Here is a 115,343-nt window from a genome sequence, read left to right as displayed (position 1 = left end):
ATGCGATCTGGCATATTTTTGTGCTTTTAGGTGCAGGGGCACATTTTCTTGCCATCTATTGGTACATAGTTTAGTCCATTTTTCACTCATATTCAGTGATCCTGAAAGAGTCATGGATGATGTTCTTTCACGCTACTCTTTGAGAAAAATATGTCTTTAAAAAGAGTAGTAATTAAAAATAAATTTTAACTGATATAAGGACTTATATGGAGTCAACCTCTGCGACTGCTGCTCCTGTAGTAGCCACTAATTCAAAAACACGAGTTTTGTTTGCAAGCTTAGTCGGTACAACCATTGAGTTCTTCGACTTTTATATCTATGCAACAGCTGCTGTGATTATCTTTCCACACCTATTTTTCCCTGCTAGTAGTGGCAGTGCCGCAGTCTTACAATCTTTAGCAACCTTTGCAATTGCCTTTATTGCTCGCCCTATTGGTGCTGCACTATTCGGCCATCTTGGAGACCGTATTGGCCGAAAAGCAACTTTAGTTGCAGCTTTACTGACCATGGGTATTTCAACTGTATGTATTGGTTTGCTTCCAACCTATGCCCAAATCGGAATTGTCGCACCATTACTATTAGCTGTTTGTCGTTTAGGACAAGGCTTAGGTTTAGGTGGTGAATGGAGCGGCGCAGTATTATTAGCGACTGAAAACGCCCCAGAAGGTAAAAGAGCATGGTATGGCATGTTTCCACAGCTAGGTGCTCCAATTGGCTTTATTTTAGCAACAGGCTCTTTCTTATTATTAAGTGCAGTTATTCCTGAGCAAGCATTCATGCAATGGGGCTGGCGCATTCCATTTATTGCCAGTGCTGTATTGGTTATTGTTGGTTTATACATTCGCTTAAAGCTTCATGAAACTCCAGCTTTCCAAAAGGTTTTAGATAAGCAAAAAGAAGTTAATATTCCATTTAAAGAAGTGTTAACCAAACATACAGGTAAGCTTATTCTTGGCACAGTTGCAGCAATCTGTACCTTTGTCGTGTTCTATCTTACTACCGTATTTGCTTTAAACTGGGGAACCACAAAGCTTGGCTATGCACGTGGTGAGTTCTTAGAACTTCAACTCTTTGCCACACTTTGCTTCGCCGCATTCATTCCTTTATCGGCTATTTTTGCAGAAAAATTTGGTCGTAAAACAACTTCTATTGGCGTTTGTATTGCTGCTGCGATTTTCGGATTGTTCTTCTCTAGCATGTTAGAGTCTGGAAATACCTTAATCGTATTCCTTTTCTTATGTACTGGCTTGGCAATTATGGGATTGACCTATGGTCCAATTGGTACAGTTCTTTCTGAACTTTTCCCAACTTCAGTTCGTTATACAGGTTCAGCATTAACTTTTAACTTGGCTGGTATTTTTGGTGCATCGTTTGCCCCACTTATTGCGACTAAACTTGCTGAAACTTATGGTTTATATGCGGTTGGTTATTATCTTACTGCTGCATCACTTTTATCACTCATCGCGTTCTTACTCATTCGTGAAACAAAAAATGATGATGTAAATAATCAGATTTAAAGTTTTAAATACACCCCCATAAAAAAGCCAGTTCAAAATTGAACTGGCTTTTTTATACATATATGTCTTAATTTATTGTTGCTGGATTTGCTGGAGCAACACTACTTGTTACAGCCGGAGCTGTTACATTGCTTGCTGCAACTGCCGCTGGTCCTGCTACAGCTGCTTCACCGATTAAAGCCACTTTTGCTTTTTCTTGGCTCTTTGCAGAAAGCGCTGGGTTACTTGCCACAATACGATTAATGTTTGCTGAGTTTGCTGGAGCAATCGCAGTTGTTTGTAAAATAATTGGGCGATTATTTGTGTTACCCAACGTATAGCGAATACCCGTACGTGGGCTAATCACTGTAGTATTTTCTTGCTTAACTACAGCTTGAGCCGAAGTTGGGCCTTTTGCTGCAAGAACTTTATCAACCGTTGTCGTTTGAGGGGCTGAAGCTGCTTCTGCTGCAAAAACAAAACTTGGTACAGCAAGAACAGTTAAAAATAAAGGTTGTAATACTTTTTTCATTGTCTTTCCAACATACACTCTGGATGAGAAGTAAATAGCATTTAATGCTTAAAACTGCAAACATTATTCACAGGCTTACTACAAACATAAAAAAAGCAGAACAATTGTTCTGCTTTTTTTGCGAAGGTAGATTAGATCTTACCGTGACATTGCTTATATTTTAGTCCTGAACCACATGGGCATGGTGCATTACGGCTTTCGGGAATAGGGAAAGTTTGCTGATCAGCAGACTCGTTCATGGTTTCTTGAGAAAGTGTAACTTCACCAGTTAAACCATCTACATCATCATGTTCAAAAGAAAGCTTCATTGATTCAGCTTGCTGCTGCTGTTGAGCTTCCATTTCTGCAAGTTCTTCTGGTGTTGGGATATGTACACGAGACAAATCAGTCACAACATCAGTTTTAATAATACCCAACATATTTACGAACAGGTTGAAAGCTTCTTTCTTATATTCCTGCTCAGGGTTCTTTTGCGCATAGCCACGTAAGTGAATACCTTGACGTAAATAATCCATTGCAGCTAAGTGATCTTTCCAATGGCGATCAAGAGAGTTTAAAACGAAATGACGTTCAAGCATTGCTGCCGATTCGTCACCCATTTGAGCACGGCGCTGACGATAACGCTCAATCACTTCATCGCTAATGCGCTCAACTAAACCTTCTTCATCTAAACGACGATCTTGGTCTAACCATTCTTGAATTGGTAGCTCAATACCTAAATCAATACGTAAAGCATTTTCTAAACCTTCGACATCCCACTGGTCATGAATTGACTCTGGTGGAATAAAGTTAGCAATCATGCCTTGCATCACTTCACGATGCATTTCTTCAACATATTCTTTTAAGGTATTTTCAGCTAGTACTTCATCACGTTGTGAATAAATAATCTTACGCTGTTCATTATTCACATCATCGTATTTCAATAAGTTTTTACGAATATCGAAGTTACGCGCTTCAACTTTACGTTGAGCATTCTCAATCGAACGGCTCACCATTTTATGTTCAATCGCTTCGTCTTCTTTCAAACCCATCGCGCGCATCATACCAACGACACGGTCGCCTGCGAAAATACGCATAAGGTCATCTTCAAGAGATAAATAGAAACGAGAAACACCAGGGTCACCCTGACGACCGGCACGACCACGTAACTGGTTATCAATGCGACGTGATTCATGACGTTCAGAACCAATGATATGCAAACCACCAGCTTGCAATACATCTTCGTGGTCTTGTTCCCATTGTGCTTTTAGACGTGCTTCATCTTCTGCAGTTGGGTTTTCAAGTTTGGCAAGTTTCGCTTTCCAGTTACCACCCAAGATAATATCCGTACCACGACCAGCCATGTTAGTTGCAATCGTTACTGCATTCGGACTACCCGCTTGAGCAATAATGTCAGCTTCACGCTCATGCTGTTTTGCGTTCAAAACTTCATGATGAATACCAGCTTGCATTAGCTTAGAAGATAAAATTTCGCTGGCTTCAATCGTTGCCGTACCAATCAGAATCGGAGCAACACCCTGCTGACGAATATTCATAATTTCTTGAATAATCGCGTTATATTTGCCGTTACGGTTTAAATAAATTAAATCATTTTGGTCGTTACGAATCATTGGGCGATGCGTTGGAATAATCACAACATCAAGTCCATAAATTTCTTTCATTTCCGCAGCTTCAGTATCAGCAGTACCTGTCATACCTGAAAGCTTTTTATAGAGACGGAAATAGTTCTGGAATGTTGTTGTCGCTAAAGTTTGGTTTTCAGGCTGAATTTCCAAGCCTTCTTTTGCTTCAACAGCTTGATGCAAACCTTCTGACCAACGACGACCAGGCATCGTACGACCTGTATGTTCATCGACAATAACGACTTCACCATCATGAATAATATAGTGAACATCACGTTGGAACAGGAAATGCGCACGAATGGCAGCAGATACATGGTGAACAAGATTTAGGTTTGTTGCTGAATATAAGCTTTCGCCTTCGGCCAACAAGCCCATTTGAATAAGTTCTTGTTCAACAGTTTCATAACCAATTTCAGTCATTTCAACTGAACGCTGCTTTTCATCAATCCAGAAATGACCACCATCTGCTACTTTTTCTTCTTTTTGCGGATGCAATTTAGGCGGAATCGTATTGATTGCACTGTAGAGGTGTGAAGAGTCTTCACTTTGACCAGAAATAATTAATGGTGTACGTGCCTCATCAATCAAGATAGAGTCAACTTCATCGATAATGGCATAGTGCAAACCACGTTGTTTCTTTTCTGCTAAAGAAAACACCATGTTGTCACGTAAATAGTCAAAACCGAATTCGTTATTGGTACCGTAAGTAATATCGGCAAGGTAAGCTGCCGCTTTTTCTGACGGACCTTGCATTGAATAAATCGTACCAATTGATAGACCCAAAAATTCAAATAATGGGCGGTTCAACTCGGCATCACGCTGTGCCAAATAATCATTCACAGTAATGACATGTACACCTTGGCCACTCAAAGCGTTTAAATAACACGCTAGAGTACCCATAAGGGTTTTACCTTCACCAGTACGCATCTCGGCGATCTTACCTTCATGTAAGGTAATACCACCGATTAACTGAACGTCATAGTGACGCATACCCATCACACGCTTAGCAGCTTCACGACAAACTGCAAACGCTTCTGGAAGTAATTTATCTAAACTTTCGCCATTATTATAACGTTGTTTGAATTCTGGAGTTTTTGCAGATAAGTCTGCATCGCTTAAAGCTGATATCGTCGGCTCGAGCGCATTGATTTGCTCAACAATTTTGCGCATGCGTTTGAGTTCACGCTCATTTTTTGTACCGAAGATACCTCCGATCAGACTTGCCAACATGGATAAACTCTCTAAATCTTGCTTGGTCAAATGAATAAACTTTTTCTCAGTCGTTTATTATGGTGCCAGAAATTTGAAGTACAAGGGGTTTGCACAAAACCCCTAAAAAAAATCTGATAGTTAGACGAATGGTTTTTCATTCATCTAATCTCCCCTTAATGTGCCGAGCACCAAAAACACACCATTAACGCTTATCGATTAAGCATAACTACCGAGAAATCTAATTTAGCAAATTTACCTTAAAGTTACATTGATTAAGCACTTAAAATAAAAAGTTTTAGTCATATATATTTACACTTATATAAAAAGTTCATAATAAAATACAAAAACAATAATTTTAATCATAAAGTAAATGCTGCATATTCATTCAATCGAATAACAAATTATGCGCAATTGAGGAAAGATCATGACACTACGTTTAGGAGATACTGCTCCCGATTTTCAACAAGAATCGAGTGAAGGCACAATTAATTTTTATGATTTTTTAGGGGATAGTTGGGGAATCTTATTTTCACATCCAGCCGACTATACTCCCGTATGTACAACTGAATTAGGTTATACAGCAAAATTAAAAGATGAATTTACGAAGCGTAATGTTAAAGCAATTGCTTTATCTGTAGACGATGTAGAGTCTCATAAAGGTTGGATCAACGATATTAATGAAACGCAAAATACAACTGTAAACTTTCCAATCATTGCAGATAAAGATCGTAAAGTATCTGAGCTCTATGGCTTCATTCACCCTAATGCCAGTGAAACTCTAACAGTGCGCTCATTAGTGATTATTGATCCTAACAAAAAAGTTCGCTTAATCATTACCTACCCTGCTTCAACGGGCCGAAATTTTAATGAAGTCTTACGTGTCGTTGATTCATTACAATTAACAGACAAACATAAAGTCGCTACGCCTGCGAACTGGCAGCAAGGTGAAGATGTCGTTATTGTGCCGTCACTTAAAGATGAAGAAGAAATTAAACAACGTTTCCCTAAAGGTTATACGGCTGTTAAACCTTATTTACGCCTCACGCCACAGCCTGAGCAAGATTAAAGCCTTTAAAAAGGCTTTAATCGAAGCGCAAGATAAGCGAAGCGCGTAGGCAAGCACTTGAAAAATTCCCTACAAGACAAACGAAGTGCGTAGGCAAACATTTGAAAAGTTAGCTACAAGACAAACGAAGCGCATAGGCACAAGAGGTTAAATATCACACCCTAAAAAGTCACCCACAGCGGTGGCTTTTTTATTTATGTATTGAATACTCATGGTTTTTATTGCTCAGATCAGTTATAACTCGAACCGATTCGGTAAAAAAATAAAAATCATGATCTATAAAATTCATCATTTAAAATGTGGCAGCATGTGCCCGGTTTGTGCGCCATTATTTGGACAAAAGGGCTTCCGAGCTGAAGTAATCTGTCATTGTCTTTTAGTTGAAACTGATCGAGGCTTAGTGCTTATCGATACGGGCTTTGGCCTGCAAGACTACTTACATATGAAGCAGCGCCTAGGCTCATTAGTTAAACGCTTAGGCAAGATTGAGCATAATCTTGAATTTAGTGCGATCCAACAAATCCAAAAGCTTGGGTTCAGCCCCAAGGATGTACAGCATATTTTTGTCACTCACCTTGATTTTGACCATGCTGGTGGTATCTCAGATTTTCCTCATGCCACAGTCCATGTTTTAGCAGCAGAATACAACGCGGCTCAACTTCCAAACTTTAAGGGCAAACTTCGCTATAGAACCAATCAATATAAAGACCATCGATATTGGAACTTTGTTGAATATCAAAAAGGTGAAGCATGGTTTAACCTCGAAAAAGTCAAAGGTTTTCCCCTGTTTCAAGATGAAATTTTAATGGTACCGCTACTAGGCCATTCGGCTGGGCATTGCGGTATTGCTATAAAGCAACAAAATCAATGGTTATTATTTTGTGGAGATGCTTACTACTCAAATCTAGAGTTAAACCCTAAAAATAAATTAAGATCACTCAATCTGTTGGAAAAAACATTTGCAGAGGATAATGAAAAACGTATTTTCAACCTCAAACGCTTACAGCATTTGGCTCAACATGAATCCACGATTGAAATAATTTGTGCTCACGACCCTGATGAGCTTAAACGGTATCAAACATGAAGAAATTATCGCTCCTTACACTTGTGATCTGTATAAATTTACAAGGATGTATGCAGCACGAAAGTATCGCCCATGAGCATCGACCACAAGATTGGGGAAGCTTAGTTTCTCAGACTCATAACTTTTATCAAATTAGTAATGATGTTTATCGTAGTGAACAACCAAGTGCTGCCATGATTTCTGAATTAAAGATTCATCAAATTGGAACGATCATTAATTTAAGAGCCAAAGACGCAGATAGTTTAGTTTTTAAAAATGAAAATTTTAATCTTGTGCATATTCCTATCAACACTTGGGCAATTGACCGACAAGATCTCTTAGAAGTCATGCAACAAATCAAACTTGCCAAGCAGAATGATCAGCGCGTTTTATTGCACTGCTACCATGGTTCAGACCGTACAGGTGCCAGCGTTGCCATGTATCGCATTATTTTTGAAAATTGGGCAATTGATGATGCGGTTAAGGAAATGAAACAAGGTGGTTACGGTTATCATATTATTTGGAAGAACATTGACCGTTTATTTACACCTGAAAATGTAAAATGGATTCAACAACAACTGTCGAATCCATCTTAGTGACATCTTGAGTAGAATTTTTACTCTGGTTAACGTTGGTCTAACGGTACCCAGTCAATTACCCAAGCTGATTTCATATTTAAGCTTGAATCAGAAGTAATTTTCTTACGAGCAGCATCTGCTGTATCACGGTCTTTTGCAGGACCAACCATAATACGAATTCCCTTACTGGTTGGGCTTGTAGTTACCTTATAGCCTTTAGCTCGTAATTTAGAAACCACTGCATCTGCATTTGCTTGGTTAGCAGCCAAAGCGACTTGAACCATCCACTTTTTATCGCCATTTTCAAGCAGTTCACGTGCTTTTTCAGCTTCAGCTTTTTTCTCAGCTTCAGCTTTTCGTTTAGCATCAGAGGCTTTTTTATCAGCTTCTGCTTGTCGTTTCGCTTCAGCAGCTTTCTTGTCTGCTTCTGCTTGGCGTTTCGCTTCTGCAGCTTTTTTATCTGCTTCTACCTGTCGTTTAGCTTCAGCTGCTTTCTTGTCTGCTTCTGCTTGGCGTTTTGCTTCAGCAGCTTTTTTGTCTGCTTCTGCTTGGCGTTTTGCTTCAGCAGCTTTTTTGTCTGCATCTATTTTTGAAGTATCAGTTGTTTTATTCACCGTATTGGTTTGTTGGTTTTTAGCTTTCGCCTCACCCACTAACTCCGGTGGAATATTATCTGAACTTTCTTGAGCTGCTGTACGGCGCGCATTAATCGCAGCGTACTCTGCTGCAGCTTTACGAGCAGCGTCAGCTTCAGCTTGCTGCTGCATTGCTAAGAACTCAGCTGCACGCGCTTCTTGTTCAGCAACAGCCTTTTCACGCGCACGACGCTGTTCTTCTAGCAAACGTTTTTCAGTTTCAACATCAACCGCAAGAGGTTGTAGTTGTACCATTTGCCCTTCACTTGTCTGTTTTGGTTTAGTTTGAGTTTTTGGCGATGTGGATGCGGATGGTTGAGCTTCAACCTGTTTTATTTCCTCATTTCCTTTTAGAAGTAATGCTGCCAATAAAACACCACCTCCTAGTAAAACAACGCCACCCATCCAGCGTTGTTTGTTATTCATTGACATTCTTCCAAATACTCCCAAATCGCTTCTAAAGTATGAAACGAACCACAGGCCAAAATCAGCTGATTGTTATTTGTTTGCTCAAGCGCTGATTTAAAAGCCTCTTTGATATTGCCATATTGTTGTACTGTCTGGCCTTGCAAGGCATCATTGAGTTGCTGAATCGATGCAGCACGCGGCACATTCAATTCAGCAATTTTCCAATGTAAAACAGTAGGTTTCAATAAATCGACTACTGATTTTATATCTTTATCTGCCAGCATTGAAAATACTGCGACAACTTCTGTGTACTGTTTATTGTATTCTAAGAAATTTCGCAATTGCTTTAACAAAAATTCAACACCATGAGGATTGTGTCCGGCATCAAAAATGACCGTTTTCCCGTCCACTTGGCGCTGTTCAAAACGCCCTGCTAAGCGAGCAGACTGAATACCTTTTTCTAATGCTGACTGAGAAATCTCAAGTCCGCTATTTAAAATGGCAGCAACCGCCCCAGCAATATTTTCAATCGCTAATGTACCTAACGGAAGTTTTAAAGTGGTTCCTTCCGAAGCAAAGTACCAGTTTTGTCCATCATCTGCGAGCTTATAAAAATAATCACGATTAACGGTATATAACTCTGCTTGTGTACTTTGCGCTTTATCTTGAATTGCTTGCGGCAATGGTTGCTCACCCGCGAAGATAACCGGAATATGTGGACGAATAATGCCTGCTTTTTCAAAAGCAATTTTTTCAATGGTATCGCCTAACCAGTCTGTGTGATCTAGGCCAATATTAGTAATTACTGCAATGTCGGGATCAATCACATTGACAACATCTAAGCGTCCGCCCAGACCAACTTCAAGCACCCATACATCACATTGTTGTTGTTTAAAAATAACAAAAGCAGCCAAAGTGGTTGCTTCAAAAAAAGATAAGCTTAAATCACAATCGCGACGAGCCTGATCGACTTGAACAAAAGCATCAATCAGACTTTGATCATCGACTTCTACTCCACCTAGTTTAACTCGCTCATTAAAGCGATAGATATGCGGTGACTGATATAACCCAACTTTATAACCCTGTGCGTTTAATATCGCAGCCAGTGTAGTTGTGGTTGAGCCTTTACCATTCGTTCCGGCTACTGTAAAAACTTTAGCATTAGGCTGAGTTACACCCAGCTTTTCTGCAACAGGAATTACACGTTCCAGACCAAGATCTATCCCTGTAACGTGAACATGGCTCCAATAATTGAGCCATGTATCTAAAGAGTCTATTGAAAGTGGAGCTTGTTGGTTCAAGGTAAGTTCATCAATTTCGATACAAGTCGAGATACAGTATCACGTAAAGCATGACGATGAACAATCTGATCGATTACACCATGATCAAGCAAATATTCAGCACGTTGGAACGGTTCTTCAAGAGTTTCACGTACAGTTTGCTCAATTACACGCTTACCAGCAAAGCCAATCATCGCTTTAGGTTCAGCAATATGAATATCACCCAACATTGCTAAAGAAGCTGTTACACCACCATACACAGGATGTGTTAACACAACGATATATGGTAAGCCAGCATCTTTTAATTTTTGAATCGCAGCAGAAGTACGCGCCATTTGCATAAGCGATAACATACCTTCTTGCATACGCGCGCCGCCAGAAGCTGCGAAACAGATTAATGGCTGACGTTTTGCAATTGCAAGCTCGGCAGCCTGTACAAAACGGTCACCTACAACTGTACCCATTGAGCCGCCCATAAAGTCGAACTCAAACGCACATGCAATCATATCTACGCCATTTAAGTTACCTTGCATGGCAATTAAAGCTTCTGTTTCACCAGTTTTAGTTTGCGCTTCACGCATACGATCTGGATACGGTTTAGAATCAACAAACTTTAATGGATCTTTGGCGCTAAATTCTTGACCCAATTCAGTTACAACATTATCGAAGAACCAGTTCAAGCGGTCACGAGCTTTCATTCGTAAGTGCTCATCACATTGCGGACAAACATATGCATTGAAAGATATTGCTGTACGTGTCACTAGTGCATGACATTCAGGACATTCAATCGTTGGCTCAGTAAATGTTGCTTTGAGAATTTGTTGCTCATCTGCGACTTCAATACCTGGAACCGGACGTTTTGTCCATGGTGTCGAAGGGCTAAGAACTTTCCCTGGTTTCACTTCTTGATTCATACTAACTCATCGAGCGCTGCTCGAAGCTCCTTGACTTTACTCACCGTCTGTTCAACAGCGTCATCCGCTGCCAACGTTGCAAAATTTTTAACGAAAGCACTACCTACAATCACGGCATCAGCAACGCTACCCATTGCTTTTGCTGAAGCGGCATCACTAATACCAAAACCAACACCCACTGGAATATTAGTGGCATTTTTGATTTTTTGAATACGCGCAGCAGCTTCTGCCGTATCAAGTGTTGCTGCTCCAGTTACACCCTTAAGTGAAACATAGTAGATAAAACCACTTGCCTGATTTGTCACATGTTGAATGCGTTGATCTGTAGAAGTTGGTGCAAGTAAGAAAATTTGGTCCATATCATGTTGTTTCAACACAGCACCAAACTCTTTTGACTCTTCTGGTGGTAAATCCACAAGTAATAAGCCATCTACACCACATTGTTTCGCATGAGAAACAAACTTCTCGTAACCAATCACTTCAACCGGATTCAGATAACCCATTAAAACAACAGGTGTTTCCTGATCCTGCTCACGGAACTCTTTTACCATGTTGAGTGCATCCAACGTATTGGTTCCTGCTGCAAGCGCACGTTCAGCTGCAAGCGCAATTACCGGACCATCAGCCATTGGATCTGAAAATGGTAAACCAAGCTCAATGACATCTACTCCTGCCGCAACCATTTTATGCAGTAACGGAACCGTTACTTGTGGCTGTGGATCACCCGCCATAACATAAGATACAAGCGCTTTACGTTGTTGGGACTTAAGCTTTTCAAAACGGGTGGCAAGACGTGACATAGGGTTGTGCTTTCCTTGAATTATTTAAAATTGAGGAGTTGTTTGTAGAAATACAAGAACATCGCATTTTAACGCTATTTTTTGTCCATTGAACAGCTCTAACGTTATGGCGATATTCGATTGTATGATTCATACAACCCATGGCGTACATTTATCAATATTTTGAAACTTTTCTCAATGATCAAAGCTTCCTATTTTCGAGCCATTATTAGATCGCTGTCCGATCAAAAAACAATCACACAAAATCATTTCTCAATATTTTTATGGGCGAGTTGTAATTGCCTTTTACGTGTAAGCAAAGTTTGTCCTGTCAAATTTTTATGCGCGCGTGCAAGTGCCGACTGGTCCGAATATCCCAACTGTTCAGCAATTGTGGTCAGGCTGGCATTTTCGTGAAGTAATATTTCACAGCGTTTCATACGTTCAGTATCTAAAATTAATTTAAATGAAGTATTTAATGACTGTAATTGACGCTGCAAGCTCCGTACTGAAATATTCAACTCAATAGCAATATCCTCTATTTTAGGGGCTTGTTGCTTGTGTTTAAAATATTCATGAACAATCCAATGTATTTGCTGAGCTAAATCTGTATGTATTTTCCGCTGAGCCAATGCCTCTTCTGCCTGTTTCACCAAAAGTTGCATTAGAGTTGGGTCTGCTTGGCGAGGGCGAACGCTCAATCCCTCACTTGCAAAAGTTAATGCATAGTAAGGTTGCTCAAATGATAATTTGCATTGAAAGAAACGCTGATAGTGAACTAATGGACCACGTGAACGGTGCACAAACTCAACATGCTGCAAGAGAAAATCATGGAAAGGAGCAATTTGTTTAGCAAGTTGTACCATAGCAGCTAAAGTCAGCTCACAAAGTATGATATTACTGGCATCAACTAGCGGCCAATACAAACGGATGCTAGACGTATCTTGTTCGATTTTCATAGGCACGACTTGCTCGCCGTCAATGACGAGCCGATGAAATTTCATGACATATTCAAGAACCTCTGCAAAGCTCCCACTCCGAGAAGCCATATATCCCAGTACACCAAAATTGGCAGGTGTAATACAAGTTGCCATTTCCAAGGCCAAATTAGAAACTTGTAGACAAGACTCTGTCAGCTCTAAAAGTTCAAGAAAAAAGTTTAAAGAAGATTGAGCATCAATAGATGAAGCTAAAATATTTTGAACTTGACGGGTCTGAACATCCGTCAGATGTAATCCCTGCCAATCGATTCCTTTTTCTTTTAGATACGTATTCCACAGATAAAAATAACCATTTGAAATCGTAAAATCTTGCATGGCTCATCCTTTTTTTAATGCCATCTTGTCGCAAACTGTATAAAAATTGGCAATAACTGTCAAAACAAAGCCGACCATTCGCGACATACTAATGAACATGTTAGATGCGAGAAATAAAAATATGAACGCACATGTTTCTTATCAGGTCGAGCCAGTAGTTCGCAAAGATCTAGATTTTCATTTAAACAAAGCGCCTCGCTTTTGGTTTAATAATGATCCTTTTTTGACTCGTATGTTTGATGCACTCAGCTTAACCTTTCCAGATGGAGAACGTTATTTTATTGAATGTGTCCGTATGTTCCGAGATAAAATTGATGATCCCGAACTACAAAAACGAGTTGCAGACTTTATTAAACAAGAAGCTCAACACGGTATTGCACATGACAAAATGAATCAGCTCATGAAAGAGCAAGGCATGCCTGTTGACCAGTTCACAGCTACGCTAAAAAGAATTTTTCGTTTTGAACTCACCAAACGCTCACCGCAATACAATATTGCAATGACGGCGGCAGCGGAACATTTAACTGCATTAATGGCAGAAACCTTTTATAGCAATAAAAAAACTTTGGAAAATGCTCACCCCTATGTTCGAGCACTGTTTGCTTGGCATGCCATTGAAGAGATGGAGCACCGTGATGTTGCTTTTGATGTCATGAAACAGGTGGGTGAAGTTCCTGAGTCGACTCGTCGTTTTGTCTTGGTTCTTACGACCGTACTGATGTTTGGCTTTACACTTTACCGCACGAATATCATGTTGAAATGTGATGGCTTTAGTCCAAGAGAAAGACTCTTGATGAACCTTAAAGGTTTACCTTGGTTCTTTGGCAAAAATGGCACATTAACTGCTATGAAAAGCCAATATTTAGATTGGTTTAAAAAAGACTTTCATCCAAGTCAGCATCCGGTCATTCGTCAATATCCTGTTTGGATTGAAACACTCGAAAAGACCAATGATCCGATTGCGGCTGGTGAGGCATTCTGGCAAGCAGGTTTATAACCTGCTTGTTACCATTTTGCATAATGTTGTTCTAGTAAGCCGTATTCTTCTTTGCAATTGATTATATCGGTTGCCTCATGCTCAATCGTGCCGCTAATTTTAGCTTGCCACTGATTGAACTGACTGCCAATCATTCTTAAATTAATATTTTCGTATCTACACCACCCAATATGCACTTGTAGATTAAGCTTTTGATCTAGAGAGCTAATTTGCCAAAGCTCATCATTTACTTTTTCAAATAAAATATCAGTCAGTGGAAATAAAACTCCGTTAATCCATAAGCAATTTTCGTTACCAAAGCTTTCATTAACACCAGAAGCTAAATTTAAACCGATACGTCGCCCTTGCTCATCCCAAAAATTACATGAAAGCCAAAACCAAGCTGTTTCAGGTCGCAAAAAACCGCAGGTATCATCTAAGGATGCGAATGTCTTTTCATCAAATTGTACGATTTGGTTTTGTTTATTAATAAACATCCCTTCTACACCCAGCGTGGTCTGCTTTTGAGTATAGGTCCACCCATTGATGCCTGTCGGTGTACACAAGCTTAATATATCGGTTCCGGCACAAAAAATTCGAGCGCTGAGTTGAATCTCACCATATTTGGTCACTCGGATATATCGCACACCATTGGCATGCTGGATATCAAACTGATAAGGAGATTTAGAAAAATAACTTTGATTAAATAAGGGCTGTTCATCAAGGTAGGTTTTATGACCTAAAGGCTGAATGGCATTCCACTCGATGACTTGCCCTGTTTCATGGTCATAAATATAGAAAAAGCCATGACCGACCCAGCCGATATCTGCAATTGCCAGACCAATACTATAGTGTTTATGTTGAATGCCGCAGAATTTAAATTTTTTATATTTTAATTGCTTACGCCAGCCTTTAAGAACCTTACCATAAGGGGTTTTATAAATATAATGTTGTACGTGAATGGTTGACGGTACAGATTCAAAACGCCCGTAACGAGGCTGTCCATTTTCTTGAATTAAATCCATTTACCCACTTCCATATGAATATTAGATTTCAAATGACCTATACCACGGTCAAATATGTATTTTCCCAAATTGTTTCAGCAAAATCACCTTTTATTAAATGAATATAGCGTCCTGCTACATAATCTATCGCTAAACAGTCATCAATATCAATGACTCGATCTGTATGTGCTTTTTGCCACTGCCGATCTATAAATTGTTTACCTAATTGTTTTGCAACTACCGCATTCGGTGCAACCACAAACTCATAACGGTGAAGTTCACCGAATTCACTTGCATTATATCCACCTAGATTAATTAAATATAATTTTAAATCATTTGGTTGTGGAGCAGCGTCTGTAAAGTGAATTTGATAATTTTGTCCTTGAGAGCTAACTCCTGAGAGCTTGGTCCAAGCATCAATATGTAATCCTTGAGCCTCACCAAACCAAGCCTGTTTAAGTTGAGGATAAACTTCTTCCAAAGTATCTCCTACAGCCATGACTACATCATGAACTTCTGTATTAGCGCGTGCATGACGCCCACCTAACATCACCATAAACAAGCTTGGCATTATACTTCTCTTACATCTCGACCATTTCTACGCCATCAATGCGTGCAACTGTCATTAAATCTTTATCACCACGACCTGAAACAGTCGCAATAATAATCTGATCTTTAGACATCGTCGGTGCAAGCTTAGAGACATAAGCCATCGCGTGCGAGCTTTCAAGCGCAGGAATAATCCCTTCGATTTTGGTTAAATCACGGAAACCTTGTAGAGCCTCAGTATCATTAATCGGCACGTATTCTACGCGCTTCATATCTTTCAAGAAGCTATGTTCAGGGCCAACACCCGGATAATCAAGGCCCGCCGAGATACTATGTGTCTCAATAATCTGGCCTTGTTCATCACTCATTAAGTAAGTACGGTTACCGTGCAATACACCCACATGACCCGCATTTAACGGCGCAGAGTGTTTACCAGTTTCAATACCAAAACCAGCTGCTTCAACACCATACATTTTCACATTGGCATCGTTTAAAAACGGATAGAACAAGCCCATTGCATTTGAACCGCCACCTACACAGGCAACTAATGCATCTGGTAAACGACCTGCTTGTTCCAAAATCTGTTTACGTGCTTCACGACCAATAATCGACTGGAAGTCACGAACCAATTGAGGATATGGATGCGGGCCTGCAACCGTACCAATCACATAGTACGTCGTATCAACATTAGTTACCCAGTCACGCATCGCTTCGTTCATGGCGTCTTTCAACGTTTTAGAGCCACTTTGTACAGGAACAACTGTAGCACCCAACAAACGCATACGATAAACGTTCATGGCTTGACGCTTAACGTCTTCGGCACCCATATAAACAACACATTCAAGACCTAAACGTGCTGCAATTGTTGCTGTTGCTACACCATGCTGCCCAGCACCAGTTTCGGCAATAATACGTTTTTTACCAGAAAGCTTTGCAAGTAATGCCTGACCAATCGTGTTGTTTACCTTGTGTGAGCCTGTATGGTTCAAGTCTTCACGTTTAAGGTAAATTTGCGCACCACCTAACTCTTTTGACCATCGCTCAGCATAATAAAGTGGACTAGGACGACCAACATAGTAGGCGAGATCGCGGTCGAATTCTGCCAGAAACTGTTCATCATTTTTCATGCGAGAATAGAGATTTTCTAAATCTTCTAATGCCGCCATTAGAGTTTCTGACACAAAACGTCCGCCATGGATACCGAAATGCCCTGCAGCATCTGGGTACTGTGTATAGTCAATCACATTGTTTTGCTGATCCACGTTGGACTCCTTGCATAAATCGTTCAATGAGTTGTTGGTCTTTTATACCTTTTGCGGACTCTACGCCTCCGCTCACATCTACTGCAAAAGCACCGGTAGTATGAATAGCGTCAATGACATTGTCAGGGGTTAAACCACCTGCCAAAATTAATGGAATATCAAGTTTCGGGAATTTAGACCAGTCAAACTGATGTCCTGTGCCCCCTTTGAGCTCAGGATGCCACGCATCGAGCAATACAGCACTGGCACCAGCTGCCTGATATTTTTGAATTTCAGCAACTACATCTAAATCAGGTTTAACCTGAATCGCTTTATACCAGCGACGTTTACAATGGCGAGCAATTTCCTGACATTGTTCTGGAGTTTCATCGCCATGTAGTTGTAATACATCTAGGGGAACACAATCAAGTACATCCTGAATTTCAGTGGCACTTGCATTCACAAACAAACCAACCATTTGTATATAAGGTGGAATTACTTTTGCTAATTCTTGGGCCTGTTCAACCGTAACATGTCTTGGGCTTGGCGGGAAAAAAACAAAACCAATCGCATCTGCTCCAGCAGCAACAACTGTCTGAACATCTTGAATGCGAGTAATTCCACAGATTTTTGCTCGTGTACGTTTTTGGTTTGATTGGCTCATGAGCTGTTTAAACTACAACCATTTCTTAAAATAAGCGCCATTGTAATGCAATTTTTGTCCCTTGCGTAAAAGTTCTCTGGGAATTGGGCTAAATGACATTGTATGAAATAAATCGCCACTTTATACTGCGTAAAATTGGAAGCAAGTGTAAGCAATTCATGCTTTAGGGAAGCTGGTGAAAGTCCGGCACTGCCCCCGCAACGGTAACAATGTAAAGCATATTTTTTAAGTCGTTCTCGACTTACACCACTGCAGTAATGTGGGAAGGTGAATATGTCCATAACATACATATGGCGCTGAAGTCCGGAGACCTACTTGTTTCATCTATCTACCCGATCATTCACGTGGGGTGAATGTATGGAGCATGTTATGTCTAAATCTTTTCAACCTACTCGTCTGGTAGGGGCTATCGCTATTGCGATGGGGTTTTCACCTGTTATTTTTGCTGAAGATACAACGAACGCAACTCAGCTTGATCCAATTGTAGTCACTGCTTCAAAAAGTGCTGAAAAAGCGAGTGAGGTTCCGGCACGTATTTCAGTGATTTCAAAAGAAGAAATTGAAAAAAATCCTATTTCAAATTTATCTAACATCTTACAAAAAGATGCATCTATTTATATCAAACAAAATGGTGGTCTTGGACAAGGCACTAATCTTTTGATTCGTGGTACAAATCCAAATCATGTAGTGTTATTAAAAGATGGAGCACGTCTAAATACTCCAAATACCCTTTCCCCAATCTATCCTGAACTTTTAGATACAACTAATCTTGACCGCATTGAGATATTAAAAGGTCCTGCATCAGTTCAATATGGTACTGATGCGATTGGTGGTGTGATCCAAATGATTACATCTACACCTGAAAGAAACTCTGCATTCGTTACAGGTATTTATGGTGAAGATAATACGTATAAGGCCATTATTAGAACAGATTTAGTCAGTGATACAGGATTCTTTGCTCAGATTCGTGGGCAAAGTATGGAAAGTGATGGAACACATATTTTTAACACACAACCAGACAATTTAAAAGCTGCTTATGATCAAAAAGGTTATAGCGCAAAATTAGGTTATGACAATAAGAATAATTTAAATACAAGTGTTGAAATTTCTCAAAATAAGGGCGCTAATAATTATTCAGACAATGGTGGCATAAGCAATACAGCTAAACGTGAGTTTGACAATCAGTTAGTCAGTACCAGAATCGAATACAAACCGACATCTAATATCACTATCAATACAAGATATTCTAATTTTAAAGATACACAAGAGTATCGTGAATCATCACCTTATCATGCTGACACTAAACGCAATGAAGGTGATTTAAATGTTAAGTGGCAATTTACACAGGCACAAAATATCTTGGTTGGCGCAAGCATTGATAATACAGAGTATCAAGATGCCTCGATTTTAAATGGAAAGCAAGGTATTGATTCTACAGGCTATTATCTACAACACCAATATAAAACTGATAAAATCAGCACACAATTAGGCATACGTCTCGAAGATAATGAAAAATTTGGAACACATAATGTAGGACAAGGGGCTGTTCGTTACTTTGTATTACCGTCAACTAGTATTTATGCAAATATCGGAACAGCTTTTAGAGCTCCTTCACTTACTGAATTGTATTATCACAGCGAAGCTGATTATGGTTCTGGTGGAATTTATCATACTTATGGCAATACTAATCTAAAACCAGAAGAAAGTACTTCATATGAAATTGGCTTAGATCATCAGTTTACTCCTGCATTAACAGCATATTTATCAGTATACAAAACAGACGTCAAAAATTTAATTGCATCAACTTCAAGTTTTGATGCTGCAACTAACACAACGACAAGTACTTATGAAAATCTAAACAAAGCACAATTTTCTGGTGGAGAGGTGGGTTTTAAATGGAAACAAGATGATCTATTTTTATCGACTGAATATGCCTATGTAAAAACCAAAAATAAAGAAACTGGTTTAGAGATTGCTTATCGTCCTAAGCAAACACTCACCTTAACTACAGGTTTAGAAAATACTGTTTACGGTGTCAGTGCTTCACTTATCGCCCGCTCTAACTCTAATGCTCAAAATAGTGCTAATCCACAAAAAGTTTCAGGCTATGCTACTGTCGATTTAAATGCTTACTGGAATATCAATCCAAACATTAAAGTATTTACTAATATCGAAAATGTGGGTGATTCTGAATATAAAACAGTTTACAACTTTGGTAATTGGTATGTGAATGGTGGCCGTCAAGCTTCTGTTGGGGTCACTCTCCGTTATTAATTTCTCACTCCAACTATAAAAATATTTTCTTAACTCCAGTTTCGGGGTAATGTTCTGACCGACATTATCCCTTTTTTATGTTCAGGATATCCATCATGGGACACCGTTTAAGCAAAATCTATACACGCACAGGCGACTCAGGTACAACAGGTTTAGGTGATGGTTCTCGTGTTGCCAAGGATGATTTAAGAATTACAGCACTTGGTGATGTTGATGAACTCAACGCCATTATTGGGGTACTTCGTGCTCAAATCACAGATAGCCAAGTAAATGATAAGGCTGAATGGGATAAAAGCTTAAGTCTGATTCAACATTGGCTTTTTGATTTAGGTGGAGAGGTTTGTATTCCAAATTACAATCTACTCCAGCCGGTTTGTATTGAATTTCTTGAAAAAGAAATTGACCGTATGAATGAAGACTTACCGATGCTTAAAGAGTTTATCCTACCGTCTGGTTCTTTATCTTGTAGTTATGCTCATCAAGCCCGTGCCGTTTGCCGCCGTGCAGAACGATCGCTCATGTCAGTACAAACTCGTGATCAAAATATTCAAGCTACAGCACTCCAACTTTTAAACCGCCTATCTGACTGGTTATTTGTTGCATCACGAGCTTTACAGCGTGCCGAAGGTGGTCAAGAAGTGCTTTGGCAAAAAAATATTAATGAGATTATTTAAAATTAGATTAGATTAAACATGGTCTCTGCTCTTTTTAAAGAGACTATAATCAAAAGATTTCATAGAAGAAAATTATGCGCATTATTGGTCATCGTGGTGCACGCCGAGAAGCTCCTGAAAATACACTTGGTGGGTTTCAGTACATAAAAAATTTAGGTATTCGTGGTGTCGAATTCGATATTCGTCAGCTTCAAGACCAAGAGTTAGTTGTTATTCATGATGACAATTTTTTGCGTACAGCCGGAGTCGATCAAATTGTAGAGCAATCGACTTTGGCTCAAGCGTTATCATTTGACCATCGTCAAAACTGGCCTGACTGGCCAAATTCAGAGCCAACACCTACACTCACAGCCGTTTTAAACTTACTTGATAACTTCGATCATATTGAAGTTGAAGTTAAAGCTGTAAGAGATATGGCGTTGGCCGAAAAACTCGTTCAAAAGCTTGAGACGGAATTACAGGGCTTTGAAAAAGTCGTCACCATCACAAGTTTTGATCTTCAAATTCTAACAGCCTTACGCGATATCAACTCTCAGTTTAAACGCGGATTGTTAGTTGAACTTCCTGTTGGGGCAACGGCAATTGAACTCGCGCATCAATATGGTTGCGGTCATATTGGTTGGCACGACCAACTGGCAACAGATGAAATGATTCAATTATCACATCAAGATGGTTTGAACATTAGTGTGTGGACAGTCAATGATGTAGAAAGAGCAAAAAGGCTGCGTGATTTAGAGATTCAGGGCTTAATTACAGATATTCCAACCACGATGTTAGAAGTCCTATAAATATAAAAAAGGTGGTAAAAACCACCTTTTATTTCTTTTGTGCCTGAATGAGGCGCTGACCACTCTGGTCAAGTAGATATAGCGTATTACCTACGAGTTGGAAGCGTTGAATACGTTGCAAAGCATCTACCAGCTCTGCTTCTTGAGCCAAAGCACCATCACAGCTTGAATGACCTGCATTTACTTGCATATCAAGTTTTTGCTGGCTGAAATTAAATGTATAACGGCCAAAAACAGCATTACAGCCCGTATGGCCGGATACTGTTTTGACTGCTGAGTTCAGTGAAATAGTGGGCCATTGGTTAAAGAATTTTGCCTTATGACCACTGATCTGAGTGATCTGCCAATCAATATCTTGAATGCCATCTAGACTCACTCTCTTTTTTACAACAGGTGCTTGAGTCTGATGAACTGTTCTTTTTGTTTGAACTTTTTTCGTAGTTTGTTCGGGTGCACTTTGACATGCGGCTAATACAAGACTGATTGTGACCAAGACACACTTCAATGATAATTTTCTTGAAATATCAATGCTGTTCTTTTTTTTCAATCGTTGTACGTTCATTAAACAACTTCTCCTGCTTGAAAAACTCTTTGACATAGTTTAATTCTGTTACGGTTCTTTCAATACATCTGTACAATAATGCTAGTGATTCTCACTAAGCACGTGCTAATATGAAGGATAGAATAGCAATATATCTTGATGATTGGTTTTGCTATGTCGTTTTGTCTTTGTACCTTGTTTCACAAGGATTCTAGGAGCGCTGCCGGATATGACTTCCGCCCCACTCAAAGCCCCAATTAACTGGACCGCTAGCATTACCTTAATTGGTTTACCAATTCTTGCCGCAATCATAATCCCGATTTATGCGTATTATTATGATTTTAGTGTAAGCGCATGGGTAAGCTTATTTTTTCTTTTAGCTCTAAGTAGTATGGGGATTACTGCTGGTTACCATCGCCTTTGGGCTCACCGAGCTTATGAAGCGTCGTTACCGCTTAAAATTCTTTTAATGATCGGTGGAACATTTGCCGTGCAAAATAGTATTTTGTTCTGGGCATCTGGTCACCGTACTCACCATCGACATGTTGATGATGTTGATGAAGATCCGTATTCAATTGAGCGTGGTTTTTGGTATGCCCATATGGGTTGGATGATCCGTGATCATTCACCATCTGAGCCAGACTTTAAAAATGCACCAGACCTACTCAACGATAAATTGGTCATGTTCCAACATAAATACTACGGTTTACTGGTAGTTGCAGTTCATGTTGGTATTTTAGGCTTAATCGGTTGGGCGACTGGCGACCTATGGGGTGTAGTACTCTTGGGTGGTTTAGTACGTTTAATCATTAGCCATCAAGTAACTTTCTTTATTAACTCACTTTGCCATATGTTTGGTAAACGTCCTTATACAGACGAAAACTCAGCACGTGACAATTTCTGGTTAGCCATTGCCACTTGGGGCGAGGGTTACCACAACTATCACCATATCTTCCAATACGACTATCGTAATGGTGTGAAATGGTGGCAGTATGACCCAACAAAATGGTTGATCTGGTCATGTTCTAAAATTGGTTTAGCTAAAAATTTACGTCGTATCCCAAGCTTTAATATTAAAAAAGCAGAACTCGCGATGAAATTTAAATATGCTGAACAAGACCTTGCTATTTATGGTCATGATGTAAATGCAGACATTACGCAAATGAAGCAACGTATTGCACAAGAGTACGAAGCTTTTACACACACCTTAAATGATTGGGCAAAACTTAAAGAACAAGAGTTACAAGCTAAAAAAGCAGCAATGGCTGAAAAGATTCATAGAATGGATCATAAGCTTAAAGTTGATTTCCAATTGCTTGAACACCGTCTAAGTCATCATCGTGAATGCTTAGAAACACTTATGCGTAGTGTTAAAAAGAATACCAACGTGGTGTCAGACTAAAATAAATTCTGATCTAAAATAGCTCTTTCGGGAGCTATTTTTATGCCTGCTTTTTAACTGTGTTATAGTGAAATCCGCTCTCTCTATTTTGCTAATCCTATGCAGTTTAATCCGCTCTACCCTTCACTCCCGTCTAAACTATTTCATGTTCAGCAGCCATCACCCTTACGTGGTGCAAAAGCAGGACATTTTAACAGTGCTTTGGCTGATGAACTGCAATGGTCAGAAGACGATAAAAATGCATGGGTTGAGATCTGTAGTGGACAACATACTTTCACTGAATTTCTTCCACTTGCGATGGTTTATGCTGGCCATCAATTCGGACAATGGGCAGGACAACTTGGTGATGGTCGCGGTTTACTGATTGCGCAAATACTGAATACAAAGGGCCAAACCATCGACCTTCATCTCAAAGGTGCAGGTCCTACGCCTTATTCAAGAATGGGAGATGGGCGAGCAGTATTACGCTCTGTGGTCCGTGAATATTTAGCAGGACATGCTCTAAATGCTTTAGGCGTCGCATCTAGTCATGCAGTCGGTTTTACAACCTCAACTCAAGGCGTACAGCGTGAAAAACTAGAGTTAGGCGCAATGCTACTGAGAACATCTGAATGTCATATTCGTTTAGGACACTTCGAATGGATTAATCAATATGCGCCTGAGTTGCTGTCAGAATTCACTCAAAAATGTATTGAATGGCATTATCCAGAATGCTTAGAAACTGAAAACCGAATTTTATCCTTTGCTAAAAAAGTAGTTGAGCGTACTGCAATCATGATTGCAAAATGGCAATTGGTTGGGTTTGCTCACGGCGTGATGAATACCGATAACTTAAATATTACAGGTTCAACACTCGATTTTGGGCCATATGGTTTTATGGAGCGTTTTCGCCCGAACTGGATCAACAATCACTCGGATTACCAAGGTCGTTATACTTACCAAAATCAACCGAGTATAGGCCATTGGAACTTATGGACGTGGCTAAACAACTTAATCCCTCTTGCAGAGCCTGAACAAAAAGATCAGTTCAAAGAAGAGTTAGCACGTTGCTTAGAACAATTTGAACCAATCTTTTTAGAACACTATGGACAAGGTTTATGTCAAAAAATGGGACTTCCCCATTTCCATAAAGACAGCCTTGATTGTAGTTTTGCGTTTTTAAGAATCTTACAAACTGAACAACTCGATTACACTCAAAGTTTTATTCGTCTTCAAAATAAAGAATACAAAGCTTTACGAGATGACTGTCTTGATATTAGACAGTTTGATGAGTTTCTCAGCCAATATCAAAGTATTCGTGAACATCAAGATACTGATGAGCTGGATGCCAATATGCAAAAAGCAAATCCAGTTTATGTTTTACGGAACCACATGGCGCAGCGCGCTATTGAAGCAGCTGAACGCGATGATTTTAGTGAAGTTGACCGTTTATTTAAACTACTCAACCATCCTTACACAAGACAGCCTGATTTGGAAAAACCGGAAGATTTAGGCCCGTTACCAAGCGATATGCCTGATGTGGCAGTGAGTTGTTCGTCTTAATTTTTTATCCACATTTTCTGTGGATAACATTGTGGTTATCCACAGAATAACTTTTATGAAGACCTACTCTTCAGGATATTCGAAGCGGTAACCTACACCATAAACGGCTTGAATCCATTCATGACGGTTACCAGTTTCAGCCGCTTCACTAATTTTTCGGCGCAAGTTTTTGATATGGCTGTCAATCACACGATCGGCAACATCAAAGCTATCTGGATTAATATGATCCAATAATTGTGCACGTGAATAAACTTGCCCCACATGCTCTAAAAATAGCTCAAGTAAGCGAAATTCGGTTGGCGTTAAACTCAGCGATTTTTGTTGATACCAAATTCGTTGCTGAGCTTTATCGATGCGGAAAGAATCATTTTGCTCAGGCTCTGCCTTACGCTCTAAACGACGTAAAACAGCTTGTACACGAGCAACTAACTCTTTGGGACTAAATGGTTTACATACGTAATCATCAGCGCCCATGTTAAGACCTAATACACGGTCAATTTCTTCGGTACGGGCAGTGACCATAATAATCGGTAAATCTGACTGTTCACGAACTTTACGGCAAATCGTTAAACCATCCATTCGTGGAACCATTAAGTCCAGAATCATCAAATTTGGTTTACGTTGCTGGAAACTCGCATAGGCATCCTGACCATCATGAAACATACTTACTTCAAAACCGGCAGCTTCAAGATAATCACGCACCAAATGCGCTAATTCGACTTCATCTTCAACCAACATCACATGTTTCATGAGATATTTTTCCTTTTATATTTAACTCTGCTTTTTAAAAGTAAGTACACAACGTAAACCACCTAATGGTGAATGTTCAAAACTGAGTGTACCACCAAGCGCCTGCGCAATCTTACAAGACAAAGCTAAGCCCAGCCCTGTTCCACCTGTACTACGCGTACGCGAATCATCTACGCGATAGAAACGTTCACCTAAACGGGATAACTGCTCATCACTTAAACCATAAGGACTATCATCGACATATAACGTCCACTCTTGAGGAGTCTGACTTGTATGAATATGAATTTTGCCACCTGTTTCCGTGTAACGAATACTATTACTAATTAAATTAACAATAATCTGTTTAAATCGATCACGGTCTAATAATAGCGGAGAACTTGTTCCTTCAACCTGAATTTCGAGACCAGCCTGCTCAAGTTTAGGTTTAAAGTTTTCTACTTCCTGTAATACCACTTCCCATGGATTTACAGAGCTCAAATAACACTTAAGCTGCTGAGCATCTGCCTGTGCCAAGTCTGCAAGGTCTTGAGTTAATTTTTTCAGACTTGATACCTGACGCATCATTGCATCTAAATGTTCAGGGGTTGCTTTTCGAATCCCGTCTTGCATCGCTTCAATTTGTGCTTGCAATACAGCCAAAGGCGTTTTTAATTCATGGGACGTATCTGCCACCCATTGACGTCGTGACTCTTCATGCTGATGTAAAATTTCTGCTAAATGGTTCAATTGGGTTGATAAATCGCCCAACTCATCATTTCGTTTAATAACAACTTGATGTTGATAATTTCCTTTCGTTAATTCATTGGTTGCATTTAATAAACGCTGAATCGGCTTTTTAAAATAAGTCGCCATCAAAAGCGCTGCAACTAAACTTGAAAGTAAGGTTAAAGCATAAATTAAGAGTAAATAGCGCTTTTGGTTACTAAAGAAATTAATACTCAAAGCATCTTCTTTATCTAAAACAGGTTTCAAACCCAAATATCCTACAACTTGATTGTTCAAGATAATCGGACGAAATGACATCTGATCTGAAGAAGGTGGTTCACCTACTACAAACTGGTGCTGCGCGTCATATAAAGATAAACGCGAACTCAATCCTAAGCGGTCTGGTAAAGCGATAAAACGCTTCTTACCATTTTGCGTTTCAATATCTTTTAAGCTCCCCTTCTTTGATTTATTTTTATCATCACTTGGACGAAACTGGTTAGCACTTAAAGGGAAACGCAACCCTTCAAAGGGTTGATATTGTGAAGGTAAATTTTGCTCAAGTGTTCTTAACTCTTCCTCACTAAAAATACTATTTTTATTAGTTGGTGCAACTTGAGGTGAGATATTGATAAGGGCATGTTCATCGAAAGAATGCTGTTGTATGGCAATGTCATATTGACGACGAAGCCACCACTGAGAGAGACGATCATAGTCATCGGGAGCCGCGGTTCCTTCGATTTGTAAAATCTGAGCCTGAATTGCATTGCCCCAATCATGGTAGACCGTATAAACATCACCCAGATTAGTAATGAGACGGTCGAGCTTCTGCATTTCAACGTCGGCTACATATTTGGCAAAGTTCTTTTGCATTGTCCAGTGCAAAACGCTCAAGCTTGCAGTCGCAATAAGTAATGTAGTGAGCAAGACTGTCAAAAATAACCGTAATGCAATGGGAACACGTAGAACGTTCAAAAGCACTCTCTCATTTTTACGCTATATTTTGCATTGTAACCAACAACGAAAAGAAAAACTCTCCATTGTTTCTACATCTTTATTATCTAATCTTTAAGCCATCAGTAAACACAACATTAAAGGGCTTTAAATATGAAAATGACGGCAAAAATTGCATTATTCAGTGCGGCAATTGTAACAATGGGAAGTTTGGCGGCTTGTCAATCGACCACTCAACCACCTAAACCAGAGCGCGGAATGATGCAAGATGGCCCACGTGAGGGTCACCACCGTATGAAGCACCGTGAATTTACGCCTGAACAAAAAGCAGCATGGGAACAATATCGTGCAGAACGCAAAGCGCGTTTTGAACAAATCCAAAAGGCTTGTGATGGCAAGGCCAATGGACAAACAGTAAATGTTCAAGTTGGCGATAAAACACTTGAAGGAACATGTAACCTTCGTTTTGAACCAAAACGTCCTCAACCACCCGTTAATGCCCCTGCGCCTGCAGCTGTTCAAGCAAAATAACTCTAAAAATCATAAAACAAAAGGCGCCTATAGGCGCCTTTTGCTTATACATAACTATTTACGATTTTGACTATTTGTATCATATAAACATAATCAAAAGTATTTACACTCAAAGCACTTACATCATTTAAGTATTTTTTTCTTGACTTTGCAGTCACAAAGTAAAGGTCCTGAGGTGCTTGTACAGTTATGCAAGTTGTTGCACGATGTAATAGTCCAAGGTGCCTCATGGCACATTATCATAGATTAAGATTATAACTCTGGTTTCACCAGTATTGAGGAACCCGATATGCCACAATACAAAGCGCCCTTACGTGATATGCAATTCGTTTTGCATGAATTATTAAATGCTGAAGAACACTATGCAAAATTACCTGATTTCCAAGGTAACGTAAGCCGTGAATTGGTTGATCAATATTTAGAAGCTGCGGCGGACTTCTGTGAAAATGAACTTTCTCCTTTAAACCAAGTTGGCGACCGCGAAGGTTGTACTTGGAATGATGGCGTAGTTACTACTCCAACAGGCTTTAAAGAAGCTTATCAAAAATATATTGAACTTGGCTTTCCGTCTTTATCAGCAGAAGAACAATACGGTGGTCAGGCCTTACCTAACTCTTTAGGTATCGCAATTTCTGAAATGGTAGGTAGCTCTAACTGGGCATGGGGCATGTACCCAGGCTTGTCTCACGGAGCTGTACGTACATTAGAGCATCACGGTTCTGATGAACAAAAAAATACTTATTTACCAAACCTTGTTTCAGGTGTTTGGACGGGTACGATGTGCTTAACTGAATCTCACGCAGGTTCAGACTTGGGTATTATCCGTTCTAAAGCAGAACCAAATGCTGATGGTAGCTATGCAATCTCTGGCGAGAAAATCTTTATCTCTGCTGGTGAACATGACATGGCCGAGAACATCATCCATATCGTTCTTGCTCGCCTACCAGGTGCACCAAAAGGTACTAAAGGTATCTCATTATTCATCGTTCCTAAATTCAATGTAAATGCAGATGGATCTATTGGCGAACGTAATGCGGTACGCTGTGGTTCTATCGAACACAAAATGGGTATTCATGGTAACGCGACTTGTGTCATTAACTTTGACCAAGCGAAAGGTTACTTGATTGGACCTGAAAACCGTGGTTTGAACTGTATGTTCACCTTCATGAACACAGCACGTATTGGTACTGCTGTTCAAGGTTTAGCAGCGTCTGAGTCATCTTTCCAAGGTGCGTTGACTTACGCAAAAGAACGTTTAGCAATGCGTTCACTTTCTGGTCCTAAAGCTCCAGAAAAAGAAGCAGACCCAATTATTGTTCACCCTGCTGTTCGCAACATGCTTTTAACTCAAAAAGCGTTTGCTGAAGGCGGTCGTGCACTTGTTTACTTACTTGCTCAATACGCTGATATCGTTGAAAAAGGCGAAACTGAAGAAGAGCGTAAGTTTGCTGACAACATCTTGTCTTTATTGACTCCAATTGCAAAAGCATTCTTAACTGAAACAGGTTCTGAATCTGCTAAGCACGGTGTTCAAGTGTTCGGTGGTCATGGCTTTATTTCTGAGCATGGCATGGAGCAAATCGTACGTGATACACGTATTGCTTGCTTATACGAAGGTACAACTGAAATTCAAGCACTTGATTTGTTAGGTCGTAAAGTATTGCAAACTCAAGGTGCAATGCTACGTGACTTCACTAAGATCATCCATAAATTTGTAGAAGCAAACAAAGACAACGCTGCTATGAAAGAATTTGTTGAACCGCTTGCGGCACTTAACAAAGAATGGGGCGATCTCACTATGCAAATTGGTATGCGTGCGATGCAAAATCCAGATGAAGTCGGTGCTGCTGCTGTAGATTACCTCTACTTCTCAGGTTATATCACTTTAGCTTACCTATGGGCTCGTATGGCGCTTGTAGCACAAGAGAAATTAGCAGCTGGCACAACCGATGTTGACTTCTACAATGCGAAAGTAACTACTGCTCGTTTCTACTTCAAGAAAATCTTGCCACGTGTACGTTCTCATGTAGATGTGATCGCTGGTGGTCTAGATCCATTAATGTCATTAGATGCTGAACATTTCGCTTTCTAACCATAGTTAGTTGCGATATGCAATGTTAAAAAACAAAAAAGGACTGCTCAGTTTTGACGGTCCTTTTTTTATAAAATCAATGATAAATTTACACTTTAAATTCCATATCCATTTCGTTTTACAGGATATCTAGCACAGGCCAATGTGCACAAAAAAGGTGAACGATTATGCCAATTTACAATGCTCCTTTAGCTGATATGAAATTCATCTTAAATGATGTATTTAAAGCAGAACAATTTTGGCAGTCTAATGAGAAACTCGCTCATGTAGATGCTGCAACAGCTGAAGCAATTTTAGAAGAAATGGCTAAATTTGCTCAGAACGTGACTCATCCATTAAACCGTACCGGTGACGAAGAAGGCGCTCGCTATGAAAACGGCGAGGTGTTCACACCAGCTGGTTTTAAAGATGCATTTCGTCAATATGCAGAAGGTGGCTGGATTGGCTTAGGTGCCGATGAAGAATGGGGCGGACAAGGCATGCCAAAAATGCTCACCGTTCTTTCTGATGAAATGTTATTCGCGACTAACCCATCTTTCATGCTTTACCCGCTTCTTTCAGTGGGTGCAGGTATGGCTTTAAGCAGCTACGCATCACAAGAACAAAAAGAAACTTATTTACCTAAGATTTATTCAGGTGAATGGTCAGGTACCATGTGCTTAACCGAGCCACATGCAGGTACTGACTTAGGTATTATCAAAACCAAAGCAGAACGTAATGAAGACGGTACTTATAACATTACAGGTACTAAAATTTTCATCACTGGCGGTGACAACGATTTAGCAGAAAATATCATTCACTTGGTACTTGCTAAAACTCCAGATGCCCCTGCTGGTTCACGTGGTATCTCGTTATTTATCGTACCAAAATATTTGGTAAATGAAGATGGTTCTTTAGGCGACCGTAACCATGTTGGCCCAGGTTCTATTGAACATAAAATGGGTATCAAAGCATCTGCAACTTGTGTGATGAACTTTGATGGAGCTAAAGGTTACCTCGTTGGTAAAGAAAACGAAGGCCTTGCTGCCATGTTCGTTATGATGAACTACGAACGTTTATCAATGGGTATTCAAGGTTTAGGTGCATCTGAATTTGCTTATCAAAATGCTGCTCAGTACGCGACTGACCGTTTACAAGGCCGCAGTGCAGCTGGTGTTCAATCACCAAACAAACCTGCTGACAGCATTTTAGTGCATGGTGATGTACGACGTATGTTGTTAAATGTACGTGCAAATAATGAAGCATCTCGTGCATTTGCAGTCTATGTAGGTCAACAACTCGATATCACTAAATTCTCAACTGATGCAGCAGCAGTGAAAAAAGCCAATGACCGTGTTGCGCTTTTAACTCCAATTGCAAAAGCTTACCTCACAGATACAGCATTCCAAGCGACTTTAGATGCTCAAATGGTATTTGGTGGTCACGGTTACATCCGTGAATGGGGTATGGAACAATGTATTCGTGATCTTCGTATTGCTCAAATCTACGAAGGAACTAACGGCGTTCAATCTCAAGATTTAATTGGTCGTAAAACCATTAAATGTGGCGGTGCGTTCATTGCTGAATACATCACTGAAATTCGTGACTTTGCAAATGACTTAGACACTGATTTGAACTTCATTAAAGATGCAACTTTAGATGCTGCAACTGAAATCGAAGCAATCACTCAGTTTATTATTGAGCAAGCTGCTGAAAATGTAGAGTTCCCGAACTCAGCTGCGGTTGATTATTTACATGCAGTGGGTTTACTCAGCTTCTCATACATGTTTGCGAAAATTGCTGCCGCTGCTAAAGATAAGTCTGGTGATTTCTACCAAAACAAACTTGCTTTGGCTCAGTACTTTGTTGAACGTATCTTGCCGGATATTGATGCACGTATTGCTAAAATCAAAGCTGGTTCTGACTTAATTATGAGCTTTAGTGAAGATTACTTTACAAATCAAGCTTAATTAAGTTCTTTATAAAAAACGCCTGAATAATCAGGCGTTTTTTATTTTGTATTTACTATTTCCATTGGCACAAAATTTGTTTAATTTCTAAACATTACGAAATAAACAAAAGATCTTATTATGCCTGATCCTAAAAAATACGAACGAATACTTGACCGTTTCGGACATTACGCCGTAGAAGCCTTCCATTATTTAGCCTTATTTATTATCGGGTGTATGGTGGCATGGTCGGCAGCCAATACGGTTTTTGAAATTCTGACCGTCAAAAAGTATGCTTCAATTGATGATATTTTATTATTATTCATTTACTTAGAGCTTGGAGCAATGGTTGGAATTTACTTTAAAACCAATCATATGCCTGTACGTTTTCTTATTTATGTCGCGATTACGGCCTTAACCCGTCTACTCATTTCAGATATTCAACATGACCACAAAGCGGATATCGATCAAGTCATTATTACGGGTTCAATTTTGATTTTAGCCTTATCTATTCTCGTCGTACGATTTGCTTCATGGCACTACCCATCAGTGATGAAAGAGAAACATGCAAAAACCTCCAACAACTTGAAAACCCCTCAACCGCAAGATGACGAGTTGGCATAAAAAAGACCTCAAAATTGAAGCCTTTGTTATTTTATATTTAACGAACTCGGTAAATGTTGTGTCTTGAGTCGACCAATAAGTACTGATTAGGTGTTTTAACCCAGTGGTAACCACGTGGTGGCGCATATAAATGGTGCGCTCTCCAGTCCGAAACATAATAGCGGCTATGGCGAAATTGGGTAGGAATACGTTCACCCCGTTTAAAAGCAACATAGTTACCATAATGCTTACCACGATCAGCATTTGACCAAACTGGCGCTCGGTGATCATTACGATAATCATGACGGCGGTCATCACGATGCTCATATCGATCATAGTTTTTACCATGGTCATTGTTCCAACGGTGTCCAGAATCGGCCATCGCGGTAGCTGATATACCTAACATTAATGTCGAAAGTACAAGAACGATTGGCTTTTTCATGGCCTATTTCCTTTTAATCTTGATATGAAGCTAGATTAGAAGAGACTCAAGGAGAAACCATGAATAAAACCGCTTTGATTGCTAAACTTTGTAATGACTATAAAGAAAATATGAAGAATCTGTATCTGTGCTACCATTAGCATTTTTCAAACTAGGTCAATTGCTGTGTCTGAAATCAGTTTTGAGCGTCTTCATCAATTTTTTTGCAAAGTTCCAAGTGTACAAGAAGCCCGTATTATGGCTCATGGAGCAGATGGCGAACATGCTTGGTGGTTTAAGTTCAGTATTGATGTAGAACATTCGCTAGCATGGCAAACAGTTCAAGAACTAGGTCATGTTTTAAACTATCTATCGACGAATGAACGTCTACCCACATTATTCTTTCCTGTTTCACCGCCACCTTACATGAATGGTGAAGCCAAAGATTTTTTATCATGGATTATTCAATGTAACCATCCTGAATTCTCTCCGGATGTGGTTTGCGATTGGCTTGAAGCGCGTTTACCAAATCCTGTTGACGACGAGTCGCAGTGGAAAATTAAGACGGATTTGAGTGAAATCGAAAAACTTGATGATAAAGCGTTGGATCAATTGATTCCGCCAGCGCCTTAAAATATTCAAAGTTTTATTATCTATTTTTAATTAGCACGACGGGGTCTTACCGCTTTAATTTCTATTTGTAGTAGCTAATTCGTTACTTTGGTTTCGCCCAAAGTAACCAAAAGCATTTGTCATCCACAAAACCTGTTCACTGTTTTCGCTTATCTAATTTTATTGCAAAAACAATTTAATCTCAGATTTTGGGCAGGTTGTGGATGACTCTAGGCACAAGCCATTTTTGGAAAACTCCAAAGATAGTGATTAAAAAGTCGATAACCCTGACCATTCCATAAAACGATAAATCCAATACTTCACTTTAGACTCATCTGCATACTTCGCGTAATCCACGCTCATCTGTCTACCTTGTAGGTTTGACCACGAAGTATTGAAGTAATCTTGAGCATCTTTAAAAACTTGATCTTGAACTTTGCCGATGACCAACATATCCGTTTCAAGGTTGTAATTCTTTAAATTACGGGCCGTAAAGTTGGCAGATCCTACGATCAGCTCAGCGTGTTGGGCATTATATTTCAAGATCATTTTGCTATGGTTCTGCTCACCATGGGTATCACACCAACGGATTGGAATGCCCGCAGCGTGTAGCTCTGAAGCCACCTGACGGTTTGGAATACCATTCTTTTGTCGACCAAATGCATCTTTATTTGGATCGAGTAAAACACGAACAATAACGCCTCGTTCTTGAGCACTTTTTAGGGCTTTAATAATCTTACGTTCAGATAAATAGAACATACTTAAATCAAGATGCTCTTTAGGTTTAGCCATATTAATCAATTTCAATACAGATTGATAAATCGCCCCTTCAGTTAATACCTGAACTTGAGGTTTGGTTACATCTTTTTCAAAGTCACCTAAAATGAGCGATGGAGAGCTACTGCCTGACATTTGCGCAACAGCAGCTTCAGTTTGGAGAACATCAGCAGCTGTCGCCCCTGTTACAACCAACGCGACATTAGAGTGTCTAGAGCTGCCATCGTGTGGATTTGCTGAGGTCACCAATGACTTCCAACCCGCATCGGTATCAACGACAACGGTTTTACGATGATTTGCCTTAAAATTAAATAAGTTCAAATAGCTACGTAGTGTAATTTTTTCATCACCGAATGGATTTGGTAACCAGCCCTTTTCAGAGTTATTGCCAATATTTTGACAGCAGATGTACCAGAAGCCTGACCAGAATGGGTTAGAAGCTCGTAAAGGGGCTAAATTCGTTTCAATCACATCAACACCTGCCTGACGTAACTGACGGTAGTGTTCAGGGCTGATACCACCGTATACCGAGTTAATCGGGTCGGTAATCATAACAATCTGAATTTGGCGATTTTGTCTTTTCTTACTTACTAATGCATCGGTTAACTCTTGCATTAATGGTCTTTGCTTGAGTTTTGAGTCACCCACTTCTGAGTTAAACAAGAACATATCCACCACAATTGTGGATTTTGCCTCATCAATCATTTTCAAAATTTCATCAAAGATGTGCTGATCAACCTGCTGTTGCCCTTTCGCATCTAGATAGGTTTTGTCAGCTAAAAATTTGACATCGGCATGTCTAAGCTTGCCACTAAAGTTAATCCCTTGTGGTAATGGTTTTACTGTGTGGTAAATCGCCGATGCAAGATATGCAATAGCAACAACGCAAAGTAATACCGCCATATAACGACGCCCTGACCAATTTATTTTTTGATGAATTCGTTGAAAAATACGCATAAAAAAGACCTAACTTGATGGTTTCAAATTAGGTCTTTTGGATTGATTTTTCAAGTTTAGTTTCGTGTTAAAGCCTTAAAAACTAAAATCGACACCTACTGTAAAATTGCGTCCAACTTGTGGAATATTTGATAAGAACGAAGCATGTTGATAAACCGTGTCATCTAACAAGTTATTTGCTTTCATATAAACACGATAATCTGTTTTTGCACCATATTGTCCAGAATATGCCACGCCAAGATTGAGCATGTTATAGCCTTCAGTTTCGGTCTCGTAAGCTGCGATCTTATCTTGGTTAAAGACATGATAGTACTCGGCAGAACCACTAAAACCATCGCCAAAGTTTGCATCAACTTTAGTACCTAGACGTCCCGCTGGAATACGTGGGGCGTTACCCTCGGCATCAATTTTACCGCGTACATAGTCACCAAAAGCACTGATCTTGTACATTGGGGTAATTTGATAACCAATTTCACCCTCAGCACCATAGAAACGAGCTTTATCTTGAGTGTATTGAACTAAACGGAAGTCTTTATAACGGTCAAGGGTTTGCGCATAGATGTAGTCATCAAACCAGTTATGATAAACATGCAGATGATAATCAAGTTTGTCATTATCAAAATGCAAACCTAATTCAACATTATTCGATTTTTCCTTACTGAGTTGATCATTCCCCAACTCATAAGTATTCGTCGCAAAATGTCCACCATTTGCATATAACTCTTGAGCTAAAGGCAAACGCTCTTGATGTGAAGCAACAAAAGAAAATTTATAGTTCGGTGCAAACTCCCAATTTGCAGCACCTGCGTAAGAAAATGCCGAACCATCAAAATCTTGCTTAGAGTTGTCGTCTACATCAATTTCTTGCTGATCTGCACGGGCAGAAAGCTCAAAATGTACGTCTTTCCATTGTTTATGTTCTAAAGCAAATACGCTCCACTTTTTGGTAGTGGTCGGAGCCATAAATGCTTCTTCGCCAGTTAAATCTAATTTCTGTTGACCTAACTGTGCGCCAATTACCCCTTCCCAACTTGCAATAGGGTTATGTACTAACTCAATACGTCCGTCATAACCTTTGTTTTGGAATCGGGTCGCAATTGCGCCCTCTTCAATTTCATCATGCTGATAGTCAGTATAGCTCGCTTGTGCACGTAACTTTTGGAAGCCTGCAAATGGATCATTTAACTCAGTTTTAAAATCATAACGCTCAGATTTTAAGTCAATCCATGGGCCGCCATGTTCGTGTTCATGTTCATGTTCTTCATGCTCATGATCGTGAGCTTCTTCACCCTCTTCATGATCATGGTCTCCACAATGCAAGCTCAGATCATCTAAATGGCAGGTTTCGTATTCATGGCTATGCCCCGGTAAGCCATATTGATCCCGACGGTTGCTATAAGAAATACCCGTATAACCTCGGTCATAAATCCAAGACAGACCAACATTAACCGAGTCACCCTGCGCAAAGGTATTGTCTACACGGCGCTCTTTTTCACCTTCATGAATATAGTTTGGTGCAATATAGTTATTCGCATCACGTGTTAACCCCTCAACACGTAATGCAACTTGGCTGCCCAAGCCAACAGTTACGCCAGCGCTCGCCAGTTTTTCATCACTTCCAGTGTTGTAACGTAAGCCAACTTGTCCTTCATAACCATTTTCAGGCATTTGCGTAGGGATCTTGTTATCAATGACGTTAACTAAACCACCGACAGTCCCCGCACCAAACAGTAAAGTTGAAGGGCCGCGAATTACTTCGACTTGTTTCGCAAGCACAGGATCTACAGTAACAGCATGGTCAGGAGACAATGTCGAGACATCAATATTTTCTGATGAATTTTGAAGTACTTTAACGCGTGGTCCATCTTGTCCACGGATGACTGGACGACTCGAACCAGCCCCAAACTGATTCGCGTAAATTCCGACTTCACTACTAAGTGCATCCCCAATGGTGGCAGCACCTTGCGACAAATGCTTTTGATCAACCACGGTATCTGCAACAGCAAAATCTTGTGACGTTTGCTCAAGTGGGTGAGCCTTAATTCGGATGGTTTCTAGCTTTTCAACATTTTCACTTTCTGCTGCAAATACAGGTACCGATATTGCAGCCAAAATAGATATGGTCAAAATATTTTTATAGAACAACATGAGGTGATTCTCTGATCGCTACGCCTTTTGTTTTGTTATATTATAACATTTCAGTTGTTTTGCAATAAAAAACATTTCTAATTAGATGATTCGTTAGACTGGCCAATTAAATGATGTGAGTAATTCCTGTTTTATAATGCCTTTTACAATCTCTCATGCCGTTATAGCACCACCTCTTTCCAAGCTTAGTCAAAACACTTTACCAATTGCTGCATTAGCAATTGGCAGTATGACACCCGATCTTTACCGCTTATTTACAATGCAGTCAGGGATGTTGACTCATCAATGGAAAGGACTTCTCTACCCAAATCTTGCATTAGGATTATTATTCTGTGCTATTTGGTATTTACTTTACCGGCCTGTAATTTATCGTTTTTTTGGCATTCAACATGATCTTGGCCTCAACTCTTTAAAACGTATTTTTTTATTTTTGATTGGAACATTACTCGCACTTATTTTAGGGATTGCAACTCATTTAATTTGGGATGGCCTAACACATTCTGACTTTCGGACTTTTATATTTAAAGATGTATTAGCGACCACAGTTCATCTTTTGGGACACCCTTATCCCTTACATCGTCTTTTGCAGCTAGGCTCCTCTGCTCTTGCGCTACCTTTTATTGTTTGGATTAGTGTTCACTATTATCAGCGCTATAAACAACACTGGAAAGTAAACTATAAAATTAAAATTTTCGCATGGTGTTTGTTGATTCTATCTACAGTGTTAGGTTTATTCTCTTTTTGGGATTATGCCCGCTACATTCCTCATGAAGTTTGGCATGCCGATACGTATTATTTCACGGGTCGCTCTATTAATGAATTTATGCAAGGCTGGTTAAGTACCTTTAGCTTAGGATGCTTACTATTCTTGGTTTTAGATCGACAAAAAAGAATGGGGTGAATACTTAAAGTTGCTGCCAAATTGCTCATTTTCAGCTTAATTTCCGCGGTTTTTTGATCTAGTTCTTGTGGCAAACCATCCAACAAGGCATAATCGAAAACTTACTTTTTTGACGGTGCGCGGTTTACGCATCCGTCCTTTCAGCCAATATAGTTTGGATAATCTTCATCATGATGCGAACTCATTACTGTGGCTCTTTAACTGAAGCCCAAATCGACCAGACCGTTACACTATGCGGTTGGGTACATCGTCGCCGCGACCATGGCGGTGTTATTTTCCTTGATATGCGTGATCGTGATGGTCTCGTTCAAGTGGTTATTGACCCAGATACTCCAGAAGCATTTGCAACTGCAGATAAGGCACGTTCTGAATATGTATTAAAAATTACAGGTCGTGTTCGTCGCCGTTATGAAGGTACTGAAAACCAAAATATGGTAAGTGGTCAAATCGAAGTTTTAGGCAAAGAAATCGAAGTTCTTGCTGCTTCTGAAACTCCGCCATTCCCATTAAATGATGACACAATCAACGTGTCAGAAGAACACCGTTTAAAATATCGTTTCTTGGACATCCGTCGTCCAGAAATGTTAGATCGCTTACGTTTCCGTTCTAAAGTAACTAACTTGATCCGTAATTATTTAGACGATCACGGTTTCTTAGACGTTGAAACTCCGATTTTAACTCGTGCAACTCCTGAAGGTGCACGTGACTATTTAGTACCAAGTCGTGTACAAAATGGTAGCTTCTACGCACTTCCACAATCACCGCAATTGTTTAAACAATTATTGATGGTGGGTGGTATCGATCGTTACTACCAAATCGCGAAATGTTTCCGTGATGAAGACTTACGTGCTGACCGTCAGCCAGAATTCACTCAAATCGACATTGAAACATCGTTCTTAAATGACGATGAAATCATGGATTTGATGGAAGGCATGACTGTTAAATTATTTAACGACTTGCTTGGCGTAAAATTTGAAAAATTTCGCCGTATGCCATATAGCGAAGCAATGCGTGACTATGCATCTGACAAACCAGATTTGCGTATTCCGTTGAAACTCGTTGACGTTGCAGACTTAATGCAAGAAGTAGAGTTCAAAGTATTTGCTGGACCTGCAAAAGATCCTAAAGGTCGTATTGTTGCTTTACGTGTTCCAGGTGCAGCATCATTGCCACGTAGTGCAATTGATGAATACACCAAATTCGTTGGCATCTATGGTGCTAAAGGTTTAGCGTACATTAAAGTTAATGAACTCGCTAAAGGAATTGAAGGTCTTCAATCTCCAATCGTGAAATTCATTGAACCAATTGTACTTGAGCTGTTGGAACGTGTTGGCGCACAAGATGGCGATATCGTATTCTTCGGTGCTGATAAAGCTAAAGTTGTAAATGACGCAATGGGTGCGCTTCGTGTCAAGATTGGTCACGATTTGAATCTTTCAACTTGTGAGTGGGCTCCACTTTGGGTTGTTGACTTCCCAATGTTTGAAGAAACTGACGATGGTAAATGGACTTCTGTTCACCACCCATTCACGCTACCTAAATCTAGCGTAGAAGACGTGAAGAGCAATCCAGGTGAAGCACTTTCTGTTGCTTACGACATGGTATTGAACGGTACTGAAGTTGGTGGTGGTTCACTTCGTATTTACACATTAGAAATGCAAAAAGCGATTTTTGAAGCGCTTGGTATTTCTGATGAAGAAGCAGAAGAGAAATTCAGCTTCTTACTTAACGCGCTTCGTTATGGTGCTCCTCCTCACGGTGGTTTGGCATTTGGTCTTGACCGTTTAGTTATGCTGATGACTGGCGCGACTTCAATTCGTGACGTTATTGCGTTCCCGAAAACTAAGACAGCTGAATGTCCACTTACTCAGGCTCCTGCTCCAGTTGAAGCAAATCAGCTTCGTGACTTGGGCATTCGCTTACGTGAAAAGCCAAAAGCTGAAGAATCTAAATAATTCTTAGATTTTTAAATTAAAAAACCCTGCTTATGCAGGGTTTTTTAATAGACAGTATTAAACAAACATTCAATTTTCATAAGCTATACTTTGCGAAAAAGCACGTCAGTGGCATAATAGGTTGCTTTTAATTTAGAGGTCAGCTTTATGGCTATGCGCCCTGATGTACGTCGACATACTTTAATCGTGATTGTATTCTCTCTTGCGCAATGGTTTTTGATGCGCTATATCCTTGCAAATGAATTATTTAACATCACTACAAGTCAACGTATCCTTTATTTCTGTGTAAGTAGCTTAGCAGGTGCATTGCTTATTTTTGTTGCGCTGATTTATATGGTTTTAAAAGGAAATGCGGATAAATAAAAAATCTATATTATAGATTTTTTATTTTTAAATATTATTTTGAAAGACGAAAAGATTATATATGATTCCACGCATAATACATTATTGTTGGTTTGGTCCCAATAAAATCCCAGAACAACTTATTAAATATATGGAATCATGGAAATTATTTTGTCCTGATTATGAAATAAAAATATGGAATGAACAATCATTTGATATAAAAAGCCAACCATTTACTTTATCAGCCTATAATGAAAAAAAATATGCTTATGTATCAGACTATGTAAGAGCTTATGCTTTACATAATTTTGGAGGAATTTATCTAGATACCGATGTAGAGCTAAAAGAAAATCTTGATATTTTTTTACAGCACGAAGCCTTTACAGGTTTCGAAGGGAAAGGCTCTCCTTTTACTGCTGTTTGGGGTTCAATACCAAATCATAGCCTAACCAAAAGAATTTTAGAATATTATCATGAACGTATTTATACAGCTGAAGAGAGTACTAATACTTTTTCGGTATCAGAAATATTAAGAGAAAATTTTTTTATTGATCCTCTAAATAATAACTTGCAAGTTGGAAAGGATTCTATAAATACAATTCATGTATATCCATCAACACATTTTTGCTTAGACTTACCTAAAAATTTTGCTACGCATCATTTTTATGGTTCTTGGTTACCAGATAGAACTAAGAGTTATAAAGAAAATGCATTAGAGATATATTTTAATGAACAATTAGAATCTTTAGAAAATATTACTCACAGTAAAAACTTTCTAAAGACTCTAGCTACTCGTATTAAAATTAAAGATTTATTTAAACTTATACGTTATTTTATACAATATAAATTAAAGTAATTTATATTGTATGACTATATTTATCCAAAAGAATTTGTTTGATTTTAATACTAGCTGTACCATCCCCATAAGGGTTGTTAGCTCTAGCCATCTGATGATACAGCTCACTATTTTCCAATAATGTTTCTACCCAAAATGTTATTGAAGCAGTTTCTGTTCCCACCAATTTGACTGTGCCTGCATCAATAGCTTCTTGTCTTTCAGTAGTATCTCGTATTACTAGAATTGGCACCCCCAGACTTGGTGCTTCCTCTTGAATCCCCCCAGAGTCTGTCAAGATTAAATAACTATGTTTCATTAAATTAATAAATTCTAAATAAGACTGTGGTGGTAATAAAATAATATTTTTAATATCACTTAGATAACTAAAAACAATATCTTTCACATTAGGATTTAAATGAACAGGGTAAATAAACTCTATTGTAGGATATTTTAATGCTAAATCTTTAATAGCTTGACAAATATTAATAAAACCTTGACCAAAATTTTCACGTCTGTGCCCTGTAATCAGAATTTTTTTTATTTTTTTATTCAGTTTTAAAACACTACCATCATATTTTACAGGTAATGGCAATATTTGATTAGAAACACTCAATAAAGCATCTACCACAGTATTTCCAGTAATATATATATTATTTAATTGAATATTTTCTTTTGTTAAACATTCAGCAGCTAACTCAGTTGGAGCGAAATGCAAATTAGAAATTTTAGAAATTAACTGTCTATTACCTTCTTCAGGCCAAGGCGATTTTAAATTATAAGTTCTTAATCCAGCCTCAACATGGCCCACATCAATTTGATTATAAAATGCAGATTGCGCTACCACAAATGCAGATAGTGTATCACCATGGACTAACACTATATGTGGCTTAAAATTCTGATAAATGCTATCCATATTCTGTAAAATATTTGCAGAAAGCTGATTTAAGCTCTGATTAGCTTTCATTAAATTTAAATCAAAATCAGGGATTATTTTAAAAACTTCTAATACTTGATCAAGCATCTCTCTATGTTGAGCAGTCACTAATACTTTAACATCAAATCTATTATCTTTCTTCAAACACTCGATCACAGGTGCCATTTTAATTGCTTCAGGACGCGTACCAAATGAGATAAGAACTTTAATCATAATGAAATAAATTATTCCTTTTTTCTAGTCGACCCAGAAATAGAGAGAAAGAAAATGCAAAATCTAAGATATTACTCAGATTATTACCTAAATGAGATTTTCTATAATATCGCAAGGCTATCAACAATAAGCATAGCAAGCTAAAATAGCTAGAATGTATTGTATCAAGTTAGTTGAAGATGAAAAAGATTCTTATTCTATGCGTTTCTTTGCAAGGAAGTAATGAACGTCAAGAAAAAATCAAACAGCAACATCAAGATTTACAATCAATTGTTCCTGATATAAAAATTGTCTTTGAATTTTTCGACGCTATTTATGGAAAAAAACTTCCTCAAGAATATTTAACTTTTCTAAATTTAAGTCGTCAATTTGCTGGATTATGTGATCACGAACTAGGGCCAAGTGAACTAGGCTGCTGGTTAAGTCATATGATTATTTGGCAACGTCTAGCTCAAGGTGATTATGCAGCATATGATCGCATAATAATTATTGAAGATGATGTAATTTTTCAAACCGAACATATACAGCAGAAATTACATTCTTTATTAGAAACCAATCCAGCATTCGCATTCTTAGGAGGACACTCTGAACCATCTAGACGACGAATAAGAGGATACGTAAGTAATGATGAACTTTACTTCAATATGACTGGTCCTAAAGACCTATATACAGCCACATATGCTTACTCTTTAACCCGAGAAACTGCTCAAGATTTTGTCACTAAGCAAATAAAGAAATTGACTTATATTGATGACTGGAAATATTTATTAGAAGGAGATATTTCCACTCCTTTTTACTATTGCTTTGAGCATGACGATGAGATGCAAAGTCATATCGCATCTGACAGAAAAACATATATGAAAAAGCCAAATCGATTTAAAAAGAACTTTAACAAAATAAAAAATGATTTAATCTCTCGAATCATTTCTCTTTTTATTTTCAAAAAAATTATTCGATTAGCATTTTTTCTCCAATCCGCCCAAACACAAAAATGAGTAGCTATAGGTAATTAAATGTTAATAACTCGCGGTATTCAAAAAAAATGGTACAAGTACCAACAAGCAAAAAAAGCGAAAACTTTTGACTCCCATTGGTATATGCGTTTTGGCTGGTTAGAGCAACCTTTTACTAAACTTGAGCAATTAGATTCACTCTTTGAGATCCATTCCCCTAGAAAGTTTACATTTGCAGATAGCTTTTATGCTTATGAAAATGACCGTCATTTCATTTTTTTTGAAGAAGTCGATGACGAACATCCAGTAGGCTTTCTTTCTGTTTTAGAAGTTTTTAAAGATGGCACTTACACCCCGCCTGAAACCATTTTAAAACTCGATTACCACCTCTCATACCCTTGCGTATTTAAAATAGATAGCACTTGGTACATGATTCCAGAGTCTTCTGCCAACAAAACTATTGAGCTTTGGAAATGTACTGAGTTTCCATTGAAATGGGAAAAGCATTCCAACCTTATTGAAAATATTGAAGCAGTCGATAGCACCCCTTTTTACCATGAGGGCTTATGGTATCTTTTTACCTCAACACGTCGTGATTGTAAAAAATTTGGTGATCGCTTAGATCTATTTTTTACCGAAGATATTTTAAATCCTAACTGGCAAGAGCACCCAATGAATCCAGTGTGTCGAGGCAGTCAGCAGTTCCGTATGGCGGGTAAACCTTTTCTTTATAAAGGACAACTTGTTCGACCAAGCCAAGATTCTTTAAAACGTTATGGCGGCAATATCGAATTAAAAGCGATTACTCAGCTTAGCCCAACAGCTTATGAAGAAAAACTACTAGAAGTAGTTTTACCAGACTGGAATCAAGCAGATGACGGTTGCCATACCATTAATGTCGAAGATAACTTCGTGGTGCTTGATGCCATTCGCCTTACGCAAAAAAATAATTAAGTCTTCAGCAGATCTTTATAAATATTAAGCGTCTGCTCAGCCATGGCTGGTACAGTCAGTTCAGCCTTGGCTTTTGCATACAAAGGACTAAAGTCATTTTGCGCATCGGGCTTAAGTGCAGCTTGAATTGCGCTTGCCAAACCCTCTGCATCTCCAATTTCTGCTAGATATTGTTCTGGTAGCCACTCGATCACTCCATTCACTTTAGTAGAAGCCATAGCTTTATGGGCCTGTAAAGCTTCGACCATAACAAGTGGAAAACCTTCACGGTCTGATGATAAAACCACAACATCTGCTAACTGGACCAGATCACGCGCATCAGTTCTAAACCCAAGAAAAGCGACCCGATTTTGCATGTTTAATTCACTGACTTGTTTCTCTAAACTTGCTCGAAGTGAACCATCGCCTACAATCCATAAATTGGCATCAATCTGTTGCATCGACTCAATCAGTAAACTGATATTTTTTACTGGTTCTAGACGCCCAATACACATAACAACTTTTTTGCTTGTATCTAGTTCAGCAAAATCTTTTTGAATCGATTGAAGTAACTTTTCTTTATTTTCAGCTGTAAGTACGGGCTGAGGATAGACCCCGTTATAAACCACGTGTGCTTTAGACTCAGGAATGCCTTGCGTGAGTGCTTGGCTCACCGCAATAACGGCATCACCGGCTAAATAAGCAGACTTATTCTTTTTAGTACCATGTACTGTTGTCACAAATTTTGGGCCAGATAAAAATGGTCTAATTCGGGCAATCAGCTCAGCCGCTTTTCCTGCTTGTGCATGAACAATAGCGGGTTGGATCTGCTGAATAAGATTTTTAAGTTGCCAAAGTAAAAAAATATTCCAACGACTACGGGCAAAATCGATAGCATGAAAATGTACTTGTTGGCTAAACTTGTCTACATAGCAAGGATGTGCAATCACATGTACTTCATGGTTTAAAGCAAGCTCATTAACAAGGTTAAAAGTGTGCTGCTCTAATCCACCAACTCCACCGCTAGTTGCCAATACCTGAACAATTTTCATAGCTTGCCTACTTATTTTTTATCTTTATTCATGGTCTGTTCAAAAAGCTTAGCTTCTTTTAGAAATGCATAAAATGCGTTAATCATACTATTTACGAAACCACGCCAACCATTTAAGAAGCTACGGCGAATAAAATAAGACTTCATAAAAGTCACTGGCATCACCAAAACCAATTTTGCAATGCTTGGAGACTTTCCTTTTTGGTATTTCTCTAATGCTTTTAAGTTGGAATATTGGTTATTTTTTTCGACTTTAACGAAAATACTCGACTCACCATAATGGTAAATATCGTGTTGAGCACGCTGAGATTCACCATCTACGATCACATTTTCATGGACTTTATTGGCAAGGTCATAATGCCCTTTAGACCTACGGAAAAAACGCACTTTTGCATGTTTTTTAGTATGTTTACTGTTCGGAACACCTAAAAATACATCATTAATTGGAGTGATTAATGCATCAAGCTTGTTCTGTTGAATGGTCTCAACAATTTCTTGTTTTAATTTATTAGATAAGACTTCATCACCATCTAGATTGAGCACCCAATCATTACGGCACTTTGCTAAAGCCAAGCTTTTTTGTCCAGCATAACCTTGCCAATCTTGATGAGATATTTGCGTATTTTCAAAGCTCTGAGCAATTTCATAAGTATTATCAGTACTGCCAGAGTCTAAAATAATGACTTCATCAAACTCACTGACACTTTGTAAAGTTCGCTCTAACCAAGCGCCACAGTTTAAAGTAACAATATAGACACTACATGGAATTTTATTCATAACTTATAACGTCCTTTAGCAAGGGCGATACGCATCTGTAAAGCATTCATGGCTCCATGCGTGCTGACACGTGGAATATTAAATTGGTTATTTGCTTCGTAAGCTTCAATTTTTTTACGAGTCGATACTGCATTTTTAAAGCCAATCTCTTGGGCCATTTTCTGGTGCTTTTCGTTAAATCGACCAAATGGATAAGCAAAACTCGGGCACTTCCCAACTAATGCTTCAACATCACGCTTAGACTGAAGCATTTCGTCATAAGCGGTTTGGTCATCAAGTTTAAGTAAGTTCACATGATGTTGGGTATGTGCACCAAATTCAATTAAACCAGAATTCGCCATTTCATGAATTTGCTCATGAGTAAGCTTTTCGATGCCTTCAATTTGAGTTGCCAAATAAATAGTTGCTTTCGCGTTATATTTTTTGAGTAATGGATAAGCATAGAGATAATTATCCATAAAGCCATCATCAAAACTTAAAGCAACGACATTCTTTTGATTACGATATTGTTCAAGCTCAGAGACAAAACAAAAAGTAGCTCCTTTACGCGTCAACAACTTTAAGAGTTGTTCAAACTTTTCAGGAGGCATATTCATGCCAGACGCCGCATCTTTAGGCGTAACCTGATGTAGCATCACAATGCGAGGTAGTTTGTTCGAACGAAACGGAAGCCAGAAAGTATAATTACCCAGCACATATAACAGTGCAGCAAGTACTAATAGGCCCACCGCAACGTACAAAAACCACATCATGCATAAACCTCATGTGACCATTCATAATTTTCTGAAAGGGGCTGCTTAAATGTCACCTCAACCATAAACTGGGTAATGCGTTTAGCATTAAAAGATTTACGCGTTTTCTCCCAGCCCTCTTTCGCTATTTTTTCAGCCTGCTCTGGGTTTTGATCAAAGAATTGGATCTTCTTGGCCAAGTCAAACTGATCATCAAAGTAAACAACTTCTTGCTCAGTATAGAGCTTCTCAAAGCCTGGAATTCTTGGGCTAAAAGTAAGTAAACCATTACCAGTTAGCTGTACAATACGGTCAGAACTATACAAGGTTACATCATTACGACGTGAGTAATTAAGTCCCATTTTTGTTTCAGACAGAACTTTATAATACGCTTTACCATATACACCTGGCTGTTCAAAACAACCATAATATTGATAATTTACATGGCCTTGTTGCAAAGCCTCTGCCAAATCCTTTAAGAATTTCTCGCGCTCAGGCTCTTTATAAACAACACCGCAGAAAATAAAAGTTTTGTCAGTCTTTGAGTTTGAAAATTGCTGTAGTGTTTCTACATTGCGGTGACCAACATTTGGCAAATAGGCTACGCTTAAATGGGGTTGCTTTAACTTTTGTAGATATTCCCCGCCTGTTGTACAGAAAATAGCATCTAAATACGGAGAGAATGCTTTAACAAAGTCGAGTTTGTTTTCAAGATAAAGCGGATCAACATACCAAAATGCAATTTTAGTATTTGGATAAGATTCTTTAATTTGTCTTAGAACATCTGGACTCATTAAGTCACTATGTCCAATCAGTACCAAGTCAGGTTCAATATTATTGACGACCTTTAGTACTTCTTTATTAGCCCAATTGGCACCCAGTTTTTTTGTTTTAAAAATGGTACCCATTCGAGCCATATCGCGAAAACTAAAATCATAAACGAAATGGCCATTTTCAATTAATCCGGCAGAAATTTTACGGTCTGTGCAGTAAAAATGGGCGCCTTGTTTATTAAAGCCAAAATTTGCAATATGCAATATTTTCATTTATTTACTCAAAATAAAAAATTTAATTTTTTGCTAAAAGATATGTTGCCACACGGTCCGCTTCTTTAAAAGCATAAGGTTGTGGTAACTGTACAACACAAGTCTGCTGTGAAATTAATTTTGATTCTAACATTTGATCAACTGAGTGCGTAATCCGGTCGTCTTTCAAACGGTCCATGGCCATCACCCCTACTCGACAACCCGCGGTAAGCGCCTCAAAAATCATAGACACGCTATCTTCTGTCACCCAGACAGCTTCTGCTTTTTGCATTTCTTCGAAAATCCAGCCTTGAGGGGTTTGCTCAACTGGAAATATGTGTAAATGGTAGGCAAAGCTTTGTTGCTTTAAAATATCGACAAACTCTGCTGGGGTTCGACGTGAAGTGGTCAGAATAATTTCAGCATCTGGATTATTCTCAACAATTTTTTGAACACTGGTTAATACTTTATTTTGGTTCCATTGATGTCGTTTAGATGAACCACCTAAAGCAATTAAGATTCTGGCTATTTGATGTCGATTTTCATTACGAATAGGATTTAATGCACCACGTGTGACTATCACATGGCTATCGGCGTGAATACCATCGTGCTCTGGAATAACAGCATAATCAAAGCAACCAATTGGTAAACTCGGCTTCATTAAAATAATCGTTTTGGCCTTTTTAAAAATTTTACCGAGTAACCAAACACGAAAATGTGTGTGACTTCCCACGCCGAATATAAAATTAGGCGCTTGTTTAAATAAGGTTTTTTTTGAAGAGAAAAGTGCCTGAATTAAAGAAATAATCGGCAAATCAGTAATTAGGATTTCTTCAAAAGTTGTTTCTGGCTGTTGTCTTTGCATTGCCTGAAACAAGCCTAATGCTTGTGAGCGGTGCCCTGCCTTACCATCAGACACATAGACAATATGCATAGAAGCTCCCTAAGCCAAAAAATAAAAAAGGCGAAACCAAAGTTCGCCTTTTTATGTTAACGGATTAACTTATTTTACGTAAGTTAACCAGTGTTCATATTTCGGGTTTTTACCTTGAACTGCATCAAAGAAAGTTTTTTGGATTTCAGTGGTAATTGGACCACGGCGACCTTCACCAATTTGACGGTCATCATATTCACGAATTGGTGTTACTTCTGCAGCAGTACCTGTAAAGAATGCTTCATCTGCAATATAGAATTCGTCACGTGTAATACGACGCTCAACAACTTGATAACCAAGATCTCTAGCAATCGTCATTACTGTTTGACGTGTAATACCATCAAGCGCACCACCAGCGATATCTGGAGTATGTAAAACGCCATCTTTAATCAAGAATACGTTTTCACCAGAACCTTGGCATACATAACCTTGTGGGTCCATAAGCATTGCTTCATCGTAACCTGAGTGTGCAACTTCTTGGTGAGCAAGAATTGACAATGTGTAGTTACCAGATGCTTTTGCTTTACACATCGTCACGTTTGGATGATGGTGAGTAAATGATGAAGTTTTAACACGAATACCATTCGCCATTGCTTCATCACCAAGGTATGCGCCCCACGCCCATGCTGCAACTGCGGCATGAATCGTGTTATTTGTTGCTGCAATACCAAGTTTTTCTGAACCGATCCAGATTAATGGACGTAAATAGCAAGAAGCTAATTTATTTTCACGAACAACATCGATTTGTGCTTGTTCAAGCGTGGCTTGATCATACGGCACTTTCATTTGATAAATTTTTGCTGAATTTAACAAACGTTTTGTGTGGTCTTGAAGACGGAAAATGGCAGTACCTTTAGGTGTTTCATAAGCACGAACACCCTCAAATACGCCCATACTGTAGTGTAATGTATGGGTTAAAACGTGAATCTTTGCATCACGCCAATCAATTAATTTTCCATCTTGCCAAATAAAACCATCACGATCAGCCAAATTCATGGAACACTCCAAATTGTTATAAAATCATTCACTATCCAACTCAACCGAGGCGGTTGGGTCTATTAATCTTTGCCATAAATTGCAAACGACCGCACGGGTACTACGCCAGTCCGCTGCGCTGACTTGCATGGATTGATTTGCAAGGGCTAAACGGTGGCTTTCGGCACGTTCACTAAGATAAGCTCGAATTAATGCTGTGGCATCTTCACTGGATAAGCAGTCTGCTTTAGCAGCATCTTCTAATATTCTTACATTATCAGAATAATGGGCGAGATCGGGTTTCGTCCCGCTCCATGCAAGTACAGCATACTGTGCCATAAATTCGATATCGACGATACCACCTGCGTCCTGTTTTAAATGAAAAATACCATGTTTTTTTTGTTCAGAAGACGAACCTAGGTGGTCTTTCATTTTCTGACGCATTTTCAACACTTCCTCACGAACATAAGCCTCATCTCTAGATTGAGTCAATATCTCGCGTCGAAATATTTCAAATTTCTGGCAAAGCACCTCATCACCTGCAATAGAGCGGGCACGTACTAAAGCCTGATGTTCCCAAAGCCATGCACTTTTCAACTGATAGTGTTCATAGGCTTTCAGACTCGTCACCAATAAACCTGCCTCACCTGAAGGTCTTAACCGCGTATCAATCTCATAGACACGGCCGTCTAACGTTTGAGTAGTCATCAAAGACATAAACTTTTGAGCAACACGCATTGCGAACTCAAAGCCACTAATAGACTTAGTTCCATCCGTATCGGATTGTTCATCTAGATAATGAATAAAGACAAGGTCTAAGTCAGAACCATAGCCAAGCTCAATGCCACCCACCTTGCCATAACCAATAACAGCAAAAGCTTTATAGTCGAGTGAGCAGCGTTTTCCATCAACATCGCAAGGGTAACCATGACGTTTTGCTACTGTTTGATAAGCTAAATTAAGTGTTGCATTAACACTAACTTCAGCAATATCAGTTAATGCATCGGAAACCTTCATGAGAGGGCTCTCAGCTAAGACATCACTTGCAGCAACAGTTAACACATTGCTCTTTTTAAACAGGCGAAGTACTCGCATCTGATCTTCGACCTGATCAATCTCAATACGAAGCAACTGCTGACGTAATGAATCTTCTAAGTCCTTACGTTTTGGTAACTCAAAATCCATCGATAAGAACTCATCCAGCAGTACCGGATACTGTGTCAGTTCTTCACAAATCCACGGACTCACCGTCGCCATTTTCACTAAGCGTTGCAGTGCCCCTTTACTTTCAATCAACATCACCAAATACACGGTTCGACGCATAACTGATTCAATCAGTGGCATTAAGCGCAACAGTGCAGTTTGTGGTTGTTCTGATTGTAAGATCGCTTCAATTAAATGAGGCCAAAATGTTTTTAAACGCTGCACAGCATTTGAAGGAAGTTTTTTAAGTGCATGACCATGCCAAAACTCATGAATCAGATTTTTCGCATTGTCATCCAACACTTCATCTAACTGCTGCTCTAACTGCCCAAAATTTTCAGTTGCGGCATTTGAACTTGTATCTTCAATAAGCTGCTTAAATTGAACTTTAACTTTTTGACGTTTCTCGTTAAGAACATCAAGAAACTCATTCCAGCTCGTAAAACCTAAGGTATCTATAATGCGTTTTCTTAAATCCAATTCTTCTGGTAATAATTGGGTTTGCTGATCATTTAGAGCTTGAATCGCGTGTTCAACACGGCGTAAGAATAAGTAAGCATCTTCAAGTTCTAATACAGCTTGTTTTTCTAATAAGCCAGCTTCACCAATGTGCTCAAGACTAACTAAACACTGGCGGTCTTGCAGCTCACGTTTAGAGCCGCCGTAAATAAGCTGGAAGACCTGAACAATAAACTCAATTTCGCGAATACCACCTGCCCCGAGTTTAATGTCATCTTCAATATGCCGACGTAATACTTCGCGCTCAATCATCGCTTTCATATCACGCATGGCAGCAAAAGCGGTGTAATCGACATAACGGCGGAATACAAAAGGACGTGTCATCTCTAACAAGTCCTGTCCTTCTTTACCACCGGTTACAACACGCGCTTTAATCCACGCATAGCGTTCCCACTCACGACCATGCTGACTTAAATATTTTTCTAATGCGGCATGACTAATCGCTAATGCCGAGCCATCTCCCCAAGGGCGCAAGCGCATATCGACTCTAAACACAAAACCATCGGCGGTAATGTGCTCAAGTAAATAAATGAGTTTTTGTCCCCACAAAATACAGAACTGCTGTACATCAATACATTTGCGACCGTTGGTTTCACCTTGCTCATCAAAGGCAAAAATCAAATCGATATCACTCGATAAATTAAGCTCTTGAGCACCAAGTTTACCCATGGCAACCACAATCAAATCTTGAACTTTGCCAGAATAACTCACAGGTTCACCGTGTTTCGCCACAAGTGCTACACGTGCAAAATCCTTTGCTGCACAAATACTGGCATCAGCAAAATCAGAAAGTTCGCGAGTGAGTGTGACAACATCGGTCAGTTGATTGGCATCCTGCCAGATCCAACGGAACATTAATCGACTACGTAAAATGCGCAATCCACGCATCCAAAGCGTTTCATCATCAATCCCATCTAATGTGGTTTGTACACATTGGTAAATCTGTTCGGTCGAGAGCGGTGCAGTAAATTGATCTATTTGATAATCTTGTTCTAAAACAGCTTGATGCAAGCCTAAAACTTGTTCTGCGTACTGACTCGCACGCAATGTTTTTTGTAACTGCTCCGCATTCATATAAAAAGCTCTTTTCCTCGTACTCTCTTTTTAGTTATAGCAGTTCGAGTAGTGGTAGGAAAAGGGATTAAACTAATTTAGCTTCCGATGAAGAATGATGTTCAGTAAGCGCCTCATGACTTTCTTGAGCTGAAGGCAGTAAAACTTTAAATGTCGTTCCAACTCCTTTTTGAGAACTCACAGTAATTTGCCCCTGATTAATCTCGACAAAACGCTTACAAAGGCTCAAACCCAAGCCAGCACCTTTTTCTCCTGCGGTACCTTTAAAGCTAGCGGTAATACGTGGATGGAATAAATTTGCCATTTGTTGCTCGGTCATACCCAGACCTGTATCTCGAACAGTAATTTCTACATTTGTGTCGGCTTGTCTAGCTTCAATAAAGACTTTGCCCGATCCATCAACGTCGGTAAATTTCAGCGCATTTGACACCAAGTTTTGAATTACAGAGGTCATCATATTGATATCGGCGTAGATGTTTAAATCATCTGGAACACCATTCACCAGTTCAATATTTTTCTTTAAAGCTAAAGTGTGCAGTACATCGCAAACGATATTACTGACTTGTCTAAGTTTAAAATTAATTGGGTGATAAACAAAACGCCCGCCCTCTGCCATCGCCCATGTTAGTAAGCTTTCAAGTAAGTTATAGGTCGATTGTGAGGTGTCATATAAATAATCTGCAATATTTTGAATACTTGATTCATCTAAAGTTTCACGCTCTTTGGCGAGCACCTCAGAAAACCCGAGCAATCCATGAAAAGGTGCACGCAAGTCATGCGAAATAATTGAGAAGAATTTTGTTTTACTTGAATTAATCGCAACTTGTTGTTCATAGAGTTCGTTTAACTCTTCATAATTAAACTTCAACTCAACCTGCTGCATAAAAGTAGAACAATAATCAAGCAACAATTGAATATCATCATCTTCGAACGTTGCCGCATCATCGTCAAAAAATACAGCAAAACCCATTGAAGTTTTATCTGGGTGTAAAAGATGCACAGCCAATGCCCTGCTGCACTCAATATTTAATTCTTTTAAATAATTGATTAAATTTTGATATGAAGGATGTAAATGATTAATAAACTGTTGCTTCGCGAAGCACTGTTTTAAATGCTTTGATGGTTTAAACGAGATTGCCGTCATGCCTTCAGGGCAACGGTGCCAAAAGTAAGGTTCCTGATTAAAAGTCAACAAGGCTTTTTTACAATTCAAAAGACGAAGACTAAACCGGAAAAATTGCTCGATATAGTTCTGCTCGGCATTTAATCCAAGCAACAAAGATATTCTACAAGCACTTAACTGCTCAACCTGATTTAGTTCTAAACGTTCGAATGTCATTGCCCGCCTCACAGATTTTGTCGTTTTTGGTCGGAACCGCTCTCAAGAAATGTACTTATAATCATTATGATCTACTACAAACTTTAACACAGTACATTAAAAGAGCAACGTTCTTTTCAAAATAGAAATGTGAAGTTTCAATTAAAGGTTTTCAGATACATAAAGTGGGTATGTTTTAGAAAAATACAACAAATGTTTGAAGGTGGTGAGTTGAAAGAACTTGGAAAGGCGAGTTCAGAATACACGTAAAAGATGGTCAAAAAATATTATTTGAATAAGAGCTTAGATTCTTGCTTAGTTTGACTTTTAACAAACGTGTTTAGTATTTAAACAAGAACTTCTTGAGCTAAAAAATGAAAAGATTTTTATAAGCTCTAAATTTATAGCTAGAAATTCGAGCCCGACACTCGGGATCAAATAATCATTTCATAATTTCTTAAGCCCTATCTACTTTTTTATATCTAACAAAAAACCCCTAAGCCGTTAGCTTAGGGGTTTTCGTAGAATCTTACGATTCTGAATCTTGGTCCCGAGGGTCGGACTCGAACCGACACGTCATCTCTGACAGCGGATTTTGAGTCCGCCGCGTCTACCAATTTCACCACCTCGGGAGAGGAAGTATGTTTGTGTTGCGTATATTAGCGCGTTTGTAAAACTTGTCAAACCCTAAGTGAATATTATCGTTCACTTTTAGATCATTTAAACATTTTTCATGATTTAGGTCAGAAGCACAGCCATAAAAAAGCGAAAAAGTTTATACTAGGCGCAATTTTTGCGGTGTTTTTTCTCAAATATGCAACTGTCTGACTTTTCCTTTGAATTACCTGATGAACTTATTGCCCGTTACCCTCTCGAATCACGGAGTGCTTCGCGGTTGTTGCACTTAGACTCAAAAGGTCAATATCACGATCACATGTTCACAGACATTATCGATCTGTTCGAAGAAGGTGATTTATTGGTGCTTAATGACACCAAGGTCATGAAAGCTCGACTTAAAGGAAAACGCTCTACAGGTGGTGCGATTGAGATTCTGGTTGAGCGTATGCTGAACCACACAACAGCATATTGCCATATCAAATCAAGTAACTCGCCTAAAGCAGGCGCCGAGCTTTTTGTTGGTGCAGATAATATTCCTGTGATTGTACGTGGCCGTCATGAAAATTTATTTGTAGTTGAGTTTTCACAGCCGATCTTGCCTGTACTTGAACAATATGGTCAGTTACCTATTCCGCCTTACTTTAACCGTGAAGCAGAAGAAATTGACACCGAACGTTATCAAACGGTTTTTCATAATCCTGAAAAAATTGCCAGTGTTGCCGCTCCTACTGCGAGCTTGCACTTTGACGAAGAGTTACTAGCAAAGTTAGAGCAAAAAAATGTTCAAAAATCTTTTGTGACTTTACACGTCGGTGCTGGCACCTTCATGCCTGTTCGTACTGATGACATTACCAATCATGTCATGCACAGTGAATGGTGTGATGTTCCTCAAGAAACTATTGATTTAATTTTGGCGACTAAAGCACGTGGCAATAAAGTGATTGCTGTGGGTACAACTGCGACTCGTGCTTTAGAAAGTGCAGCTCAAGCTCATGGCGGAAAAATTGCAGCTTGGACTGGGGACACGCAAATCTTTATCTATCCAGGTTATGAGTTCTGCATCGTAGACCGTTTAATTACTAACTTCCATTTACCAGAGTCTACCCTGCTCATGTTGGTATCTGCATTATCAAATCGAGACAACATTTTAGCTGCCTATGAACATGCTGTTAAAAGCCGCTATCGTTTCTTTAGCTATGGTGATGCAATGCTGATTGATAAGCTAGAAGTTTAAAAATTAAATTCTGATCGATATTGTTAATTATCTATACACATCTTCTATCATAAGAATGCAAATATTTAGCAATATCGATTAGCTTTACCAAGTCGATTATAATTTTTATAAGCCTGAATTTTAGATATTTCCATCATTAAAATATCTATGCCATAAAACCTATCCTTAGTTTCTCCCATCTTTTTATATAACGGCTACATTTAGTAGTAGAACTACGTCGCAGAATCAAGGAAAATAGCCCTCTTTTTAGCAGCGAACTGTTTCTTCGCCTCTGCTCGTGTTCAGGATTTTTAGATGAAGTTTGAAAAATTAGGTCAGTCGGGGCGCGCCCGTCGTGGTCGTTTAACTTTAGAACATGGTGTTGTTGAAACACCTGTTTTTATGCCAGTGGGGACTTACGGCACAGTCAAAGGCATGTTACCTCGTGACATCGAAGACATTCAGGCACAAATTATTTTAGGAAATACCTTCCATTTATATTTGCGTCCGGGTCTTGAAGTGATTAAAGAACACGGTGGTTTGCATGACTTTATTAAATGGAATAAGCCAATTTTGACTGACTCTGGCGGTTTCCAGGTTTTTAGTCTTGGCGCAATGCGCAAAATCAAAGAGGAAGGTGTTACTTTCCGCTCACCGATTGATGGTTCAAAAGTATTTTTATCACCTGAAATTTCTATGGAAATTCAACAGGTCTTGAACTCTGACATCGTTATGATTTTTGATGAGTGTACGCCTTACCCTGCAACACATGAAGAAGCTCAAAAATCATTGCAGCTTTCTTTACGCTGGGCAAAACGTTGTAAAACTCATCATCATGATGAGCTCAAAAATCACAATGCGTTATTTGGCATTATTCAAGGTGGCATGTATGAAGACTTACGCGATGAGTCTTTAAATGGCCTTTTAGAAATCGGCTTTGACGGTTACGCAATTGGCGGTTTATCTGTAGGTGAACCTAAAGAAGAGATGATCAAAGTTTTAGATTATCTGCCAAATAAAATGCCACATGACAAACCACGTTATTTGATGGGCGTTGGTAAACCAGAAGATATCGTTGAAGCGGTGCGCCGCGGTGTCGATATGTTTGACTGTGTAATGCCGACTCGTAATGCTCGAAACGGTCATTATTTTGTCACTGATGGTCTGGTACGTATTCGTAATAGTAAATATCGCCATGACCAGAGCCCGCTCGATCCACATTGCGATTGCTACACTTGTAAGAACTTTACCCGTGCTTATCTATTCCACCTTGAAAAATGTGGAGAAATGCTGGCGTCTATGCTCGGTACTATTCATAACTTACGTTATTACCAACGTTTAACTGAAGGTATGCGTGATGCATTAGACAATGGCACATTTGATGAATTTGTTCAGGACTTTTATGTCCGTCGTGGTTTAGAAGTTCCACCATGTCCGGTTGATGAATAAGCCAGATTTGCGCTCAACCTCAAGACAAGGTAAATTGCAAAACGAATTAGGATTATGTCAGTTATCTGACTCATATTTTTAACTTTAGGAAATCAAAATGAGCTTTTTAATTTCTGCTGCTCATGCAGCACCGGCAGCTGGCCCAACTAATGGTATTTTGCCAAACATCTTGATGATTGTCGTATTCGTTGCAATCTTTTATTTCTTAATTTGGCGTCCTCAAGCAAAACGCGCTAAAGAACACCGTTCTTTAATCGAGAGCTTAGGTGTTGGTAGTGAAGTTGTTTTCGCTGGTGGTTTAATGGGCAAAGTAACCAAAATTGAAGGTGACTATGCAGTTGTTGAACTTAGCCGTGGTGTAGAAGTAAAAATTCAGCGTGCCAGCGTAATTTCAGTATTACCTGAAGGCACTCTAAATAACCTTTAATCATAAAACAGTCGTGCTTTAGCACGGCTTTTTCATTTAAGAAGAAAGCGAATGCGTTACCCTGCATGGAAATATTTACTGATTCTGGTTGTTCTGGTAATCAGTACATTATACGCACTGCCAAGTCTATATCCGGATGAGCCCGCTGTTCAAATTTCCGGTGCCAAAGCTGGTACCCAAATTGATCAAAGTGTGGTGAAAAAAGCAGAGCAAATTTTAAAAACAGCAAATATTGCGAGCCATGACAATACTTTTACAAATAATGCTGCCCTATTGCGTGTCAGTTCATCTGAAGCACAGTTAAAGGCAAAAGAAGTATTACGTCGTGACTTAGGTGATGAATATGTTGTCGCCCTAAACCTTGCACCAACCACACCTGAATGGCTGCAAAAGATTGGGGCAAAACCAATGAAACTTGGTTTGGACTTACGTGGTGGTGTCCACTTCTTGCTTGAAGTAGATATGGACAAAGCCGTTGCCCAACGTATGGAAACCTCTGCCACCGATTTGCGTCGTCAGTTCCGTGAAAACAAGATCAAATTTAACAGTCTTGCATTAACAAATAATGTGATCACTGTTCAATTTGCTGACAATGCTGACCGTGATGCAGCAATGGATTTTTTACGTCGTAATGGGAATGAATATACCCAACAGGCATTAGCAAGCTCTACAGGTTCTACTTTAAAGCTTACTTATACCGATGTACGTCGCCAAGAAATTCAGTCATATGCGGTAAATCAGAACTTAACAACATTACGTAATCGTATTAACGAACTTGGTGTTGCAGAAGCATTGGTACAAAGTCAGGGTAGCAACCGTATTGTTGTTGAATTACCGGGTGTACAAGATACAGCTGAAGCTAAACGTGTTTTAGGGCGTACTGCGAACCTCGAATTCCGTTTAGTTTCTGACTTAAATGATCAATATATCGATCCATATACGGGTAAATATAATGGTCAACCTTTACCTCCGGGCACAGAAGTTTTTGCTTATGAGTCTTTAGATAGCGGTCGTCAACTCTTGTTGCAACGTAACCGAATCTTGACTGGTGAGCGTGTTCAAAATGCAAGCTCTGGCTTTAGTCAGGACTCTGGCGGTGCCGAAGTAAATATCACGCTCGACAGCGCTGGCGGTAAGCTGATGTCCGATGCAACCCGTAATGCAGTTGGTAAACGCATGGCGGTATTGTTCATCGAGAACAAGCAAAAAATTAACTATGTCACAGATCCAAAAACTGGTGCACAAACAGAAGTTCGTACGCCATACACTGAGTCTGTAGTCATTAACGCTGCAACAGTTCAAGCTGTTTTAGGTTCGACTTTCCGTATTACCGGTTTAAGTTCTCCTCAAGAAGCATCTGAACTTGCATTAATGCTTCGTGCTGGTGCTTTGGCTGCGCCAATGTACTTTGTTGAAGAGCGTGTAGTAGGTCCAAGCCTTGGTCAAGAAAACATTGATAAAGGTGTATTGTCTACTCAAATCGGCTTCTTGCTCGTTGCAATCTGGATGGTGGTTTTCTTCCGTATATTCGGTTTAATTGCGAACTTTGCTCTTGTGTTTAACTTGGCAATGATTTTAACCGTGATGTCATGGATTGGAGCTTCCCTCACCTTACCGGGTATTGCCGGTATCGTTATTACCATTGGTATGGCGGTCGATGCGAACGTATTAATATGTGAGCGTATCCGAGAAGAAATGCTCTGGGGGGCCTCACCCAAACAGGCCATTGTGGCCGGTTATGATCGAGCCTATAACACCATTTTTGACTCGAACTTAACCACGTTCCTCGTTGCATTCATTCTGTTTGCAATTGGTACAGGCCCAATCAAAGGTTTCGCCGTGACATTAATGATCGGTATTATTTGTTCGATGTTTACTGCAATTACAGTAACTCGTGCAATCGTACAAATCATTTATGGCAAACGTCGTAATTTGAAAAAGTTGAGCATTTAAGGAGATCGATGATGACTAAAGTGACTCAACAAGATTCAAAACAATATGGTCGTCCGGATGATGCAAAAATCATCCCGTTTATGAAGATTGCCAAACCTGCGGCGATCTTCTCGATCCTTATTACTTTGGCAAGTATTTTCTTTATTGCGACTAAAGGTCTTAACCTCGGTTTGGACTTTACAGGTGGTGTTTCAGCTGAGCTTAACTATGCTCAACCAGCAAATCAGGCAGAAGTTATTCAGGCACTCGATAAAGCTGGTTTTAAAGATGCTGTAGTACAAACCTTAGGTAGTAATAAAGACTTACTTGTGCGCATGCCAGTACAAGAAGTTAAGGTTGAAGACCTTAATAACGCGATCACTAAGGCTGTACAGCTGCCAAATAATGCCGCAGAAGTTCATAAAGTGGACTCTGTAGGTGGTCAGGTTGGTAACGAGTTATATATTCGTTCTGCTGGTGCTGTTGCACTTGCACTTATCTTAATGTTGATCTACGTAACCATTCGCTTTGAGTTTAAACTCGCGATGGGTGCCGTAATGTCTTTATTCCACGACATTATCATTATTATTGGTGCTTTTGCATTATTCCAATGGCCATTTGACCTTACAGTGTTAGCTGCGGTACTTGCTGTTATTGGTTTCTCGCTTAACGATAACATTGTAGTGTCAGACCGTATCCGTGAAAATTTCCGTAAGATTCGCGGTGCGACTCCTCGTGAAATCGTCGATATTGCGTTAACTGAGACTTTACGTCGTACCATTCATACATCAATGACTTTATTGCTGGTTGTACTAGCAATGATGTTCTTAGGTGGTGATGGTCTACACTGGTTCTCTGTGGCAATGTTTGTGGGTGTATTTGTTGGTACTTATTCTTCGATTTATATCGGTACTGCATTTGCATTGTGGCGTGGTCTTAACCGTCAAGACTTCATTGTTCAGGTTAAACCTGAATTTGAGGATGAAATTCCTTAAGTTGTCTAAAAAAAGACAAATAAAAAAACCGCGATTCATTCGCGGTTTTTTTATTTGATTCAAAAATTATTTACGGCGCAGGGCATCCGAAATTGCTTCAACCAATTGTTGAGAAATTTCTTGTTTAGATGCTTTTTCTAACTCACGCTTTTTCATGTGATAGCTTTCAGCAAAGAAAACTGTCATCGCATTCTCATCAGAAGCAAACCCAATATCAGCACGAGATACATCGTTGCACGCAATCATATCTAGTTTTTTAGCCACTAGTTTTCCTGCCGCATATTCTTCAACATTTTGCGTTTCGGCTGCAAAGCCCACCATAAATGGACGTTTTTCCTGACCTGCGATTGTTGCCACAATATCCGGATTTTTGACAAGGGAAACGTTCAACTCATCCCCTGCTTTCTTAATCTTATGCTCAGCAACTTCTGCTACGCGATAGTCTGCAACTGCGGCAGTTGCAATAAAAATATCACAGCCTGTTTCTAGAGAACTCATGCTGACATCAAGCATTTGTCGTGCTGAGGCAACATTTACACGTTGAACACCATTTGGTGTATCTAAACTCACAGGCCCAGCAATTAGAGTCACTTGCGCACCAGCAGCATAACAAGCAGCGGCTAAAGCGAAGCCCATTTTGCCAGTACTATGGTTTGAAATATAGCGAACAGGGTCAATCGCTTCACGTGTCGGTCCAGCAGTAATAACTACTCGTTTACCTGCCAACAGTCCAAATTTTTCAGCGATGGCACGTTGAGCTTGATGGAAATAGCCAGCGACTTGGCGAGCAATTTCTTCTGGCTCAGGCATACGGCCTAAGCCAACATCACCACAAGCCTGCTCACCCGCGTCTGGCATAATTACATGTACGCCATCTTCGACCAAGGTTTGCAAATTACGTTGTGTAGCTTTAGCAGCCCACATTTGCTGGTTCATCGCTGGAGCTACCCAGACAGGAGATTTTGTTGCCAAAAAAACTGTACTGAGTAAATCATCTGCCAAACCATTCGCAAATTTAGCCAATGTGTCACAGCTTGCAGGTGCGACTAGTAATAAATCAGCCCAACGTGCTAATTCAATATGCCCCATACCCGCTTCAGCCGCAGGGTCTAGAAGTTCAGTATGAACAGGATTACCAGAAAGAGCCTGAAAAGTTAGTGGTGTAATAAATGCCTGAGCACCATGTGTCATCACCACTCGCACGTCAAAGCCATAATCTTTGAGGCGGCGGACTAAGATGGCACTTTTATAGGCAGCAATTCCGCCAGTAACAGCTAAAACAATGTTTTTATGAGGAATAACACTTAGATCAAAGCTCACGAACAGGATACCTTTCTGTTGCAGTGGCGCTCACAATAGCATTAAATACGCGCAGACCCAAGATTGATTGGGCAAACAAAATAAAATTTTAAGCGAATTATGCTGGGGAATATGAATACTTCTATTAAAAATTGGCCTGAACAAGAACGGCCAAGAGAACGGTTATTGCAACAAGGTCCACAAAGTCTATCAGATGCAGAGCTACTGGCCATTTTTCTTCGCTCCGGTTCACGGCAACATTCAGCAGTCGAGTTATCTCGTTTACTCATTCAGCACTTCGGTAATCTTAATGCCGTGTTTGATGCCTCATTTAATGAGTTAACTCAATTTAATGGCATTGGGGCAACGAAATATTCACAATTACTGGCAGTCAAAGAACTTGGACGGCGTTATCTCGATCATCACTTCCAGACAAATAATCTCAGCCTCCATTCATCAGATTTAGTTTTGGATTATCTGCGCTACGAATTAAAAGGTGAGAAACAAGAAGTCTTTGCTGTTTTGTGCCTAGATCCCGAATTAAGAAAGCTTCATTTTAAAAAGCTATTCTTTGGTTCAGTTCAGCATTGCGCAGTTTCGGTCAATCAAACCCTACGCTACGCCTTACAGCAACATGCTTGCCAGCTCGTTATTGCACATAATCATCCCTTTGGTTCAGCGCAGCCGTCTTCCGAAGATATTGCCTTAACTCAGCAACTTGAACGGGCTTGTCAGTTTGTCGAAATTCGTCTGCTTGACCACTTTATTATCTCACCAGAAGGGAGCTTTTCCTTTGCTGAACAACAACTGCTCAACCCAGCAATAATATCAGTTCAATGATATTGACAAAGTACCACTAAGTCTAGAAGATCAAAACAAAAATAGCGACGTTTAAAATAAAATGATTGTTCGGGAACAGCCTAGTATTTTCAAAGTTTTATTCTCTTGGCGAGGCACAATTTTACCCAAAATTTTACCTTCCCTAGGCGTTGTGATGCTGATCTCGGCAATCATTGGTGGAGTAGAATATATCAATCTTTATCGCTTTCCAGAGATCCCTTTGGTTGGCTTTACACTCATTGGTGTCGTACTTTCTATTTTTCTAGGATTTAAAAATACTGCGTGTTATGACCGCTGGTGGGAGGCCCGAAAATTATGGGGCGTTTTGATTGCAACGTCACGCCATTTTGACCGTGACTGCCGTATTTTAACTCAAGCTCGCCGTGAGCGCGTTATTCAACATGTGATTGTTTTTGCTAATGTATTGCGTGACCGTTTACGTCGTCAGACGGCAAACCCAACTGAGTTGATTCAAACCAGTGGTATGAGTCAGCAAGCACTCACTCAACTCTACCAGCAAAATAACGCCCCTCAGTACACACTCAGTCTCATTCACTGGGAATTGTTGCAGGCACTTAAAGAAGGTGAAATTTCTGACATCATTTATGCACAAATGAATAAAAATGTTTCAGATTTAAGCGTCGTACAAACTGGCTGTGACCGAATTGCCAATACACCCATTCCATTTGCCTATTCAGTTTTGCTTAACCGTACAGTTTATTTTTTCTGTTTTATGTTGCCGTTTAGTCTGGGTTCATTGCTTGGATTAGCAACCCCTTTACTCGTCGGAATTTTGGCATACACATTTTTAGGTCTAGATGCGCTAAGCTCTGAAATTGAAGAGCCCTTCGGTACTCAAAGTAATGATTTACCGCTAGATGCAATGGTACGTAGTATCGAGATTGAACTATTAGGGACTCTCGGTAAACCTACCCCACCCCCCATTCAGGCTCAAGATAACAACTTACTCTAAAGAGTTTAAAGAAAACGTTCCCAAATCCCATGCTGCTTATCAGTGGGTTTAGGTGTATTTCCTAGTTTAATCCATGGCATGTTTTCACCATGAAAATCACTGCCAATTGAAACTGCCAACTGATATTGTTCAATCATTCGATCAATCATTTGGCGAGTAGATAGAGGTTCCATTGGTGGAGGTAACTCAATTGCGTCTCCACCTGAAGTCGCGAATAATTCAATTAAATAACGAACGTTAGTTGCAGATAAATCATAACGGGTCGGATGTGCTAATACTGCAAAGCCTTTACTTTGATGAATCACATCAATGGTTTCTTTTAAGCCTAGTCCTTCAAACTTTACAAAAGCACGTTTTCCTTCTTTTAAGAAGCGATCAAATGCTTGTTGAGGACGAGTCACGACATTTTTCTCGACCAATGTTTTAGCAATATGAGTTCTTGTTACCCTATCCGCCTGATTTTCTACTTTAGCAAGAACATCATCATAAATCTGAAAACCAATACATTTTTCTAATAGCTCACAAATCACTTTAGCTCTTTGCGCTCTAATTCTTTTTTGTTGTTCTAATGCTTCTAAAATTGGTGCTTCATCTTGCATATTTAAAGCAACAATATGTACACCATAACTCTTCTTAGTGGTTGGGCGCGACCACTGACTAGAAATCTCTGCGCCAGAAATAATATTTAAATCATGACCTTGTGCAGCAATTTTTGCACGCTGCAACCCATCCATTGTATCGTGGTCAGTCAAAGCCAACGTATGCAAGTTCACATCAATAGCAGCTTGCACCAGCAATTCTGGAGACAAAGTTCCATCAGAAATATTGCTATGTGTATGTAAATCTATGCCTTGCATCTTTTATACTATGCCATTCGCCAAACCTGATCAGATACTCTAACATGAAAGCACTTCTGGACTTTGTTCCATTAATTATTTTCTTCTATTTATATAAAACAGTTGATCCAACTGACACCCAGCATCCTTTACTGAAACTGATCGGGTCTGCTGGTGGTGCCGATAATAATAATATTCTTGTAGCGACGACTGGCTTAATTATTTCAATGCTTGTGGTATATGGTGCCCTATTCGTTTTCCAAAAATTCCGTCTTGATAAACAACAGTGGTTTGTATTGTTTATGACTGTCATTTTTGGTGGCATCACCCTCATGTTAAGTGACGATTTCTATATTCGTCTCAAAGCTGCGATTTTAAATTTAGTTTTCGCAGGCGCATTCTTGGTTTCACCTTGGTTTGGTAAAGATCGTAAACCACTCATTCAACGCTTATTTGACCCGATTTTAGATTTGAGTGAAAAAGGTTGGAAAAACCTCAATTTTGCTTGGGCTGCGATGTTTGTCGTGATGTCTTGTCTGCATGTATTCTTCGCATTTTTATTTCACGGTGGAAAATATTGGGGCGAATTTACTGCATTTGGTGACATGATCGTGATGTTTTCATTTATCATTATTCAGTTCATTATTTTACGCAAACATTTTAAGTCACCAGACGCTTAAAATATTTCCTGACTGTTTATAGAGATACGATTACATGCCTTTTTTTGTTCTAAGCTGTACCGATAACGAAGGAACTTTAGAAAAACGCTTGGCAGTACGCCCTCAGCATATCGAACGCTTACAAAAACTCGATGATGAAGGCCGCCTTGTTACAGCAGGTGCTATGCCAAAAGATCCTAATGATCCGCAAGCAGGCTTCTACGGTAGCACAATGATTGTTGAATTCGACAGTCGTGAAGCATTAGATGAATGGTTAAAAGAAGAACCATTTCTTAAAGAAGGCATTTATGCTCACGTTGATGTAAAACCGTTTAATAAAGCATTTCCAAAAGGGTAATCGCATGCAGCTTGCAATCAAAAGCTTTCTTGGCTTGTGTTTGATATGTTCAACTGCTGGAGCAGTTGAACCTGCTGCGACACCAGCAACACCTTCTCCAAGTGCGCCTTCAGCTCAAGCCGCTAAACCAGCTCTAACATCTGCAACTGGGGTCAAGACAGCAGCGACGACCGCACCAACTGCAACACAACCACTTACAGCAGAACAGCTCGCAAAGAACAAGCAACAGCAAGACGCAAAAATCAAAGTCTTAGTTCAAGATCAAGCATCTCGCTTAAAACAGCTAGAACATGCCAACCTTGAAGCATTGGCTCAGAACCAAGAGTTACAGCTAAAAAATGATAATCTCTCTGTTCAGGTTCAAGTCTTACAAAGCGAACGAAGTGCACAAATGTTTTTATATGGCGCTGTTACCTTAGCGGGTGGTGTATTGCTAGGTTTCTTTATTGCTAGTTATATTCATACAAAACGTCGACGCCAGTGGTAATACCAAGCGATCTATTAAATTCAATGAACGTATCAAACCGTATCCAAACAGCAGAGCTGGACTGGGAATTTGTCGATGGTATCGAGATTCCCATTTCTAAACAATTTGGTGATGTCTACTTTTCTAAAGATAATGGCCTACTTGAAACACGACATGTTTTCCTAAATGGTAACGACTTATCAGAACGATTAGCCAATTTAAAAGATTTTGAATATTTCAGTGTAGGAGAAACCGGTTTTGGTACAGGTTTAAATATTCTTGCACTCTGGCAACTTTGGCAGCAAGTTCGTCCTAATAATCAAAGCCATTTACACGCAATTAGCGTTGAAAAGTTTCCATTAAGTAAAGCTGATCTTATTCGCGCTTTAAATGTCTGGGATGAGCTTAAACCGCTTGCAGAGCAGTTAATTGAACAATATCCCCTGCCTATTGCCGGATGTCATCGTTTAACTTTTCCTAAAGAACGTTTTAGCATCGATTTATGGCTTGGAGATGCGCAAGAAATTTTTCCAAGCATGGCTAAAACTAAAGCTGTGAATGCCTGGTTTCTAGATGGCTTTGCACCGTCTTGCAACCCAGACATGTGGGAACAAAATGTTTTAAACAATATTGTCCGTCTTTCAGGTTATGGCACTACATTTGCCTCTTTTAGTGTTGCTGGTATTTTAAAACGTGGATTAAAAACACATGGTATCGATATTTCTCGTCCACGTGGTTTTGGCCATAAACGAGAAATGCTCAAAGCAGTCTGGAATCTGCCTGAATCTGATAAAGGTTCCTTAGAATTAGATCAAACTCATGCATTGGCTACAGAGCAACAGCATATTGCGATTATAGGGGCTGGTGTAGCAGGTTTAAGCACGGCGTGGGCATTTGCAGCACGTGGCCACCAAGTGACCTTATACGAGCAAACAAATGCATTATCGGGTGCCTCTGGAAACCCTTTGGCATTACTTAATCCGAAACTATGCCCAATTGAACAAAGTCATGAACATCTCATGACCTTAAGTTGGCAACATGCTTTAAATTTTTATAAAAATTTTAATGCATTCCGTCCACTTCAAATTCAACAAATTGCATTGAAAAATGCAGATGAACTTCTCGATTTGGTAAATCAGTATCCAGCTCAAGTTGTTACTAACTCAGCGAACTCACTTGAAACTGATTACTCAAGCATATTGCTAACTGAGGCTGGCTCCGTCTCACCACATCAATTACGTGTTGAAATTTTGCAGCATCCATGTATCAATCTCAAAATTGCCCATGTCACAGCACTTGTTTCTTGTGAAAATAAAGTTCAATTGCACACCGACAATCAAATCATTGCAGAGGCAGACCATGTCGTTGTGTGCTGTGCTCGAGAAAGTGCTGCTTTATTCGACAGCTATCCACAGTTAAAACCAATACGTGGACAAGTGAGCTGGGTTGATAATACGTTTGCCCCTCTGCCTTTAAATGAAGCTTATAGCTATGGCGGCTATTGCATGCAACTTGACGCTGCACAGATGATTTTAGGTGCGTCTTTCTACCCAAATCGTGAAGATCAAGATGTACTTCCCGAAGACCATGTGCATAACTTTGAATTAATCCACAGTGTATTCCCTGAATATGCTGAAAAGTTACCGTCACCTTCGACATGGCAAGGGCGTGCATCCATACGGGCACAAAGCTTGGATTATTTTCCTCTGGTTGGAAAAATGCAGGAGAATAGCCGAATTGCTACTTTTGCCGGGCTTGGCTCTAAAGGCTTTCTTTTTGCACCGCTATGCAGTGAAATCTTAGTTGCTCAAATATTAGGAGAAGCTTGTCCAGTGCCAGACCGCCTATTACAAAAATTGAGTCCTCAACGGTTCCAAAAGAAAGTGAAAACTAAAAAGCCTTATTTTAAACCGCAATAATTCATTTCAATAAAAAAGCACCCGAAGGTGCTTTTTTTATGCGCCCTGCTCTAGAGGCAAGCCAGCATCACGAGCTGCACGTGTCCCGCCCATCAGCACGACATATTCACGCGAGGCATCCAATCCTTCTAGTTTCTCAGCTGCACGAGGAGCTTTGCTACCACCACCACATAAAATATAAATCGGCTGACCCGCAGAGACCTGGTTCAAAATATCAGCATTCAAATCATTAATTGGGCGATTCACCGCACCTTTAACATGCCCTTCTGCATAAGCATTAGTATCACGGACATCCCAGATAACAGCATTTTCTGGGAATTCAAATGTTGTAATTTCTTGTTTACGGATCATTGTGCACTCCTTTGATGTAAACAACACTTGGCAAATGAAGAAAACCCTCTTAGCATCTCAAATATTCTTTCACTTTGTAAAGGTCTAAACTATGCCTTCTTTCGATATTGTCTCTGAATTAGAGTTATTTGAAGTTAATCATGCTGTACAAAACACACAAAAAGAGATTGCAACACGCTTTGACTTCCGTGGTCACGATGTTTCTATCGAACTAAATGAAAAAAATAAAGAAATCAAAATCAGTACCGAAAGTGATTTCCAGTGTGAACAAGTTTATAACATGTTAGAAAATCATTTTTATAAACGTAAAATTGATGTTCAAGCACTTGATCCACAAAAAGCTGCGGCTTCTGGCAAAAACTTTGTACAAGTGATTAAACTTAAAGATGGTCTTGACTCTGATACTGCAAAAAAAATTAATAAAGCCATTAAAGAAAGTGGCGTTAAAGTGCAATCTTCTATTCAAGGCGACAAAATTCGTGTAACTGATAAAAAACGTGACACCTTACAACAAGTCATGACTTTTTTACGTGAACAACAATTCGGTGTGCCATTACAGTTTAATAACTTTAAAGATTAATATCTTGTCGGCCATTTAAAGCTAAGGTAATTCCATGTCTCAATCCAACCGTCTATCAAAACTGGTAAAAGCAACTTCAAAATTTCCAAAAGGTATTCGAAGCACGCTTTGGAGCAAGGCGTTTGGTCGTATCGTGCCAATGGTGGGTACAGCAAATATCCGCTATCTGGAAGTAGACTCAAACCACGTTATTGTCCGTTTAGATAACCAAAAAAATATGCAGAATCATATTAAAGGAGTTCATGCTGCGGCTATGGCTCTTTTAGCAGAAACTGCAACAGGTTTTCTAACCGGTTTACATATTCCTGATAATCGAATTTTATTAATCAAATCATTACATGTAGATTATTTAAAAGTGGTTGAAGGCGGTTTGACTGCTACAGCAACATTGTCTACTGAACAACAAAAGTTTATTGCAGATAATGAGAAAGGCGAACTTGTGATTCCTGTTACTGTGATTGATGACGCAGGCAATGAACCAATTCAATACCAAATGCTCTGGGCATGGTTACCTAAACGTAAGAAATAATAACTAATCTAAAGTATTTTTAGACGGTTATTTACCTCAAGATATAAAACTAATATTTTGTATCTTGAGGTTAAAAATGAAAAAAATATTAATTCTTTCCTCTTTATTTACCAGTTTAATATTTACAACAATAAGTTCTCACGCGACTGAACCCCACATTAAAACCAGTAAAGTAACTTCGGCTAAATCAGAAGCTATTGATAAAGTAAGTGCTCAAAACAAAAGAATAGTGACCGAATTTTATGAAGGTGTCTTTTTAAAACATAAAGTCAAAGAATATGCAGACCGTTATATTGGTCAACAATACATTCAGCACAATCCTAATGTTCCAGATGGGAAAGCACCTTTTGTTAATTTCTTCACTGAAAAATTCCAAAAGAATCCGCAAGCTAAAAATGAGATTAAACGTACAATTGCTGAAGGTAATCTTGTCGTTTTACATGTTCATTCGACTGAAAACGAAAAAGATCGAGGAAGAGCGATTGTTGATATATTCCGTGTTGAAAATGGAAAAATCGTAGAGCATTGGGATGTAATACAAAATATTCCTGAGCAAAGCAAAAATACCAATACGATGTTTTAATTCTAAAAATGATTTCTTTATCTAAATTAAAAATTAAAGCCTGAATACTGATATTCAGGCTTTATACGTTTTATTGAGTATCTAAAAACTTTTGTCTTGCTTCTTCAGGTATTTGACGCTTATTACCTTTTACATCAACTGCTACAAAGGTAAAGACTCCTTCAGTAATACGTATTGGCTCACGAGAGTCATCATGACTATCCCAAACTTCAATTTGCATCTGAATAGAAGTATTTCCAACTTTTAAGATTTTGGTATAGCAGCTAATGACAAAGCCAACCTTTACCGGAACCAAAAAGGTCATTTGATTAATGGAAATCGTAGCACAGCGACCACGACTGAAACGTTCTGCGTGAATTGCTCCAGCCAAGTCCATTTGTGACACAATCCATCCACCAAATACATCACCACTCCAGTTTGTATCTGCAGGCATGGCAATCGTTTGTAAGGATAAAATTCCTTCTGGTTTGGTATAAGCTTCTGACACCTTAGCTCCCGAAATTCGTTTGAAGTTGTTGATCGAGCCACTGCTGCAATTCAGGCGCACGTAATGCACCGCTAATACGCGCGACCTCTGTCGTTTTATTCATTAAGACAAGTGTCGGAATACTTCTCACATGAAAAGCTTGGCTCAAGCGAGGAGATTCTTCGGTATTAATCTTGGCAAAGATAACGCCTGGATTCTGTTTTGCGACCTGCGCAAAATGTGGAGCCATCATTTTACAAGGTCCGCACCATTCTGCCCATAAGTCTATAAGAATAGGTAGATCACTATTCGTGATGTAGTTACTAAAATTTTGCTCATTTAGCTCAATAGGTGCAAGCGGTAGTAATGGCTGATGACATTGCCCACAGCTTGGTTGCTCAGGAAGTTTTTCTTCTGGAACTCGGTTTTTAGCACCACACGATGCACATACAATAATCATTTACATCACTCCTATATGCTGATGTAAAAATTCTAATTGGGTTATCACTGCTTTTTCAAACCATGAACCGTGATAGATATCAAAATGTTTCATATCCCACTCATGATAACTCACAAAAGGCGCAATATTTGTCGCAGCTTCACGGCTTGACTCAATAGGAATAAGTGAATCTTTTTGAGCAGCAATAAATAAAACAGGAATATTAATCTGGCGCACAACTTGGATTGGACGGTATCGCATCAGATTAAAAAAGACACGAGCAGGAACTTCCCCACTCCAATAATAGTCAGGATTCACAATCGATAAATAGCCATAATAACTATCTGCTGTAGGCATAAAACATAAGCTATGTTGATCAACCACAGGTAATCTCTTTGGATTAAGCCCCATCTTTGATCCCATATAATCCTGACTTGATAGCTTCAATGCTTGGGGATAACGCTGTAAAGGATAGAGCTTGGCAGTTTCAGCGCCATCTACATAAGGAATTTGTACTAAAATTGCCTGAATGTTCTTTAACTCTGACGCTAGGCTTAGCGCATATCCTCCACTTAAAGAAGTTCCCCACAGTACAATTCTTCGGTTATCTACAAGTTTGCAATTCGAGGCATATTGAATAACGGTCTTCCAATCTTCTAACTGGGAATTGATCGAGACCATTTCTCTCGGCTTGCCAGTACTCCCGCCCCAATATCGATAATCAAATAAAATAACAGCGTAACCTGCTTGCGCAAATCGCTGGGCATACTGAATAAGTTTAAATTGACGCAATCCGGCAAAACCATGTGCCATAATAATTACTGCAGATTTCTTATTTGTTTTTGGAATATAAAAATCAGCTGCGATCACTTCCTGATCACATGGAACATATAAAGGCTCAACCGTATAAGCGTGCATATGTGCTCCGTGGCATTATAGTCGAAGTAATGAATTTACAAAAAACATCCTGATCGCCTTTTAAAAATCTATAGCTGTTCTATGACATAAGTTTTATCTATGTAGGAACAACGTTTTAGTGTCTTGTATCTCAGGTTAAGCTTAATGCTATGATACAGCATAAGAGGTTTTGTTAAATTTTGGAGTGACGAAATGTCAGATAATGTTGGTTTCGCAGGTCAAATTGGCCCAGAACATGTTGGTCAAGTTGTAGAAAAAGGATTTAAATCTATTATTAATAACCGACCAGATATGGAAGGCGGTCCAGAACAACCTACAAGTGCTCAAATTGAAGAAGCAGCCCGTCAAGTCGGTTTAGACTACGTTTATCAACCTGTTGTAGCTGGACAAATCACAGAACTCGATGTACGTACTTTTGCCAATCATTACAATGAGTTGCCAAAACCTATACTTATGTTCTGTCGTACAGGAAACCGTTCAAACAACCTATATCAATTAGCAAAACAAATGGACTTGTTAGACGACTAAGTTTAAGAAACTATTACTCTTTAAAACCCTATTTCTTTATAAAGTAGGGTTTTTAGATAAATTATTTTGCATATTTCTGCACGAACTCAACAGAACTAAAAATAATATTAATTTAGAGTACTTAGATCTTTTGATTTATTGATTAATTTTTTTATGAATAAATTTATATTCATTCTTTTAAGCTGTTTAATCATTACCGCATGTTCTTCAATGCAAGTAAAACCTACAGTTGGAGTAACGATGGGTACACGCATTTAATCAGTTTCCCTGTCTATAAATATCATGAGCAACCTCATGAAATATATGTTATTTTATAAATCTAAAAAATTATTTTAAATAACTTATCATTTTAATTGGGGATAATGATGAAACTTACTCATGGGGTATGTGGGATTACTTTGGCTGCTTTTTTGACAGCTTGTGGTGGAGGTGGCGGTGATGGCTACTATAACCAAAATTCAAGTTCTGGCTCTACAACAACACCAACCACACCTTCAACAGATCAAGAATTGGCTACTTCTGTTTTAAATAGCGTAAAGCAAGAAGGAAAATATTTGTTTGGTGCCTATGATCTTAACGATGAAAAATTATCAAAAGGTTACATTGATCACGCACTAGACACCTTCGCTCAAGGTCCACTCAAATTAACTTTAGATATTCGCAAAGTAGATCTTACCAAGTACTCCGACCACTATCGTGATAAATGCTTTATTAAAAGTACTACAGACTACCGTGCCTGTTATGTATTTAAAGGTGAAGAAATTAAAAGTTTACTCACTGGATATAGTGATTGGGACTTTGATATTACGGCAGATGATTTAAAAAATATTAAACTAGCGAATGACAATATATCTCCAAATTTAGAGGATTATCAATCAAATACCAGAATTTATATTTTTCAAAATGAAAATAATGATAAAAACTTCCAAGATGTAACAATTACTGGAGCCTTTGCGTATCCATTCCAACAGTCATGGGGACTTGAACAAACTAAGCAAAAAAGATTCGTATTAATTAATTCAACAACAAGTGATTATAAAATCACTACATCGACTATTGTTCAAGATCCAGATACAGGTCAACCGACTGAAAAAGAAGTTACTACTGGTGCAATGAGTGTATATAAAGATAATACATCAACTGATGGTGATCTCTACGTAGTTCAAAGTGGTTCTGGTTTCAACGTACTTATCAATGACAACCCAAATGTTCCTTTTGCAGAGCCAATTTCATTTATTGTGAATTCTACTTCAGGCAATCCGAACAATGCGACATATCAAGTGAAACTCAGTGGTAGTCAAGTATTGAGCTTACCAAGTATTACTGGTATTGAAGGAAGTCGCGTTGAGAATCAATCTCCAACCACGAATGCACAAAAATTTAATGGCAGTATTTATTTAGAAGGACCAAATATTTTCACTTTTAAACAGTCTCCGAATGGAACTACATTAAACTTTAAACATGTCATTAATGGTATAAGTATTGAAGGTCAATCTATTAATCAAAATGGAACTTTTTCAACCACTTTAAAAACACCTTTTATGCAAAAATTTACATTTTAAAGCTAAATAATTAGAGCCAAACCCTCTGTTCAAGAGGGTTTTTCTATATATTCTAAATATCTATTAAAATAGCTTAATGACAATGTTCGATATTATTATCATTGGCGCAGGTACTGCGGGTATTAGCGCATATAAAGAAGCCGTTAAACATACCAATAATATTTTAATTATAAATGATGGACCATGGGATACCACTTGTGCTCGTGTAGGCTGCATGCCAAGTAAAGTTCTCATCTCTACAGCAAACCGTATGTTTGACATCCAAAATGCTCGAGAGGTTGCTTTGGATGTATCTGCAAAAATTAATACAGATCAAGTAATGCAGCACGTACAAACTTTACGTGATCGTTTTACACAAGCAACATTAAAAGATGTAGAACAATGGCCTGCAGAACATAAAATTTCTGGTAAAGCACATTTTATTGATTCACAAACTGTAGAAGTTAATGGGCAACAATACCAATCAAAAAGTTTTATTCTCGCTGTCGGTTCAACTCCTAATTATGATCAAACCTGGAAGGAAGAACTTGGTAAACGGCTTATAACTACAGATCAAATATTTGAGTTAAAAACCCTGCCTAAATCTATTGCTGTCATTGGTAGTGGTGTGATTGCCCTTGAAATTGCTCAAGCAATGCATCGTTTAGGCGTAGAAACTACAATCTTCGCTCGTAGTAAAAGAATTGGAGTACTTACTAGCGCTAAGCTTCAACAACTTGCACAGAAAGAGCTAGGTAAAGAGTTGAAAATTCTATTCGAAACTCTGCCAAATGAAGTTAAATACAGTGATGAAAACGCTTTATTAACTTACCAAGTTGATGAAGAACAGAAAACTCTCGAGGTTGAATATGTTTTAGCTGCAACCGGCCGTACAAGTTTAATTGATACTTTAAAACTAGAAAATATCGATAATTCATTCAAAGATATTAAGTTATTACCTGTAAATGCTAAAACTAAGCAGCTAGATACATATTCAATTTTTGTTGTCGGTGACGCTTACACCTCAACGCCACTACAACATGAAGCAGCACATGAAGGTAAAAAAGTTGTTTATAACTGTTTAAATTATCCACAAGTTAACTCAGTTAAGACGCTTACTCCATTAGGAATTGTCTTTAGTCATCCTGAAATGGCGATTGTAGGGCAAAGTTATAAGCAGCTAAAAGACGAAGGTATAGACTTTATTACAGGTGAAGCCTCTTATGAACGACAAGGAAGAGCTATTGTTCTTGGAAAAAATAAAGGTGCTATTGAAGTTTATATAGAACGGGAAAGCCAAAAGCTTCTAGGTGCTGAGCTATTTACAGAAGCAACTGAACATATGGCCCATTTATTAAGCTGGATAATCGGTGAAGAATTAACGCTAAATGATATTCTAGAGAAACCCTTTTATCACCCGACTTTAGAAGAAGGTCTTCGAACTGCTCTAAAGCATGCACGTAGACAACTGAAATAATCGACTTTAGAAGAACCATTTTTAATAAAAGTTGGCTCTTCTCTATTTCTTCTCATTAATTACTCTATCTATATTTTTTATTAAATTTAAAGATTTAAATCCATAAATCTAATTTAGATTTTTAATTATTTTTCTGATAATAAAAAAACACCCCCATTCATTGGAACGGGGGTGTTTAGAATAATGAGCTGGCGATGACTTACTCTCACATGGGTAACCCCACACTACCATCAGCGCTAAGAGGTTTCACTTCTGAGTTCGGGAAGGGATCAGGTGGTTCACTCTTGCTATGGTCGCCAGCACAACTGTTTATGGATACTTGCTTCGTTTTATTCACTGTGTGATACGTTGCGTTTTCCAAATCTTTACAGACGGGCTGATTGAATCTGATTTTGTTCATTTTAGCTAAGCGTTTAACTAAATCAAGTTGCTTTGCATGTTTATGAATCGATTGATGCTTCACATACAACTGCTTGGGTGTTGTATAGTCAAGCCTCACGAGCAATTAGTATTGGTCAGCTTCACATATCACTATGCTTCCACATCCAACCTATCAACGTCCTAGTCTCGAACGGCTCTTTAGAGGAATAAATTCCTAGGGAAATCTTATCTTGAGGTAGGCTTCCCGCTTAGATGCTTTCAGCGGTTATCCCTTCCGAACATAGCTACCCGGCGATGCGACTGGCGTCACAACCGGTACACCAGAGGTTCGTCCACTCTGGTCCTCTCGTACTAGGAGCAGATCCTCTCAAATTTCCAGCGCCCACGGTAGATAGGGACCGAACTGTCTCACGACGTTCTAAACCCAGCTCGCGTACCTCTTTAAATGGCGAACAGCCATACCCTTGGGACCTGCTTCAGCCCCAGGATGAGATGAGCCGACATCGAGGTGCCAAACACCGCCGTCGATATGAACTCTTGGGCGGTATCAGCCTGTTATCCCCAGAGTACCTTTTATCCGTTGAGCGATGGCCCTTCCATACAGAACCACCGGATCACTAAGACCTACTTTCGTACCTGCTCGACTTGTGGGTCTCGCAGTTAAGCGCGCTTTTGCCTTTATACTCTACGCGTGATTTCCGACCACGCTGAGCGCACCTTCGTACTCCTCCGTTACTCTTTAGGAGGAGACCGCCCCAGTCAAACTACCCACCAGACACGGTCCTCGTCCCGGATAACGGGACAGAGTTAGAACCTCAACATTACCAGGGTGGTATTTCAAGGACGGCTCCATTGGAACTAGCGTTCCAACTTCAAAGCCTCCCACCTATCCTACACAAGTAAGGTCAAAGTTCAGTGTCAAGCTGCAGTAAAGGTTCACGGGGTCTTTCCGTCTAGCCGCGGGTACACTGCATCTTCACAGCGATTTCGATTTCACTGAGCCTCTGCTGGAGACAGCGCCGCCATCATTATGCCATTCGTGCAGGTCGGAACTTACCCGACAAGGAATTTCGCTACCTTAGGACCGTTATAGTTACGGCCGCCGTTTACTGGGGCTTCGATCAAGAGCTTCGCTTACGCTAACCCCATCAATTAACCTTCCAGCACCGGGCAGGCATCACACCCTATACGTCCACTTTCGTGTTTGCAGAGTGCTATGTTTTTAATAAACAGTTGCAGCGGCCTGGTTTCTGCGGCTGTCGTCAGCTCAGGAAGCAAGTTCCATCACCAACAACAGCGTACCTTCTCCCGAAGTTACGGTACCATTTTGCCTAGTTCCTTCAGCAGAGTTCTCTCAAGCGCCTTGGTCTACTCGACCTGACCACCTGTGTCGGTTTCGGGTACGATTCCTGTGTAACTGAAGCTTAGAGACTTTTCCTGGAAGCATGGTATCAGCCACTTCACTGTACAAGTACAGCTTGCTATCGGATCTCAGTATAGAGTACCCCGGATTTGCCTAAGATACATACCTACATCCTTCCACCTGGACAACCAACGCCAGGCTGACTTAACCTTCTCCGTCCTCTCATCGCATTACACAGAAGTATTGGAATATTAACCAATTTCCCATCGACTACGCCTTTCGGCCTCGCCTTAGGGGTCGACTCACCCAGCCCCGATTAACGTTGGACTGGAACCCTTGGTCTTTCGGCGAACGGGTTTTTCACCCGTTTTGTCGTTACTCACGTCAGCATTCGCACTTCTGATACCTCCAGCATACTTCTCAATACACCTTCATCGGCTTACAGAACGCTCCCCTACCACTTGACTAATGTCAAATCCGCAGCTTCGGCACATAGTTTTAGCCCCGTTACATCTTCCGCGCAGGCCGACTCGACTAGTGAGCTATTACGCTTTCTTTAAAGGGTGGCTGCTTCTAAGCCAACCTCCTAGCTGTCTATGCCTTCCCACATCGTTTCCCACTTAACTATGATTTTGGGGCCTTAGCTGGCGGTCTGGATTGTTTTCCTCTTGACTACGGACGTTAGCACCCGCAGTCTGTCTCCCGGATAGTACTCATAGGTATTCGGAGTTTGCATCGGTTTGGTAAGTCGGGATGACCCCCTAGCCGAAACAGTGCTCTACCCCCTATGGTATTCGTCCGAGGCGCTACCTAAATAGCTTTCGGGGAGAACCAGCTATCACCAGGCTTGATTAGCCTTTCACCCCTATCCACAAGTCATCCCCTGGCTTTTCAACGACAGTGGGTTCGGTCCTCCAGTTAGTGTTACCCAACCTTCAACCTGCTCATGGATAGATCGCCTGGTTTCGGGTCTATACCCAGCAACTAAACGCCCTATTAAGACTCGGTTTCCCTACGGCTCCCCTATACGGTTAACCTTGCTACTGAATATAAGTCGCTGACCCATTATACAAAAGGTACGCAGTCACACCACGAAGGTGCTCCCACTGCTTGTATGCATGCGGTTTCAGGATCTATTTCACTCCCCTCACAGGGGTTCTTTTCGCCTTTCCCTCACGGTACTGGTTCACTATCGGTCAGTCAGGAGTATTTAGCCTTGGAGGATGGTCCCCCCATATTCAGACAAGGTTTCACGTGCCTCGCCCTACTCGTCATCATTATGTGTGCCCTTTCGTGTACGGGAATATCACCCTCTACGTTCGCACTTCCCAGAGCGTTCCACTAAAACACACATAACTTAATGGGCTGATCCCCGTTCGCTCGCCGCTACTGAGGGAATCTCAATTGATTTCTTTTCCTAAGGGTACTGAGATGTTTCACTTCCCCTCGTTCGCCTTGCAACACTATGTATTCATGTTGCAATACCTACCTTAAAGTAGGTGGGTTCCCCCATTCAGAAATCTCCGGATCAAAGGATATTTGCCGCCTCCCCGGAGCTTTTCGCAGGCTATCACGTCTTTCATCGCCTCTGACTGCCAAGGCATCCACCACATGCACTTAATTACTTGACTATACAACCCCAAACAGTCGTCAACACCTACAAGTGAGTGTTGTCCGTGCGATTCTTCATCGCTACTATCTGTTGTCTGTGTACTTAAACACTGTACAGCTTCAATCTAAATTCATATACCAAAACGCTTGATTCAGTTAATTTGCTAGTTCTCAATCAACTCCAAGATCAGAATTACTTCCTCTCTTTTTGTTATTGAGTGAACAATTTATTTCAGACTCAATTTTGCCAATCTGTTAATGAATAAACATGCCTTCGTCAGGTCATGCTTAATACCGTGATACTTAAATCACAGAAGTTAATAAACCAAGATCTTAAAATCTCTATTTACTAATTTCTGTAATCCGAACTTCTCTTAAGTTCTGGTGGAGACTAGGAGAGTCGAACTCCTGACCTCCTGCGTGCAAAGCAGGCGCTCTACCAACTAAGCTAAGTCCCCAGCTTACATCATCAGTCATGTATCTTTTATCTATAACTTCAACTAGTCAAAGTCATGGTGGGTCTGACAAGACTTGAACTTGTGACCCCACGCTTATCAAGCGTGTGCTCTAACCAACTGAGCTACAGACCCTCAGATACATCTATGAAGAACAACTTGTTGTGGATTCTTACCAATCGTCAATCTTTCGTTAAGGAGGTGATCCAGCCGCAGGTTCCCCTACGGCTACCTTGTTACGACTTCACCCCAGTCATCGGCCACACCGTGGTAACCGCCCTCTTTGCAGTTAGGCTAGCTACTTCTGGTGCAACAAACTCCCATGGTGTGACGGGCGGTGTGTACAAGGCCCGGGAACGTATTCACCGCGGCATTCTGATCCGCGATTACTAGCGATTCCGACTTCATGGAGTCGAGTTGCAGACTCCAATCCGGACTACGATCGGCTTTTTGAGATTAGCATCCTATCGCTAGGTAGCAACCCTTTGTACCGACCATTGTAGCACGTGTGTAGCCCTGGCCGTAAGGGCCATGATGACTTGACGTCGTCCCCGCCTTCCTCCAGTTTGTCACTGGCAGTATCCTTAAAGTTCCCGACATTACTCGCTGGCAAATAAGGAAAAGGGTTGCGCTCGTTGCGGGACTTAACCCAACATCTCACGACACGAGCTGACGACAGCCATGCAGCACCTGTATGTAAGTTCCCGAAGGCACCAATCCATCTCTGGAAAGTTCTTACTATGTCAAGGCCAGGTAAGGTTCTTCGCGTTGCATCGAATTAAACCACATGCTCCACCGCTTGTGCGGGCCCCCGTCAATTCATTTGAGTTTTAGTCTTGCGACCGTACTCCCCAGGCGGTCTACTTATCGCGTTAGCTGCGCCACTAAAGCCTCAAAGGCCCCAACGGCTAGTAGACATCGTTTACGGCATGGACTACCAGGGTATCTAATCCTGTTTGCTCCCCATGCTTTCGCACCTCAGCGTCAGTGTTAGGCCAGATGGCTGCCTTCGCCATCGGTATTCCTCCAGATCTCTACGCATTTCACCGCTACACCTGGAATTCTACCATCCTCTCCCACACTCTAGCTAACCAGTATCGAATGCAATTCCCAAGTTAAGCTCGGGGATTTCACATTTGACTTAATTAGCCGCCTACGCGCGCTTTACGCCCAGTAAATCCGATTAACGCTTGCACCCTCTGTATTACCGCGGCTGCTGGCACAGAGTTAGCCGGTGCTTATTCTGCGAGTAACGTCCACTATCTCTAGGTATTAACTAAAGTAGCCTCCTCCTCGCTTAAAGTGCTTTACAACCATAAGGCCTTCTTCACACACGCGGCATGGCTGGATCAGGCTTGCGCCCATTGTCCAATATTCCCCACTGCTGCCTCCCGTAGGAGTCTGGGCCGTGTCTCAGTCCCAGTGTGGCGGATCATCCTCTCAGACCCGCTACAGATCGTCGCCTTGGTAGGCCTTTACCCCACCAACTAGCTAATCCGACTTAGGCTCATCTATTAGCGCAAGGTCCGAAGATCCCCTGCTTTCTCCCGTAGGACGTATGCGGTATTAGCATTCCTTTCGAAATGTTGTCCCCCACTAATAGGCAGATTCCTAAGCATTACTCACCCGTCCGCCGCTAAGATCAGTAGCAAGCTACCTCTCTCCGCTCGACTTGCATGTGTTAAGCCTGCCGCCAGCGTTCAATCTGAGCCATGATCAAACTCTTCAGTTAAAATCATTTTGCACCTTATTAAAGACAAGGTGCCAATTCTGGCTCATCAATTACTGACTTAAATTTCGCTCAAATAAACTTCGAGTAATTTAAACCAATCAATCAATGAAAATTATTTCGATTAATCAATCAGTAAAAATCCACACAAGTTGTTCTTCAATTCTCTTAATGATCTTCTTCCTGGTTCGTCACCAGCAAGCTAGGTCGGCTATATTACTCTTAATCTCTTAAAAGTCAACAGGTAATTTCGATATTTTTAAAACTTATTCTCAAAACCAACTTACCATCAAATTCATCACTTAAAGCAACCAATCTAATCACAAGTAACTGTTTTTCAACAAGTTTCTATCTACATCACCGCCGATGGATGTGCATTATAGACCATCTCATCCCCTTTGCAACCCCTTTTTTCATTTAATATTATCACTTGTCTACTTTTTAGGCTTTTTGGTCACTTTTAGATGAGATATTAAACTTTTTTTACGTTATCAACTTCATGTAGAATAGATTATTCGTGCAATAGTTTGGCATTAACTCATCATGTGGCAGTTCGCTAAAAAAGTATTTGTTTGCATACTTGTAGTGTTTGCTACGAGTGCGCCTTGCTATGCCAATTCAAAACATAACTTCTATGTGCTTACTTTATCTATTCTAAGCTACAGTAAATGGGAGAATGTAAACACGCCTACTCTTTGTGTTATTGATAACCCTTCAATCACATCTACTTTTCAATCTTATATCCAGCAAATGTCTTATAATTATCGTGTTCAAACTGTAAATGCGAAAGATTTTGCTCGATCACATTGTCAGGCTGTTTATTTTTCTACTACGTCTCCCCAGCAACAACAGAATCTTATTCAAAATTATCCTTATCATTCTTTACTTTCTTTAAGCATTAATAATCCAGAGTGCGAAATAGGAAGTATCTTTTGTTTATATAATCAGAATAATTACACTACCTTTAAAGTTAACTTAGACGCTTTAAGTCACTCCAAAGTTCATATTGATCCGAGAGTATTACTCTTGGCTAAGAATGCGGAGTAAGGATAATGATATCAAAGTTGTATCAATCCACTTCACTGCATGCATTATTTAGAAAATCTCAATTTACTATTTTTGCTATCACCTTTTTTATTTGCTCTTTTACGTTTGTATCAATTTCTGTTTTTACAATGGAAACTTACGCTAAACAAAATTTGCAATTGCTTAGCCATACGCTATTAGAGCGTATCCAGCCCGCTGTGGTGTTTAATGATAAAATTACCATAGAGCAAATTTTAAATGAGTATACGAATGACCATTCAATTCGTACTATTCATATTTATGATTCTGAACATCATTTAATTGCCCAAAGTTTTAAATTATCAAGTCAAACGTCAATTTTAGAAGGCTGGTTTGATCATTGGTTTTTAAATGAGCCTGTTCATCTTACAATTTATCACCATGAACAAAATGTAGGTGAACTCACACTTTTTGGTAGTTCTGAAAAAATATTGCAGTTCCTCAAAATGATTATGGTCGGGCTTGCGATAGCGATGTTGTTTATTGTTTGCGCTTTGTGGTGGTCAGTAAACTTAACGTATCGTCAAATTATGCAGGCTATTTATCCACTTACTAATATTGCTCAAATTGTAAGTGAACAAAAAGCTTATAATCTTCGTTTCCCTTATAATCGAATTAAAGAATTTCAAGATTTAAATACCGTTTTTAACGAGTTACTTGAAGAAATTCAGATATGGGATAATCAGCTACAAAAGGAAAATCGTAAATTATCCTTTCAGGCTCATCACGACCAGCTTACCTTATTGCCTAATAGACATTATTTTTATCAAATACTTTTAGACATGTTTGAAGATAAAGGTTTCGACAATAAGTCTGCTTTATTATTTATAGATAACAACAACTTCAAGTCGATTAATGACCAATTTGGCCATTTAGCTGGAGATAAAGTTTTAAAAGAAATGGCGAATCGACTGCAAACTCGTCTACGTCATCAAGATTTTATTGCTCGGTTAGGTGGCGACGAATTTGCTGTCATTTTGCATTCCATTAGTCATGCTGATCATTTAATATCTATTGCTGAAAATTTACTCGAAAGCTGTAAAGAACCTTTGCATCTGAATGGTCAAACGATTTACTTCAGTTTTAGTGTAGGTATTGCTTTATCACAATTTGCATCTAGCCCCGAAGATTTCATTATGCAAGCAGATCAAGCAATGTATAAGGCTAAAAATTCGGATGAACACTGGTTTATCTATAAACCTGAAAAATAAATTTAGGCTAATCTATGAATACAAGATCTTTAAAACTCTCCTTTATTGCATTGCTATGCATTACTCTTGCAGGGTGCCTGAGTTTTGGACCATTAAAATATCGTCAAGTAAAATTGCTCAAAAAAGAAGGTTTCGTTCTTACTGATGAGGGATGGACTTTAGGTTTACCAGAACGTTTGTTATTTGACTTTAATAATGCAGAGTTAAAACAAAGTCATGAAGCTGAGTTAGTACGTCTAGCCAATCAATTGAATAAATATGATCTGAATAAATTAAAGATTGTTGGTCACACTGATGATGTTGGTGATGCTACCTATAATCAGAAGCTATCTGAAGAACGTGCACAAAGTGTAGCAAACCTTTTCTTAGCTCGCGGATTCAAAAAAGAAAATATTTATGTGATTGGTCGTGGTTCAACACAACCTTATGTTCCAAATACAACCAATGAAAATCGTGCAATTAACCGACGTGTTGCCATTATCGTTATTCCATAAGTAAATTTAATTCATAAAAAAGCCAATCCTACGTGATTGGCTTTTTATTTTAAACTAGCTCAATAATATCAATGGTCGGTGGCACTCTGAAACGTAAAGGGATTCCGACCATTCCTGTGCCAACGGTAACAAAAACATCCGCATGTTCGTGAGAGTAAAATCCACGTTTGTGACCTAAAATTGATACTTTTTTCATAATATAGTTAGTCAGCCATGGGAGCTCCACCTGCCCACCATGAGTATGCCCAGATAACATTAATGGTCGACTCGGTAATTTAGGTACCATGTCAACCGTATCTGGATTATGAGACAAAATTAACCAAGGCTTGTCTTGGGGGAAATCTGGCATAGAACGCATATCGGTTTTTCCTGCCCAGAGATCACCAATACCAATCAAGCGAAATTCTTCAAAATCAACAATTTTTCCTTCGATATCAATGACTTCATTATAAAATAGAGCATCTTTTAATAATTGTTGAATCGGTGGGCCAGGATATTGCTCATCATGGTTTCCCGGAACCGAATATACAGGTGCCTGAATTTCTTTTAAAACACTTAACTCTTCAATCAGTCTATCTTCTGGCTCATATGTCCAGTCGCCAGCGACAACGACTAAATCAGGTTGCTGTTCATTTAATTTTCTAACTATGGTTTTGAGCTGACGTTCATGCCCTGAAAATAAACCAATATGTAAATCTGCAATTAGAGCTACTTTTACTGGCTTATCAAAACTACGATCTGGATTTAGGCGATATTGATGAGTATCTACACGGACTAGATGAGGCTCGATAAATCGGGCATAAATTAAAACACCACTTAAGAAAAAGATAAAAATACCTTGATGAATTGAGTAGTAACCAATCCAAGCAGCATATAAATTAAAAAACCAGAGAGGAATAAGTAGATAAGAGAGATAAAATGCGAGTAAATGCACAAAAGCTTTAAATGGATGAATCGTCTCGGTTCGAGATTGATGAATCCAAGCCTCAGAAATTCCCCATAGAGCAAGTATTGAAAAAATAAAGTAAAAACAAAAAATGATTGAATTTGGATTCCACATTACGACTCTCGACTTATCTTATATTGATTGCTAGTAATCAAATTCAATATTTATCTTTCAATATGCACGAATTATACTCTAGCTCACCTTATCGTATGTACTGATTATGGCACAATCCTTTCATTCCAAACAGCTTCAAACGAATCAACAAGCTAAAGGCTTTTTGATAAAAGCCTCTATAGTCCTATGTTCAAGTTTTGCTGTGGGTTTGACAGGATGTAGTACTCTGCCAAAACATGGTGTTGAGCCTGTGCAATATGCCAAGGATATTGATACTTCTGAGACTTCACTTGCCAAAATTATTACACCTTTACGTCAACAAAATCCTAAGTTAACGGGTTTCCATGTTCTAAATGATCCATTGGAGGCCCTAGCTGCCCGACTCAGATTAATTGATAAAGCCGAAAAGACTTTAGATTTACAGTATTACATTTGGGATAATGACAAAGTTGGTGCTTTAGCGTTGCACGCTATTATTCGTGCAGCTGATCGAGGTGTAAAAGTCCGACTTCTTATTGATGACAATAATGCAAAAAAAATGGAAGGGATTTTACTAGCCCTTTCTCAGCATAAAAATATTGAAGTTAAGCTTTTTAATCCCTATCGTTTCCGCAAATATCGTGCGATGGATATGGTGCTTGATCTAAAACGTATTAATCGTCGTATGCACAATAAAAGCTTTATTGCCGACAATGAGGTTGCCCTTATTGGCGGGCGCAACATGACCAATCAATATTACAATGTAAGCGATAGCTATCAGTTTTCTGATGTCGATGTAATGTTGGTAGGTGCTGCTGTCGATGATATCGTAAATTCGTTTGATGATTACTGGAATCATGAATATGCATATTCAGTTCAAAGTATTGTAAGTCCTGAGCAACACCGATTACGCTATGAAGGATTAAAAGAGCAGCTTGAAGCGCACTACCAACAAGCTACCGTTCAAAACTTTCTAAACTTAACGTCAAAATCTCATGCATTTGATCAATGGTTAAATCGCAATATTCAATTCGATTGGGTAAAAGCAGAAGTTGTAAAAGACTCGCCCGATAAAATCAAATCAAAAGCTAAGAAGGAAGAACACCTCAACTTCCAATTAATTAATCATTTGGAAAAACCAGAAAGTAACGTTGATTTAATCTCAGCTTATTTTATTCCTGAGAAACAAGGTGCCAAAATTTTAGGCACGCTTGCTAAAGAGGGTGTTGAAGTTCGAGTTTTAACGAATTCTTTTAAGGCGAATGACGTTGCTGTTGTACATGCCTTTTATGGAAAATACCGTAAAGAATTGCTTAAAAACGGCGTACAACTTTATGAATTTTTACCAACACCAGATAAAAGAGATTTAAATAAAAATACAGATGAGCTTGCCACTAAAGCTAAAGTAAATATGAAAGGGCTAAGCCGATCAAGTTTGCATACTAAACTGATGGCATTAGATGAGCAGGTTTTTATTGGTTCATTTAACTTTGATCCGCGCTCAGCTTACTTAAATACTGAAATTGGTGTGATTTTAGATAGCCCATCGCTGGCTAAGACGATTCACCATACAATGGATGAAAATTTGAATAAGTATGCTTATAAATTAAAGCTCGACACTAATAACCATATTTATTGGCAGCAAGAAACTCCGAATGGTCCTGTAATTTATAGACAGGAACCTGAGATGAAATGGTGGCAAAAAGCAGGCATGAAATTTCTTTCATGGCTGCCACTTGAAGGATTTATGTAATTAATTTTTTGGCTTAAGTACTTTCTGATGTAGTTGAGCCAAACCTTCTACCATTTTTTCTTGCACTTCACGCGTTAGACTTTTGACATCATGCCCTTCCACTGAAATAGGAGGCAAAGTTAACAGATGAGCTGTTACTTTAGGCATTTCAAGTACACGTTGAATATGTTCGGCAAATGTCATGTCACCAATGAATGGCGCAACTGTATCTAGTTGCCCATCGCGGTTTACATAACAAATCAAACAAACCTGTACTGGACGCTGTGCTTCAATCGCTGCCCCTAGTAATCTTCCATGTACTTTTTTAACAGAATGTCCATCTGTAGTTGTCGCTTCAGGGAAAAATAATACTGGGATATTCTGTTTTAAAAATTCAGCAATTTGCTCACGAATTCTGACGGAATCGCCAGATCCACGCTTAATAAATAACGTTCCACCACTTTTGGCTAAATTTCCAAGAATAGGCCAATTTTCAATTTCAGCTTTAGCCAGAAAGAAAACTCGCGCACCTGAACCTAGAACCGCAACATCTAGCCAAGAAATATGATTACTTACCCATAAAGCAGGTTCTCTAGGAATTGTGCCATGTACTTCTATATCTAAATTAAAAACCTGACATAAACGGCGGCAAAAGTATTGGACATAACGTGTATTAACAGGATTATTAGGATCTTTATAAAGCCCATGTCGATAAACTAGATAAAAACCTTCACTAATTGCGGCCGTGGCAGAAGTGACCTTTTTTCCGTATAAACCTATTTTTGATAATTTCTTTAACGTTGAATTAACTATACTTTGCGTTTGAGCCATAAAATTTCACTAACGATTAATCATTGTTATACCCATCTCAAGTCATTCTATACGTTTCGTAATAAACTTGCATTGACGATAGAGAACGGCAAATAAAATAAATCTGAACACTAGACTGATCTCATATAACTAATCTAAAGGATAAGAACAAACGCTTTCCCCTTTTGCTTAAGTTTCCTCTAGAATAAAGTTTTCCCATTTTCAGGATTTATAGCCACGTGGAATATGTTGATCGGCATCAAGGCGGTGAACGCACAATCTTAGTGAGTGTTTCTGTACAATTATTAGATGATCTGGATGCCGAAGAGTTTGCTCTACTTGCACAGTCTGCTGGTGCAGATATCCTTGAACATATTAAGGTTCAGCGTAATAAGCCTAATCCTAAATTTTTTATTGGTTCAGGAAAAGTCGAAGAAATTGCAGAGCAAGTTCAGGAACTAGAAGCGAGTCTGGTTATCTTTGACCATGCGTTATCACCTGCTCAAGAACGAAATTTAGAAAGAATATTAAAATGCCGAGTTATTGACCGCACAGGCTTGATTTTAGATATTTTTGCGCTGCGTGCCCGTACGCATGAAGGTAAGTTACAGGTCGAACTTGCCCAGCTGAAACATTTATCTACTCGTCTTATTCGTGGTTGGTCTGCCGACTTTGAACAACAAAAAGGTGGTATCGGCTTACGTGGTCCCGGTGAAACACAACTAGAGACAGATCGCCGTCTCATTCGTGTTCGTATTACCCAATTAAAAGATAAATTAGATAAAGTACAACAGACTCGTATGCAAGGGCGTGCTGCAAGACAAAAAGCAGCTATTCCAACGGTTTCATTAGTAGGTTATACCAACGCTGGTAAATCCACTTTATTTAATATTTTAGCTAATAGTGATGTCTACGCAGCCGATCAACTGTTTGCAACACTTGATCCAACCTTACGTCGTTTAGACTGGGATGGTATTGGCACTGTTGTGCTCGCGGACACCGTAGGTTTTGTACGAAACTTACAACATGATTTGGTTGAATCATTCAAAGCAACCCTTGAAGAAACCCTTGAAGCTACCCTCTTACTGCATGTTATTGATAGTAATAGCCATGACATGCTCGACCAAATTGAAGCAGTAGAAGGTGTATTAAAAGAAATTGGCGCTGATGCTCCCGTACTTCGGGTATATAACAAAATTGACCTGAGCGGTGAAGAAGCCAAAATTATTTATGCTGAGCCACACGTCCCAGATCGAGTTTACGTTTCGGCTCATTCTGGCCAAGGCCTAGAATTGCTCCAAAAAGCAGTACAAGAATGCTTAATGGGTCAAATTCAAAAGTTTTCTCTCGTGCTTAAACCAGCTTATGGCAAATTGCGCACTCAACTTTATGCTTTAAATGTGATTGAGTCTGAACATTATGATGATGCAGGCTTACTACATATTGATGTGAAGATTGCACCACATAAGTTAGAAAAGCTGATTCGCCAAGCAAAACTTCCATTAGATGAAATATTGGGAGAACACGCGAGTCAATTTAAGCGCCCCTTGGAAGAGTTTGAAATCAAGGGCGATATCAGTTAAAACTTGATAAGTAAACTTTTAGAGATAAAAAATATGGATAAGATCAAAAGTATAGACTGGACAGCATGGGCAATTACATTACTACTCATTATTGGTTTTCGTGAAGGCTCTGTCATCGTCATGCGTGCTTTTGGTCATCCAGAATTAGGTAATCTGGTCGGTCTAATCAGCTTACTTATTATTTTACTTATTTGGAGAAAGTTTAAAAAAATTCCACTTCGAATAGTCGATACCAATAATAAAATCATGAAAGAAAGTGGTTTCGCTTTTTTACCCATCTGTGCAGGTTCATTAATTATGCTTGTACATATGGGTAAGGAAATTCCATTATTTCTTTTGGTCTTAGTAGTCAGCACCCTTATACCTTTGTGGGTTTATGCAAAAATGGCAAAACGTTGGTTATAAGGAGAATAAGATGTTTACGATTTTATACGGATTTTTGATCACATTCATTGGTTATCTTTGTGCAAAGCCTTTAAACCGACGTTTTCCGCAAGTTCCACTTCTAGTTTTCGGCATGTTCATTGTAATTGGATTACTTTCAGTTTTGCATGTGCCATATGAGCAGTATCGTCTTTATGTGAATGACTTATTTGGTCATCTATTAGGTTATGTCACTGTCGCCTTAGCCATTCCTTTAGCTGCAATGCGCTACGATGATCTTCCAATTAAATCGGTCATTGGTATTTTACTTTTTGCAAGTATTAGCGCCGTTGCCCTACCTATGGGACTAGCATACTTGTTACATATGTCCGAACCTACCATCCTTGCATTTGCCACCCGTGCAGTAACTACTCCAATTGCTCTGAACATCGCAACTTTATTACATGCTCCTGAAACACTTGTGACCCTCATTGTTATTTTGTCTGGGGTAATTGGCGCTGCATTCTCACCATTCTTACTTAAACATATTCATGATGAGAGAGCATCAGGTTTAGCCTTAGGTTTAGCTGCACACGCCATTGGAACAGCTCAAGCTTGGCAACGTGGACCTGTCGCAGGTCGTTATGCTGCATTTGGTATGGCATTGAATGGCGTATTTACTGCAATTTGGCTACCAACATTAATGTTGTCTTTTGGAACACCATAATTAAGAAGTTGATTAAATAAACATTGAACGGTCTATCAATTCCAAATAAGATGACCTTTCAAAGTTAAAAGGATTTTTAATTATGGGGAAAATTTTTATTGGAGCTCTGCTCTTATTGGGGATTAATACTGCTACATTCGCAGCAGATATTACAGGTCTCTGGCAAACAATTGATGATAAGACAGGTGCTCCCAAAGCACAGGTAGAAATACGAAAAGAAACGAACGGGACATATGCCGGAAAAATTGTCAAACTTACGCCACGCCCCGGTTATACGCCTAAAGAAATTTGTGATAACTGCCCTGCGCCATATACCAATAAACCGATTTTAGGTCTGGATATCGCAACGGGTTTAAAACAGACAGATGGACTTAACTATACGGGTGGTAAAATTTTAGATCCGAATACTGGCAAAGTTTACGGTCTTAAGGCGAAGCTTAGCTCAACTGGCAAACGCTTACATATGCGCGGTTATCTCGGAGTTTCAGCTTTAGGGCGTAATCAAATCTGGATTCGAGTAGAATAAGAGTTCCCAATAAAAAAAGCCGCTTATGCGGCTTTTTTACTTTCACACGGGCACAACTCTCGTCTTGTGCTCGTGAAAAGCATGGCTTTTCCTATATTTGTACAGGATTTTCGACAGCAAAGATTTCTTTGTCTTCAAGGCGATAAGCCATTAACTTTCGTCCCCATACACAGCCGCCATCAATATTCTGGATCTGCTCATTAATAGTTCTACCTTCTAGCGCAGCCCAATGACCAAAAATAATCTGATGAGTCTGAGCAGCTTTGCTTGGAAATTCAAACCAAGGTAGATAGCCTTCTGGCATTGGCGCATCTAGAGCATCTTTAAAAGTAAACTCTAAAGCCCCTTCTGCGTTGGTTAAACGCATGCGAGTCAAATAATTGGTAATACAACGTAAACGCGCTGAACCAGCTAAGTTGTCTTCCCACAAATCAGGTTTTGAGCCATACATTTCTGCTAAAAAAGCATCCAAGACAGATAAATCTTGATGTGACAGTACCGCCTCAACTTCTTTTGCCAGCTTAGCAGTTTTTTGTGCATCCCAAATGCAAGGAATACCTGCATGAGTAAGAATTGTCTGCTCGTTTGGAAATAAGCATAATGGCTGTTTACGTAACCAATCGATTAACTCATCACCATCAATCGCATCAATAACATCTTGGGTACGATCTTTTGCTTTAATCTCTTTTAAACCACGCGCACCCGCAATTAAAGTCAGGTCATGATTTCCAAGTACAGTTGCAGCAGCTCCACGATCTACAAGCTTTTTAATAAAACGCAATGCTCCTACCGAGTTTTCACCACGTGCGACTAAATCACCAGCAAACCATAAAAAGTCTTGATCTGGATCAAAACGTATTTCTTTAAGCAAGGCTTTTAGAGCTTCAAAACACCCCTGCACATCGCCAATAACATAGTTAAAACGCTTAGTCATTTACGTCACCATTTGATCGGCTAAAGCAACAAATTGGGCAAGTGTTAAGGTCTCTGGACGAGCCATCGGATCAACACCAGCTTTTTCAAAGCCATCTTCTGCAATCATACCTTTAAGACTGTTTCTTAATGTTTTGCGGCGCTGAGTAAATACATGGGCAACCAGTCGAGCTAAAGCTTTTTCATCTTTTGCTGTAATTGGCTTTTGATCATAAGGAACAAGGCGGAAAACAGCACTCGTTACTTTAGGTGGCGGGTTAAATGCCCCAGCCGGCACCTCAAATAAAAATGTTGGTTGACAGTAATATTGAATCATTACCGACAAGCGTCCATATTCTTTTGTATTCGGTTCAGCAGTAATACGGTCAACCACCTCTTTTTGCAGCATAAAGTGCATATCTTTAACTTTGCTGCCAAATTCCAAGAGATGAAAAAGTAATGGGGTTGAAATGTTATAAGGTAAGTTACCGACTACACGTAATGGTCGGCCATCTTTTACCAGTTCGCTAAAGTCATACTTTAATGCGTCAGCTTCTATAATCGTCAAACGTTCAGGATGTGGAACACGTTCTGGTAACCCCGCAGCTAAGTCACGATCTAGCTCTACTACTGTTAATGCATCACACTCCCCAATTAAAGGAGATGTTAAGGCAGCTAAACCAGGTCCAATCTCGACAATATTGTCGCCTGTACGCGGACTTACAGAACGCACAATTTTGGCAATGACTCGCTGATCATGTAAGAAGTTTTGACCAAAACGTTTACGAGCTTTATGCCCTTCATCTTTCGGGTTTAGGGCATTAATTTGATACATAGAACATTTCCAACATGAAAAATTTAGCTCGCTGCTAAAGATAAAGCTAAATCAACAGCGACATTTAAACTTGAGCTTTTTGCCAAACCAGTCCCAGCCAAAGACAACGCAGTGCCATGGTCAACCGAAGTTCGAATGAAAGGCAAACCCAATGTAATATTGATGGCTTCACCAAACCCTTGTGATTTTAACACAGGTAAACCTTGATCATGGTACATGGCAAGTACAGCGTCTGCATTTTTAAGATGTTCTGGAGTAAACAAGGTATCTGCCGGCAAGCTTAAACTCATTTTAAACCCTTGCGCTCGATAACTTTCGAGTACTGGATTAATGGTTTCAATCTCTTCACGGCCCAAATAACCATCTTCACCTGCATGAGGATTTAAACCACACACGAGTACACGTGGGTCTGTAATCTTAAATTTAGTTTTTAAGTCATGCAGTAAAATATCAATGACCTGATGCAATCGCTCTTTGGTAATTGCATCCGCTACATCTCTTAAGGGTAAATGTGTAGTTGCTAAGGCGACACGTAAAGTTTTGGTTGCAAGCATCATTACGACACGCTCTACACCTGCAAACTCTTGATAGTATTCAGTGTGACCACTAAACAAAATACCAGCATCATTAATAACCGATTTTTGCACGGGTGCCGTGGCTACTCCCACACTTTTACCAGACATTGCATAATCAGCTGAACGACGCAGTTGCTCTAATACATAAGCTGCATTAGCTGGGTTTAATTGACCATCAATGACAGCTGCTTCTAAAGGCACATGTTCTATATAGAGTTCATTCAGAGATGACGATTCAGGCTGTCCGGTATATTCTATAAATTGAATATCGACCCCAATTTTTTGGGCACGTTGCTCTAATAAGTCTCGGTCACCCAAGATAACAACAGGGCGTTCATCAACCCGCTTAGCCAAGCTCAAACAGATATCTGGTCCAATACCAGCCGGCTCACCGGAAGTGACATATAATGGCAGCACAATCACTCCAGACACATAACAAGAATTTGTTTGATTTTAACATATCTGACATTCATCAGTTTATGGATTAAATTATCTCGCTTAAACTGGATTTTTCTTGTGACTTTGAACAAACTCGTTTAGAATGCTCGCTCCTTTTGTTTGGACCGATTCCATAGTCCAAACCAACTATAATAGGTAGTGGTTTAATGAAAACTCTCAGCGCTAAGCCAGCTGAAGTTCAACATGACTGGTATGTTGTTGATGCTTCTGGCAAAACTTTAGGTCGCCTTGCGACTGAAATCGCTCGTCGTTTACGCGGTAAGCACAAAACTTCTTATACTCCTCACGTTGACACTGGCGATTACATCGTTGTGATTAATGCTGAACAAGTTCAAGTGACTGGTAAAAAATCACTTGATAAGAAATATTATCGCCATACTGGTTTCCCTGGTGGTATCCGTGAGACTAACTTCGAGAAGTTAATCGCTCACAAACCTGAAGCTGTTCTTGAAAAAGCGGTTAAAGGCATGTTACCAAAAGGTCCTCTTGGTTATGCAATGATCAAAAAAATGAAAGTGTACGCTGGTACTGAGCATCCGCATGCTGCTCAACAGCCACAAGTTTTGGACATCTAAGGGATACAGCACATGGCTACTAATTATGGTACAGGTCGCCGTAAGACCGCAACTGCACGTGTTTTCTTGTCAGCTGGTACAGGTAAACTCGTTATTAACAACCGTACTTTAGAGCAATATTTCGGTCGTGAAACTGCTCGTATGGTTGTTCGTCAACCTTTAGAACTTTTAGAAGTTACTGAAAAGTTTGACCTTTACATCACTGTTAAAGGTGGTGGTATCGGTGGTCAAGCTGGCGCGATCCGTCACGGTATTACTCGTGCGCTTATCGCTGCTGACGAAACTTTAAAACCTGTTCTACGTCAAGCTGGTTTCGTTACTCGTGATGCTCGTGAAGTTGAACGTAAGAAACTTGGTTTACGTAAAGCTCGTAAACGTCCTCAATTCTCTAAACGTTAATTCGTTTATCGAGTTGGACAAAAAGCCTTGGATTTTTCCAAGGCTTTTTTATTATGAAAATAGAGCCACAAAATACAAACTTATAAATATAAACAAACTATCTCTTTAGAACCGTGATTTCCTAAAGCATTTTTAGTATCCTAATCGATTCACTCAACCACGTCGTCTTGTGATATGTCGGTCGAAAACACCTCTATTCAGGGGATTACCCTTTACAGTCATGCTGATGATTTCCGTTCTCATTGGATTCGTTTCTTATTAGCAGAAAAACAAATTAAATATCAATTGATCATAACTGACCATGAAGACGAAGATTTAGCCAGCTTAAATCCTTACAACCAATTACCGATGTTGGTCGAACAAAATCTTAAATTATTTTCAGCGCCTATCATCGCTGAATATTTAGATGATCGTTATCGTCAAAGTAAGCTTTATGCAGATGCACCTATGATGCGTGCAGAACAGCGTCAGTATATCTGGAGACTTGAAAACGACTGGTTTAAGTTAGCAGATCACATGTTAAAACATGCTGACTCACTAAATGTCGAACAAAAGCAAAAAGCTCAAAAAGAACTACGTGAAACATTAATTTCACTTACACCCCTATTTCAACATTTTCCGTATTTCATGTCTGAGAATTTTACAATCTTAGACTGCATGCTTGCCCCTATCTTTTTAAGATTAAATAGCATGGGAATTGATTTACCAAAACAGCACTGTCGACCTATATTTTTGTACTGTAAACGTATCTTTGAACGGCCTTCTTTTGCTAAATCGATGACGCCTCAAGAGAAAAACCGTTACAATGAATTATTAAATATGGAATAGCGTGATATGTCTGAGCAAACTATTGATTTAACCCCTACACGTCCTTATCTTGCTCGTGCAATCTATGAATGGATTTGTGATAACCAACTTACGCCTTATTTATTAGTTGATGCGACGCAGCCACATACCGATGTTCCACAACAATTTGTTAAAGATGGACAAATTGTTTTAAATATTGTGCCGCATGCTGTTCATCAATTACTTATTACCAATGAAGTTATTACCTTTTCAGCTCGTTTTGGGGGAGCATCAAAAGATATTTATGTTCCTATTCAAGCTGTTCTAGGGATTTATGCACGTGAGAATGGACAAGGTTTATTCTTTGACCCTGAAGAATATGCCAATGTAATGCCTATAGAAGATACAGTAGAGTCAGAAGTACAAGAAGCAACTGAAACAACATCGACTAAGAAAAAACCGACGTTAAGAATTTTAGATTAAATTTAGAGGAAGAAAGCATGGCATTTGATTTAGTCCAATACTTTGCTGAGCAGATAAAAATTCAAAAGCCTCAGCTTTTAAATCAATATCCAGTTAATGAAAAAAATAAACTGATTGATGAGGTGAATATTCTTACGCTTGGAAAACTGATTAGTTTATGGCGTCAGAATGACAATAAGATTTATCAAGAAATCAAAACCTCTGATCCACTTTATATTCAAGAAGTTGCTCGTCATTTAACGACTTCTAAATATAATCAGTCGACTTTAAAAAATTCAGAACTCGAACAGAGTATTTCTGAAATTTTAACTTTGCAGTTAGCAGAACTTAACCAGCTCGATGAGACAGGTGGTTTTGGGCATAATGGCTTAAAAGAATTAATTTTAGGTCAGATCGAACATTTATCAGGTCAAGCAGAAGATTGGGTTTGGTCAACAAACCATCTAAATGAATTAATTGGTTCTAAACCTGTAGAACAAGAAGAGCTATCATTGGATACAACAATGAAGGAGTTCAACCAAATGGTTCACCAAGCCCAACCTCATCATGATGACGTGCATATTGAAGAACAAGCTGCCGAAATTTCTGTACCTACATGGTCAAAGATTGTTGCCCCAGTAGTTGCTTTAGCAATTTTGGGCTATTTGTACTGTGCTTATACACAATTAATTGCTTAAGAATTTACTTATACAATCCGCTAAATGCCACCCATAAAAGGTGGCATTTTTTATTAGATTTGGATAGTAAATAACATTTGCCGTTTTTTTACTTGTTGCCCTTGCTGACCTAAAACATCATCCACTACTCCATCAACATCAGATTTAATCTGTTGTTGGATTTTCATGGCTTCAAGCACTAATAAAGTCTGACCTTTCACGACTTGATCACCTTTATTAACCAAGATATTCACTACAGCGCCATCCATCGGAGCACGAATTTTACCATCACCCGCTACATCAACTATTTCTGGGGCAGCATAAGTTACGTTGCGGATTGCAACATTGCCATTATCTCGATCTAAATAAAGTTGATCACCATCTAGTACATATTGCACACGGCGACGTACACCATCAATTAAATAAACTAATTGCTCTATCGTTCTTTCAAGCACTTCAATACAAATAGTTTGATCGCAGAGCTGTACCGTAAACGTATTATTTAGCGATGAAAGCTGCATTTGAACTTGCTGATCATCATATTTAAGCTTTAATGGTAATGGCACACCTAGGCCAGTTTGCCATACTGCCGTACCGTTACTTTGGCTAAATAATGCCGCAGCAATTGCTAAGGTTTCTAAAGATAGAACCTGCTTATGTAGACTGCTGTCGTTTTGAAAATGTCGTTGAATGAACGCAGTATTAGTATCTCCTGCAACAACAATTGGATGACGCAGTAAATTGCCCAAAAACTGTTTATTGCTATTTACACCTAGCAAAACACAATCATCCACAGCACGAGCGAGTAAGCGAATGGCATCCTCACGGGTTTTACCGTATGCAATCACCTTTGCTACCATCGGATCATAAAATGGGCTAACCTCATCAGTTGCCAACATCCCATGATCAATCCGTACATTTGGCAAATTTGCTGGCTGCCAACGCAGAACTTGTCCTGTTTGTGGTAAGAAATCTTGCCGTGGATCTTCTGCATACAAGCGCACTTCAATTGCATGCCCAGTTAAGGTCAACTCATGTTGTTGCAAGGGTAACTGCTCGCCATTGGCAACACGCAACTGCCACTCAACTAAATCTAAACCTGTAATGAGTTCAGTAACAGGATGCTCTACCTGCAAACGGGTATTCATTTCTAAAAAATAAAATGTACCTGATACATCTAGCAAGAACTCAACGGTTCCAGCACCTACATAAGCACATGCTTTAGCAGCTGCTACAGCTGCCTCACCCATTTGTTGACGCAGTTCAGAAGTCATGACTGGACATGGTGCTTCTTCAACAACCTTTTGGTGACGTCGCTGGATTGAACAATCCCGCTCAAATAAATAGATATAATTGCCATGTGTATCACCAAAAACCTGAATTTCGACATGTCGTGGAGCAATTACTGCTTTTTCTAAAATGAGCTCACCTGAACCAAAAGCATTTTCAGCCTCTGAACGTGCTGTTTGTAATGCCTCAATCAGTTCGGATGAGTGCTGTACCAAACGCATTCCGCGGCCACCACCGCCGGCTGAGGCCTTGACCATAATCGGAAAGCCAATCTGCTCAGCTTGTGCTGCTAAATACTCGAGATCTTGTCGGTTACCTTCATAACCTGGCACACAAGGGACGCCTGCTTCAATCATGGCAATTTTTGAGAGTCGTTTACTCCCCATTAACTCAATTGCAGAAGCTGTTGGCCCAATAAACGTAATCTGGTTATCGATACATGCCTGAGCAAAATCAGTATTTTCTGACAAAAAACCATAACCAGGGTGAACAGCATCTGCCCCAGTTTTTTTACAGGCTTCGATAATTTTAGCAATGGAAAGATAAGACTCCGATACTTTAGATGCCCCAATGTAAACAGCTTCATCGGCTTCTTGCACATGGCGAGCATTACGGTCTGCATCAGAATAAACTGCCACAGTTTGATAGCCCATTGCCTTGGCTGTTTGCATCACCCGAACTGCAATTTCACCACGATTGGCAACCAGTATTTTTGAAAATTTCATTATTTTTATCCTTATCTCTTATGATTCATCGGCCCAATTTGGTAACCTTTTCTGGATAAAAGCCATCGTTCCTTCTTGTCCTTCAGCACCACCAACCGCTTGAGCAAACTGCTGTGCAGCATCATCTAGCAACTCATTTAAAGGTTCATTGAGTGTTCGATATAACAGTGCTTTAGTCACACGTGAAGCTTGAGGAGCTGCTCGTTTAATGTGTTGAATGGTTTCCTCTAAAGCTTGTTCAAGTTCAATTTCATTATGCGCAATTTGATGAACTACACCGACACTCAGTGCTGTATGCCCTTCAAAACGCATGCCGAGTAAAGCAAGTCGGCGTGCCTGAGTCAGGCCAATACGTTTCACCACAAAAGGAGCAATTTGAGCAGGAATCACACCAAGCCCAGTTTCAGGTAAACCAAACTGCGCATTATCACGACTGAGGGCAACATCGGAAACACATACCAGACCAAAACCACCACCTAACACCGCGCCTTCTAAAATCACTACAACCGTTTGCGGTGCGGCTTCAACTTGCTCAAGCATGGCACCAAAACGGCGGTTAAAGTCCACATAAGGTTGTAAACTGCCAACATTAGCTGCCTCAACACGTAAAGCTGCCATGTCTTTAATGTCACCACCTGCGCAGAAAGACCCACCTTCACCACGGATAATCACCGCACGAATTGAAAGGTCATCGCGAATGGCAGCAAAAACTTGTTGAATGGCATTCACCATATTCAAGTTCATGGCATTACGGCTCTCTGGACGGTTTAACCAGAGATATAAAATACTGCCGTCTTGTTCTAATTGAATACTGTCATCTATATCTAAAACTTGTAGAGATGCTGAAAGTGTCATGGTGTACTCCTTATTTTTATTTCTGTTTTTTAGGTAGGATGTCCATCAACTTACAGATAATCCCTAGCATAATCTCATCTGCCCCGCCACCAATTGAACCTAAACGACCATCGCGATATAACTGAGATGCAGGGTTATCCCACATAAAGCCATTACCACCCCAGTATTGCAGACAACTATCGGCAACTTCACGAGTTAAACGTCCAGCTTTGAGCTTTGCCATAGATGCCAGCTTGGTCACATCTTCACCCGCAATATGCTGTTCACACGCTTGGTAGGTTAAGGCTTTAAGCGCTTCCACTTCGGTCATGAGTTCGGCAAAATGAAAATGGATATATTGGTTATTAATGAGGGGTTGTCCAAACGTCATACGCTCTTTGGTATAGTCGATGGTCTTTTTGATTAAATTTTCCAACCCACCAATGGCATTGGCACAAGCCCATAGGCGCTCTTCCTGAAATTGCATCATTTGCATCATGAAGCCCATGCCTTCAACACCCACCAAATTACGCTGTGGTACACGTACATTGTCTAAATAAACTTGTGCTGTGGTTGTTGAGCGCATCCCTAATTTATTTAATGGTTCTGAAAAACTAATCCCCTTAGTCTTTGCCGGCACAATAATCATCGACTTATTAACGTGTGGTTTATCATCAGATGTATTGGCTAAAAGACAGAAAAAATCGGCCTGCAAGGAGTTGGTAATCCACATTTTGCTGCCGTTAATGACATAGTCATCACCATCTTTTTTTGCTGTGGTTTTAATGGCAGCAACATCCGAACCGGCATGCACTTCCGATACTGCAATCGATGCGACATATTCCCCTGCAATCGCTGGTGTTAAAAACTCATCACGTAACTCTTTACTACCAAAACGTGCCAAAGCAGGTGTTGCCATATCGGTTTGCACACCAATCGCCAGAGGCACCCCGCCACAAGCCGCATAGCCAATTTCTTCTGCAACCACGAGGTTATACGAATAATCTAACGCTAAACCGCCATTTTCTTCTGGCTTGCAAATTCCTAATAAACCAAGATCACCCATCTTCTTAAATACTTCATGGATTGGGAAACGTCCCGCAGCTTCCCATTCTGGAATATGTGGATTCAGCTCATTTTGAACAAATTGACGAGCTGTACGGCGCAATACTTCATGTTCGGCAGTAAATTTCATGGTGTTATTCCTATTAATTTTTTTAATTGCGGTAAAGGTTAATTAAAAACGTGACACACCAAAACGGCTTGGATTCAACTCGCGCTGCTGTGCTTCATAAATGGTTTGTAAAAGGAAAATTAATAATTTTCGGGTATCTCGCGGATCGATAATACCGTCGTCATGTAGCATGGCCGTATTGAAAAGTGCGGTAGATTGTTGTTCCAATTTCATCGCAGTGCTTTGCTCAAGAAAATCGAGCATTTGCGGATTCGGCTCCTGCCCTGAAGCTTTTTGCTTTCCTTCGGCTACAATACGTAATACTTTTCCAGCCTGTGCAGAACCCATTACAGCAACATGCGAATTCGGCCAAGCAAAAATAAAATCTGGCGATAAACTCCGACCGCACATCGCGTAGTTACCAGCACCATATGACCCTGCCACAACAATCGAAATTTTAGGTACAGTACAATTGGCAACCGCTTGAATCAGTTTCGAGCCGTGTTTGATAATACCGTTTTGCTCTGCGTCAGTTCCTACCATAAAACCTGTGGTGTTATGCAAAAACAATAACGGACGCTTAGTCTGTTCACATAAGTGAATAAACTGAGCTGCTTTCGCTGCTCCTTGAGGGGTAATCGGACCATTATTGGTAATAATACCGATATGCAAACCACCAATTTTTGCCCAGCCACATACCGTTAAATCATCATATTCCTGCTTAAATTCTAGAAAATCTGAATCGTCAATAATGCGGGTAACCACTTCTTTCATATCAAATGGTTGTTTAGGATCACTTGGAATCACACCCAACAGTTCCTCGGTATCGTAACGAGGCTCTTTATAAGTCACATCAACTGGTTTGATTTGCTCTTTCCAGTTCAGGTGTTCAAAAATTTCACGTGCCAGTCGAATCCCATCGGCATCATTTTCAGCCAGATATTCTGCGGTTCCGGCAACTTGCGCATGCATTTCTGCTCCGCCCAATTCTTCAGCTGTTGCTACTTCACCAGTCGCAGCTAAAAGTAAAGGTGGACCTGCAAGAAGCATCTCTGTTTGTTTGCGTACTACAATGACATAATCGGAAAGTCCGGGTTGATAAGCCCCTCCTGCCGTTGCATTACCATGCACCACTGCAAGTTGGGGAATACCTGCCGCAGAAAGACGTGCCTGATTGGCAAAGGTCATGCCGCCATAGGTAAATACTTCTGCCGCATAATTTAAGTTGGCACCGCCACTTTCGGTCAGCGTAATCAGTGGGAGTTTTTGTTCTAAAGCAATTTTTTGCAAGCGCAAGGTTTTCTGTACACCCATGGGTGACATGGTCCCGCCTTTAATCGCACTGTTACTTGCAGAGACCAGACAACGCACACCACTGACAAAACCAATGCCGGCAATCACGCCGCCACCCGCTTCAGAGCCATCTTTATCATCATGCATGTTGTAGCCGACCAAACCACACAGCTCAACAAAAGGCGAATCAGCATCGAGTAATAACCGTACACGCTCATGCGGCAAAATCTTGCCTTTCTTGTCAAACTTCGGTTTAGCAGCATACGATTTATCAATGCTTTTTTGCTGAATTGCACGGACTTCACTCAGCTGAGCAAGCAGTGCTTCTTTATTATTTTGATACTGTTCACTACCAACAGTAATTTCAGATTGAAGAATGGTCATTTTTTATTCCTCACTCCGAGCCTGAATTATTGCTTTGCTCGACTTTCTCAGTCTTATCTTTTTTAAAAATTTCAGGAATAAACGCGCGATGGAAACCATTATAAGACTGACTATTTGTCGCTTCGGTTAGTGGGTACATGCGTGTCCCTTGCGATGCAGCGCCATCAATACGCAAAGTTACACCTGACACAAAAGCCGCAGCATCGGACAGTAAATAACAAATTGCCGATGAGACTTCCGACTCAGTTCCCATACGTTTTAGCGGTACATTGCCAGCAAGACTTGGAATAATCACTTTGGCAAAATCACCGCTATAATTATCCATACCAGATGACACAATCCACCCCGGTGCAACCGCATTTACACGAACGCCAGATTTGCCCCACTCAACCGATGCTGTTTTAGTTAAGTTATCAACCCCCGAACGCGCAGCTCCAGAATGCGCCATTCCTGGCATGCCGCCCCACATATCAGCAGTCATATTGACAATACTGCCACCATGTTTAGCCATCCATTGGTTATAAGCTTCACGCATTAAATAGAAAGTTGCGTGTAAATTATTACGCACGACTGCATCGAAACCATTCGCTGAAATATTCTCTAAAGCTGAAGGGAACTGCCCGCCTGCATTATTTACCAAACCATCGAGTTTGCCGAATTTTTCAATCACTTCGGCAATCATATTTTTCACTTGTTCTTCTTCACGGTTATCACAAACAATGAAATGAACTAAGCCCCCATCTTCTATAATTTCTTGGCTTACTTTCTCTAATTTTTCAATTTTGCGTCCTGTAATTACCACTTGGGCACCAAGGGCTGCAAGCTCATGTGCCGTACAACGGCCAATACCTGAGCCTCCACCTGTCACAATAATGACTTTATTGGCGAAAGCATCTGGTCTAAATATTGATTGATAACTCATCTTTGTTTCATCCATTCATTTTATTTTTCTAAAAGATGTGCCGGAACTTTAACAGGCATATCCAATAACTGTTGGGCAAAGGCTTTACCTTGCGGATCAATACGTAAGCTGGCAACACCACCACCGCCTAAGGCATTCTCCAACATAAAATTCAGTGCATTTAAACCCGGTAACTCATAACGGATTACTCGTCCTTTCTCAGCATCCAAAACATGTCGCATATAGCTCGCAACAGACTGTTCAGTTAGTGCTGCACGAATCCATGGTAAATAGTCTGCTTTACGTGCAATCACGCCGATATTGCTATGATTGCCTTTATCACCACTGCGAGCATGCGCAATTTCAATCAAAGGAACTTCAATTTCATCCCCTTGATAAACTGCATTTTCGCCTGTTGTTAATGTAGGCAATTGCTCTGTAGAAACCCCTTGTGGAATTTCAACCGCATGACGTTGGCCATCAAAATCGATTTCAACATTCACCTGATTTTTATTAATTAAAAATGAAAATAATTTGATCACTGGAGATGCTTTGGGTCGGCCTCCAACAATTCCTGTCACGGCTGGAGCCATACCTGTTGAAGCTTGTGCAATTTCAGATGCAAAGAACATACATGCTTCTTTAAACATATGTTTTACAGCTATTTTGACTACCACTTCACGACTATCTAATGCCTGAGCATGTCCACCATAGGTACTTTCAATCCCTAAGATTTCAACCGATTTTTCACTAAAAGGTGGCACTGAACGCATTGCTAAAACACGCTCACACTTAACCAAAATCGCATCAGCAATGACTTGCGCTTTTTTCGGTGCCTCACGACCTGCAATGAGGAAACTTACTAAAACCCGATAACCATCAGGATAGGTCGCGCTGACTTTATATTGTGTAGTTGGTGCTTGTCCTTTTGCACCCGTCACACGAACTCGATGCTCTCCGACTTGTTCTAAATGCACGTGGCTGAAATTAGCAATTACATCGGGTAGTAAATATGCTTGAGGATTACCAATTTCATAAACAATTTGTTCAGCAACCGTGGCAGTAGATACCAGCCCACCTGTACCCTGTGGTTTCGTCACAACAAATGAGCCATCTTCACTCACTTCAACGACTGGAAAGCCCATGTTGTCGAAGCCCTGCACCAATTGCCAATCGGTAAAGTTACCACCCGTACATTGAGCCCCACATTCAATGACATGACCTGCCAAGGAACCTTGTGCTAATTTGTCATAGTCATCGAGCGACCACTGATATTCATGAAGTAAGGGTGCAAGTACCACAGCAGAGTCAACTACACGACCCGTAATCACAATATCTGCACCTAAGTCTAAGGCGTCACGAATAGCAACCGCGCCTAAATAAGCATTACTGCTTGCCACCTGTTCTGGCAAAGCTTCTCCGCTAAACATTTCTTGAATATTCTGTGATTTTAGCTGCTCATGTTTTGGCAAAAGATCATCACCTAATACCACAGCCACTTTCAGATCTAGTCCATATTCTTTAATTATTTTTTGCAAAGCATCTCGACATGCCAATGGGTTAACACCACCAGCATTACTAATAACCTTAATCTTTTTTTCTGCAATTTTTTTAAGTAGAGGCGCCATCACCCGACTGACAAAGTCCAAAGCATAGCCATGTTTCGGTTCTACCATTTTCGCTTTTGCCATAATCGACATGGTGATCTCGGACAAATAATCAAAAACCAAATAATTAATATCGGTTAGATGTACCAATTGAAAAGCAGCAGTATTGGTATCTCCCCAAAAACCAGAGGCACACCCTATTTTTACGACACGCTCATCATCCTGTTGATTACTTGCCATATTATTTCTCATTATTTTGTTTAAAAATTAAACTCAACATTACCAAGCAAGCGCTTGGTTTGTAAAGAGCAAAATGTTATTGTGAAATTGACCAAAACTGCCAAACTCGACAGCTCAGGTAAAACATGATGAGATTTGGCAAACTTTTCTGTTAAGTATTTTTATATAAAGGATTCGGCTTTCGTATGATTGCGACTTCAATTGAACAGATTCCAAATATCTCTTGTTTTGATGACAGCCCACGTGGTCGCTTATTACGAGGGGCTGCCTACCTATTTCATAAACAAGGCTATGACAAAACCACTGTACGCGAACTTGCTCAATTTATTGGAATCCAGTCGGGAAGCTTATTCCACCACTTTAAAAGTAAAGATGACATCCTCGCTCACGTGATGGAGGAAACCATTATTTACAATCTTGCTCGTTTAAAAGATGCAGCCGCTCAATCTACCGATCCAGAACAACAATTACGTGCTCTTATTAAATCTGAACTCATTTCAATTACTGGAGATACTGGTGCAGCCATGGCTGTTTTGGTCTATGAATGGTTTGCCCTGTCAAAAGAAAAACAAGATTATCTTCTAAAAATGCGTAATGAATATGAGCAAATCTGGTTAGATGTTATTGAAAAATTACGCACTGAAGGCAAGGTAAAGCATGATGCCTTTATTTGGCGAAGATTAGTTGGTGGTGCAATTTCGTGGACCGTAACTTGGTATAAAGCTGAGGGTAAAGTCAAAATTGATGAGTTAACCGAAATGGTCTGGGAAATGGCTTTGAAATAAAAAAGTGGCTCAAAGGCCACCTTGCAATAATTAATAACTCAACTGTTTACTAATTAAATCTTTCATAATTTCTTCAGCACCACCACCAATCATATTGACCTTCACTTCACGGTAAATACGTTCCGACTTGGTACCTCGCATAAAGCCCATACCACCTAACGTTTGTACAGCCGCATCAGCACAAAACTGCATTGTGCGAGTCGCAACATTTTTAAGCATTGAAATTTGCGCCACCAAGTCAGGCCCTTGTAGTTTTGGTTGAGTCATTTTCCATGCAGTTTCTTCAAGTAATGCCCTCGTTGAGGTCAGCTGGGTTGCCATATCTACCAACTTATGGCGTACTACTTGATGATCTATTAATCTTTTATCAAAAGTTTTACGCTGCTGTGCCCATTCTAAAGCTTCTTCATAACAGACTAACGCGTACCCATAAGCCACTACTCCCAAGAAAAATCGCTCCATATTAAAGTTATTCATAATAACTTTAAAACCAGAATTTTCTTTACCAAGTAGATTTGATGCAGGTACTCGTACTTGATCAAAATGCAAATGCGCCGTATCAGAAGCCCACCATCCCATTTTTTTCAAAGGTGTTTTAGTAATACCTTCACTGTGTGCATCAATGAGCAACATTGAAATGCCTTCTGCACCCGTTTTTGTCGGATCAGTACGCACTGCAACTGTATAATAATCTGCACGAATTCCCGATGTAATAAAGGTTTTCTCACCAGAAACAATATAGTAATCACCATCTCTGACAGCTTTAGTCTGTAATGCAGCCACATCAGAACCACCACCTGGTTCTGTAATCGCCAATGCTGAAATCTTTTCTCCAGAAATAATCCTTGGTAAAACTTTTGACTTTAGTTCTTCACTTCCAAAATGCTGAATCGGTGGTGCTCCAATTGTATGTACCATGAGTGAAATATGTACTCCACCCGAACCAGCTTTTGCCATTTCTACACCAGCCAGTAATGAATAAAATGGATCTGCATCAGGAATACCGCCATATTCCTCAGAAAAACCTAAACCTAATAGACCAATTTCAGCAGCCTTTTTATAAAGTTCTCTTGGGAATGTCTCAGCCTCATCCCAGTCATTAACGAAAGGGGCCATTTCTTTTTGTACAAATCTACGAACATTATCGGCAAAAGCTATATGTTGTTCATTATAGTAAATTGGATTGAGCTGCATTTTTAGAAATGTCCTGATATTTTTATTTAATTCCAGAACATATCTTGTCATGTTTACTATCAGTCAAAAGTTGCAAGAATCTCCATTTTCTTGGCATAAAATATCAAATCCAAACGATTGAGTTGATTCAAAAGGCTTATACCCTTAAACAGCAGCGAAAACCACGAGCTGCATAATAAGACTGGGCTCCATTATGATAGATGAAGACTCGACCATAGCGACAGTCCGCAAAAAGAGCTCCTCCTAATTTTCGGATTTCCTCTGGAGTAGCAAGCCAGCTAGATGTTTTTAGATCAAACTCCCCGAGCTGTTGTAATTGGTGATATTGCTCTTCTGTTAGAAGTTCAGCCCCTATTTCTTGGAGTAAGTCTGTTGCGCTATTTTTAGGAGGATGATCTTTTCTAGATTGTAGAGCCTCACGATCATAGCAAAGGCTTCTACGACCTTTGGGTGTTTCAGCAGAACAATCGACAAATAAATATTCATCTTTTTGCTGATTATACGCTACAACGTCTGGCTCTCCCCCAGTATTCTCCATTTCTTGCAATGACCACAATTTTTCTGGTGACTCTATTAATTTTGCTCGCACATTTGTCCACTCAATTTCTTTATGGCGATGTGAATTCTTTTCAAATCTAGCTTTTAATAGTTCAATTAAAACCTCTATTTGTTTTGGAGATAACTGTTTTTTAGTTGTCATGGAATAATTCCTTATATTTCTTAAATTGAACGTCTGTCAAAACAATAAATTTTCTTTCTTTAGTATCTGGTGCTTCTCTGCCTCGAACATTAATTGCAGAGATAGAAATAACTCTAATATATCTACATTAGGTTCCATAATTAAGATAATCAATAATCTTTTACTGTATATTTAATTCCAAAAGTGCCCACAATGCCTACATCTATTACCTTTTTTAAAAGAAAATAAAGGTAGACCGAAAAACATAAACGCTATAAAGGCAGATTTTTTTCCTTCAGTATTAACTTCTATATCCAAACTTCCACACTCAGGGCAACATTCTTTACTCTCCCCAAACTTTTGTTCAAGCTCATCACTGAAGTCTTTTTCAAGAAATGAGTTCGCTTCATCAACATAGTTCTCTGGAACTAATAAGCGAACTCCACCTAAAGCATTAGAATAGAGCCAATCCATATTAATTGTATGCTCATTTTCAATATAAACAGGAATTCCAAATGCTTCTAATTGAGTCTTTGCAATTTGTGCCTCATAAGGAAACGAGAAAGTTTTAACTACGATCCACGGCATATTAAATTTCTAATTAGGTAAATAATTTTAGATTAGCTTTATTTCTTTATAATTTGAATCAATTTTAATGTCTGAAGAATTGGCGATTAAGTTTCCACTTTATCCCCCCAAAAATATTTTAGGTATAAAAAAACACCCCCATTCATTGGAACGGGGGTGTTTAGAATAATGAGCTGGCGATGACTTACTCTCACATGGGTAACCCCACACTACCATCAGCGCTAAGAGGTTTCACTTCTGAGTTCGGGAAGGGATCAGGTGGTTCACTCTTGCTATGGTCGCCAGCACAACTGTTTATGGATACTTGCTTCGTTTTATTCACTGTGTGATACGTTGCGTTTTCCAAATCTTTACAGACGGGCTGATTGAATCTGATTTTGTTCATTTTAGCTAAGCGTTTAACTAAATCAAGTTGCTTTGCATGTTTATGAATCGATTGATGCTTCACATACAACTGCTTGGGTGTTGTATAGTCAAGCCTCACGAGCAATTAGTATTGGTCAGCTTCACATATCACTATGCTTCCACATCCAACCTATCAACGTCCTAGTCTCGAACGGCTCTTTAGAGGAATAAATTCCTAGGGAAATCTTATCTTGAGGTAGGCTTCCCGCTTAGATGCTTTCAGCGGTTATCCCTTCCGAACATAGCTACCCGGCGATGCGACTGGCGTCACAACCGGTACACCAGAGGTTCGTCCACTCTGGTCCTCTCGTACTAGGAGCAGATCCTCTCAAATTTCCAGCGCCCACGGTAGATAGGGACCGAACTGTCTCACGACGTTCTAAACCCAGCTCGCGTACCTCTTTAAATGGCGAACAGCCATACCCTTGGGACCTGCTTCAGCCCCAGGATGAGATGAGCCGACATCGAGGTGCCAAACACCGCCGTCGATATGAACTCTTGGGCGGTATCAGCCTGTTATCCCCAGAGTACCTTTTATCCGTTGAGCGATGGCCCTTCCATACAGAACCACCGGATCACTAAGACCTACTTTCGTACCTGCTCGACTTGTGGGTCTCGCAGTTAAGCGCGCTTTTGCCTTTATACTCTACGCGTGATTTCCGACCACGCTGAGCGCACCTTCGTACTCCTCCGTTACTCTTTAGGAGGAGACCGCCCCAGTCAAACTACCCACCAGACACGGTCCTCGTCCCGGATAACGGGACAGAGTTAGAACCTCAACATTACCAGGGTGGTATTTCAAGGACGGCTCCATTGGAACTAGCGTTCCAACTTCAAAGCCTCCCACCTATCCTACACAAGTAAGGTCAAAGTTCAGTGTCAAGCTGCAGTAAAGGTTCACGGGGTCTTTCCGTCTAGCCGCGGGTACACTGCATCTTCACAGCGATTTCGATTTCACTGAGCCTCTGCTGGAGACAGCGCCGCCATCATTATGCCATTCGTGCAGGTCGGAACTTACCCGACAAGGAATTTCGCTACCTTAGGACCGTTATAGTTACGGCCGCCGTTTACTGGGGCTTCGATCAAGAGCTTCGCTTACGCTAACCCCATCAATTAACCTTCCAGCACCGGGCAGGCATCACACCCTATACGTCCACTTTCGTGTTTGCAGAGTGCTATGTTTTTAATAAACAGTTGCAGCGGCCTGGTTTCTGCGGCTGTCGTCAGCTCAGGAAGCAAGTTCCATCACCAACAACAGCGTACCTTCTCCCGAAGTTACGGTACCATTTTGCCTAGTTCCTTCAGCAGAGTTCTCTCAAGCGCCTTGGTCTACTCGACCTGACCACCTGTGTCGGTTTCGGGTACGATTCCTGTGTAACTGAAGCTTAGAGACTTTTCCTGGAAGCATGGTATCAGCCACTTCACTGTACAAGTACAGCTTGCTATCGGATCTCAGTATAGAGTACCCCGGATTTGCCTAAGATACATACCTACATCCTTCCACCTGGACAACCAACGCCAGGCTGACTTAACCTTCTCCGTCCTCTCATCGCATTACACAGAAGTATTGGAATATTAACCAATTTCCCATCGACTACGCCTTTCGGCCTCGCCTTAGGGGTCGACTCACCCAGCCCCGATTAACGTTGGACTGGAACCCTTGGTCTTTCGGCGAACGGGTTTTTCACCCGTTTTGTCGTTACTCACGTCAGCATTCGCACTTCTGATACCTCCAGCATACTTCTCAATACACCTTCATCGGCTTACAGAACGCTCCCCTACCACTTGACTAATGTCAAATCCGCAGCTTCGGCACATAGTTTTAGCCCCGTTACATCTTCCGCGCAGGCCGACTCGACTAGTGAGCTATTACGCTTTCTTTAAAGGGTGGCTGCTTCTAAGCCAACCTCCTAGCTGTCTATGCCTTCCCACATCGTTTCCCACTTAACTATGATTTTGGGGCCTTAGCTGGCGGTCTGGATTGTTTTCCTCTTGACTACGGACGTTAGCACCCGCAGTCTGTCTCCCGGATAGTACTCATAGGTATTCGGAGTTTGCATCGGTTTGGTAAGTCGGGATGACCCCCTAGCCGAAACAGTGCTCTACCCCCTATGGTATTCGTCCGAGGCGCTACCTAAATAGCTTTCGGGGAGAACCAGCTATCACCAGGCTTGATTAGCCTTTCACCCCTATCCACAAGTCATCCCCTGGCTTTTCAACGACAGTGGGTTCGGTCCTCCAGTTAGTGTTACCCAACCTTCAACCTGCTCATGGATAGATCGCCTGGTTTCGGGTCTATACCCAGCAACTAAACGCCCTATTAAGACTCGGTTTCCCTACGGCTCCCCTATACGGTTAACCTTGCTACTGAATATAAGTCGCTGACCCATTATACAAAAGGTACGCAGTCACACCACGAAGGTGCTCCCACTGCTTGTATGCATGCGGTTTCAGGATCTATTTCACTCCCCTCACAGGGGTTCTTTTCGCCTTTCCCTCACGGTACTGGTTCACTATCGGTCAGTCAGGAGTATTTAGCCTTGGAGGATGGTCCCCCCATATTCAGACAAGGTTTCACGTGCCTCGCCCTACTCGTCATCATTATGTGTGCCCTTTCGTGTACGGGAATATCACCCTCTACGTTCGCACTTCCCAGAGCGTTCCACTAAAACACACATAACTTAATGGGCTGATCCCCGTTCGCTCGCCGCTACTGAGGGAATCTCAATTGATTTCTTTTCCTAAGGGTACTGAGATGTTTCACTTCCCCTCGTTCGCCTTGCAACACTATGTATTCATGTTGCAATACCTACCTTAAAGTAGGTGGGTTCCCCCATTCAGAAATCTCCGGATCAAAGGATATTTGCCGCCTCCCCGGAGCTTTTCGCAGGCTATCACGTCTTTCATCGCCTCTGACTGCCAAGGCATCCACCACATGCACTTAATTACTTGACTATACAACCCCAAACAGTCGTCAACACCTACAAGTGAGTGTTGTCCGTGCGATTCTTCATCGCTACTATCTGTTGTCTGTGTACTTAAACACTGTACAGCTTCAATCTAAATTCATATACCAAAACGCTTGATTCAGTTAATTTGCTAGTTCTCAATCAACTCCAAGATCAGAATTACTTCCTCTCTTTTTGTTATTGAGTGAACAATTTATTTCAGACTCAATTTTGCCAATCTGTTAATGAATAAACATGCCTTCGTCAGGTCATGCTTAATACCGTGATACTTAAATCACAGAAGTTAATAAACCAAGATCTTAAAATCTCTATTTACTAATTTCTGTAATCCGAACTTCTCTTAAGTTCTGGTGGAGACTAGGAGAGTCGAACTCCTGACCTCCTGCGTGCAAAGCAGGCGCTCTACCAACTAAGCTAAGTCCCCAGCTTACATCATCAGTCATGTATCTTTTATCTATAACTTCAACTAGTCAAAGTCATGGTGGGTCTGACAAGACTTGAACTTGTGACCCCACGCTTATCAAGCGTGTGCTCTAACCAACTGAGCTACAGACCCTCAGATACATCTATGAAGAACAACTTGTTGTGGATTCTTACCAATCGTCAATCTTTCGTTAAGGAGGTGATCCAGCCGCAGGTTCCCCTACGGCTACCTTGTTACGACTTCACCCCAGTCATCGGCCACACCGTGGTAACCGCCCTCTTTGCAGTTAGGCTAGCTACTTCTGGTGCAACAAACTCCCATGGTGTGACGGGCGGTGTGTACAAGGCCCGGGAACGTATTCACCGCGGCATTCTGATCCGCGATTACTAGCGATTCCGACTTCATGGAGTCGAGTTGCAGACTCCAATCCGGACTACGATCGGCTTTTTGAGATTAGCATCCTATCGCTAGGTAGCAACCCTTTGTACCGACCATTGTAGCACGTGTGTAGCCCTGGCCGTAAGGGCCATGATGACTTGACGTCGTCCCCGCCTTCCTCCAGTTTGTCACTGGCAGTATCCTTAAAGTTCCCGACATTACTCGCTGGCAAATAAGGAAAAGGGTTGCGCTCGTTGCGGGACTTAACCCAACATCTCACGACACGAGCTGACGACAGCCATGCAGCACCTGTATGTAAGTTCCCGAAGGCACCAATCCATCTCTGGAAAGTTCTTACTATGTCAAGGCCAGGTAAGGTTCTTCGCGTTGCATCGAATTAAACCACATGCTCCACCGCTTGTGCGGGCCCCCGTCAATTCATTTGAGTTTTAGTCTTGCGACCGTACTCCCCAGGCGGTCTACTTATCGCGTTAGCTGCGCCACTAAAGCCTCAAAGGCCCCAACGGCTAGTAGACATCGTTTACGGCATGGACTACCAGGGTATCTAATCCTGTTTGCTCCCCATGCTTTCGCACCTCAGCGTCAGTGTTAGGCCAGATGGCTGCCTTCGCCATCGGTATTCCTCCAGATCTCTACGCATTTCACCGCTACACCTGGAATTCTACCATCCTCTCCCACACTCTAGCTAACCAGTATCGAATGCAATTCCCAAGTTAAGCTCGGGGATTTCACATTTGACTTAATTAGCCGCCTACGCGCGCTTTACGCCCAGTAAATCCGATTAACGCTTGCACCCTCTGTATTACCGCGGCTGCTGGCACAGAGTTAGCCGGTGCTTATTCTGCGAGTAACGTCCACTATCTCTAGGTATTAACTAAAGTAGCCTCCTCCTCGCTTAAAGTGCTTTACAACCATAAGGCCTTCTTCACACACGCGGCATGGCTGGATCAGGCTTGCGCCCATTGTCCAATATTCCCCACTGCTGCCTCCCGTAGGAGTCTGGGCCGTGTCTCAGTCCCAGTGTGGCGGATCATCCTCTCAGACCCGCTACAGATCGTCGCCTTGGTAGGCCTTTACCCCACCAACTAGCTAATCCGACTTAGGCTCATCTATTAGCGCAAGGTCCGAAGATCCCCTGCTTTCTCCCGTAGGACGTATGCGGTATTAGCATTCCTTTCGAAATGTTGTCCCCCACTAATAGGCAGATTCCTAAGCATTACTCACCCGTCCGCCGCTAAGATCAGTAGCAAGCTACCTCTCTCCGCTCGACTTGCATGTGTTAAGCCTGCCGCCAGCGTTCAATCTGAGCCATGATCAAACTCTTCAGTTAAAATCATTTTGCACCTTATTAAAGACAAGGTGCCAATTCTGGCTCATCAATTACTGACTTAAATTTCGCTCAAATAAACTTCGAGTAATTTAAACCAATCAATCAATGAAAATTATTTCGATTAATCAATCAGTAAAAATCCACACAAGTTGTTCTTCAATTCTCTTAATGATCTTCTTCCTGGTTCGTCACCAGCAAGCTAGGTCGGCTATATTACTCTTAATCTCTTAAAAGTCAACAGGTAATTTCGATATTTTTAAAACTTATTCTCAAAACCAACTTACCATCAAATTCATCACTTAAAGCAACCAATCTAATCACAAGTAACTGTTTTTCAACAAGTTTCTATCTACATCACCGCCGATGGATGTGCATTATAGACCATCTCATTCCCTTTGCAATACCTTTTTTAACATTAGTGCAACAACAGTTCGCTTTTTAACCAAAAATGATAAAAATAGTCATTTTTTATATAAACATGGCTGCAAAAGCATCAATTTATCTAAAATTTTCTCGTCTTGATTCTTTTCTTGCCACCTAAGTGGGCGACAATCAATATATTCACAATATCCACCTTCTCCTTGTAGACACTGTTCATTCCAGCTTAATTGATATTGAAAGCTTCCTACATATCCAGCCGCCAAACCAAACTTGTAGTCACCACGGCTTTGTGCATACAGTTCAAAAATTATTTTTCCATTTTTCTTACACTGCCAAGAAAACTCTCGTGGCAAATACATCTCTTTACCATTTGGTGTTTTAACCTTTGGATAAACCCGATGGATATGTAAATTTACATCTTCGGTAAAAATTTCAACAGGCTTCCCAAATTCATGGATCTCTAGTCTTGAGCATAAAATGATATTCCACTGATTTCTTATTTGTAGGAATGTAAGCTGTGTCGTCTCATTCAAATTAATAATTTGGCATGTATAGAAACATAAAGATAAGAACGGTAAATGCAGAGCCCTTGCGTGTTTAAATCGCCCCAATCCTTCAATTTCATATTTTTGCCCTTTATAAAAAATTTCTCCTACACAAACACACAGTGTTGACCAATAGTCAGAAACGCCCCACTGTAATGCAGAGGCATTAGATATATTTTCTGGGATTTGAATCGTAAGATCACATCCCATTTCCGAGTCTAATCGCTGAAGGCGAATCATTGGAATTTGCCATTGAATCAGATCAGTTTTATCAAACTGATAGAGAGTTGAATCAAACTGGCATTGGCGTCGAATAGAATATGTTTTTAAATGTCCCACGCTATGTTGGCTATTACTTACAAGCACTGTTGCAGTGTCGATTGCTGAAGTTGTAATACTGTGAGCGTTATAACAAAGAGGAATGCGCGGCTGTCCAACTAAACTAATATAATTAAAATAACGAAGCGGTGTGGGTAAATTGGGAAGGATTAAAGCTTGATAAACGATTTTAAAAAAGCCACGAGAAGGTTGATAAACAACCCCCTCTTTAGCATTAAGGCCCAGTTGCTGTAATTGATTAATTTCACTTATCAACTTAGGCATACTGGACCTCTTCTATTTTATGTTTTTAGTGTTTCATTACTCTTGCGTGCAAATAGAGTCGTAACAAAGCCAGATAGAGCATAGATAATTGAAACTGTCAAAATGCCCATTGGAATATTATAAGTGATTGCCGCAAAAATCAGTACTACTGGCAACATAACTACAAAAGGAACGCGTTTACGATCCATCTGCTTGAAAGAATAATATTTAATATTGGAAATCATGAGTAATCCCACAATTACCATAAGAACAGCATTAATAGTTTGAATCGCAATATCACGTAAATCAAAAATGAAAGGATAATCGCGAGCAACCCAGACAAGTGAAATAATGATAATAGCAGCGAGTGGACTTGCAATGCCGATAAAATAACGCTTATCAACAACGCCTATTTGCACATTAAAACGCGCTAGTCGGAAGGCTGCGCAGGCTGTATAAACAAAACAACAAGCCAGACCAATACGACCTAAATCATGCAAACTCCAGCTATACATCAGCATTGCCGGAGCCACACCAAAAGCTAACAAGTCCGAGAGAGAATCATATTGTTCGCCAAAAGCGCTTTGCGCGCCAATTGCTCGAGCAACTCGACCATCTAAACCATCTAATAGCGCTGCAATAAAAATGGCATAGATCGCTTGATTAAAATCGCCATTCATACTTGCAATGATGGAATAGAAACCGGACAACAGAGCAGCGGTTGTAATTAAGTTAGGCC

The 115,343-nt window shown here is 40.0% G+C and carries 100 protein-coding genes, 5 tRNA genes, 6 rRNA genes, 1 pseudogene and 1 riboswitch (2 of these 113 running past the window's edge); of the genes and pseudogenes, 53 read left to right on the top strand and 59 right to left on the bottom strand.

Translation table 11 applies throughout. The features are described from left to right. Both trhA and yhjE read left to right on the top strand, forming a co-directional pair. Positions 1-74: the end of a PAQR family membrane homeostasis protein TrhA gene (gene trhA / locus SOI76_RS03055; protein ID WP_031946436.1), read on the top strand. It extends 568 nt beyond the left edge of the window; 74 of the gene's 642 nt are visible here — the last part of the coding sequence; its start codon lies beyond the left edge, outside the window; the stop codon is at positions 72-74. Between the two features lie 132 nt (positions 75-206). Next, positions 207-1,517, top strand: a complete 1,311-nt coding sequence (gene yhjE / locus SOI76_RS03050) for an MFS transporter (protein ID WP_016143091.1) — start codon at positions 207-209, stop codon at positions 1,515-1,517. 67 nt (positions 1,518-1,584) lie between these two features. On the opposite strand, the gene SOI76_RS03045 is transcribed toward yhjE, so the two are convergent. Then, complete coding sequence (locus SOI76_RS03045) at positions 1,585-2,028, bottom strand: hypothetical protein (protein WP_104079910.1); 444 nt, start codon at positions 2,026-2,028, stop codon at positions 1,585-1,587. A gap of 131 nt (positions 2,029-2,159) precedes the next feature. Next, positions 2,160-4,880 carry a preprotein translocase subunit SecA gene (gene secA / locus SOI76_RS03040; RefSeq protein ID WP_104079911.1) on the bottom strand — a complete coding sequence of 907 codons (2,721 nt, stop codon included), beginning with the start codon at positions 4,878-4,880 and terminating at the stop codon, positions 2,160-2,162. Positions 4,881-5,286: 406 nt separating this feature from the next. Here secA and SOI76_RS03035 point away from each other — a divergent pair, with 406 nt between their 5' ends. From SOI76_RS03035 to SOI76_RS03025, 3 genes are all read left to right on the top strand, one after another. Beyond that, positions 5,287-5,928 carry a peroxiredoxin gene (locus SOI76_RS03035; protein ID WP_002116558.1) on the top strand — a complete coding sequence of 214 codons (642 nt, stop codon included), beginning with the start codon at positions 5,287-5,289 and terminating at the stop codon, positions 5,926-5,928. Between the two features lie 271 nt (positions 5,929-6,199). Continuing rightward, positions 6,200-7,012 (top strand): MBL fold metallo-hydrolase, encoded by an 813-nt coding sequence (locus tag SOI76_RS03030; protein WP_205668431.1) that lies wholly within the window; start codon positions 6,200-6,202, stop codon positions 7,010-7,012. Continuing rightward, positions 7,009-7,587, top strand: a complete 579-nt coding sequence (locus SOI76_RS03025) for a dual specificity protein phosphatase family protein (protein ID WP_205668432.1) — start codon at positions 7,009-7,011, stop codon at positions 7,585-7,587. The genes SOI76_RS03030 and SOI76_RS03025 overlap by 4 nt, the downstream gene beginning before the upstream one ends. Before the next feature lie 29 nt (positions 7,588-7,616). On the opposite strand, the gene iga is transcribed toward SOI76_RS03025, so the two are convergent. The 5 genes from iga to SOI76_RS03000 form a co-directional block, all read right to left on the bottom strand. Further along, the gene (iga, locus tag SOI76_RS03020; RefSeq protein ID WP_104079914.1) at positions 7,617-8,636 is read right to left on the bottom strand and encodes an SPOR domain-containing protein; all 1,020 of its coding nucleotides are present in this window, start codon (positions 8,634-8,636) and stop codon (positions 7,617-7,619) included. Further along, positions 8,627-9,913, bottom strand: coding sequence for a bifunctional tetrahydrofolate synthase/dihydrofolate synthase (folC, locus tag SOI76_RS03015; RefSeq protein WP_104079915.1), 1,287 nt, complete (start codon positions 9,911-9,913; stop codon positions 8,627-8,629). The genes iga and folC overlap by 10 nt, the downstream gene beginning before the upstream one ends. Continuing rightward, positions 9,910-10,806 carry an acetyl-CoA carboxylase, carboxyltransferase subunit beta gene (gene accD / locus SOI76_RS03010; protein WP_032055370.1) on the bottom strand — a complete coding sequence of 299 codons (897 nt, stop codon included), beginning with the start codon at positions 10,804-10,806 and terminating at the stop codon, positions 9,910-9,912. The genes folC and accD overlap by 4 nt, the downstream gene beginning before the upstream one ends. Then, positions 10,803-11,606, bottom strand: a complete 804-nt coding sequence (trpA, locus tag SOI76_RS03005; protein WP_032062578.1) for a tryptophan synthase subunit alpha — start codon at positions 11,604-11,606, stop codon at positions 10,803-10,805. Before trpA ends, accD begins: the two co-directional genes overlap by 4 nt. Before the next feature lie 245 nt (positions 11,607-11,851). After that, on the bottom strand, positions 11,852-12,901 hold the full coding sequence (locus tag SOI76_RS03000; protein WP_104079916.1) for an AraC family transcriptional regulator: 1,050 nt from the start codon (positions 12,899-12,901) through the stop codon (positions 11,852-11,854). A gap of 121 nt (positions 12,902-13,022) precedes the next feature. Between SOI76_RS03000 and SOI76_RS02995 the strand changes: the two genes are divergently transcribed. Further along, a complete protein-coding gene (locus tag SOI76_RS02995) occupies positions 13,023-13,898 on the top strand; it encodes a metal-dependent hydrolase (RefSeq protein ID WP_205668433.1) in 876 nt (291 codons plus the stop codon). 8 nt (positions 13,899-13,906) lie between these two features. Here SOI76_RS02995 and SOI76_RS02990 read toward each other — a convergent pair whose 3' ends face one another. Genes SOI76_RS02990 through trpF form a run of 4 tightly spaced genes read right to left on the bottom strand, consistent with a single transcriptional unit; the run spans position 13,907 to position 17,335 of the window. Then, positions 13,907-14,902: a DUF2804 domain-containing protein gene (locus tag SOI76_RS02990; protein ID WP_104079918.1), complete on the bottom strand. Its 996-nt coding sequence runs from the start codon at positions 14,900-14,902 to the stop codon at positions 13,907-13,909. 37 nt (positions 14,903-14,939) lie between these two features. Continuing rightward, positions 14,940-15,452 carry a DUF1543 domain-containing protein gene (locus SOI76_RS02985; protein ID WP_104079919.1) on the bottom strand — a complete coding sequence of 171 codons (513 nt, stop codon included), beginning with the start codon at positions 15,450-15,452 and terminating at the stop codon, positions 14,940-14,942. A 10-nt stretch (positions 15,453-15,462) separates the two neighbouring features. Continuing rightward, positions 15,463-16,692 (bottom strand): tryptophan synthase subunit beta, encoded by a 1,230-nt coding sequence (gene trpB, locus SOI76_RS02980; RefSeq protein WP_002116129.1) that lies wholly within the window; start codon positions 16,690-16,692, stop codon positions 15,463-15,465. Then, positions 16,667-17,335: a phosphoribosylanthranilate isomerase gene (gene trpF, locus SOI76_RS02975; RefSeq protein ID WP_104079920.1), complete on the bottom strand. Its 669-nt coding sequence runs from the start codon at positions 17,333-17,335 to the stop codon at positions 16,667-16,669. Before trpF ends, trpB begins: the two co-directional genes overlap by 26 nt. Positions 17,336-17,461: 126 nt before the next feature. Beyond that, positions 17,462-17,669: riboswitch (cobalamin riboswitch) on the top strand. A gap of 23 nt (positions 17,670-17,692) precedes the next feature. Here trpF and SOI76_RS02970 point away from each other — a divergent pair. The 3 genes from SOI76_RS02970 (at position 17,693) to ugpQ (ending at position 21,071) form a co-directional block, all read left to right on the top strand. After that, entirely contained in the window at positions 17,693-19,609 is a 1,917-nt protein-coding gene (locus SOI76_RS02970) for a TonB-dependent receptor plug domain-containing protein (RefSeq protein WP_104079921.1), read from the top strand. Between the two features lie 95 nt (positions 19,610-19,704). Then, complete coding sequence (locus tag SOI76_RS02965) at positions 19,705-20,283, top strand: cob(I)yrinic acid a,c-diamide adenosyltransferase (RefSeq protein ID WP_104079922.1); 579 nt, start codon at positions 19,705-19,707, stop codon at positions 20,281-20,283. 74 nt (positions 20,284-20,357) lie between these two features. After that, positions 20,358-21,071, top strand: a complete 714-nt coding sequence (gene ugpQ / locus SOI76_RS02960; RefSeq protein WP_057076375.1) for a glycerophosphodiester phosphodiesterase — start codon at positions 20,358-20,360, stop codon at positions 21,069-21,071. A 28-nt stretch (positions 21,072-21,099) separates the two neighbouring features. On the opposite strand, the gene SOI76_RS02955 is transcribed toward ugpQ, so the two are convergent. After that, a complete protein-coding gene (locus SOI76_RS02955) occupies positions 21,100-21,633 on the bottom strand; it encodes an META domain-containing protein (protein WP_104079923.1) in 534 nt (177 codons plus the stop codon). 208 nt (positions 21,634-21,841) lie between these two features. Here SOI76_RS02955 and SOI76_RS02950 point away from each other — a divergent pair, with 208 nt between their 5' ends. Further along, the gene (locus tag SOI76_RS02950; RefSeq protein ID WP_016143072.1) at positions 21,842-23,014 is read left to right on the top strand and encodes an acyl-CoA desaturase; all 1,173 of its coding nucleotides are present in this window, start codon (positions 21,842-21,844) and stop codon (positions 23,012-23,014) included. A gap of 99 nt (positions 23,015-23,113) precedes the next feature. Further along, positions 23,114-24,556 carry a protein adenylyltransferase SelO gene (locus SOI76_RS02945; protein ID WP_104079924.1) on the top strand — a complete coding sequence of 481 codons (1,443 nt, stop codon included), beginning with the start codon at positions 23,114-23,116 and terminating at the stop codon, positions 24,554-24,556. A gap of 63 nt (positions 24,557-24,619) precedes the next feature. Here SOI76_RS02945 and baeR read toward each other — a convergent pair whose 3' ends face one another. Continuing rightward, the gene (gene baeR, locus SOI76_RS02940; protein WP_002116101.1) at positions 24,620-25,306 is read right to left on the bottom strand and encodes a response regulator; all 687 of its coding nucleotides are present in this window, start codon (positions 25,304-25,306) and stop codon (positions 24,620-24,622) included. Positions 25,307-25,327: 21 nt separating this feature from the next. Further along, positions 25,328-26,986, bottom strand: coding sequence for a sensor histidine kinase efflux regulator BaeS (gene baeS / locus SOI76_RS02935; protein WP_104079964.1), 1,659 nt, complete (start codon positions 26,984-26,986; stop codon positions 25,328-25,330). 132 nt (positions 26,987-27,118) lie between these two features. Between baeS and SOI76_RS02930 the strand changes: the two genes are divergently transcribed. The 4 genes from SOI76_RS02930 (at position 27,119) to SOI76_RS02915 (ending at position 32,140) form a co-directional block, all read left to right on the top strand. Further along, positions 27,119-27,496: a hypothetical protein gene (locus SOI76_RS02930; protein WP_104079925.1), complete on the top strand. Its 378-nt coding sequence runs from the start codon at positions 27,119-27,121 to the stop codon at positions 27,494-27,496. 289 nt (positions 27,497-27,785) lie between these two features. Further along, positions 27,786-29,588, top strand: a complete 1,803-nt coding sequence (locus SOI76_RS02925; RefSeq protein WP_104079926.1) for an acyl-CoA dehydrogenase C-terminal domain-containing protein — start codon at positions 27,786-27,788, stop codon at positions 29,586-29,588. 167 nt (positions 29,589-29,755) lie between these two features. Then, positions 29,756-31,537 (top strand): acyl-CoA dehydrogenase C-terminal domain-containing protein, encoded by a 1,782-nt coding sequence (locus tag SOI76_RS02920; protein WP_069030789.1) that lies wholly within the window; start codon positions 29,756-29,758, stop codon positions 31,535-31,537. Positions 31,538-31,657: 120 nt separating this feature from the next. Beyond that, on the top strand, positions 31,658-32,140 hold the full coding sequence (locus SOI76_RS02915; RefSeq protein WP_002116490.1) for a phosphate-starvation-inducible protein PsiE: 483 nt from the start codon (positions 31,658-31,660) through the stop codon (positions 32,138-32,140). 37 nt (positions 32,141-32,177) lie between these two features. On the opposite strand, the gene SOI76_RS02910 is transcribed toward SOI76_RS02915, so the two are convergent. Next, positions 32,178-32,561 carry an RcnB family protein gene (locus SOI76_RS02910; RefSeq protein WP_104079927.1) on the bottom strand — a complete coding sequence of 128 codons (384 nt, stop codon included), beginning with the start codon at positions 32,559-32,561 and terminating at the stop codon, positions 32,178-32,180. A gap of 165 nt (positions 32,562-32,726) precedes the next feature. Between SOI76_RS02910 and SOI76_RS02905 the strand changes: the two genes are divergently transcribed. Further along, positions 32,727-33,173, top strand: coding sequence for a hypothetical protein (locus tag SOI76_RS02905; protein ID WP_104079928.1), 447 nt, complete (start codon positions 32,727-32,729; stop codon positions 33,171-33,173). 249 nt (positions 33,174-33,422) lie between these two features. Here SOI76_RS02905 and SOI76_RS02900 read toward each other — a convergent pair whose 3' ends face one another. Both SOI76_RS02900 and znuD read right to left on the bottom strand, forming a co-directional pair. Next, positions 33,423-34,886 carry a phospholipase D family protein gene (locus SOI76_RS02900; RefSeq protein ID WP_104079929.1) on the bottom strand — a complete coding sequence of 488 codons (1,464 nt, stop codon included), beginning with the start codon at positions 34,884-34,886 and terminating at the stop codon, positions 33,423-33,425. A gap of 75 nt (positions 34,887-34,961) precedes the next feature. Beyond that, complete coding sequence (znuD, locus tag SOI76_RS02895; RefSeq protein WP_104079930.1) at positions 34,962-37,034, bottom strand: zinc piracy TonB-dependent receptor ZnuD; 2,073 nt, start codon at positions 37,032-37,034, stop codon at positions 34,962-34,964. Between the two features lie 136 nt (positions 37,035-37,170). On the opposite strand from znuD, the gene SOI76_RS02890 reads away from it, so the two are divergent. The 4 genes from SOI76_RS02890 to SOI76_RS02875 all read left to right on the top strand — a co-directional run bounded on the left by SOI76_RS02890 (position 37,171) and on the right by SOI76_RS02875 (position 41,088). Continuing rightward, positions 37,171-37,935: a DUF4184 family protein gene (locus SOI76_RS02890; RefSeq protein WP_104079931.1), complete on the top strand. Its 765-nt coding sequence runs from the start codon at positions 37,171-37,173 to the stop codon at positions 37,933-37,935. Positions 37,936-38,105: 170 nt separating this feature from the next. Then, complete coding sequence (gene aspS, locus SOI76_RS02885; protein ID WP_005064200.1) at positions 38,106-39,890, top strand: aspartate--tRNA ligase; 1,785 nt, start codon at positions 38,106-38,108, stop codon at positions 39,888-39,890. 147 nt (positions 39,891-40,037) lie between these two features. Continuing rightward, positions 40,038-40,253: a hypothetical protein gene (locus SOI76_RS02880; RefSeq protein ID WP_104079932.1), complete on the top strand. Its 216-nt coding sequence runs from the start codon at positions 40,038-40,040 to the stop codon at positions 40,251-40,253. Positions 40,254-40,314: 61 nt separating this feature from the next. Then, a complete protein-coding gene (locus tag SOI76_RS02875; protein WP_104079933.1) occupies positions 40,315-41,088 on the top strand; it encodes a glycosyltransferase family 32 protein in 774 nt (257 codons plus the stop codon). Position 41,089: 1 nt separating this feature from the next. Here the strand turns inward: SOI76_RS02875 and wecB are convergent, their stop codons facing one another. Continuing rightward, a complete protein-coding gene (gene wecB / locus SOI76_RS02870; protein ID WP_104079934.1) occupies positions 41,090-42,217 on the bottom strand; it encodes a non-hydrolyzing UDP-N-acetylglucosamine 2-epimerase in 1,128 nt (375 codons plus the stop codon). A gap of 179 nt (positions 42,218-42,396) precedes the next feature. Here wecB and SOI76_RS02865 point away from each other — a divergent pair, with 179 nt between their 5' ends. Beyond that, positions 42,397-43,212 (top strand): glycosyltransferase family 25 protein, encoded by an 816-nt coding sequence (locus tag SOI76_RS02865; protein WP_104079935.1) that lies wholly within the window; start codon positions 42,397-42,399, stop codon positions 43,210-43,212. Positions 43,213-43,230: 18 nt separating this feature from the next. After that, entirely contained in the window at positions 43,231-44,124 is an 894-nt protein-coding gene (gene ghy, locus SOI76_RS02860; protein ID WP_104079936.1) for a glycosyl hydrolase Ghy, read from the top strand. On the opposite strand, the gene lpsE is transcribed toward ghy, so the two are convergent. The 9 genes from lpsE to SOI76_RS02815 form a co-directional block, all read right to left on the bottom strand. Further along, entirely contained in the window at positions 44,121-45,155 is a 1,035-nt protein-coding gene (gene lpsE / locus SOI76_RS02855; protein WP_104079937.1) for a glycosyltransferase, read from the bottom strand. The genes ghy and lpsE overlap by 4 nt on opposite strands. 11 nt (positions 45,156-45,166) lie before the next feature. After that, the gene (lpsC, locus tag SOI76_RS02850; RefSeq protein ID WP_104079938.1) at positions 45,167-45,931 is read right to left on the bottom strand and encodes a glycosyltransferase family 2 protein; all 765 of its coding nucleotides are present in this window, start codon (positions 45,929-45,931) and stop codon (positions 45,167-45,169) included. After that, on the bottom strand, positions 45,928-46,683 hold the full coding sequence (icaB, locus tag SOI76_RS02845) for a polysaccharide deacetylase family protein (RefSeq protein WP_205668434.1): 756 nt from the start codon (positions 46,681-46,683) through the stop codon (positions 45,928-45,930). Before icaB ends, lpsC begins: the two co-directional genes overlap by 4 nt. Further along, positions 46,680-47,708 carry a glycosyltransferase gene (locus tag SOI76_RS02840; RefSeq protein WP_104079939.1) on the bottom strand — a complete coding sequence of 343 codons (1,029 nt, stop codon included), beginning with the start codon at positions 47,706-47,708 and terminating at the stop codon, positions 46,680-46,682. Before SOI76_RS02840 ends, icaB begins: the two co-directional genes overlap by 4 nt. A 22-nt stretch (positions 47,709-47,730) precedes the next feature. Further along, on the bottom strand, positions 47,731-48,621 hold the full coding sequence (locus tag SOI76_RS02835) for a mitochondrial fission ELM1 family protein (protein WP_104079940.1): 891 nt from the start codon (positions 48,619-48,621) through the stop codon (positions 47,731-47,733). 69 nt (positions 48,622-48,690) lie between these two features. Then, a complete protein-coding gene (gene ilvE / locus SOI76_RS02830) occupies positions 48,691-49,617 on the bottom strand; it encodes a branched-chain amino acid transaminase (RefSeq protein ID WP_104079941.1) in 927 nt (308 codons plus the stop codon). 24 nt (positions 49,618-49,641) lie between these two features. Then, the gene (glnE, locus tag SOI76_RS02825) at positions 49,642-52,392 is read right to left on the bottom strand and encodes a bifunctional [glutamate--ammonia ligase]-adenylyl-L-tyrosine phosphorylase/[glutamate--ammonia-ligase] adenylyltransferase (protein WP_104079942.1); all 2,751 of its coding nucleotides are present in this window, start codon (positions 52,390-52,392) and stop codon (positions 49,642-49,644) included. Between the two features lie 67 nt (positions 52,393-52,459). Beyond that, positions 52,460-53,731, bottom strand: coding sequence for a sensor histidine kinase (gene bvgS, locus SOI76_RS02820; RefSeq protein WP_032055416.1), 1,272 nt, complete (start codon positions 53,729-53,731; stop codon positions 52,460-52,462). A 524-nt stretch (positions 53,732-54,255) separates the two neighbouring features. Then, positions 54,256-54,342: transfer RNA gene (locus tag SOI76_RS02815), tRNA-Leu, on the bottom strand. A 182-nt stretch (positions 54,343-54,524) separates the two neighbouring features. Here SOI76_RS02815 and queA point away from each other — a divergent pair. The 5 genes from queA (at position 54,525) to secF (ending at position 60,344) form a co-directional block, all read left to right on the top strand. Then, positions 54,525-55,562 (top strand): tRNA preQ1(34) S-adenosylmethionine ribosyltransferase-isomerase QueA, encoded by a 1,038-nt coding sequence (gene queA / locus SOI76_RS02810; protein WP_032055417.1) that lies wholly within the window; start codon positions 54,525-54,527, stop codon positions 55,560-55,562. Positions 55,563-55,856: 294 nt separating this feature from the next. After that, positions 55,857-56,990: a tRNA guanosine(34) transglycosylase Tgt gene (tgt, locus tag SOI76_RS02805; protein WP_104079943.1), complete on the top strand. Its 1,134-nt coding sequence runs from the start codon at positions 55,857-55,859 to the stop codon at positions 56,988-56,990. 97 nt (positions 56,991-57,087) lie between these two features. Further along, entirely contained in the window at positions 57,088-57,417 is a 330-nt protein-coding gene (yajC, locus tag SOI76_RS02800) for a preprotein translocase subunit YajC (protein ID WP_002116168.1), read from the top strand. A gap of 51 nt (positions 57,418-57,468) precedes the next feature. Then, on the top strand, positions 57,469-59,370 hold the full coding sequence (secD, locus tag SOI76_RS02795; protein ID WP_104079944.1) for a protein translocase subunit SecD: 1,902 nt from the start codon (positions 57,469-57,471) through the stop codon (positions 59,368-59,370). Between the two features lie 8 nt (positions 59,371-59,378). Beyond that, positions 59,379-60,344 carry a protein translocase subunit SecF gene (gene secF, locus SOI76_RS02790; protein ID WP_104079945.1) on the top strand — a complete coding sequence of 322 codons (966 nt, stop codon included), beginning with the start codon at positions 59,379-59,381 and terminating at the stop codon, positions 60,342-60,344. A gap of 66 nt (positions 60,345-60,410) precedes the next feature. On the opposite strand, the gene coaBC is transcribed toward secF, so the two are convergent. After that, the gene (gene coaBC, locus SOI76_RS02785; RefSeq protein WP_002116235.1) at positions 60,411-61,664 is read right to left on the bottom strand and encodes a bifunctional phosphopantothenoylcysteine decarboxylase/phosphopantothenate--cysteine ligase CoaBC; all 1,254 of its coding nucleotides are present in this window, start codon (positions 61,662-61,664) and stop codon (positions 60,411-60,413) included. 99 nt (positions 61,665-61,763) lie between these two features. Here coaBC and radC point away from each other — a divergent pair, with 99 nt between their 5' ends. Both radC and SOI76_RS02775 read left to right on the top strand, forming a co-directional pair. Further along, entirely contained in the window at positions 61,764-62,483 is a 720-nt protein-coding gene (gene radC / locus SOI76_RS02780; RefSeq protein ID WP_104079946.1) for a RadC family protein, read from the top strand. 61 nt (positions 62,484-62,544) lie between these two features. Continuing rightward, a complete protein-coding gene (locus SOI76_RS02775; protein ID WP_005072669.1) occupies positions 62,545-63,456 on the top strand; it encodes a bestrophin family protein in 912 nt (303 codons plus the stop codon). Positions 63,457-63,461: 5 nt separating this feature from the next. Here the strand turns inward: SOI76_RS02775 and trpH are convergent, their stop codons facing one another. Next, entirely contained in the window at positions 63,462-64,313 is an 852-nt protein-coding gene (gene trpH / locus SOI76_RS02770; RefSeq protein WP_104079947.1) for a PHP domain-containing protein, read from the bottom strand. A 44-nt stretch (positions 64,314-64,357) separates the two neighbouring features. Between trpH and ispZ the strand changes: the two genes are divergently transcribed. From ispZ to mnmC, 4 genes are read left to right on the top strand one after another with little or no spacing between them, the layout of a single operon-like run. Further along, positions 64,358-64,972 carry a septation protein IspZ gene (gene ispZ, locus SOI76_RS02765; protein ID WP_005064166.1) on the top strand — a complete coding sequence of 205 codons (615 nt, stop codon included), beginning with the start codon at positions 64,358-64,360 and terminating at the stop codon, positions 64,970-64,972. Positions 64,973-65,006: 34 nt separating this feature from the next. After that, positions 65,007-65,309, top strand: a complete 303-nt coding sequence (locus tag SOI76_RS02760) for a YciI family protein (RefSeq protein WP_002116400.1) — start codon at positions 65,007-65,009, stop codon at positions 65,307-65,309. Between the two features lie 4 nt (positions 65,310-65,313). Then, positions 65,314-65,796 carry a hypothetical protein gene (locus SOI76_RS02755; protein WP_104079948.1) on the top strand — a complete coding sequence of 161 codons (483 nt, stop codon included), beginning with the start codon at positions 65,314-65,316 and terminating at the stop codon, positions 65,794-65,796. Between the two features lie 23 nt (positions 65,797-65,819). Then, entirely contained in the window at positions 65,820-67,694 is a 1,875-nt protein-coding gene (gene mnmC, locus SOI76_RS02750) for an FAD-dependent 5-carboxymethylaminomethyl-2-thiouridine(34) oxidoreductase MnmC (RefSeq protein WP_104079949.1), read from the top strand. Between the two features lie 36 nt (positions 67,695-67,730). On the opposite strand, the gene glpE is transcribed toward mnmC, so the two are convergent. After that, positions 67,731-68,045, bottom strand: a complete 315-nt coding sequence (glpE, locus tag SOI76_RS02745) for a rhodanese-like domain-containing protein (protein WP_002116171.1) — start codon at positions 68,043-68,045, stop codon at positions 67,731-67,733. A gap of 91 nt (positions 68,046-68,136) precedes the next feature. Between glpE and SOI76_RS02740 the strand changes: the two genes are divergently transcribed. From SOI76_RS02740 to SOI76_RS02730, 3 genes are all read left to right on the top strand, one after another. Beyond that, on the top strand, positions 68,137-68,625 hold the full coding sequence (locus tag SOI76_RS02740) for a YajQ family cyclic di-GMP-binding protein (RefSeq protein WP_002051423.1): 489 nt from the start codon (positions 68,137-68,139) through the stop codon (positions 68,623-68,625). A gap of 34 nt (positions 68,626-68,659) precedes the next feature. Next, positions 68,660-69,154 carry a DUF4442 domain-containing protein gene (locus tag SOI76_RS02735; protein ID WP_104079950.1) on the top strand — a complete coding sequence of 165 codons (495 nt, stop codon included), beginning with the start codon at positions 68,660-68,662 and terminating at the stop codon, positions 69,152-69,154. A gap of 76 nt (positions 69,155-69,230) precedes the next feature. Next, positions 69,231-69,737 (top strand): ester cyclase, encoded by a 507-nt coding sequence (locus SOI76_RS02730; protein WP_104079951.1) that lies wholly within the window; start codon positions 69,231-69,233, stop codon positions 69,735-69,737. 70 nt (positions 69,738-69,807) lie between these two features. Here the strand turns inward: SOI76_RS02730 and SOI76_RS02725 are convergent, their stop codons facing one another. The 3 genes from SOI76_RS02725 to SOI76_RS02715 are packed head-to-tail and all read right to left on the bottom strand — an operon-like array spanning position 69,808 to position 71,560. Next, on the bottom strand, positions 69,808-70,224 hold the full coding sequence (locus SOI76_RS02725) for an acyl-CoA thioesterase (protein WP_004789061.1): 417 nt from the start codon (positions 70,222-70,224) through the stop codon (positions 69,808-69,810). Position 70,225: 1 nt separating this feature from the next. Further along, on the bottom strand, positions 70,226-70,663 hold the full coding sequence (trxC, locus tag SOI76_RS02720) for a thioredoxin TrxC (RefSeq protein WP_005050212.1): 438 nt from the start codon (positions 70,661-70,663) through the stop codon (positions 70,226-70,228). After that, on the bottom strand, positions 70,664-71,560 hold the full coding sequence (locus SOI76_RS02715; RefSeq protein WP_104079952.1) for an alpha/beta hydrolase: 897 nt from the start codon (positions 71,558-71,560) through the stop codon (positions 70,664-70,666). A gap of 192 nt (positions 71,561-71,752) precedes the next feature. On the opposite strand from SOI76_RS02715, the gene SOI76_RS02710 reads away from it, so the two are divergent. From SOI76_RS02710 to pdhD, 3 genes are all read left to right on the top strand, one after another. Next, positions 71,753-72,088, top strand: coding sequence for a TIGR01244 family sulfur transferase (locus SOI76_RS02710; protein WP_016143035.1), 336 nt, complete (start codon positions 71,753-71,755; stop codon positions 72,086-72,088). 365 nt (positions 72,089-72,453) lie between these two features. After that, positions 72,454-73,650, top strand: coding sequence for a hypothetical protein (locus SOI76_RS02705; protein WP_104079953.1), 1,197 nt, complete (start codon positions 72,454-72,456; stop codon positions 73,648-73,650). An 82-nt stretch (positions 73,651-73,732) separates the two neighbouring features. Continuing rightward, a complete protein-coding gene (pdhD, locus tag SOI76_RS02700; RefSeq protein ID WP_104079954.1) occupies positions 73,733-75,106 on the top strand; it encodes a dihydrolipoyl dehydrogenase in 1,374 nt (457 codons plus the stop codon). A 186-nt stretch (positions 75,107-75,292) separates the two neighbouring features. Here pdhD and rrf (SOI76_RS02695) read toward each other — a convergent pair. From rrf (SOI76_RS02695) to SOI76_RS02675, 5 genes are all read right to left on the bottom strand, one after another. Then, positions 75,293-75,407 (bottom strand): 5S ribosomal RNA (gene rrf / locus SOI76_RS02695). 183 nt (positions 75,408-75,590) lie between these two features. After that, positions 75,591-78,481, bottom strand: a 23S ribosomal RNA gene (locus SOI76_RS02690). A 362-nt stretch (positions 78,482-78,843) separates the two neighbouring features. Next, positions 78,844-78,919: transfer RNA gene (locus SOI76_RS02685), tRNA-Ala, on the bottom strand. Positions 78,920-78,974: 55 nt separating this feature from the next. Next, a tRNA-Ile gene (locus tag SOI76_RS02680) sits at positions 78,975-79,051 on the bottom strand. 59 nt (positions 79,052-79,110) lie between these two features. Next, a 16S ribosomal RNA gene (locus SOI76_RS02675) occupies positions 79,111-80,648 on the bottom strand. The 16S, 23S and 5S rRNA genes sit together here with 2 tRNA genes alongside, the layout of an rRNA operon. Before the next feature lie 540 nt (positions 80,649-81,188). Here SOI76_RS02675 and SOI76_RS02670 point away from each other — a divergent pair. From SOI76_RS02670 to psaB, 3 genes are read left to right on the top strand one after another with little or no spacing between them, the layout of a single operon-like run. After that, positions 81,189-81,692, top strand: a complete 504-nt coding sequence (locus SOI76_RS02670) for a YfiR family protein (protein WP_057075591.1) — start codon at positions 81,189-81,191, stop codon at positions 81,690-81,692. Between the two features lie 5 nt (positions 81,693-81,697). Beyond that, positions 81,698-82,921, top strand: a complete 1,224-nt coding sequence (locus tag SOI76_RS02665) for a diguanylate cyclase domain-containing protein (RefSeq protein ID WP_205668489.1) — start codon at positions 81,698-81,700, stop codon at positions 82,919-82,921. Between the two features lie 14 nt (positions 82,922-82,935). Continuing rightward, on the top strand, positions 82,936-83,415 hold the full coding sequence (gene psaB / locus SOI76_RS02660) for an OmpA family protein (protein ID WP_057075593.1): 480 nt from the start codon (positions 82,936-82,938) through the stop codon (positions 83,413-83,415). A gap of 49 nt (positions 83,416-83,464) precedes the next feature. Here psaB and SOI76_RS02655 read toward each other — a convergent pair whose 3' ends face one another. Continuing rightward, the gene (locus SOI76_RS02655) at positions 83,465-84,475 is read right to left on the bottom strand and encodes a metallophosphoesterase (RefSeq protein ID WP_104080811.1); all 1,011 of its coding nucleotides are present in this window, start codon (positions 84,473-84,475) and stop codon (positions 83,465-83,467) included. A gap of 106 nt (positions 84,476-84,581) precedes the next feature. Between SOI76_RS02655 and plD the strand changes: the two genes are divergently transcribed. Then, positions 84,582-86,207 carry a phospholipase D family protein gene (gene plD, locus SOI76_RS02650; RefSeq protein ID WP_104080810.1) on the top strand — a complete coding sequence of 542 codons (1,626 nt, stop codon included), beginning with the start codon at positions 84,582-84,584 and terminating at the stop codon, positions 86,205-86,207. Here plD and plsC read toward each other — a convergent pair whose 3' ends face one another. Next, positions 86,208-87,017: a lysophospholipid acyltransferase family protein gene (gene plsC, locus SOI76_RS02645; protein WP_005804926.1), complete on the bottom strand. Its 810-nt coding sequence runs from the start codon at positions 87,015-87,017 to the stop codon at positions 86,208-86,210. Between the two features lie 218 nt (positions 87,018-87,235). Here plsC and hflX point away from each other — a divergent pair, with 218 nt between their 5' ends. The 4 genes from hflX (at position 87,236) to SOI76_RS02625 (ending at position 90,195) form a co-directional block, all read left to right on the top strand. Then, entirely contained in the window at positions 87,236-88,579 is a 1,344-nt protein-coding gene (hflX, locus tag SOI76_RS02640; RefSeq protein ID WP_104080809.1) for a ribosome rescue GTPase HflX, read from the top strand. Between the two features lie 33 nt (positions 88,580-88,612). Next, positions 88,613-88,984: a hypothetical protein gene (locus SOI76_RS02635; protein ID WP_104080808.1), complete on the top strand. Its 372-nt coding sequence runs from the start codon at positions 88,613-88,615 to the stop codon at positions 88,982-88,984. A gap of 10 nt (positions 88,985-88,994) precedes the next feature. After that, positions 88,995-89,669, top strand: coding sequence for an LrgB family protein (gene lrgB / locus SOI76_RS02630; RefSeq protein WP_104080807.1), 675 nt, complete (start codon positions 88,995-88,997; stop codon positions 89,667-89,669). An 82-nt stretch (positions 89,670-89,751) separates the two neighbouring features. Then, on the top strand, positions 89,752-90,195 hold the full coding sequence (locus SOI76_RS02625) for a DUF2147 domain-containing protein (RefSeq protein ID WP_064785775.1): 444 nt from the start codon (positions 89,752-89,754) through the stop codon (positions 90,193-90,195). Between the two features lie 91 nt (positions 90,196-90,286). Here the strand turns inward: SOI76_RS02625 and apaH are convergent, their stop codons facing one another. From apaH to pdxA, 3 genes are read right to left on the bottom strand one after another with little or no spacing between them, the layout of a single operon-like run. Further along, the gene (gene apaH / locus SOI76_RS02620; protein WP_104080806.1) at positions 90,287-91,129 is read right to left on the bottom strand and encodes a symmetrical bis(5'-nucleosyl)-tetraphosphatase; all 843 of its coding nucleotides are present in this window, start codon (positions 91,127-91,129) and stop codon (positions 90,287-90,289) included. Continuing rightward, positions 91,130-91,942 carry a 16S rRNA (adenine(1518)-N(6)/adenine(1519)-N(6))-dimethyltransferase RsmA gene (rsmA, locus tag SOI76_RS02615; protein WP_104080805.1) on the bottom strand — a complete coding sequence of 271 codons (813 nt, stop codon included), beginning with the start codon at positions 91,940-91,942 and terminating at the stop codon, positions 91,130-91,132. Between the two features lie 23 nt (positions 91,943-91,965). Then, positions 91,966-92,949 (bottom strand): 4-hydroxythreonine-4-phosphate dehydrogenase PdxA, encoded by a 984-nt coding sequence (pdxA, locus tag SOI76_RS02610; protein WP_080777169.1) that lies wholly within the window; start codon positions 92,947-92,949, stop codon positions 91,966-91,968. Between the two features lie 173 nt (positions 92,950-93,122). Here pdxA and rplM point away from each other — a divergent pair, with 173 nt between their 5' ends. From rplM to SOI76_RS02585, 5 genes are all read left to right on the top strand, one after another. Next, positions 93,123-93,551, top strand: a complete 429-nt coding sequence (gene rplM / locus SOI76_RS02605) for a 50S ribosomal protein L13 (protein ID WP_002117832.1) — start codon at positions 93,123-93,125, stop codon at positions 93,549-93,551. Between the two features lie 12 nt (positions 93,552-93,563). Continuing rightward, on the top strand, positions 93,564-93,950 hold the full coding sequence (rpsI, locus tag SOI76_RS02600; protein ID WP_002048725.1) for a 30S ribosomal protein S9: 387 nt from the start codon (positions 93,564-93,566) through the stop codon (positions 93,948-93,950). Positions 93,951-94,124: 174 nt separating this feature from the next. After that, complete coding sequence (sspA, locus tag SOI76_RS02595; RefSeq protein WP_005065247.1) at positions 94,125-94,778, top strand: glutathione S-transferase N-terminal domain-containing protein; 654 nt, start codon at positions 94,125-94,127, stop codon at positions 94,776-94,778. 6 nt (positions 94,779-94,784) lie between these two features. Further along, positions 94,785-95,219, top strand: coding sequence for a ClpXP protease specificity-enhancing factor (gene sspB / locus SOI76_RS02590; protein WP_104080804.1), 435 nt, complete (start codon positions 94,785-94,787; stop codon positions 95,217-95,219). Positions 95,220-95,236: 17 nt separating this feature from the next. After that, positions 95,237-95,896 carry a hypothetical protein gene (locus SOI76_RS02585; RefSeq protein WP_104080803.1) on the top strand — a complete coding sequence of 220 codons (660 nt, stop codon included), beginning with the start codon at positions 95,237-95,239 and terminating at the stop codon, positions 95,894-95,896. 53 nt (positions 95,897-95,949) lie between these two features. Here SOI76_RS02585 and SOI76_RS02580 read toward each other — a convergent pair whose 3' ends face one another. From SOI76_RS02580 to SOI76_RS02555, 6 genes are read right to left on the bottom strand one after another with little or no spacing between them, the layout of a single operon-like run. After that, the gene (locus SOI76_RS02580) at positions 95,950-97,890 is read right to left on the bottom strand and encodes an acetyl/propionyl/methylcrotonyl-CoA carboxylase subunit alpha (RefSeq protein WP_104080802.1); all 1,941 of its coding nucleotides are present in this window, start codon (positions 97,888-97,890) and stop codon (positions 95,950-95,952) included. An 18-nt stretch (positions 97,891-97,908) separates the two neighbouring features. After that, a complete protein-coding gene (locus SOI76_RS02575; protein ID WP_104080801.1) occupies positions 97,909-98,745 on the bottom strand; it encodes an enoyl-CoA hydratase/isomerase family protein in 837 nt (278 codons plus the stop codon). A gap of 16 nt (positions 98,746-98,761) precedes the next feature. Then, the gene (locus SOI76_RS02570) at positions 98,762-99,919 is read right to left on the bottom strand and encodes an acyl-CoA dehydrogenase family protein (protein ID WP_104080800.1); all 1,158 of its coding nucleotides are present in this window, start codon (positions 99,917-99,919) and stop codon (positions 98,762-98,764) included. Between the two features lie 42 nt (positions 99,920-99,961). Further along, complete coding sequence (locus tag SOI76_RS02565; RefSeq protein WP_104080799.1) at positions 99,962-101,575, bottom strand: acyl-CoA carboxylase subunit beta; 1,614 nt, start codon at positions 101,573-101,575, stop codon at positions 99,962-99,964. 10 nt (positions 101,576-101,585) lie between these two features. Continuing rightward, positions 101,586-102,497 (bottom strand): SDR family oxidoreductase, encoded by a 912-nt coding sequence (locus tag SOI76_RS02560; RefSeq protein ID WP_205668488.1) that lies wholly within the window; start codon positions 102,495-102,497, stop codon positions 101,586-101,588. 20 nt (positions 102,498-102,517) lie between these two features. Further along, a complete protein-coding gene (locus SOI76_RS02555; RefSeq protein ID WP_104080797.1) occupies positions 102,518-104,323 on the bottom strand; it encodes an acyclic terpene utilization AtuA family protein in 1,806 nt (601 codons plus the stop codon). Positions 104,324-104,508: 185 nt separating this feature from the next. Between SOI76_RS02555 and SOI76_RS02550 the strand changes: the two genes are divergently transcribed. Continuing rightward, complete coding sequence (locus tag SOI76_RS02550; protein WP_104080796.1) at positions 104,509-105,108, top strand: TetR/AcrR family transcriptional regulator; 600 nt, start codon at positions 104,509-104,511, stop codon at positions 105,106-105,108. A gap of 30 nt (positions 105,109-105,138) precedes the next feature. On the opposite strand, the gene SOI76_RS02545 is transcribed toward SOI76_RS02550, so the two are convergent. From SOI76_RS02545 to pssA, 10 genes and pseudogenes are all read right to left on the bottom strand, one after another. After that, positions 105,139-106,302: an acyl-CoA dehydrogenase family protein gene (locus SOI76_RS02545; RefSeq protein ID WP_104080795.1), complete on the bottom strand. Its 1,164-nt coding sequence runs from the start codon at positions 106,300-106,302 to the stop codon at positions 105,139-105,141. Positions 106,303-106,438: 136 nt separating this feature from the next. Continuing rightward, positions 106,439-107,002 (bottom strand): DUF4256 domain-containing protein, encoded by a 564-nt coding sequence (locus SOI76_RS02540; RefSeq protein ID WP_104080794.1) that lies wholly within the window; start codon positions 107,000-107,002, stop codon positions 106,439-106,441. Positions 107,003-107,173: 171 nt separating this feature from the next. Beyond that, positions 107,174-107,569, bottom strand: a complete 396-nt coding sequence (locus tag SOI76_RS02535) for a DUF2007 domain-containing protein (RefSeq protein WP_104080793.1) — start codon at positions 107,567-107,569, stop codon at positions 107,174-107,176. 171 nt (positions 107,570-107,740) lie between these two features. After that, positions 107,741-107,855: ribosomal RNA gene (gene rrf, locus SOI76_RS02530) — 5S ribosomal RNA — on the bottom strand. A 183-nt stretch (positions 107,856-108,038) separates the two neighbouring features. Further along, positions 108,039-110,929 (bottom strand): 23S ribosomal RNA (locus SOI76_RS02525). Between the two features lie 362 nt (positions 110,930-111,291). Further along, a tRNA-Ala gene (locus tag SOI76_RS02520) sits at positions 111,292-111,367 on the bottom strand. A gap of 55 nt (positions 111,368-111,422) precedes the next feature. Continuing rightward, a tRNA-Ile gene (locus SOI76_RS02515) sits at positions 111,423-111,499 on the bottom strand. A gap of 59 nt (positions 111,500-111,558) precedes the next feature. Next, positions 111,559-113,096 (bottom strand): 16S ribosomal RNA (locus tag SOI76_RS02510). A gap of 415 nt (positions 113,097-113,511) precedes the next feature. Then, positions 113,512-114,625, bottom strand: a pseudogene (locus tag SOI76_RS02505) (DUF6670 family protein). 17 nt (positions 114,626-114,642) lie between these two features. Continuing rightward, on the bottom strand, positions 114,643-115,343 hold the 3' portion of the coding sequence (gene pssA, locus SOI76_RS02500; protein ID WP_002119541.1) for a CDP-diacylglycerol--serine O-phosphatidyltransferase. 133 nt of this gene lie beyond the right edge of the window; 701 of the gene's 834 nt are visible here — the last part of the coding sequence; its start codon lies beyond the right edge, outside the window; its stop codon occupies positions 114,643-114,645.

The organism is Acinetobacter pittii, from assembly GCF_034064985.1.
Lineage (GTDB): Bacteria > Pseudomonadota > Gammaproteobacteria > Pseudomonadales > Moraxellaceae > Acinetobacter > Acinetobacter pittii_H.
The sequence above is the reverse complement of the archived record's forward strand: the minus strand, read 5'-3'. Positions and strand labels throughout refer to the sequence as shown.

Excerpts from the sequence above, each read along its gene's own strand:
- trpA (WP_032062578.1), bottom strand. The coding sequence starts at position 11,606 with ATGTCACGTCTTGCCACCCGTTTTGAAAAGCTTAAGTCCCAACAACGT.
- SOI76_RS02920 (WP_069030789.1), top strand. The coding sequence starts at position 29,756 with ATGCCAATTTACAATGCTCCTTTAGCTGATATGAAATTCATCTTAAAT.
- SOI76_RS02985 (WP_104079919.1), bottom strand. The coding sequence starts at position 15,452 with ATGCCAAGCTTGTTTATGGTGATGTTAGGTGGGCGTCATGCACGCGCT.
- SOI76_RS02945 (WP_104079924.1), top strand. The coding sequence starts at position 23,114 with ATGCAGTTTAATCCGCTCTACCCTTCACTCCCGTCTAAACTATTTCAT.
- SOI76_RS02900 (WP_104079929.1), bottom strand. The coding sequence starts at position 34,886 with ATGCGTATTTTTCAACGAATTCATCAAAAAATAAATTGGTCAGGGCGT.
- SOI76_RS02760 (WP_002116400.1), top strand. The coding sequence starts at position 65,007 with ATGCCTTTTTTTGTTCTAAGCTGTACCGATAACGAAGGAACTTTAGAA.
- SOI76_RS02775 (WP_005072669.1), top strand. The coding sequence starts at position 62,545 with ATGATTGTTCGGGAACAGCCTAGTATTTTCAAAGTTTTATTCTCTTGG.
- ghy (WP_104079936.1), top strand. The coding sequence starts at position 43,231 with ATGTTAATAACTCGCGGTATTCAAAAAAAATGGTACAAGTACCAACAA.
- mnmC (WP_104079949.1), top strand. The coding sequence starts at position 65,820 with ATGAACGTATCAAACCGTATCCAAACAGCAGAGCTGGACTGGGAATTT.
- SOI76_RS02545 (WP_104080795.1), bottom strand. The coding sequence starts at position 106,302 with ATGCAGCTCAATCCAATTTACTATAATGAACAACATATAGCTTTTGCC.
- SOI76_RS02925 (WP_104079926.1), top strand. The coding sequence starts at position 27,786 with ATGCCACAATACAAAGCGCCCTTACGTGATATGCAATTCGTTTTGCAT.
- znuD (WP_104079930.1), bottom strand. The coding sequence starts at position 37,034 with ATGTTGTTCTATAAAAATATTTTGACCATATCTATTTTGGCTGCAATA.
- SOI76_RS02965 (WP_104079922.1), top strand. The coding sequence starts at position 19,705 with ATGGGACACCGTTTAAGCAAAATCTATACACGCACAGGCGACTCAGGT.
- SOI76_RS02585 (WP_104080803.1), top strand. The coding sequence starts at position 95,237 with ATGGCATTTGATTTAGTCCAATACTTTGCTGAGCAGATAAAAATTCAA.
- SOI76_RS03000 (WP_104079916.1), bottom strand. The coding sequence starts at position 12,901 with ATGCAAGATTTTACGATTTCAAATGGTTATTTTTATCTGTGGAATACG.
- tgt (WP_104079943.1), top strand. The coding sequence starts at position 55,857 with ATGAAGTTTGAAAAATTAGGTCAGTCGGGGCGCGCCCGTCGTGGTCGT.
- SOI76_RS02705 (WP_104079953.1), top strand. The coding sequence starts at position 72,454 with ATGAAACTTACTCATGGGGTATGTGGGATTACTTTGGCTGCTTTTTTG.
- bvgS (WP_032055416.1), bottom strand. The coding sequence starts at position 53,731 with ATGACATTCGAACGTTTAGAACTAAATCAGGTTGAGCAGTTAAGTGCT.
- apaH (WP_104080806.1), bottom strand. The coding sequence starts at position 91,129 with ATGACTAAGCGTTTTAACTATGTTATTGGCGATGTGCAGGGGTGTTTT.
- yhjE (WP_016143091.1), top strand. The coding sequence starts at position 207 with ATGGAGTCAACCTCTGCGACTGCTGCTCCTGTAGTAGCCACTAATTCA.
- psaB (WP_057075593.1), top strand. The coding sequence starts at position 82,936 with ATGAATACAAGATCTTTAAAACTCTCCTTTATTGCATTGCTATGCATT.
- SOI76_RS02955 (WP_104079923.1), bottom strand. The coding sequence starts at position 21,633 with ATGAACGTACAACGATTGAAAAAAAAGAACAGCATTGATATTTCAAGA.
- SOI76_RS02535 (WP_104080793.1), bottom strand. The coding sequence starts at position 107,569 with ATGCCGTGGATCGTAGTTAAAACTTTCTCGTTTCCTTATGAGGCACAA.
- SOI76_RS02670 (WP_057075591.1), top strand. The coding sequence starts at position 81,189 with ATGTGGCAGTTCGCTAAAAAAGTATTTGTTTGCATACTTGTAGTGTTT.
- secF (WP_104079945.1), top strand. The coding sequence starts at position 59,379 with ATGATGACTAAAGTGACTCAACAAGATTCAAAACAATATGGTCGTCCG.
- SOI76_RS02970 (WP_104079921.1), top strand. The coding sequence starts at position 17,693 with ATGGAGCATGTTATGTCTAAATCTTTTCAACCTACTCGTCTGGTAGGG.
- SOI76_RS02910 (WP_104079927.1), bottom strand. The coding sequence starts at position 32,561 with ATGAAAAAGCCAATCGTTCTTGTACTTTCGACATTAATGTTAGGTATA.
- wecB (WP_104079934.1), bottom strand. The coding sequence starts at position 42,217 with ATGATTAAAGTTCTTATCTCATTTGGTACGCGTCCTGAAGCAATTAAA.
- SOI76_RS02740 (WP_002051423.1), top strand. The coding sequence starts at position 68,137 with ATGCCTTCTTTCGATATTGTCTCTGAATTAGAGTTATTTGAAGTTAAT.
- SOI76_RS03045 (WP_104079910.1), bottom strand. The coding sequence starts at position 2,028 with ATGAAAAAAGTATTACAACCTTTATTTTTAACTGTTCTTGCTGTACCA.
- sspB (WP_104080804.1), top strand. The coding sequence starts at position 94,785 with ATGTCTGAGCAAACTATTGATTTAACCCCTACACGTCCTTATCTTGCT.
- SOI76_RS02865 (WP_104079935.1), top strand. The coding sequence starts at position 42,397 with ATGAAAAAGATTCTTATTCTATGCGTTTCTTTGCAAGGAAGTAATGAA.
- queA (WP_032055417.1), top strand. The coding sequence starts at position 54,525 with ATGCAACTGTCTGACTTTTCCTTTGAATTACCTGATGAACTTATTGCC.
- SOI76_RS02950 (WP_016143072.1), top strand. The coding sequence starts at position 21,842 with ATGACTTCCGCCCCACTCAAAGCCCCAATTAACTGGACCGCTAGCATT.
- ispZ (WP_005064166.1), top strand. The coding sequence starts at position 64,358 with ATGAAAGCACTTCTGGACTTTGTTCCATTAATTATTTTCTTCTATTTA.
- SOI76_RS02755 (WP_104079948.1), top strand. The coding sequence starts at position 65,314 with ATGCAGCTTGCAATCAAAAGCTTTCTTGGCTTGTGTTTGATATGTTCA.
- ilvE (WP_104079941.1), bottom strand. The coding sequence starts at position 49,617 with ATGAATTTGGCTGATCGTGATGGTTTTATTTGGCAAGATGGAAAATTA.
- SOI76_RS02890 (WP_104079931.1), top strand. The coding sequence starts at position 37,171 with ATGCCTTTTACAATCTCTCATGCCGTTATAGCACCACCTCTTTCCAAG.
- rplM (WP_002117832.1), top strand. The coding sequence starts at position 93,123 with ATGAAAACTCTCAGCGCTAAGCCAGCTGAAGTTCAACATGACTGGTAT.
- iga (WP_104079914.1), bottom strand. The coding sequence starts at position 8,636 with ATGTCAATGAATAACAAACAACGCTGGATGGGTGGCGTTGTTTTACTA.
- yajC (WP_002116168.1), top strand. The coding sequence starts at position 57,088 with ATGAGCTTTTTAATTTCTGCTGCTCATGCAGCACCGGCAGCTGGCCCA.
- SOI76_RS02655 (WP_104080811.1), bottom strand. The coding sequence starts at position 84,475 with ATGTGGAATCCAAATTCAATCATTTTTTGTTTTTACTTTATTTTTTCA.
- SOI76_RS02550 (WP_104080796.1), top strand. The coding sequence starts at position 104,509 with ATGATTGCGACTTCAATTGAACAGATTCCAAATATCTCTTGTTTTGAT.
- SOI76_RS02635 (WP_104080808.1), top strand. The coding sequence starts at position 88,613 with ATGGATAAGATCAAAAGTATAGACTGGACAGCATGGGCAATTACATTA.
- glpE (WP_002116171.1), bottom strand. The coding sequence starts at position 68,045 with ATGATCCGTAAACAAGAAATTACAACATTTGAATTCCCAGAAAATGCT.
- SOI76_RS02570 (WP_104080800.1), bottom strand. The coding sequence starts at position 99,919 with ATGAAATTTACTGCCGAACATGAAGTATTGCGCCGTACAGCTCGTCAA.
- SOI76_RS02735 (WP_104079950.1), top strand. The coding sequence starts at position 68,660 with ATGTCTCAATCCAACCGTCTATCAAAACTGGTAAAAGCAACTTCAAAA.
- sspA (WP_005065247.1), top strand. The coding sequence starts at position 94,125 with ATGTCGGTCGAAAACACCTCTATTCAGGGGATTACCCTTTACAGTCAT.
- trpH (WP_104079947.1), bottom strand. The coding sequence starts at position 64,313 with ATGCAAGGCATAGATTTACATACACATAGCAATATTTCTGATGGAACT.
- SOI76_RS02995 (WP_205668433.1), top strand. The coding sequence starts at position 13,023 with ATGAACGCACATGTTTCTTATCAGGTCGAGCCAGTAGTTCGCAAAGAT.
- pdhD (WP_104079954.1), top strand. The coding sequence starts at position 73,733 with ATGTTCGATATTATTATCATTGGCGCAGGTACTGCGGGTATTAGCGCA.
- SOI76_RS02580 (WP_104080802.1), bottom strand. The coding sequence starts at position 97,890 with ATGAAATTTTCAAAAATACTGGTTGCCAATCGTGGTGAAATTGCAGTT.
- icaB (WP_205668434.1), bottom strand. The coding sequence starts at position 46,683 with ATGATGTGGTTTTTGTACGTTGCGGTGGGCCTATTAGTACTTGCTGCA.
- plsC (WP_005804926.1), bottom strand. The coding sequence starts at position 87,017 with ATGGCTCAAACGCAAAGTATAGTTAATTCAACGTTAAAGAAATTATCA.
- SOI76_RS02915 (WP_002116490.1), top strand. The coding sequence starts at position 31,658 with ATGCCTGATCCTAAAAAATACGAACGAATACTTGACCGTTTCGGACAT.
- rpsI (WP_002048725.1), top strand. The coding sequence starts at position 93,564 with ATGGCTACTAATTATGGTACAGGTCGCCGTAAGACCGCAACTGCACGT.
- SOI76_RS02540 (WP_104080794.1), bottom strand. The coding sequence starts at position 107,002 with ATGACAACTAAAAAACAGTTATCTCCAAAACAAATAGAGGTTTTAATT.
- baeR (WP_002116101.1), bottom strand. The coding sequence starts at position 25,306 with ATGAAACATGTGATGTTGGTTGAAGATGAAGTCGAATTAGCGCATTTG.
- plD (WP_104080810.1), top strand. The coding sequence starts at position 84,582 with ATGGCACAATCCTTTCATTCCAAACAGCTTCAAACGAATCAACAAGCT.
- SOI76_RS02715 (WP_104079952.1), bottom strand. The coding sequence starts at position 71,560 with ATGCACGCTTATACGGTTGAGCCTTTATATGTTCCATGTGATCAGGAA.
- ugpQ (WP_057076375.1), top strand. The coding sequence starts at position 20,358 with ATGCGCATTATTGGTCATCGTGGTGCACGCCGAGAAGCTCCTGAAAAT.
- secA (WP_104079911.1), bottom strand. The coding sequence starts at position 4,880 with ATGTTGGCAAGTCTGATCGGAGGTATCTTCGGTACAAAAAATGAGCGT.
- SOI76_RS02930 (WP_104079925.1), top strand. The coding sequence starts at position 27,119 with ATGAAAATGACGGCAAAAATTGCATTATTCAGTGCGGCAATTGTAACA.
- lpsC (WP_104079938.1), bottom strand. The coding sequence starts at position 45,931 with ATGAATAAAATTCCATGTAGTGTCTATATTGTTACTTTAAACTGTGGC.
- SOI76_RS03035 (WP_002116558.1), top strand. The coding sequence starts at position 5,287 with ATGACACTACGTTTAGGAGATACTGCTCCCGATTTTCAACAAGAATCG.
- secD (WP_104079944.1), top strand. The coding sequence starts at position 57,469 with ATGCGTTACCCTGCATGGAAATATTTACTGATTCTGGTTGTTCTGGTA.
- SOI76_RS02625 (WP_064785775.1), top strand. The coding sequence starts at position 89,752 with ATGGGGAAAATTTTTATTGGAGCTCTGCTCTTATTGGGGATTAATACT.
- SOI76_RS02560 (WP_205668488.1), bottom strand. The coding sequence starts at position 102,497 with ATGAGTTATCAATCAATATTTAGACCAGATGCTTTCGCCAATAAAGTC.
- SOI76_RS02575 (WP_104080801.1), bottom strand. The coding sequence starts at position 98,745 with ATGACACTTTCAGCATCTCTACAAGTTTTAGATATAGATGACAGTATT.
- SOI76_RS02990 (WP_104079918.1), bottom strand. The coding sequence starts at position 14,902 with ATGGATTTAATTCAAGAAAATGGACAGCCTCGTTACGGGCGTTTTGAA.
- accD (WP_032055370.1), bottom strand. The coding sequence starts at position 10,806 with ATGAATCAAGAAGTGAAACCAGGGAAAGTTCTTAGCCCTTCGACACCA.
- lrgB (WP_104080807.1), top strand. The coding sequence starts at position 88,995 with ATGTTTACGATTTTATACGGATTTTTGATCACATTCATTGGTTATCTT.
- SOI76_RS03030 (WP_205668431.1), top strand. The coding sequence starts at position 6,200 with ATGATCTATAAAATTCATCATTTAAAATGTGGCAGCATGTGCCCGGTT.
- SOI76_RS02665 (WP_205668489.1), top strand. The coding sequence starts at position 81,698 with ATGATATCAAAGTTGTATCAATCCACTTCACTGCATGCATTATTTAGA.
- glnE (WP_104079942.1), bottom strand. The coding sequence starts at position 52,392 with ATGAATGCGGAGCAGTTACAAAAAACATTGCGTGCGAGTCAGTACGCA.
- SOI76_RS02840 (WP_104079939.1), bottom strand. The coding sequence starts at position 47,708 with ATGAAAATATTGCATATTGCAAATTTTGGCTTTAATAAACAAGGCGCC.
- SOI76_RS02565 (WP_104080799.1), bottom strand. The coding sequence starts at position 101,575 with ATGACCATTCTTCAATCTGAAATTACTGTTGGTAGTGAACAGTATCAA.
- lpsE (WP_104079937.1), bottom strand. The coding sequence starts at position 45,155 with ATGAAAATTGTTCAGGTATTGGCAACTAGCGGTGGAGTTGGTGGATTA.
- SOI76_RS02875 (WP_104079933.1), top strand. The coding sequence starts at position 40,315 with ATGATTCCACGCATAATACATTATTGTTGGTTTGGTCCCAATAAAATC.
- SOI76_RS02835 (WP_104079940.1), bottom strand. The coding sequence starts at position 48,621 with ATGCATATTGTCTATGTGTCTGATGGTAAGGCAGGGCACCGCTCACAA.
- SOI76_RS02555 (WP_104080797.1), bottom strand. The coding sequence starts at position 104,323 with ATGGCAAGTAATCAACAGGATGATGAGCGTGTCGTAAAAATAGGGTGT.
- trpF (WP_104079920.1), bottom strand. The coding sequence starts at position 17,335 with ATGAGCCAATCAAACCAAAAACGTACACGAGCAAAAATCTGTGGAATT.
- SOI76_RS02730 (WP_104079951.1), top strand. The coding sequence starts at position 69,231 with ATGAAAAAAATATTAATTCTTTCCTCTTTATTTACCAGTTTAATATTT.
- aspS (WP_005064200.1), top strand. The coding sequence starts at position 38,106 with ATGATGCGAACTCATTACTGTGGCTCTTTAACTGAAGCCCAAATCGAC.
- SOI76_RS02710 (WP_016143035.1), top strand. The coding sequence starts at position 71,753 with ATGTCAGATAATGTTGGTTTCGCAGGTCAAATTGGCCCAGAACATGTT.
- SOI76_RS03025 (WP_205668432.1), top strand. The coding sequence starts at position 7,009 with ATGAAGAAATTATCGCTCCTTACACTTGTGATCTGTATAAATTTACAA.
- rsmA (WP_104080805.1), bottom strand. The coding sequence starts at position 91,942 with ATGTATCAAATTAATGCCCTAAACCCGAAAGATGAAGGGCATAAAGCT.
- trxC (WP_005050212.1), bottom strand. The coding sequence starts at position 70,663 with ATGATTATTGTATGTGCATCGTGTGGTGCTAAAAACCGAGTTCCAGAA.
- radC (WP_104079946.1), top strand. The coding sequence starts at position 61,764 with ATGCTGGGGAATATGAATACTTCTATTAAAAATTGGCCTGAACAAGAA.
- SOI76_RS02880 (WP_104079932.1), top strand. The coding sequence starts at position 40,038 with ATGGCTATGCGCCCTGATGTACGTCGACATACTTTAATCGTGATTGTA.